The sequence below is a fragment of the Anaplasma ovis str. Haibei genome (assembly GCF_002214625.1).
Taxonomy (GTDB): Bacteria; Pseudomonadota; Alphaproteobacteria; order Rickettsiales; family Anaplasmataceae; genus Anaplasma; species Anaplasma ovis.
The window spans coordinates 865,074-980,416 of sequence record NZ_CP015994.1; the positions used below are offsets into that span (position 1 = coordinate 865,074).

86 protein-coding genes, 1 tRNA gene, 1 other RNA gene and 6 pseudogenes (1 of these 94 only partly in view) are annotated in these 115,343 nt (G+C 49.3%); 50 read left to right on the forward strand and 44 right to left on the reverse strand.

The window, feature by feature from the left end; translation table 11 throughout:
* The first annotated feature begins 62 nt into the window (after positions 1–62).
* The 6 genes from AOV_RS03600 (at position 63) to folK (ending at position 6,447) form a co-directional block, all read left to right on the forward strand.
* Positions 63–518, forward strand: coding sequence for a PAS domain-containing protein (locus AOV_RS03600; RefSeq protein WP_075139171.1), 456 nt, complete (start codon positions 63–65; stop codon positions 516–518).
* Positions 519–674: 156 nt separating this feature from the next.
* Positions 675–899, forward strand: coding sequence for a hypothetical protein (locus AOV_RS03605; protein WP_075139172.1), 225 nt, complete (start codon positions 675–677; stop codon positions 897–899).
* Positions 886–1,857 (forward strand): biotin synthase BioB, encoded by a 972-nt coding sequence (gene bioB / locus AOV_RS03610; protein ID WP_075139173.1) that lies wholly within the window; start codon positions 886–888, stop codon positions 1,855–1,857. The genes AOV_RS03605 and bioB overlap by 14 nt, the downstream gene beginning before the upstream one ends.
* A 261-nt stretch (positions 1,858–2,118) precedes the next feature.
* Positions 2,119–2,447: RNase P RNA component class A (gene rnpB / locus AOV_RS03615), an RNA gene on the forward strand.
* A 211-nt stretch (positions 2,448–2,658) separates the two neighbouring features.
* Positions 2,659–5,658 (forward strand): phosphoribosylformylglycinamidine synthase subunit PurL, encoded by a 3,000-nt coding sequence (locus AOV_RS03620; RefSeq protein WP_075139174.1) that lies wholly within the window; start codon positions 2,659–2,661, stop codon positions 5,656–5,658.
* Positions 5,659–5,955: 297 nt separating this feature from the next.
* Positions 5,956–6,447, forward strand: a complete 492-nt coding sequence (folK, locus tag AOV_RS03625; RefSeq protein WP_233497112.1) for a 2-amino-4-hydroxy-6-hydroxymethyldihydropteridine diphosphokinase — start codon at positions 5,956–5,958, stop codon at positions 6,445–6,447.
* 70 nt (positions 6,448–6,517) lie between these two features.
* On the opposite strand, the gene AOV_RS03630 is transcribed toward folK, so the two are convergent.
* A complete protein-coding gene (locus tag AOV_RS03630) occupies positions 6,518–7,108 on the reverse strand; it encodes a hypothetical protein (protein WP_075139177.1) in 591 nt (196 codons plus the stop codon).
* 94 nt (positions 7,109–7,202) lie between these two features.
* The gene (locus AOV_RS03635; protein ID WP_075139178.1) at positions 7,203–8,483 is read right to left on the reverse strand and encodes a M48 family metalloprotease; all 1,281 of its coding nucleotides are present in this window, start codon (positions 8,481–8,483) and stop codon (positions 7,203–7,205) included.
* A gap of 192 nt (positions 8,484–8,675) precedes the next feature.
* Between AOV_RS03635 and rsfS the strand changes: the two genes are divergently transcribed.
* On the forward strand, positions 8,676–9,026 hold the full coding sequence (gene rsfS, locus AOV_RS03640) for a ribosome silencing factor (protein WP_075139179.1): 351 nt from the start codon (positions 8,676–8,678) through the stop codon (positions 9,024–9,026).
* Between the two features lie 254 nt (positions 9,027–9,280).
* Positions 9,281–10,171: a hypothetical protein gene (locus AOV_RS03645; protein ID WP_075139180.1), complete on the forward strand. Its 891-nt coding sequence runs from the start codon at positions 9,281–9,283 to the stop codon at positions 10,169–10,171.
* A 246-nt stretch (positions 10,172–10,417) separates the two neighbouring features.
* Here AOV_RS03645 and AOV_RS03650 read toward each other — a convergent pair whose 3' ends face one another.
* A complete protein-coding gene (locus tag AOV_RS03650; RefSeq protein ID WP_075139181.1) occupies positions 10,418–11,071 on the reverse strand; it encodes a histidine phosphotransferase family protein in 654 nt (217 codons plus the stop codon).
* A 131-nt stretch (positions 11,072–11,202) separates the two neighbouring features.
* On the opposite strand from AOV_RS03650, the gene purM reads away from it, so the two are divergent.
* The gene (purM, locus tag AOV_RS03655) at positions 11,203–12,240 is read left to right on the forward strand and encodes a phosphoribosylformylglycinamidine cyclo-ligase (RefSeq protein WP_075139518.1); all 1,038 of its coding nucleotides are present in this window, start codon (positions 11,203–11,205) and stop codon (positions 12,238–12,240) included.
* On the opposite strand, the gene AOV_RS03660 is transcribed toward purM, so the two are convergent.
* Entirely contained in the window at positions 12,232–13,170 is a 939-nt protein-coding gene (locus AOV_RS03660) for a tyrosine recombinase XerC (protein ID WP_075139182.1), read from the reverse strand. The genes purM and AOV_RS03660 overlap by 9 nt on opposite strands.
* Before the next feature lie 329 nt (positions 13,171–13,499).
* Between AOV_RS03660 and AOV_RS03665 the strand changes: the two genes are divergently transcribed.
* A complete protein-coding gene (locus AOV_RS03665) occupies positions 13,500–14,525 on the forward strand; it encodes an NAD(P)H-dependent glycerol-3-phosphate dehydrogenase (RefSeq protein WP_233497114.1) in 1,026 nt (341 codons plus the stop codon).
* A gap of 1,038 nt (positions 14,526–15,563) precedes the next feature.
* On the opposite strand, the gene AOV_RS03680 is transcribed toward AOV_RS03665, so the two are convergent.
* A complete protein-coding gene (locus AOV_RS03680) occupies positions 15,564–16,238 on the reverse strand; it encodes a P44/Msp2 family outer membrane protein (RefSeq protein ID WP_275542896.1) in 675 nt (224 codons plus the stop codon).
* Between the two features lie 106 nt (positions 16,239–16,344).
* On the opposite strand from AOV_RS03680, the gene AOV_RS03685 reads away from it, so the two are divergent.
* Complete coding sequence (locus AOV_RS03685; protein WP_117374356.1) at positions 16,345–16,764, forward strand: P44/Msp2 family outer membrane protein; 420 nt, start codon at positions 16,345–16,347, stop codon at positions 16,762–16,764.
* Here the strand turns inward: AOV_RS03685 and rho are convergent.
* Positions 16,669–18,000, reverse strand: coding sequence for a transcription termination factor Rho (gene rho / locus AOV_RS03690; protein WP_233497241.1), 1,332 nt, complete (start codon positions 17,998–18,000; stop codon positions 16,669–16,671). The two genes, AOV_RS03685 and rho, sit on opposite strands and share 96 nt — an antisense overlap.
* Positions 18,001–18,841: 841 nt before the next feature.
* On the opposite strand from rho, the gene hslV reads away from it, so the two are divergent.
* From hslV to AOV_RS03710, 3 genes are read left to right on the forward strand one after another with little or no spacing between them, the layout of a single operon-like run.
* Positions 18,842–19,411, forward strand: a complete 570-nt coding sequence (hslV, locus tag AOV_RS03700) for an ATP-dependent protease subunit HslV (RefSeq protein WP_075139185.1) — start codon at positions 18,842–18,844, stop codon at positions 19,409–19,411.
* A 2-nt stretch (positions 19,412–19,413) separates the two neighbouring features.
* On the forward strand, positions 19,414–20,856 hold the full coding sequence (gene hslU, locus AOV_RS03705) for an ATP-dependent protease ATPase subunit HslU (protein ID WP_075139186.1): 1,443 nt from the start codon (positions 19,414–19,416) through the stop codon (positions 20,854–20,856).
* Between the two features lie 3 nt (positions 20,857–20,859).
* Positions 20,860–21,558 carry a class I SAM-dependent methyltransferase gene (locus AOV_RS03710; RefSeq protein WP_075139187.1) on the forward strand — a complete coding sequence of 233 codons (699 nt, stop codon included), beginning with the start codon at positions 20,860–20,862 and terminating at the stop codon, positions 21,556–21,558.
* 50 nt (positions 21,559–21,608) lie between these two features.
* Here AOV_RS03710 and metG read toward each other — a convergent pair whose 3' ends face one another.
* Complete coding sequence (metG, locus tag AOV_RS03715) at positions 21,609–23,144, reverse strand: methionine--tRNA ligase (protein WP_075139521.1); 1,536 nt, start codon at positions 23,142–23,144, stop codon at positions 21,609–21,611.
* 266 nt (positions 23,145–23,410) lie between these two features.
* Between metG and AOV_RS03720 the strand changes: the two genes are divergently transcribed.
* The 4 genes from AOV_RS03720 to cyoE all read left to right on the forward strand — a co-directional run bounded on the left by AOV_RS03720 (position 23,411) and on the right by cyoE (position 28,303).
* Positions 23,411–24,649 carry an aspartate kinase gene (locus AOV_RS03720; RefSeq protein ID WP_075139188.1) on the forward strand — a complete coding sequence of 413 codons (1,239 nt, stop codon included), beginning with the start codon at positions 23,411–23,413 and terminating at the stop codon, positions 24,647–24,649.
* Between the two features lie 299 nt (positions 24,650–24,948).
* The gene (gene coxB, locus AOV_RS03730) at positions 24,949–25,734 is read left to right on the forward strand and encodes a cytochrome c oxidase subunit II (RefSeq protein WP_075139189.1); all 786 of its coding nucleotides are present in this window, start codon (positions 24,949–24,951) and stop codon (positions 25,732–25,734) included.
* Between the two features lie 97 nt (positions 25,735–25,831).
* Positions 25,832–27,388, forward strand: a complete 1,557-nt coding sequence (gene ctaD / locus AOV_RS03735; RefSeq protein WP_075139522.1) for a cytochrome c oxidase subunit I — start codon at positions 25,832–25,834, stop codon at positions 27,386–27,388.
* Between the two features lie 9 nt (positions 27,389–27,397).
* The gene (gene cyoE / locus AOV_RS03740; protein WP_075139190.1) at positions 27,398–28,303 is read left to right on the forward strand and encodes a heme o synthase; all 906 of its coding nucleotides are present in this window, start codon (positions 27,398–27,400) and stop codon (positions 28,301–28,303) included.
* Between the two features lie 27 nt (positions 28,304–28,330).
* On the opposite strand, the gene AOV_RS03745 is transcribed toward cyoE, so the two are convergent.
* Positions 28,331–29,215, reverse strand: coding sequence for an outer membrane protein assembly factor BamD (locus AOV_RS03745; RefSeq protein ID WP_233497115.1), 885 nt, complete (start codon positions 29,213–29,215; stop codon positions 28,331–28,333).
* Positions 29,216–29,411: 196 nt separating this feature from the next.
* Between AOV_RS03745 and purD the strand changes: the two genes are divergently transcribed.
* The 3 genes from purD (at position 29,412) to glmS (ending at position 33,103) form a co-directional block, all read left to right on the forward strand.
* Positions 29,412–30,674, forward strand: coding sequence for a phosphoribosylamine--glycine ligase (gene purD, locus AOV_RS03750; RefSeq protein ID WP_075139192.1), 1,263 nt, complete (start codon positions 29,412–29,414; stop codon positions 30,672–30,674).
* 143 nt (positions 30,675–30,817) lie between these two features.
* Positions 30,818–31,207: a preprotein translocase subunit YajC gene (gene yajC, locus AOV_RS03755; protein WP_075139523.1), complete on the forward strand. Its 390-nt coding sequence runs from the start codon at positions 30,818–30,820 to the stop codon at positions 31,205–31,207.
* Between the two features lie 84 nt (positions 31,208–31,291).
* Positions 31,292–33,103, forward strand: a complete 1,812-nt coding sequence (gene glmS, locus AOV_RS03760; protein WP_075139193.1) for a glutamine--fructose-6-phosphate transaminase (isomerizing) — start codon at positions 31,292–31,294, stop codon at positions 33,101–33,103.
* Between the two features lie 290 nt (positions 33,104–33,393).
* On the opposite strand, the gene dnaN is transcribed toward glmS, so the two are convergent.
* From dnaN to rplM, 7 genes are all read right to left on the reverse strand, one after another.
* On the reverse strand, positions 33,394–34,533 hold the full coding sequence (dnaN, locus tag AOV_RS03770) for a DNA polymerase III subunit beta (RefSeq protein WP_075139195.1): 1,140 nt from the start codon (positions 34,531–34,533) through the stop codon (positions 33,394–33,396).
* Between the two features lie 202 nt (positions 34,534–34,735).
* On the reverse strand, positions 34,736–35,356 hold the full coding sequence (locus AOV_RS03775; RefSeq protein ID WP_075139196.1) for a ribonuclease D: 621 nt from the start codon (positions 35,354–35,356) through the stop codon (positions 34,736–34,738).
* A gap of 64 nt (positions 35,357–35,420) precedes the next feature.
* Positions 35,421–36,296 carry a response regulator transcription factor gene (locus AOV_RS03780; protein ID WP_075139197.1) on the reverse strand — a complete coding sequence of 292 codons (876 nt, stop codon included), beginning with the start codon at positions 36,294–36,296 and terminating at the stop codon, positions 35,421–35,423.
* A 299-nt stretch (positions 36,297–36,595) separates the two neighbouring features.
* Complete coding sequence (locus tag AOV_RS03790) at positions 36,596–37,243, reverse strand: ECH_1013 family putative transcriptional regulator (protein WP_075139198.1); 648 nt, start codon at positions 37,241–37,243, stop codon at positions 36,596–36,598.
* Between the two features lie 1,091 nt (positions 37,244–38,334).
* Positions 38,335–38,862, reverse strand: coding sequence for an inorganic diphosphatase (ppa, locus tag AOV_RS03800; protein ID WP_075139199.1), 528 nt, complete (start codon positions 38,860–38,862; stop codon positions 38,335–38,337).
* Positions 38,863–39,576: 714 nt separating this feature from the next.
* Positions 39,577–40,023, reverse strand: coding sequence for a 30S ribosomal protein S9 (gene rpsI / locus AOV_RS03810; protein ID WP_075139202.1), 447 nt, complete (start codon positions 40,021–40,023; stop codon positions 39,577–39,579).
* Entirely contained in the window at positions 40,010–40,501 is a 492-nt protein-coding gene (rplM, locus tag AOV_RS03815) for a 50S ribosomal protein L13 (RefSeq protein WP_075139203.1), read from the reverse strand. Before rplM ends, rpsI begins: the two co-directional genes overlap by 14 nt.
* 229 nt (positions 40,502–40,730) lie before the next feature.
* Between rplM and AOV_RS03820 the strand changes: the two genes are divergently transcribed.
* A complete protein-coding gene (locus AOV_RS03820; RefSeq protein WP_075139524.1) occupies positions 40,731–41,957 on the forward strand; it encodes a TolC family protein in 1,227 nt (408 codons plus the stop codon).
* 27 nt (positions 41,958–41,984) lie between these two features.
* On the forward strand, positions 41,985–42,572 hold the full coding sequence (locus AOV_RS03825) for a DUF2497 domain-containing protein (RefSeq protein WP_075139204.1): 588 nt from the start codon (positions 41,985–41,987) through the stop codon (positions 42,570–42,572).
* Positions 42,573–42,708: 136 nt separating this feature from the next.
* On the opposite strand, the gene AOV_RS03830 is transcribed toward AOV_RS03825, so the two are convergent.
* On the reverse strand, positions 42,709–43,740 hold the full coding sequence (locus AOV_RS03830; RefSeq protein WP_075139205.1) for an Mrp/NBP35 family ATP-binding protein: 1,032 nt from the start codon (positions 43,738–43,740) through the stop codon (positions 42,709–42,711).
* 112 nt (positions 43,741–43,852) lie between these two features.
* Here AOV_RS03830 and AOV_RS03835 point away from each other — a divergent pair, with 112 nt between their 5' ends.
* The gene (locus tag AOV_RS03835) at positions 43,853–44,821 is read left to right on the forward strand and encodes a ribose-phosphate diphosphokinase (RefSeq protein WP_075139206.1); all 969 of its coding nucleotides are present in this window, start codon (positions 43,853–43,855) and stop codon (positions 44,819–44,821) included.
* A complete protein-coding gene (locus tag AOV_RS03840) occupies positions 44,818–45,141 on the forward strand; it encodes an Asp-tRNA(Asn)/Glu-tRNA(Gln) amidotransferase subunit GatC (protein WP_075139207.1) in 324 nt (107 codons plus the stop codon). Before AOV_RS03835 ends, AOV_RS03840 begins: the two co-directional genes overlap by 4 nt.
* Positions 45,142–45,173: 32 nt before the next feature.
* Here AOV_RS03840 and acnA read toward each other — a convergent pair whose 3' ends face one another.
* Together acnA and apaG are read right to left on the reverse strand one after the other, a co-directional pair.
* Positions 45,174–47,810 carry an aconitate hydratase AcnA gene (acnA, locus tag AOV_RS03845; protein WP_117374468.1) on the reverse strand — a complete coding sequence of 879 codons (2,637 nt, stop codon included), beginning with the start codon at positions 47,808–47,810 and terminating at the stop codon, positions 45,174–45,176.
* A gap of 386 nt (positions 47,811–48,196) precedes the next feature.
* The gene (gene apaG / locus AOV_RS03850) at positions 48,197–48,604 is read right to left on the reverse strand and encodes a Co2+/Mg2+ efflux protein ApaG (RefSeq protein ID WP_075139209.1); all 408 of its coding nucleotides are present in this window, start codon (positions 48,602–48,604) and stop codon (positions 48,197–48,199) included.
* 122 nt (positions 48,605–48,726) lie between these two features.
* Between apaG and AOV_RS03855 the strand changes: the two genes are divergently transcribed.
* Entirely contained in the window at positions 48,727–49,797 is a 1,071-nt protein-coding gene (locus AOV_RS03855) for a 5-(carboxyamino)imidazole ribonucleotide synthase (protein WP_075139210.1), read from the forward strand.
* Positions 49,798–49,916: 119 nt separating this feature from the next.
* On the opposite strand, the gene AOV_RS03860 is transcribed toward AOV_RS03855, so the two are convergent.
* Entirely contained in the window at positions 49,917–51,998 is a 2,082-nt protein-coding gene (locus AOV_RS03860; protein ID WP_233497117.1) for a hypothetical protein, read from the reverse strand.
* 434 nt (positions 51,999–52,432) lie between these two features.
* Here AOV_RS03860 and AOV_RS05495 point away from each other — a divergent pair, with 434 nt between their 5' ends.
* The 4 genes from AOV_RS05495 (at position 52,433) to AOV_RS05500 (ending at position 56,954) form a co-directional block, all read left to right on the forward strand.
* Positions 52,433–52,558: a hypothetical protein gene (locus AOV_RS05495; protein WP_267896375.1), complete on the forward strand. Its 126-nt coding sequence runs from the start codon at positions 52,433–52,435 to the stop codon at positions 52,556–52,558.
* Positions 52,559–53,522: 964 nt separating this feature from the next.
* Positions 53,523–53,957 (forward strand): hypothetical protein, encoded by a 435-nt coding sequence (locus AOV_RS03870; protein ID WP_117374470.1) that lies wholly within the window; start codon positions 53,523–53,525, stop codon positions 53,955–53,957.
* A 255-nt stretch (positions 53,958–54,212) separates the two neighbouring features.
* The gene (locus AOV_RS03875; RefSeq protein ID WP_075139214.1) at positions 54,213–55,652 is read left to right on the forward strand and encodes a hypothetical protein; all 1,440 of its coding nucleotides are present in this window, start codon (positions 54,213–54,215) and stop codon (positions 55,650–55,652) included.
* 1,176 nt (positions 55,653–56,828) lie between these two features.
* Positions 56,829–56,954, forward strand: coding sequence for a hypothetical protein (locus AOV_RS05500; protein ID WP_267896375.1), 126 nt, complete (start codon positions 56,829–56,831; stop codon positions 56,952–56,954).
* A 563-nt stretch (positions 56,955–57,517) separates the two neighbouring features.
* Here the strand turns inward: AOV_RS05500 and AOV_RS03895 are convergent.
* The 7 genes from AOV_RS03895 to AOV_RS05430 form a co-directional block, all read right to left on the reverse strand.
* Complete coding sequence (locus AOV_RS03895) at positions 57,518–61,507, reverse strand: hypothetical protein (RefSeq protein ID WP_075139217.1); 3,990 nt, start codon at positions 61,505–61,507, stop codon at positions 57,518–57,520.
* A 431-nt stretch (positions 61,508–61,938) separates the two neighbouring features.
* Entirely contained in the window at positions 61,939–65,838 is a 3,900-nt protein-coding gene (locus AOV_RS03900) for a hypothetical protein (protein ID WP_075139218.1), read from the reverse strand.
* Between the two features lie 355 nt (positions 65,839–66,193).
* A complete protein-coding gene (locus AOV_RS03905) occupies positions 66,194–71,782 on the reverse strand; it encodes a glycine-rich domain-containing protein (protein ID WP_075139219.1) in 5,589 nt (1,862 codons plus the stop codon).
* 558 nt (positions 71,783–72,340) lie between these two features.
* Positions 72,341–74,761: a VirB4 family type IV secretion/conjugal transfer ATPase gene (locus AOV_RS03910; protein ID WP_075139220.1), complete on the reverse strand. Its 2,421-nt coding sequence runs from the start codon at positions 74,759–74,761 to the stop codon at positions 72,341–72,343.
* 138 nt (positions 74,762–74,899) lie between these two features.
* Positions 74,900–75,274 (reverse strand): TrbC/VirB2 family protein, encoded by a 375-nt coding sequence (locus tag AOV_RS03915; RefSeq protein WP_075139525.1) that lies wholly within the window; start codon positions 75,272–75,274, stop codon positions 74,900–74,902.
* A 288-nt stretch (positions 75,275–75,562) separates the two neighbouring features.
* The gene (locus tag AOV_RS03920; protein WP_075139526.1) at positions 75,563–75,907 is read right to left on the reverse strand and encodes a TrbC/VirB2 family protein; all 345 of its coding nucleotides are present in this window, start codon (positions 75,905–75,907) and stop codon (positions 75,563–75,565) included.
* Positions 75,908–76,727: 820 nt separating this feature from the next.
* The gene (locus AOV_RS05430) at positions 76,728–77,183 is read right to left on the reverse strand and encodes a TrbC/VirB2 family protein (RefSeq protein ID WP_075139221.1); all 456 of its coding nucleotides are present in this window, start codon (positions 77,181–77,183) and stop codon (positions 76,728–76,730) included.
* Positions 77,184–78,326: 1,143 nt separating this feature from the next.
* Between AOV_RS05430 and AOV_RS05435 the strand changes: the two are divergent.
* The 6 genes and pseudogenes from AOV_RS05435 to msp2 (AOV_RS05445) form a co-directional block, all read left to right on the forward strand.
* Positions 78,327–78,422: pseudogene (locus tag AOV_RS05435) on the forward strand (NADH-quinone oxidoreductase subunit NuoI); the annotation flags it as partial.
* A 1,239-nt stretch (positions 78,423–79,661) separates the two neighbouring features.
* On the forward strand, positions 79,662–80,036 hold the full coding sequence (locus AOV_RS03945) for a TrbC/VirB2 family protein (RefSeq protein ID WP_117374474.1): 375 nt from the start codon (positions 79,662–79,664) through the stop codon (positions 80,034–80,036).
* Positions 80,037–80,084: 48 nt separating this feature from the next.
* Positions 80,085–80,312 (forward strand): annotated as a pseudogene (locus AOV_RS03950) (TrbC/VirB2 family protein); the annotation flags it as partial.
* 14 nt (positions 80,313–80,326) lie between these two features.
* Positions 80,327–80,695 (forward strand): TrbC/VirB2 family protein, encoded by a 369-nt coding sequence (locus AOV_RS03955; RefSeq protein ID WP_117374475.1) that lies wholly within the window; start codon positions 80,327–80,329, stop codon positions 80,693–80,695.
* A gap of 160 nt (positions 80,696–80,855) precedes the next feature.
* Positions 80,856–81,257: pseudogene (locus AOV_RS05440) on the forward strand (P44/Msp2 family outer membrane protein); the annotation flags it as partial.
* Between the two features lie 1,569 nt (positions 81,258–82,826).
* Positions 82,827–83,285, forward strand: a pseudogene (msp2, locus tag AOV_RS05445) (outer membrane protein MSP2); the annotation flags it as partial.
* A gap of 436 nt (positions 83,286–83,721) precedes the next feature.
* Here msp2 (AOV_RS05445) and AOV_RS03965 read toward each other — a convergent pair.
* Complete coding sequence (locus AOV_RS03965; protein ID WP_233497119.1) at positions 83,722–85,932, reverse strand: hypothetical protein; 2,211 nt, start codon at positions 85,930–85,932, stop codon at positions 83,722–83,724.
* Complete coding sequence (locus tag AOV_RS05450; protein WP_233497120.1) at positions 85,925–86,137, reverse strand: hypothetical protein; 213 nt, start codon at positions 86,135–86,137, stop codon at positions 85,925–85,927. Before AOV_RS05450 ends, AOV_RS03965 begins: the two co-directional genes overlap by 8 nt.
* A gap of 130 nt (positions 86,138–86,267) precedes the next feature.
* Between AOV_RS05450 and thiS the strand changes: the two genes are divergently transcribed.
* Both thiS and AOV_RS03975 read left to right on the forward strand, forming a co-directional pair.
* Positions 86,268–86,546 (forward strand): sulfur carrier protein ThiS, encoded by a 279-nt coding sequence (gene thiS, locus AOV_RS03970; RefSeq protein ID WP_233497121.1) that lies wholly within the window; start codon positions 86,268–86,270, stop codon positions 86,544–86,546.
* Positions 86,547–86,620: 74 nt separating this feature from the next.
* Positions 86,621–87,396, forward strand: a pseudogene (locus tag AOV_RS03975) (thiazole synthase).
* Positions 87,397–87,500: 104 nt separating this feature from the next.
* Here AOV_RS03975 and AOV_RS03980 read toward each other — a convergent pair.
* A complete protein-coding gene (locus AOV_RS03980; RefSeq protein ID WP_233497123.1) occupies positions 87,501–87,881 on the reverse strand; it encodes an Erum7620/ECH_0207 family putative T1SS effector in 381 nt (126 codons plus the stop codon).
* A 248-nt stretch (positions 87,882–88,129) separates the two neighbouring features.
* Between AOV_RS03980 and gltX the strand changes: the two genes are divergently transcribed.
* The 4 genes from gltX (at position 88,130) to AOV_RS04000 (ending at position 91,660) form a co-directional block, all read left to right on the forward strand.
* Positions 88,130–89,455 (forward strand): glutamate--tRNA ligase, encoded by a 1,326-nt coding sequence (gene gltX, locus AOV_RS03985; protein WP_075139414.1) that lies wholly within the window; start codon positions 88,130–88,132, stop codon positions 89,453–89,455.
* A 218-nt stretch (positions 89,456–89,673) separates the two neighbouring features.
* A tRNA-His gene (locus AOV_RS03990) sits at positions 89,674–89,746 on the forward strand.
* Positions 89,747–89,875: 129 nt separating this feature from the next.
* Positions 89,876–91,081, forward strand: a complete 1,206-nt coding sequence (locus AOV_RS03995) for a hypothetical protein (protein WP_075139413.1) — start codon at positions 89,876–89,878, stop codon at positions 91,079–91,081.
* Between the two features lie 21 nt (positions 91,082–91,102).
* Positions 91,103–91,660 (forward strand): RsmD family RNA methyltransferase, encoded by a 558-nt coding sequence (locus tag AOV_RS04000; protein ID WP_075139412.1) that lies wholly within the window; start codon positions 91,103–91,105, stop codon positions 91,658–91,660.
* A gap of 374 nt (positions 91,661–92,034) precedes the next feature.
* Here AOV_RS04000 and msp2 (AOV_RS04005) read toward each other — a convergent pair.
* Together msp2 (AOV_RS04005) and AOV_RS05505 are read right to left on the reverse strand one after the other, a co-directional pair.
* Positions 92,035–92,493, reverse strand: a pseudogene (gene msp2, locus AOV_RS04005) (outer membrane protein MSP2); the annotation flags it as partial.
* Between the two features lie 2,750 nt (positions 92,494–95,243).
* Positions 95,244–95,375 (reverse strand): hypothetical protein, encoded by a 132-nt coding sequence (locus tag AOV_RS05505; RefSeq protein WP_267896376.1) that lies wholly within the window; start codon positions 95,373–95,375, stop codon positions 95,244–95,246.
* Positions 95,376–95,487: 112 nt separating this feature from the next.
* Between AOV_RS05505 and hflK the strand changes: the two genes are divergently transcribed.
* From hflK to AOV_RS04040, 6 genes are all read left to right on the forward strand, one after another.
* Positions 95,488–96,588, forward strand: coding sequence for an FtsH protease activity modulator HflK (hflK, locus tag AOV_RS04015; protein WP_075139411.1), 1,101 nt, complete (start codon positions 95,488–95,490; stop codon positions 96,586–96,588).
* A 1-nt stretch (position 96,589) separates the two neighbouring features.
* Complete coding sequence (hflC, locus tag AOV_RS04020) at positions 96,590–97,462, forward strand: protease modulator HflC (protein WP_075139410.1); 873 nt, start codon at positions 96,590–96,592, stop codon at positions 97,460–97,462.
* Between the two features lie 2 nt (positions 97,463–97,464).
* The gene (locus AOV_RS04025; protein ID WP_075139409.1) at positions 97,465–98,931 is read left to right on the forward strand and encodes a Do family serine endopeptidase; all 1,467 of its coding nucleotides are present in this window, start codon (positions 97,465–97,467) and stop codon (positions 98,929–98,931) included.
* Between the two features lie 31 nt (positions 98,932–98,962).
* Positions 98,963–99,541: an outer membrane lipoprotein carrier protein LolA gene (locus tag AOV_RS04030; protein WP_233497124.1), complete on the forward strand. Its 579-nt coding sequence runs from the start codon at positions 98,963–98,965 to the stop codon at positions 99,539–99,541.
* Positions 99,528–100,226, forward strand: coding sequence for a ribonuclease III (gene rnc / locus AOV_RS04035; RefSeq protein WP_075139407.1), 699 nt, complete (start codon positions 99,528–99,530; stop codon positions 100,224–100,226). The genes AOV_RS04030 and rnc overlap by 14 nt, the downstream gene beginning before the upstream one ends.
* Before the next feature lie 89 nt (positions 100,227–100,315).
* The gene (locus AOV_RS04040; RefSeq protein ID WP_233497242.1) at positions 100,316–100,837 is read left to right on the forward strand and encodes a cytochrome c oxidase assembly protein; all 522 of its coding nucleotides are present in this window, start codon (positions 100,316–100,318) and stop codon (positions 100,835–100,837) included.
* 55 nt (positions 100,838–100,892) lie between these two features.
* Here AOV_RS04040 and AOV_RS04045 read toward each other — a convergent pair whose 3' ends face one another.
* From AOV_RS04045 to AOV_RS04075, 7 genes are all read right to left on the reverse strand, one after another.
* The gene (locus tag AOV_RS04045; RefSeq protein ID WP_075139405.1) at positions 100,893–101,675 is read right to left on the reverse strand and encodes a hypothetical protein; all 783 of its coding nucleotides are present in this window, start codon (positions 101,673–101,675) and stop codon (positions 100,893–100,895) included.
* A gap of 339 nt (positions 101,676–102,014) precedes the next feature.
* Positions 102,015–102,800: a hypothetical protein gene (locus AOV_RS04050; RefSeq protein WP_075139404.1), complete on the reverse strand. Its 786-nt coding sequence runs from the start codon at positions 102,798–102,800 to the stop codon at positions 102,015–102,017.
* Positions 102,801–103,247: 447 nt separating this feature from the next.
* Complete coding sequence (locus AOV_RS04055) at positions 103,248–104,144, reverse strand: hypothetical protein (protein WP_233497125.1); 897 nt, start codon at positions 104,142–104,144, stop codon at positions 103,248–103,250.
* A gap of 179 nt (positions 104,145–104,323) precedes the next feature.
* Positions 104,324–105,661 (reverse strand): M16 family metallopeptidase, encoded by a 1,338-nt coding sequence (locus AOV_RS04060; protein WP_075139403.1) that lies wholly within the window; start codon positions 105,659–105,661, stop codon positions 104,324–104,326.
* Positions 105,662–105,665: 4 nt separating this feature from the next.
* Positions 105,666–107,006 carry a M16 family metallopeptidase gene (locus AOV_RS04065; protein WP_075139402.1) on the reverse strand — a complete coding sequence of 447 codons (1,341 nt, stop codon included), beginning with the start codon at positions 107,004–107,006 and terminating at the stop codon, positions 105,666–105,668.
* Positions 107,007–107,060: 54 nt separating this feature from the next.
* Positions 107,061–107,573, reverse strand: coding sequence for a signal peptidase II (gene lspA, locus AOV_RS04070; protein ID WP_075139401.1), 513 nt, complete (start codon positions 107,571–107,573; stop codon positions 107,061–107,063).
* Positions 107,574–107,651: 78 nt separating this feature from the next.
* Positions 107,652–108,560 carry a bifunctional riboflavin kinase/FAD synthetase gene (locus AOV_RS04075; protein WP_075139400.1) on the reverse strand — a complete coding sequence of 303 codons (909 nt, stop codon included), beginning with the start codon at positions 108,558–108,560 and terminating at the stop codon, positions 107,652–107,654.
* A 68-nt stretch (positions 108,561–108,628) separates the two neighbouring features.
* Here AOV_RS04075 and grxC point away from each other — a divergent pair, with 68 nt between their 5' ends.
* The gene (gene grxC, locus AOV_RS04080) at positions 108,629–108,871 is read left to right on the forward strand and encodes a glutaredoxin 3 (RefSeq protein ID WP_075139399.1); all 243 of its coding nucleotides are present in this window, start codon (positions 108,629–108,631) and stop codon (positions 108,869–108,871) included.
* A 117-nt stretch (positions 108,872–108,988) separates the two neighbouring features.
* On the opposite strand, the gene prmC is transcribed toward grxC, so the two are convergent.
* From prmC to panC, 5 genes are all read right to left on the reverse strand, one after another.
* Positions 108,989–109,795: a peptide chain release factor N(5)-glutamine methyltransferase gene (prmC, locus tag AOV_RS04085; RefSeq protein ID WP_233497126.1), complete on the reverse strand. Its 807-nt coding sequence runs from the start codon at positions 109,793–109,795 to the stop codon at positions 108,989–108,991.
* A gap of 221 nt (positions 109,796–110,016) precedes the next feature.
* A complete protein-coding gene (map, locus tag AOV_RS04090) occupies positions 110,017–110,814 on the reverse strand; it encodes a type I methionyl aminopeptidase (RefSeq protein WP_075139397.1) in 798 nt (265 codons plus the stop codon).
* A gap of 2 nt (positions 110,815–110,816) precedes the next feature.
* Positions 110,817–112,052 (reverse strand): dihydrolipoyllysine-residue succinyltransferase, encoded by a 1,236-nt coding sequence (sucB, locus tag AOV_RS04095; RefSeq protein ID WP_075139569.1) that lies wholly within the window; start codon positions 112,050–112,052, stop codon positions 110,817–110,819.
* A gap of 100 nt (positions 112,053–112,152) precedes the next feature.
* Positions 112,153–112,668, reverse strand: coding sequence for a gamma carbonic anhydrase family protein (locus tag AOV_RS04100; RefSeq protein WP_075139396.1), 516 nt, complete (start codon positions 112,666–112,668; stop codon positions 112,153–112,155).
* A gap of 103 nt (positions 112,669–112,771) precedes the next feature.
* Positions 112,772–113,620: a pantoate--beta-alanine ligase gene (gene panC, locus AOV_RS04105; RefSeq protein WP_233497127.1), complete on the reverse strand. Its 849-nt coding sequence runs from the start codon at positions 113,618–113,620 to the stop codon at positions 112,772–112,774.
* A 130-nt stretch (positions 113,621–113,750) separates the two neighbouring features.
* Here panC and AOV_RS04110 point away from each other — a divergent pair, with 130 nt between their 5' ends.
* Positions 113,751–114,893, forward strand: coding sequence for a D-alanyl-D-alanine carboxypeptidase family protein (locus tag AOV_RS04110; RefSeq protein WP_117374477.1), 1,143 nt, complete (start codon positions 113,751–113,753; stop codon positions 114,891–114,893).
* Here the strand turns inward: AOV_RS04110 and AOV_RS04115 are convergent.
* Positions 114,880–115,343 carry the 3' end of a protein-disulfide reductase DsbD family protein gene (locus tag AOV_RS04115; RefSeq protein ID WP_075139395.1) on the reverse strand. 766 nt of this gene lie beyond the right edge of the window, so only the last 464 of its 1,230 coding nucleotides appear in the window; its start codon lies off the right edge, out of view — the gene reads right to left on this strand; the stop codon is at positions 114,880–114,882. The genes AOV_RS04110 and AOV_RS04115 overlap by 14 nt on opposite strands.

The following is a 115,343-nucleotide window of genomic DNA, read 5'->3' on the forward strand; positions in this document are numbered from 1 at the left end:
AAGGAAAAATAAATATCTCTGATGTAGAGTCCGAGAGTTGTTGCAAGGATAGCGAGTGCCGGATGTCAGAATATGTGTCGGAGAGACGTGCAATAAACATACTGTGCTCATACTGGGACCAGTTACGTAATGGTAGAAATTTTCCCACAAAAGAAGAAATAGATCCGGCAGACATCATGGAGATTTGGCCCTATTGCTTCATGCTTCAAGTCAAAGCTACTGATGACGGCAGAAAATACGAATGCGTGTACGCGGGTGAGGAGTCTGTTAGGCTGTATAAATCTGACCTGAGGTATTACTCAGAGTCGGAAAACATAGTCATCTTCTTCCCCCAAATAATCGAGGGGCTCTTCGATTATTTGGAATCGGTAGCAGACAATCAGCGTCCACTGATTGAAGAATCGGAGAAGACAACCGCTGATGGCAGTGATATAAAAATAAGACAGTGCTTGCTTCCCCTGGGAAAAGATAACGTTGTTGACCATATAATTGGGGTTGTGGGGGGCAGAATATACTAGGCGTAACTCCCAGGACGCGGTTGATCCATAGTTTCCCGCACAAATCAGAAGCCAGCACTGGGTAGTCTGGTGTAGGCTCGGCCGGGAACCCAGGGGGTGATTGACATTGCGCCGTGGTACTTATAGAATCCGCGATATTGTTCGCAGTAGTTTCTTATGTTCTCCCTACTTCTGCGTGACTGTGTCAGGTTGGGTGTCTCCGTGCTCGGCATAGCTGTGGAAACGCTGGCCGAGGGAAAGACGGCTGCTAGGCACAGGGTTGAGTCTTGTATAAGAGACATGGGTTTCGTAAGCCGCGATGAGTTTGAGGCTATGAGTGAGTCCTTCAGGCGCTATAGTAGCAAACACGATAAGGAGTGTTCAAAGCGTGATAAGAAATAATTGGACGCTTGAGGAGGCATTGGAGCTCTTCCGCACGCCGTTTAGCGATCTTATACTCAAGGCCCACTCGGTGCATGTACAGAATTTTCGAAACAACGAGGTCCAAGTCGCGGCACTTATGAACATCAAAACCGGAAGTTGCCCGGAAAACTGCCGCTACTGCGCCCAGAGTGCGCACTATAACACAGGCCTTGAAAAGAAATCCCTATCCACTGTCGAAGAGGTCAAAGCGGCCGCTAAGAGAGCAAAAGAAATTGGGGCTGACAGATTTTGCTTCGCGGCGGCATGGCGTAGTTTGCATGACAGAGATTTAGAAAGAATCTGCCAATTTGTAGAAGTAATAAAAAGCGAGGGGCTGGAGAGCTGTGCATCCTTGGGGATGTTGAAGCTCGATCAAGCCCAAAAGTTGAAAGAGTCGGGCCTGGATTTTTATAACCACAATGTAGACACCTCTCGCGAGTTCTATCACAACGTGGTAACTACCCGTACGTACGAGGAGAGGCTGGAGACCGTGCGTAACGTTCAGCAGGCAGGTATAAAGGTCTGCTGCGGGGGAATACTAGGTATGGGTGAAAGCACCGAGGATAGGGCAAGTATGTTGGTGACCCTGGCAAACTTGGAGAAGCATCCGCTCTCTGTGCCAATCAATCGTCTCGTTCCGATAGAGGGCACTCCTATGGAAGGCAACCCGAAAATTGACAATATTGACTTTGTGCGCACTATCGCGGTTGCGCGCATCATGATGCCCGCGTCTTACGTGCGCCTTGCGGCAGGCAGGGGGGAAATGTCGGAAGAGATGCAGGCACTGTGCATGTTGGCGGGAGCAAACTCCATATTTTGTGGTGAGAAGCTTCTAACTACGCCAAATGCCAGACCGGAAGATGACCAGAAGCTGTTCTCCCAGCTGGGAGTTACATCTTCCTCGGCAGCGCACACCCCAGACGCACAGCTTGCGTGAAGTGCCACTGATCTAGTCCTACCACTTCCAGCGTCACCGCGGGTTTGTTATACACAGCCAAACATGGGTGTTGTGCTGCGGGGCCAACGCCGTTTGCGTGAAGTGCCACCGATTGAATGCGCATTACGTCTGGTGTCACCGCGGGTTTGTTATCCACAGCCAAACATAGGTGTTGTGCTGCTAGCACAGCTTGCGTGAAGTGCCTGAGACGCAAAAAACCAGAAGCTTGCGCAGTTTTACAGTATTGTATAGAATCGGGGCCCAGGTGGGGAAGTAGCCGCTGTGTTGTTTACAGAGGAAAGTCCGGACTCCAAGGGAAGATGGTGGCAGGTAACTCCTGCCGGGGGTAACCCTAGGTTAGGGCCACAGAAAATTACCGCCTCTACGAGGTAAGGGTGAAAAGGTGCGGTAAGAGCGCACCGTGCTCGTGGTAACACGTAGCAGCCAGGCAACCACCACCAGGAGCAAGGCTAAGAAGGGTATTGTGCCTTCCCTCATGTTACCCGGGTAAGTCGCTTGAGGTAAGCAGTGATGCTTACCCCAGATGAATGGCTACATAAACAGAATCCGGCTTATCTCCACCTGGTCGTCACGCCGTGCTGCCTGTTGACTCATTGCAAGTGCGTGGGAACTGTTTCTGGCCGCGGCATGTCTGCTCACATCAATGGCGCAGAGCGCTCCTGCCTAACCAGTTGACGCGGCTCCTGTGCACGCAACACCGCAACTGCAGCAGACTTTTAACTATGTAAAAACTCAGTGATCTGCAATAATGTGTGGTTGTTACTCAAACACTGTGGCCACATGATATTCAGAATCGTGGTTGATGATATCTTTAACCCTAGCAGAAAGTGCGCATATGTTGTCCGCACTCCAGACAAAGTAAGCGCGGAGAGCGTTTTGCGCGTGGGGAGTTTGCTATCAAATAACACAATTAGCAAGCGCTACGCTTTTGTCTACGAGCACGACGTATACGCACCCGGAGTGCATGGGTACAGGAACATAGAATCTGGCAAGCCTTATGACTTACTAGAAATTTTGGGAATGGCCTGGTCGGTGGAGATAGGGTACCTCCCCGGCATGACTGACAACGTGGGAAACTCGGCAGCTCAGATAATTCGCGATTTTTTGGGCATCGAAGGCGTTACAGTCCGAACGTCAGAAAATTTTTTCTCCAAAGAAGAGCCAGACCACACTATACGCAATTATAACCCACTGGTGCAGTACTGTAAGCTGGTACACATGAAAGCAGAAGGAGTTTTTGAAGTGGAATTCCTGGGCAACAGAAGCGTAGAAGCCATTAACCGCTCAATAGCAAACCCCATTAGAACCCCACACCCGATACCGCTTGTTATGGCCCCTGATGTTGCGGACAAATGGGGAGAAGACGTACGTTCAGTAGACTTGCATGTTAGCGATGAGGAGCTCGAAAAAATTGGCAAGCATGGAATCAATGGATGTGGACCGCTCAATCTGTCTCTGGAAGCCATGCACGCCATTCGTGCATACTTTGACGGCGAAAACCGCCTACCAAACGACATAGAGTTAGAAACTTTGGCGCAGACGTGGTCAGAGCACTGTAAACACAACATATTTTCAGCCCAGATAGACGAAATTAAGGAGGGGCTTTATAGACGCTACATAAAGCGCGCAACTTCTGACATAAATTCACCGATATGCGTATCAACCTTCTCTGACAATGCCGGAGCTATAATATTTGATGACGATTTTCTCATAGTTGATAAGGTAGAAACGCACAATAGCCCGTCTGCTCTTGACCCTTTTGGTGGAGCAGAAACCGGCATTTTGGGCGTGAACAGGGACATAATTGGGTTCGGCATGGGTGCAAAACCGATTATGAATTCCTACTACTTCTGTTTCGCAGATAACCTCGAGCAAAAGTTGTACAGAGACCGGGAATGCCTGGAGGAGATATTGCCGCCACAGAAAATTGCGGATGGTGTGATACGTGGAGTGAATTCCGGAGGCAATTGCTCGGGGATTCCAACCGCCATTGGGGCATCATATTTCGATAACAGATTCTGCGGCAAGCCGCTGGTTTTTGTCGGTAGCATTGGTATCATACCCCGCACAGTTTGTGGGCTGCCAGCACATGTCAAAACCGCGCAGGATGGAGATTACATAGTGGTAATCGGTGGCAGAGTGGGAAGAGACGGAATTCACGGCGCTACGTTTTCTTCGCATGCGCTAGAGGAGGGTGTGGGTACCACTGTAGTGCAGGTGGGGAGCCCAATCACACAGAAAAAAATGTCTGACGCGATCATCAAGCAAGCAAGAGATTTAGGGCTATATAATTCTATAACAGACAACGGGGCAGGTGGACTTTCTTCCTCGATCGGCGAGATGGGTGCTAGGGGGTTTAGTGTTGAGTTAGACAAGGTCCCCCTAAAGACACAAAGCATGCTACCATGGGAAATATGGGTGTCAGAATCTCAAGAGAGGATGACGCTCTCTGTACCCCCCAGCAAGTATCCAGCCCTTGCAGAAATTATGCAAACGCACGACATAGAAATCAGCGTTATTGGGGAATTCAACAGTACTGGACGAGCAGTTGTCAAGTACAACGGCAAGGTCATCATGGACATAGACACAGATTTTCTGCACAACGGCACCCCTAGGTTGGTCCTTACTACCGAAAAACAACTTTATCCTCAACAGCAATCGGGGTTAAGAACAAACACCTCAGTGGTGGAGGACTTGCGCAACATTATTGGGCGCAAAAACATTTGTAGCAAAGAGTATATAATTTCGCAGTACGACCATGAAGTACAGGGATCCTCAGTCATAAAGCCTCTGCAGGGCGCAGGCAGAATATGCGTAGACGCCGTGGTTCTTCGCCCTGTACCCTTATCCAAAAGGGGTGTGGTCACGTCTCAGGGATTTGGGTGTAGGTATGGAGAGGTTGATCCATACAGGATGGCGGCTTGCGCCATCGATACTGCAATACGCAATTACGTTGCGGTAGGGGGCAACATAGATCACCTTGCGCTCATCGACAACTTCTGCTGGTGCAGCGCAACCGAACCAGGCAGACTTTGGCAACTTAAGCAGGCAGCTAAGGCTTGTTACGATTATGCTACCGCATTTGGTACGCCTTTCATATCTGGCAAGGATAGCATGTTCAACGATTTTCACGGGTATGGCAGCACCGGAGAACCGGTGCATATTTCTGCTCCACCCTCTTTGTTGATTTCCACACTGGGCATCATTGAAAACATAGAGAATGCAGTATCACCCCACGTGAAGGGAATAGACCCAATATACATACTGGGCACCACTTATAATGAGCTTGGCATGTCGGAATATCAGGCCTATAGCGGACTAGATAGCAGTAGTGTCCCCTCGGTAGACGCACAAACTGCCAAACTGATGTACCGCAAATTCCATCATGCAACAACCAGTGGCATAATAGCATCCGCAATAGCACCCGGACTGGGTGGGCTGGCAGTTGGTTTGGCCAAGGCCCTTATAGGGGGCAAACTTGGAGCTGAAATAGACCTATCCGTAGTGCCCACAAGTGGAATACCAAAGGACGAAATGTGGGAAAAGTCTGTTATGTTTTCGGAATCACAAAGCAGGATAATCGTCACTGTGCATGAAGACCACAGCGCAGAGTTTGAATCAATATTCTCAGATATTCCGCATGCACGCATAGGCAGAACTACAAAAGATTACGTGCTAAAAATTAAAAACGTTGCTGAGGCATGTTTACATGACCTAGAAACCAGCTACAAAGCATTTAGCAATAGTCATTATGTAGGCCACCACGCGGAAAACTTATAAGTGAAACCGACAAACTAGTGGCCCCTTGTAGTTTAGAAGAACTCTACCAGCCATGCTACTAACCATGTTATGATGACCACGACGTTGTACACAATATAAAATGCGTGTATCACGCAACCGGTGGGATCTTGCATCGCAAATGGTCTGTATACGCAGCTTTACTTGGTGCGCTTCCTGCAGCAAAAAATGTATGGAAGGCCAATGCGTTAGCCGACAAAAATCATTCGCTAAAAGTACTCATTGATGCAACAATGCCGCGTATGCTCTGGCTAAACACTAGGAAATGTAGACGTGGTGGTGCTGGCACTGGGTAGCAATGTTGGATCAAGAGTAAACAACCTGAAGGCCGCTGTCAGATTGCTTCCCATCTACAACTGGCGTTGTTCGTACATATACGAAACTAGGGCCCTGCTGCCGGACGGGGCACCCACTTGGTGGGATATGCCATATCTGAACATGGTAATACATGGCTACGTCAGTTTGCCCCCAGAAGGGCTGCTGGAGTGCATAAAGCATGTTGAGTATACCTTGGGAAGAAGCAACACTGGAACTTGGGGTCCAAGGCCCATAGACGTGGACATCCTCCTATACGATAGTTTGTCAATGCAGAGTGACACCCTTACAATTCCACACAAAGAGATGCATAAGAGAGATTTTGTCCTCGTACCAGCGTGTGATGTCTGTGCTAGGTTCCCCCATACTGTGCTTAAAATCACACTAGAAACTATTCTGTCATCAATGCGGGAAGTAGACGTGGTTAAAAAGTATAATCCCCCAAATTGCACATAGCTTCAAATAACACAGGCACTGTCACCGCGGCGTATCGCCCTTGTAGGACAACCTGGCCATTGAGAAAGAACTACTTTTCACCTTCACCTGGCCGCTTCTTGGGTGCTTGTTTTTCTGTGTAGACACTACCACCGCATTCATCCACGTAGCATATATCGTAGTCGCTTTTACAGAGTGCATCACAGCGCTTAGTGCTGCAAGCATCCCTCTTATTTATAAAGGAGGAAGGCCTGCCTATGCCAATTCTGAAGGAGCCACCTGTGCATCTATACTGAGATTCACACCTGAAGGAGCAAAAGGTGTCTGAACCACAATTTGAGGTGCATGCACTTTTTCTTGCTTCGCAAGAACTTATCCTGTCACGCTCTTCTTGCCTCCTGATAAAGCCATCAAGCATGTCTATAATGCCACCTACGTATCGAGAGGCGCTGTTCTTAGATTCCCGTGCTTCGCACTCTTGGAGCTTATCCTGACATTTTCTGTAACAGTCGTTCTTTGTGTAAGCGCACTTCGCTACACACGCCCTACCTTCCGCACTGGCAGGGGGCTCATACACAACCTTCGCAGCCCTAACATGTGCATGCTCGTTGACCAAACACGAAGATAGCAGCACACAAGCAACTATACTACAAAATCTGGATTTTTGCCGCACTTCAAACACAACAACCCTAACACATAGTATGTACCGCGCACAACTTAACTCATTATAGTAAACAAAGAATTATTGACATGCTTACTCAACAATAGAAAACGTGTCACCGCACTTTGCGTGTCTCTTCCATATCTTCTATAACTCGCAGCTGTACACTGCCATTTTCTAGGTACATTTTTGACAGCGCAGCATATTTTGCGAATTTTTTGTTGTCGCCCTCAACGAAGAATCTGTTAGCCATTGCAAAGTAGGACATGCCAACATTGCCCGTCCTGCCATATACTATGGCGAGATTTTTCCAGACTAATGGGTTTTCCTTTTCCTGGTAAGACACTTGCTCCAAATACTTGAGCGTCTCGTGTGGGTCTTTTAACATCAGCGCTTGGGCTAGTTCAAGTTTTATCATAGAATCTTCAGGAAGCAGACTGAGCGCGGTTTTGTAGTCTGATACAGACGCTTCTATCTGGCCAAGTTTGTAAAAAATATGGGCACGCATTTCATACAAATATGGGTCGGACGGCGTCGCTTCGATTAGGAGCCCCAACTCCTTGAGGGCATCACTCGTGTTGGCCTTTCTGTAGTTTAGTATAGACTTCATGTATGGAGATAGCGTGCCACGTTCAAGCAATTGCACAGGCGTCAAAAACGCCTCTGTCTTTTCCACCACGCGCTCAAAGCTGGTTATGTCATCATCAGAAAAGCCCTTGACCGCGTTACTCCTCGAATAGCTGTTAACCTTTGCCAAGCGGTGTCTGCTAACCGGGTGGGTCGATAGGTACTCATCTTTCTCAGCCTCCACTAGATGAGATTCTTTCTGGCTAAAATGCTTCAAAACCTTTACCAGGCCGTCGCTGGTGTAGCCTGCGGCGTCAAGATACTCCAGAGCACGTTGATCAGCCACCTCTTCTTGTGCCCTACTGTAGGCCAAAAACCTCCTATGGTGGATTGTGCTACTACCCAACATTATAGCCTCTCCCACTCTAGGATCCACGGCCAAGGAGGTTATCATACCTAAAACATACCCTATCCCCTCAGCCACTGCACCACTACGTGCTTCACTACCCCTTTTCGTGATATGATTTTGGGACATGTGGCCGATCTCGTGCGCGATTACACCCGCAATCACGCTAGGGTCTTTCGAGAAAAGTATCAGCCCTTTGTGTACGAAGATATCGCCGTCTGAGGAGACGTACGCGTTGATAGAGTAATCATCAACCACAAAAACCTTCACAGAACTAGGGTCAACGTTTGCTGCAGCGAACAGAGGAGCGCTGATTTTTTTCATAACATTTTCCACTTCGCTATCCCTGAATACTCGCATACACAATGCATCCGGAGACAGCATAAGTGCAGAGCACAGCGTGAAAATGAAAAATGCCCTCATATAGCCTCCTCATTTGGCAGCATCATGATAGTAAAAAGCACAGAAATACTCCATTGATCATTTGTCGACCGACCACAGGAGCGATGCACAGGTACAAGTTTGTGGTAATAAATCCGCGTGTGCGTGTTGCTTTTGTGCGGGTAGAATTACAATGTGGTATAATGCGTAAATAAATTGTTTGGAGGTTGCCCAGTGTCAGGGTATGACGAGCTAAAAGATTCCGTAGTTGCCGTCCTTGACGAACATAGCGCCAGTGACATAGTCGTCCTCAATGTTGCGGATAGATGCCAGTTGGCCGAACACATGATCGTAGCGTCTGGTAATTCTTCAACGCATATTAAATCTCTGGTTGAGCACGTAAAGAAGAAAGTATCTGAATCTGGAAAGGTGCTTATAGAAGGGTTGCGTGACGGCAATTGGGTAGTCATAAGCATGCGGGGCGTTATAGTACACATATTCAGGCCGGAAGTGCGGTCATACTATCGCCTGGAGGAGCTTTGGAGCCACGGGGGCCAAGAATCGGCCCAATACGCTGGGACTTAGCAGTGTTTGACTGCCCGCTCTGCTCTTCCGGCCGGAAGAGCAGCCGAGTGTGGATGTCTGCCGTGCGTTCGCATCTGCAGCCCTGTGCTCGGTACATGGCACGTGGTTCTCATCGTGGTGGTCTTTCCCAACGGTCTTGCATGTTATCGGGCAGCTGTAATGGTTAACGCATTGGTAACACTCTGAAGATATTCTATAGTCGCCCCGCACTGTGGTGGAGCATTTGTTGATCTTCAATCGCGGCTGGATGGAACATGGAAGACTCTGTCATAGCTCGAAGAGCGGATGATCTGGTTATTTCGGTAAGGCAGGATAATGACGCGCGGAGCGTGTCAATTTCCGGCATCAACGAGCGCGCCTTGGCGCTTCTGGGTTTTGATGACACACAGTCCGTAGTCGGCACTTCGCTATATTCCATATTAGATCCCAGAACGAAAGACATAGTCAGCAGCTATCTGGAATTCACAGATGACGGCACTGACCTCTCCGAGGTCGTTTCAAAAATCCGCGGGTTCACGTTGCTAAACAGCAAGCTGCAGCCGGTTTCTGTGCGGCCGAAAATCTTCCGGACGACGTCTAGCCGGGGGATCTTGAATTACGAAATTCTGATACGCGATACAAGCCTGTCCCAAAAGCTGGATGCATTCAGGGCAAGCAAGCTGCCAGAGAATTCGCGCTACACCATGCATGAGTCATTCGGCATAATGGACGAGGCGTCCACGGCGACTGAGATAGGTGTGGTGTTGGATTTCGTAAATAGCAGCGGGGTTAATGCGGTTATATGTATGATCGCCGCAGATCCGACAGCGCATAGTAGCGGTAGCAGTCTTGTGGAGATGCTAGACAGAACGCTTTCCGACACAATAAGTGAAAACATCAGGTACACAGACATTTCGGGGTATTTCGGAGAGCGTAAGTTTGTTTTCATGCTTTTGGGATGCGACAATGCCAGTGCTTACTCTGCGGTTTCAAGAGTTCATGGAAGCGTCTGCAACAAGCTGTCATCTCGTTGTTCACCTCCAGCTACAGCCTCAGCCGCATATGCTCAGATGCAGGGCTCTAATCTGGAGAATATGGTAACAGGCTTGAAGCGTACGTTGCTTGCAGCACAGAAAGAAACGCAGTCTGTTAAGCTGGTCATGTAATGCCGCGGTGGAAGCAGCTATTCAAAAACGGTCATGCACCCTACGTATGCGCTAGGCTGCGGGGCTCTGGAGAATATGGTAACAGGCTTGAAGTGTACGTTGCTTGCAGTAAATAAGCTATTGACTATAGTGCACACGCAAAATGCGGCCGCGGTTGGCCCGGGGCTGTGCACGCTGTATATGCGTAGGTTACGCCAGAAGCGCGTTCTGATACTCAGCAAGCAGACTTCCGGCACATTGGGCAGCTTAGTGGAACAGCGTTATCTCCATAGTTGCGTCATAGTCGTCATAACGAAAGGTTGCGCCATACCTCACCAACAATAATGACATAAAATAGGCCTGGATATTTCTCGTATTCAGCTTACACGCGTCTATATCCCTGTAGACAAGCACTTGTTCTATGTCCCTATGCATTGCAACTTCGTCAGCCTTGAGTTTTACTCTCAACTGCACGCTTCCTTCCTCGGCAGTATCAACAACAGAAACAGCGATCTCCTCGCCCCGCACCATTAGCATCACAGATAGCAGCGCAATGTGCGCCAACAATCTGTTGACTCTCTCCACCAACTCTGCATCAGTAAATTGTGCCTTGACCTCCCAAAGCAGCTGGGCAACACCCCGCTTCTGCAGGTATTGTCTAATGTTACTCTGGGTTTTATCAAAACTGGAATTGTCTTCTGACGAGCTGTACGCCTGGCGTAGCAACCTAAACCTTGCTATGATCTCCTCCGATGCCTCTTCCAGCGAATGAAGCGTACCTTCAGACTCAGGATCCTCAACCAGGCATTCAACGTAGCTCACCATAGCACCCACAGAACCGGCTAGGTCGTGCAACAACCTGGCGGAGAGCACTTCCATGTTGGTCAGGACTCCAACACTCTGCTCATCATCAGCACCCATCTAGTACAGACCCCGAAGTCTCACGTAAAGTAGCGTGTATTCTATAGCAGCATAGAAGTTAATCAATAAATATTTTTGTATCGGTTTGTCACATCTGGTGCTACCCTATCGGGATGGGGGTATTCGAGTTTATGAGCAGGTACTCAGATTCCGGCGTGGATATCGGCTTGGCTAGCAAGCTCGTAGAGGCGATAAAGCCTATAGCGTCATCCACCGCGAACCGCGGCACAATTTCAGACATAGGCAGCTTCGGTGCGTTGTACGATCCCTTCTCCCCCGGTAATAACAAAAAATACAGCTCTCCGGTGTTGGTTTCTTCCACAGATGGCGTGGGCACCAAGTTACTTATTGCGCAGCGGGCAAAAAACCACAAATCCATAGGCATAGATCTCGTGGCCATGTGCGTCAATGATATCCTCGCACAAGGTGCAACACCCATGTTTTTCTTGGATTATTTTTCCACTGGCAGCCTTGATTATGGTACGGCATTAGAGGTGATCTCAGGGATTGCAGAGGGGTGCAGGCGCGCAGATACCGCGCTCATCGGCGGAGAGACCGCAGAGATGCCTGGCATGTATCCAGCTGGGTGTTACGACTTGGCAGGGTTTGCCGTCGGAATAGTTGAAAAAAGCGAGATATTACCACGTACTGATCAGATTAACACAGGAGATGTAATTATCGGTCTTGCCTCTTCAGGCTTGCACTCCAACGGCTTTTCGCTGGTAAGAAATGTCCTGCAGAATTGTAATATTGCTTATAATAGCCCGTGCCCCTTTGCAGACAGCGCCACCTGGGCAAGCGTGTTGCTCGAGCCAACGAAGATATACGTGCGGCCGGTATTGCAAGTGTTACACATGGTAAAGGCTGTAGCCCACATTACAGGTGGGGGGTTGGTTCATAACATACCCAGAGTGTTACCGGAGCATCTGGCAGCAAACATTCGGCTAGGCACATGGGAACAACATGGTATATTCTCGTGGTTGGAAGAAGAAGCCAAAATAGCTCCGGCAGAGATGTTCGAAACCTTCAATTGCGGCATTGGTATGGTGCTAATAGCCTCCGCAGATGCGGCGGGCGAAGTGTTGAAAACACTAGAGAAAATTGGTGAGGATGCATACACAGTTGGAAGCGTGGTGCAGCGCGAATGCCACGGAGTAGTCCTAAGTTAGGTCGTTTTTCTTTGTGGTTTGGGGGTGAAATCCTCGGTAATTTTCTATCACGCTGTTGTAATCCAAATGGGTATAAACCTGCGTAGTGGCGAGGCTTGCGTGTCCAAGCAACTCTTGCACCACTCTAATATCCGCACCCTCCAAAAATAGGTGAGTGGCAAAACTGTGCCGAAGCGTGTGAGGGGTGGTCGTCTCAGGAAGCCCGATGCGCCTGCGCAGCACCTTCATTCTGTGTGCAAAGTAAGTTCTAGACAATTTGCCACCTCGTAGCCCAACAAAAACATACTCGGTGCTGGATGCGCAATGCACTTGTCGGTGTGGATGGCTCGCCACGTAGTCATCAATAATGCGCCTGACCCACGGCAAAATGGGAATTACTCTTTCTTTAGATCCTTTGCCCAGCACGCGTAATTCATCTTGCCTCAGATCACAAAACTTTATATTCACCGCCTCGCTTATTCTGAGGCCACAGCCGTATAACAGTGCTGATACGGCCAAGTCTCGTCTGTGCGTCCAATGCAGATCTTCTGGCTCTTCCATGACCTTGCGTATTTGTGACTCCTCCAAAACCTTAGGCAAGCTCCTGCGCACAATAGGCTTGGAGATATTGAAGGCAACAGAGCTTTTCATGCCACACTTGTGGTGCAAATAACGAAAAAAGCTTCTCACAACGGAAATGGCCCTGGCGTTTGATGAAGACTGCTTCCCTTGCTTGAATCTGTCAGCCAGCCAGCTTCTAAACTCCGCTGAGCGCAACTCTTGAACCTCTTTCAAGCTCACAGTGCGCTCGCAGGGCTCGCCACGGACAGACCGATAAAAATCCATGATATCTCTTTCGTAAGCGGCAACAGTATTGGGAGAATACCTCCTCTCCTCTCGCAGCCAACACAACCAATTGTTGATTGCGGACAGCAAATCCTCCGAACCCATGCCAAGCCCCGCTCCCTATGAGGTAAAATGCTATCTCATACATAACCCGTGGTATAGTTTTTCTTACACGTGAAATTTCTAGAGAATCCGTTTGCGACCTTTTATTCACTCCCAATATACCTAACCACATATACAGACCGGTACCAGCAGGAAATGACCCATGAAGGCGTAGTAGGCCCCACTTTGTGCACCACAATTTTCACAGGTAGGTTACTGGATAGTTCCTGCTTGCTAGGTTTGGATCGTTTATTCCTCAAACCCTGATCTATCCGCCGCCGCACGTTTTTTATGTTGATAAATGGCATGCTAGGCTATACCATGCTGGGCGTGTGTTTTTGAGAATCGAAGTGCAGGTCACAATTCTTGGAGCTGGAGCATTTGGCACCGCATTATCCATTGCACTATGCAACGCAGGTACAAGAGTACATGTCTGGAGTCGAAACGAGCAGGTTGTGGAGTCTCTACGCACACATGGGGAGAATTCTGTGTACTTGCCGGGGTTCAAAGTGCCCAAGGAGGTGTCGGTACATTCCGACATGGGCCCGGCCACAGATGGCCTATCGGCTGTTTTGATGTGTGTTCCAGCGCAGGAGTTGCGCAGTCTGTGCAACACTGTAACAAAGGCTAATGTGCTAGCGGCTGGGGTGCCACTGCTGGTGTGCAGTAAAGGGATAGAAAATTCCTCGCTAAAATTCCCGAGTGAGGTAGTAACGGAAATGTTTCCACAGAACCCCATCTTTGTCCTATCCGGCCCCGCACTCGCCAGAGAACTTGCGTCCGGACTACCCTGCGCTATGGTTCTCGCAGGTGATGACTCTGCTGCAGCAGAAATCTTGGCATCGCAACTAAGCGGGCCTGCCCTTGCCGTAGTACATAGTGGCGACCTAATGGGGGTACAGGTTGGTGCTGTAATGAAAAACATCATAGCCATAGCGTCGGGCGTAATTGCCGGAATGGGTTTGGGACACAACGCGTCTGCAATTGTCATGGTACAGGGTATGTCAGAAATAAAAGCGGTGTGCGAAGCAAAAGCAGGGGGCGCCACCACGGAAACTCTAATTGGTCTTTCATGCTTGGGCGACCTAGTGCTAACATGCACCGCACCGGGTTCACGTAACATGTCTTTTGGCTCATCTGTAGGAAAAGCGGGTCGTGCAGGTATGCCTGGTCAGCAAAAGCCCATGTTGGTCGAGGGGGTTGAAAGCGTTACAGCCATGGTAAATATGGGTAGAGCACTTAATCTAGAGCTACCCATATGTTCCGCAATAGCCCGCATGCTTCATGGACAGCTAGGCGTGCGCCAGGCAGCTGCTGAAATACTCTCCGCCCCCGTGAAATCCCGTCTCAATGTGTGACGCATAATACCAGCCCACCGCGCCATTGCGGGTGATATGGCCCCTTCATTGCGCCACTATCCTTACACTCAATCCCTAACCCTTGCTTACCCAATGTGGCATACCATCAACACAGTTGAAGTTCTTGGCATCACTCGCACCCCATCTACAACTCTACTGGCCAACACCCAGGAACCTCATCTCCCAACTCTACTTAGTACCCAATGTGGCATACCATCAACACAGTTGAAGTTCTGCACTACCTCCACCACCAAGTCCAGCATTACCACCATCAACACAGTTGAAGTTCTGCACTACCTCCACCACCAAGTCCAGCATTACCACCATCAACACAGTTGAAGTCCTGCACTACCTCCAGCACCGTCTCCAAAGCCTCAGTCCCTAATCCTACATAAATCCTCAGCCTCCAACCACAGTTTAAGTTTCCTGCGGCACCTATCTCCTGACCCTTTCACCAAGGCGGGCTCTGCCATAATCAACATACTTGAAGTTCTTGGCATTACCTGCACAGCAGCAGAAGCTGTACACAGACCCACTGGCGCCACCAAGCAAGCAAATAGCGGTAGCATAGCAGGCGGTGCCCTGCAACATACTCGACCTTGGTCTCACCCAGGAACCTCATCTCCCAACTCTACTTAGTACCCAACATGGCATACCATCAACACAGTTGAAGTTCTGCACTACCTCCACCACCAAGTCCAGCATTACCACCATCAACACAGTTGAAGTCCTGCACTACCTCCAGCACCGTCTCCAAAGCCTCAGTCCCTAATCCTACATAAATCCTCAGCCTCCAACCACAGTTTAAGTTTCCTGCGGCACCTATCTCCTGACCCTTTCACCAAGGCGGGCTCTGCCATAATCAACATACTTGAAGTTCTTGGCATTACCTGCACAGCAGCAGAAGCTGTACACAGACCCACTGGCGCCACCAAGCAAGCAAATAGCGGTAGCATAGCAGGCGGTGCCCTGCAACATACTCGACCTTGGTCTCACTCAGGAACCTCAACCCCTAACTTCTACTGGCACCTCACCTACTTACCCACAGCACTGAGTCATACCAACACGGTTGGAGCCACTGACACTTATCTTCCAATCTCCAGAGCCTAAGTCCTTATCCCACCTACCTATCTCCTCAGCCCCCTCAACAGCACGAGCGAAGGCCCCTGCAACTATGGCCTTTTCGTCTTTTGTCAGACCATTAATATTTGTAGCCATCCCTGACGTACTGATGGTGTCACCTGCAGCAGAGAGCAGTGTTGCATCTGCATCAGCATTGAATGCAGTACTGAGCTTGCCATTGGTGCTCTGGCTATCGGCGGTACCACACTTGTTGGTGCCACTGCCACTGTTAGCGGTACCACACACTTTCCTACTCAGTGCATCACCACCAGTAGCACCCTCTACTGCAGTACCCCACTTCTTAGCTTCACTCTTGGTCATCTTACCTAAAGCATTAGTAAGACGGTCTACCTGACCTCTTGCTGTATCATATGCTAACTCCTTTCCTAATAAGAATACTGAAGCTGTATCCTCATTAGACTTCTTACCTCCCTTGATGACAAACCTCTCATACCCTACTTCTACTTCAACCCTTGCTCCTCCAATGCTATACCCAATGCTCCCCTCTAGGGCTGTGAGGGTGTAGGTAGGACTGGGAACTGAGGCCTTGGAGATTGGGAAGATGAGGTTCCTAAATGAGGCCAAGGTCAAGTGTGCTGCTGGGCTAGGTAGTGAGATTGGTGATGCCAGTAAGTTTGAGTGTAAGGGTGGAGGGCAGACTGGGACTAGCTAATTGAGAGGTTTTGGGAGAGTGGTGATGTTGCTTAGATTCTTACTAGTTGCTGGAGTATCAACATGGAGTGTATTCCACAGTGTACCTGTGGGGGCTGCTGAGAAAAGTAAATCTCATCCACAAAGATTGGCGAATAGACCCGCAGGGAATGCTGGTAAAAACTTCTACATAGGCCTTGACTACAACCCCACCTTCAATGGCGTCAAGAATTTGAAAATCATAGAAGAAGTGGAGGGAGCTAGGGGCCTGTTCCCTCTCAGCAAGAATGCTAGCGATACCAGTGAGTTCAACTCATACCACTTCGACTGGAGTACCCCTATGTGTGGTATAGAGTTCGGGAACAGTACCCTAGCTGTTCATCATCTCAAAAAAGTCGTTGTTATCCTTGGCTATGCTGAGCTTGTCTCGCAGAAACTCCATGGCTTCAACTGGCCCCATTGCTGATAGTAACCTTCTAAGTAGCCATACCTTCTTCAAAAACGCACTCTCAATCAGCATGTCTTCCTTCCGGGTTCCAGACTTGGAAATGTCAATCGCAGGGTAAATCCTCTTATCCGCTATCTTCCTGTCTAGAATTATCTCACAGTTACCCGTACCCTTGAACTCCTCAAAAATCACTTCATCCATCTTTGAACCCGTTTCAATCAATGCTGTGGCAATGATGGTCAGTGAACCCCCATTCTCAATGTTCCTTGCGGCCCCAAAAAACCTCTTGGGCCTCTGTAGCGCGTTGGAGTCTACCCCACCTGTGAGTACCTTACCGGATGATGGCATAACCTCATTGTATGCACGGGCCAATCTCGTGATTGAGTCTAGTAGTATCACAACCTCCTTCTTGTGCTCTACCATCCTCTTAGCTCGCTCAATTACTATCTCAGCCAATTGTACGTGCCTGTATGCTGGCTCATCAAATGTGGAGCTCACTACCTCCCCCTTCACTGACCTCAGCATGTCTGTAACTTCTTCCGGCCTCTCTCCTATTAGTAGAACAATCAACTCCATGTTGGGGTGATTCATGGCAATGGAGTGTGCAATCTGCTGCAAAATCACCGTCTTGCCCACTCTGGGTGGTGCCACAATCAGTGCACGCTGGCCCTTGCCTAGTGGGGCTATGATGTCTACCGCGCGCATGCTGATGTCTTTCTTCTCTCCCCCAAAACCTTCCTTGCACTCTAGCAAAATCCTCTCCTCGGGGTATAGTGGTATCAGATCATCAAAGTGTACATACCTCTGTAGCTTCCCTATCTCCGTGTAGTTTATGCTATATGCCTTCACCAGCGTGAAGTATCTCTCCTTCTCCCCAGGTGCTCTGATCTCGCCACTTACTATGTCTCCCGTCCTTAAATTGAACTTCTTGATCTGACCCGCAGATATGTAGATATCATCACTACTTGCTGCATAGTTAGCCTCGGCTGACCTCAGAAACCCAAACCCATCAGGTAGTGTCTCTACCACACCGCCGCCTACTGCTATCCCTCCTTCGCTGATAACTCGTTTCATTAGCTGGAAAATTATCTCCTGCTTCAGCATCCTACCGTTGCTGACTACTCCCAGCTCCTCCGCCGTCACTAGCAGCTCCTCCGTGCTCTTCTGCTTTAGTTCACACAGGTCCAGTACCCTCCCCTCTTTGGGGAGGCTTTCTGCCACACCATCTTTCACTATCGACTCTTCCTTTTCCATGACACCTTCTGACATAAAATTCTCTTCACTAAACCCAACAAGTACAACTAATTATTTATTCCGAAGACAGCGCGCTACCCCCAGATTCCAGGAATACCAAACTTGAGCACAAGCGCTGAAGCACACCAGGCTTTCATCACGCTTCACTGAAAATCCGCGCTAGCAACGCCCTATGCAGGAGCTGCCACATCACACCACAACCTCTCAGGCACAGCAAGCCAACGCACAAAACCACCTCCCATCAGGGAAATTTTCGGATGAACCCCGAGCTTGGAATCTATACCATAACTCCTTACCGCACAAGTACATTTTTATGCCAAATTACGCAAAAAACGCCCCCTCCAGCCATGTGCGATAGCGAAAACACACACCCCGGGCCACCAGCAGAGGAAGCACACAACACAAACCACAGCTGGTTCACGCAAAATTGAGTACACACCCGAACAACACCAGGAATCTTAATGGACTCGGGAATGGCGCGGAACCGTAAGCGACATCAAAAGCCCGCGCTCACGTCGCGAGTGTATCACATTTTTGTCCTCCCACAACAATATTAAAAGTTATATGCGACAAAATTTGTGTATTGTCGGGTCTACCTGCGTGCTAATGTTCGCTGTAATTTGTTGCAAGAGTAACTGTAACCCATCTTCAGTTTCACAGCGTGCCGCCTCATGAAGATTCCCCGCAAAATCTTCGCTGGATTTCAGTGAAGTGAGGGTGCATAATCGTGAGCATTGAGTATCGATTGGTGCAATGTAACTGAGCTTATGGTAGGTGTTTGCTTGAATCGGTACCGTTCTTATTTCTCACCAGTAAGTGGTGGGTCGCAGGGAGTTTGGTTATGAACCATAGAGACAGCTACACAATGTACGGGACCACCATATTATGCATAAGGCAGGGTGGCAGCGTGATTATCGCAGGCGACGGGCAGGTTTCTATGGGCAGCGCAATAATGAAAACCTCCGCTAGGAAGATAAAGCGCCTCGCCGGTGATAGTGTAATCACTGGGTTTGCAGGCGCAACGGCTGATGCATTTACTTTGTTTGAAAGGTTGGAAGCTAAGTTAGAGAAGCACCCCAGCCAGTTGATGCGTGCGTGCGTGGAACTGGCAAAGGATTGGCGAAGGGATAAATATTTGCGAAGGTTAGAAGCTATGATGATAGTCGCAGATAAGTCTGTATCTTTAATAATTTCCGGCGGGGGAGACGTGCTTGAACCAGAAAACGGAATTGCGGCCATAGGGTCTGGTGGGAATTTCGCCTTGTCTGCAGCCAGGGCACTGTGCGCTGCAAGAGATGAGCTTTCTCTGGATATGACTCTAGAATACATAGCCACCGCGGCAATGGCTGTAGCCTCGGAGATCTGTGTGTACACTAATAACAATATTATTATGGAAAAGATAGAGGGGTGATGATGTCTTCCGATGAACTAGGTGCAGCAGGTGTCGGTAATTCGGGACCAGGAGAAATAAGAGGCTCTGACCAGAGCGGTAGTGAGCCCAAAAAGATTGGGGAGGGCATTGCGGAGTCAGAAGAAGAATATGAGACACGTGACCTTTCGCCGCGTCAGATAACCAGAGAGCTTGACAGGTTCATAGTAGGGCAGGAAGAGGCAAAAAAGGCTGTGGCTAACGCGCTTAGGAGTCGTTGGCGGAGAAACCGGGTTCCTCTCCCACTTCGAGATGAAATCATTCCCAAGAACATATTGATGATTGGGCACACTGGCGTGGGTAAAACAGAAATAGCCCGTCGTTTGGCAAAGCTCGCGCAGGCTCCATTTATTAAGGTGGAGGCTACAAAGTTTACCGAAATAGGTTACGTTGGACGAGATGTTGATTCAATAATGCGTGACCTTGTAGATCGGGCTGTTCTTTTGGTAAAGGAAAAGCACAGAAAGGTAGTGGCCAAGCAGGCGCGCAAGTCTTCCGAGGAAATTATACTAAATTGCCTGGTGGGTGTTGACGCAAGCGAAGAAACAAAAAGTGCCTTTAGGGAGAGGTTGAGAGCCGGAGAATTTGAGGACTCTGAAATTTCAATAAGCGTGAGGGAAAACAAGAACGTACAGCATTCTTTTGATGTGCCTGGTATGCCAGGTAGCCAGGTGGGGATTATGAACATCAATGAGATAGTGCAAAAAATGCTGGGGGGAAATAAGCAGTTTAAATCGCTCAAGACCACAGTAAAAGAAGCAAGGGAAATTTTGCTGGATGAAGAAACAGAGAAACTCATCGATGAAGATAAGATAGTCAGAGAAGCGCTGCATATTGCAAGCAACGAGGGCATAGTGTTTCTTGACGAGATTGATAAAATCGCTGCAAGAACCGAGGTCAGAGGGGAAGTAAACAGAGAGGGCGTTCAGCGCGATCTTTTACCACTACTCGAAGGAACCAGTGTAAGTACAAAATACGGAACGGTAACTACCGACCACGTGTTGTTCATAGCCTCGGGTGCGTTTCACCTTGCTAAGCCTTCGGATCTATTGCCAGAATTGCAGGGCCGGTTACCAATAAGGGTTGAGCTTAAACCTCTCAGCAGAGATGACCTGATAAGGATTCTTACCGAGCCTGAGTCTAACTTGTTAAGGCAGTATCGCGCCCTGATGGAGACTGAAGGCGTCAACGTAGAGTTTGCCGAAGATGGAATACTTGCCATCGCAGAAATAGCCTCCACCGTTAATCGGGAAGTGGAGAATATCGGCGCAAGGAGGTTGCACACCATACTGGAAAAGCTAATGGAAGATATAAGCTACAGTGCATCGGAGAACAGAGGGAAAACTTACGTTATTGATGAAGCCCATGTGAAGGAAAAGCTTGAAGATATTTCAAAGCAGATGGATTTGTCTAAGTTTATCCTCTAAGCGATGCCGTTGCAGTTGGAAGTCAACGAAGTTTTCTCTTCAGTAGCACCGCGCTATGACCTCATGAATGACCTCATGAGTTTTGGGTTACACAGGTTGTGGAAACAGGAATTGTGCGGTAAGGTCATTCGCAGGGATGGTGCACTGCTGGATGTGGCAGGGGGCACCGGAGACATAGCAATGCGAGCCTTGACAAGGCGCAGCGGATTGCACGTAACAGTTTGTGACATCAACCCAGACATGCTAGAGGTAGGGAGAGATAGAGCAATCAACTCCGGGCACACCAACATAAACTGGGTATGCGCCAGCGCAGAGAGTTTGCCGTTCACCCACAACTCCTTTGACTACTATACAATTGCCTTCGGAATGCGTAACATACCTGATAGAAAAAAGGCGTTGCAAGAGGCACATCGTGTGCTCAAACTCCATGGAAGGTTTCTCTGTCTCGAATTTTCCCCCATACAACGGCAAGGACTGTTTCGGACATTGTATGGCCTATACTCCGACTATGTAATACCAAATATGGGCAGGTTCGTGGCAGGTAATGTTGAAGCGTATACATACCTAACAGACAGCATAAGGGCGTTCCCAGCACCTGAAGAGTTTGCCCAGGAAATAGCAAGCGCGGGTTTTTTCAACGTTGCGTATCAAAACATCTGCAACGGAGTCACATCACTCTACAGTGCGTGGAAAGTAGATTAGATACCCTATCACGCTCCGGCAGAAGAAACTCTTCTGTGATTGATCTCAAGCTACGCAGTATCTAGCCTGCAGAAGACGGGTGTGGGAGTTTCCAAGGAGGTGCCGCTCTTGTGAAATTCGGAAAAATGCCCAAACGTGCGCTTATCAACTGGAAGCGATATTTGGTCAAGAATTTTAGACGCAGAATCGGGAACGAAGGGCTGCAACATGATTCCAATGCACCTTATGTATTCCAGCAGCTTGAATACAACCGCCTGTGCGCTTTTTCTATCTTCTTTGAACAGCTTCCACGGAGCTCTTCTTGCTATATACTCATTCGCTACGGAAGACAGATTTATAACAAATTTAAGCGCCTCAAAAAACCGGTACTCCACCATGTATTCCACATACTGCGCCAGCACCGCTTCGTAGTCTATCGGCGCTTCTTCCCCTTGCAACATGCCTTCTACCTCGGGAATTTTCCCACCGCACTCCTTATGCACAAGGGTTATAGTACGCTGGACCAGATTACCAAAATTGTTAGCCAAATCGCAGTTTATGCGTTCCACAAGGCCTGCGCTGCTAAAGCTTGCGTCGTTTCCTATGGGGGTTTCACTCAGTAAAAAATACCTGCAATTATCCAAACCGTATTGCTCTATCAACGCGAATGGGTCTATCACATTGCCGACTGACTTTGATATCTTTTGGCCCTCATTAAGCCACCACCCATGCGCAACTATTTGCTTCGGCAATGGCAGCCCAGCAGCCATCAAAATAGCAGGCCAATACACCGCATGGAACCTGAGTATATCTTTCCCCACAACGTGCGTGCTGACCGCGCCGTCACCCTCCCAGTAACACTTGTATTCCCCCTCAGTTTCGGGGAACCCAAGCAGCGCCAAGTAACAACATAGTGCATCCACCCATATGTATATTATATGCTCAGAGTCATGAGGCACCTCAATCCCCCAAGAGAGGCTTTTCTTAGATCTAGAAATAGATAAGTCCCGAAGACCAGATTCCACAAAGCTTATGACTTCATTGAACTTACCTTCCGGGATCACAAATTTCTGATTATCCGCATAAAACTTTAGCAGGCTTTCCTGCCACTCAGACAGCTTGAAGAAGTATCCCGGCTCTTCCAGCCACTCCACTTCGGCACCGGTTGGTGCTTTACCATCCACCAGGTCACGTTCTTGGTAAAAAGTCTCATCACGTACTGAATAAAACCCAGCATAGTGCCCAAGATATATCTGATTGTTGCTGCGTAGGCGCTCCCACAGCGCTAGCACAGCACTCTTGTGGCGTGCCTCGGTAGTGCGTATAAAGTCATCACAACTAAAGCCAGCAACCCCTACAAGTTTTCTAAACGAACCACTTATTTCATCAACAAACTGGCGTACTGGAACGCCCTTAGCACGCGCCATACTCTCGACCTTCTGGCCGTGTTCATCAGTACCTGTAGTAAACTTGACCTGCCTACCACTCAGATTTCTGAATCTGGCAGCAACATCGGATATAAGCGTAGTGTAGAAATGCCCTATGTGGGGGGTATCGTTGACGTAATATATGGGGGTTGTAACGTAAAAGCACTCCCCTCGCCTCACCAAAACCCCCAAATGCACTACATCTAGAACCGGGTATGGTACCAAAACCTTGCTTATTCTTCAAGCAGTAACCAACATTCGAGGAGCAAAGCCGCCCCGAGAAAATATCAGCCGCATTCACACCGTTAAATAGCACAACCCGCACGGCACAACCACAGATATACACGATCCAAAAAAACCTTTGTGGTCCACACTGGCAATTATCTGTGTAAAGGGCCTGGCAAATCAGTTACAATCCGCAACTACGTGGATATGCAAATCTGAGCATGGCTAGGATTCTGGTAAAAAAGTTTGGAGGCACATCCTTAAAAGATGTGGAGTGCATATCAAGAGTCGCCAAAATAGTGCGGCAAAGCGTAGAGCGTGGTTACAAGCTTGTGGTAGTAGTATCGGCAATGGGCCGATTTACGGATGAGGCCGTTACAACTGTGCAAGAGGTCTCAGAGCTGGCATCAGAAGCGCAGCTGTCGGAATATGACGTGGTCGTCTCTTCTGGAGAGCAGATATCATGTGGGCTTCTAGCGCTTGCATTGCAGCGTATAAACATCAAAGCAACATCCATAATGGGCTGGCAAATACCCATAAACACAACCGGGGAACACTCACGAGCCAGAATTGTAGAAATAAAACCTGACCGCATATTAGCACTCCTAGACGAGCATGATGTTGTGATAGTCGCGGGGTTTCAAGGTGTTCACAACTCGCGTATAACTACCCTGGGAAGGGGTGGATCAGACATATCCGCAGTGGCAATAGCCGCTACACTACAGCTGGACACGTGTTACGTGTATACAGATGTTGCGGGAGTTTATACAGCAAATCCTTGTTTGGTCTCAAGCGCGCGTAAGCTAGACCACGTAACGTATAACGACATGGTAGAAATATCCGCCTCCGGCAGAGCGATATTGAACGCACGCTCTGTAGAGATGGCTATGCGGTGCGGGGTGCGTATCCACGCACTGTCAAGCTCGCAGGAAGCGAAGGGCACATTGGTATCTTTTGAGCGTGAGAAGGAAATGGAAAGCAAAATAATTACTGGAATTGCTATCAGTAAAAATATAGCAAGCGTATCGCTTAGCGGAGTACCCGCAGTTCCCGGTATTGCCGCGGCACTTCTTCCCGTAGCGGAGGGTAGCATAGATGTGGATATGATAATGCAAACCATGGACGGAGAACTCCGCAATATTACCTTTACTGTGCAAGAGGAAGATTTACCTAAAACGCGAGATATTCTTCTACAGCAAAAACACAGCATAATGTATGAGAGTCTGGTAGTGACGGGCAGCCTGGCAAAGGTTTCTTTAGTAGGCGCATGTATGATATCGCGCCCGGGTGTGGCCAGTAGAATTTTTAGCACATTGGCCAGTGGCGGAATAGCCGTGTTGGCAGTCTCCACCTCTGAAATAAAAATCACTGTTTTGATGCATGAACAAAACGCTGAACCGGCACTTAGCCTTCTACACAAGGAATTCGCACTTGATCGTGAAAGTGTAACTTGTACATGAGTTGCGTGCTCATCGTCTGCTCCTACCCGGCCGCCAGAGCGTGGCCCCCACTCTGCAAAATTGTGTAACAGTTGCACTTTACCCAGGCACTTCTCTTGTATACATAACACACATTAGGCCGCCAGAGCGGCATTTGTGACACGCCACTTTGGCGCACACAAGTGTGAAGCCCCTCCCCGCATTGTTAAAGGTATGTTACCTGCATCAGCAGCCGTTACCAGCTGGAACAAAAGCCTTGCTATTTCCACTGTCGCAATGTACCATCCGGAGGTGTATGTTGGCTTTCACTGTGTTTTCCTATGCTCCGTGCGCTCGTTGTGGGTGTGTTGTTTGTATGCGGATTGCTATGGGGGCCCAGCGCGGGTGCCGGCGCGCCGTATCCGTGGCAGCTTGGGTTTCAGGAACCCGCAACAGAGATTATGGAGCTGATTGCCAGGTCCCATAGCTACATCATGCTTGTGATGTCCGCAGTAGCGGCTGTTGTGTTTTCTTTGATGTTCTACGCACTAGTAAAGTTTCGAAGAAAGAAAGGTGAGCAGGTTGAGTTTAACAATAAGAATTCTCACAACGTCGCGCTTGAGGTAGCGTGGACCTTAATCCCGTTGTTGATCGTCGGGTTATTGACTATAAGCAACGTGAAGCTCATAAAAAAGGAGCAGCAGATCCCCAAGGCAGACATTGTAATAAAGGCCATAGGGTACCAGTGGTACTGGACCTACGTGTATCCAGAGACTGGTATAAGATTTGACAGCTACATGAAGCCCGACTCAGAATTGACAAGTGGTGAATTACGCTTGCTTGAGGTAGATAACCGCATGGTTGTGCCGGTGGGCGAGGTCGTGTTGCTGCAGTCCACTGCCGGAGATGTGATACACAGCTGGGCGGTGCCCGCTTTGGGCATCAAAGTTGATGCGGTACCAGGGAGGTTGAACGAAGTGTGGTTCTCAGTGAAAAAACCCGGGGTTTACTATGGGCAGTGTTCCGAACTTTGTGGGAGGCTGCACGGCTTTATGCCTGTGGTGGTTGAGGCAGTAACTAGAGATAAGTTTGATGCCTGGGTAGCGCAGCGCAAAGAAAGCGGTTAGGAACCTGGCGTCAGTATGGTAAGCTGGGTAGGTCAAGGCTTAGATGCTTGTGGGTTGTTGCGTGTTTCCTCCCAGAGCTATTTAGGAGGTGGGTTATATGTACGGTGAGCATACGCCTAGTGGTTTGAAGCGGTGGTTATTCTCCACCAACCATAAAGACATAGGTACTATGTACATCATCTTTTCGATAGTGGGTGGTGTCATAGGGGGCCTGCTGTCCCTAATATTACGCGCGCAGTTGGCGCACATAGACGTGTTGCACGGAAACTACCAGCTGTATAACGTCATGGTTACTGGGCACGCGCTCATAATGGTCTTTTTCATGATAATGCCCGCTCTGACTGGGGGGTTTGGGAACTGGTTCGTCCCACTGCTAATTGGCGCCCCAGATATGGCGTTTCCGCGGTTAAATAACCTGAGCTTTTGGATGCTCGTGGCATCGCTTGCGCTGCTGTTTTGTTCAGTGTTGATTGGAGACGGCCCGGGGACGGGTTGGACTTTATACCCTCCATTGTCATATCTGTCTTCACACCCAGATGCATCCGTAGACATGGCGATATTGGCATTACACCTTGCGGGTATATCTTCGATAGTTGGGTCTATAAACTTCATAGTAACGATTTTCAACATGCGTGCCCACGGTATGACGCTGCTAAAGATGCCGCTGTTCGTGTGGACCATACTGCTCACTTCATTCATGCTCATAGTATCACTCCCCGTACTTGCTGGAGCAATTACAATGCTTCTGACTGACCGCAACTTCGGCACCAGCTTTTTTAACCCATCAGGTGGTGGTGACCCAATACTTTTTCAGCATCTGTTCTGGTTTTTCGGGCACCCGGAAGTATACGTGATAATATTTCCAGCGTTTGGAATCATAAGCCAAATAGTTTCTACATTTTCCCACAAGGCGGTTTTTGGATACCTGGGGATGGTATTTGCACTGGTTGGAATAGCAACGGTCGGATTGGTAGTTTGGGCACACCACATGTTTACTACCGGCTTGAGCACGGAAATGATCACATACTACAGCGTCACTACTATGTTGATAGGGGTGCTAACCGGGATCAAGGTATTTAGCTGGATAGCCACTATGTGGGGAGGAAAGATAGAGTTTAAGACCCCAATGCTTTTCGCGATAGGATTCATCTTCGTGTTCACGGTCGGCGGTTTGACTGGCATAGTAGTATCACACGGGGGGGTGGATAAAGTTCTGCATGACACATACTACGTGGTTGCCCATTTTCACTATGTGATGTCGATCGCGGCACTTTTTGCGGCGTATGCGGGGTTTTATTACTGGGTAGGTAAGATGTCAGGTAAGCAGTACCCTGAGCTTATGGGAAAAATACACTTCTGGTTAACCTTTATTTCGACCAACATCGCGTTTTTCCCTCAGCACTTTTTGGGGCTCGCCGGCATGCCTAGAAGAATTCCTGACTATCCAGATGCCTTTGCTCCGTGGAATTATGTGTCCTCCATAGGTGCGGGCCTTTCTTTTCTGTCTGCACTGCTGTTCATAGCAATTGCAATATACACATTGAAGAGGGGTAAGGCGGCTGAGGCAAACCCGTGGGGAGGTGATACTTTGGAGTGGACTATCCCCTCGCCCGCCCCGTTTCACACTTTTGAGGAAATTCCCAAGTTGGACTAAAGGACACATATGACAGCAACTTTTATCGAGGCCTCCCGAGAGAAAAGCCCCGTGGCTCTTTCCTCAGTTGGTGACTACATTCAGCTGCTCAAGCCCAGAATAATGTGTTTGGTGGTGTTTACTGCAATAACCGGAATGCTAATCGCACCGGGAACTATTCACCCACTAATAGGGCTTGTATCCACAGTGTGCGTGGCCATAGGTGCGGGAGCAGCTGGTGCGTTTAATATGTGGTACGATAGCGACATCGACGCGATTATGGACCGTACCAAAGGTCGACCTATACCTGCAGGTAAAATTCGTAGGGAACAAGCATTGGAGTGCGGCATGGTGCTTGCTACGCTATCGGTGTTTGTTATGGCAATAGCGGTGAACCATGTATCTGCGCTCCTTCTAGCGGGAAGCATTGTTTCTTATGCAGTAGTTTATACAATGCTACTGAAAAGGCGCACACCGCAGAATATAGTAATTGGCGGCATCGCGGGCGCTTTCCCACCAGTAATAGGCTGGGCTTCGGTTTCCGGAGCGCTATCACTTGAGAGCTTGTCTTTGTTTGCAATAATATTCACGTGGACACCTCCGCACTTTTGGGCCATTGCCCTACTCACTTCAGAGGAATACAAAAAAGCAAACGTTCCCATGTTGCCTGTGTATTGCATACACAAAACCAGAGCGCACATACTGTTGTATAGTATAATCCTTGCGGTCGTGGCAGCAACGCCGGGCTTGTTTGTGAAAAACCCTATCCTATATGAAACTTTGGCAACCGGCTTGAGTGCGACGTTTATCGCCTACGCCGTTGCTGTGTTCCGGGAAAAGGGGCAGCCGTCACATCGGACATGCATGGGGCTGTTTAAATATTCTATATATTACCTGTTTCTACTGTTTGCCACAGTGATAGCTTGCGGGCACTAGCCCTGGGTAATGACAGCCGCACACCAATTACAGTGATTCTTCTCTCTGCGCATCCTCCACAGTTTCCTCTCCGACATCAGCATTGCCAGAGGGAGTGGGCACAGCGCTCTCTCCCTGATTATCTCCCTCCTCTTCAATTGAGGTTCCTTCCCGCCCGGCTTGCGCATGGTCCTCTCCGCCCAATAGGCGCTCAGCTCTAGCGCGCCATATGTTGCTTTCGTCTAATTTAGAGAGGTACGCAGCCGCCGATTTGTGGTCCCCCAAAGCTGTGTATGCCTCCATCAACCGGTACAACCCTTCGTTAGTGTACGCTGAATCTGGATATGCAGATATCAGAGATCTGAACCTCTTGATTGCGGCTATATATCCCCCTCGCCTGAGGTAAAACTTACCAATCATGAATTCCCTAGCGGCCAAGTGTTGTTTCACGGCAGCAAGCCTTTCGGAAACCTCGCCCAGGTGGCGCGAGTTGGGAAACATGCGCACAAACTCGTAAGCAAGGTTCCTAACTTCTAGGGCAATTCCCTGATCTAACCCAAGATCGGGTATCTGCATGTACTTAGCTAGAATCCTGACGTAGTAAGCGTAGTCTATACTCTTACTACTAGGGTAGGAATCAATATAGCCCTCCGCAAGAGAGGCAGACTCAGCGTAGTTACCGAGCTCATAATGCGCCACCGCAGCAACTAAACTGCCGTCTATCGCCATTTGCGAAAACGGATATAGAGCTTCTATCTTGTCAAAGACCGCTACAGCCTTCTTATACTGCCCTTCATGGAACAGCCTGAGACCGTCTTCGTAGAGCTTATGTACCCCTTCTTCAGTGAAGGGCGCAGCGACAACGGGGGGCGTAACACAGAAAATGGACAGAGCAACCAAAACAGCGCACAAAAAGCCAGTACGAGGAGCCACGAAACCACACCAAACAAACGTCAGAGAGCCATTAAACCACGCAACCAGACCCATAGCAAGTCTTTTGTCCTACAGGATTCCCGAATATATTCCTGCTAGTTTTGCATGTTGCACAAAACCCTATTGACAAACTGACGATTTGTGGTAGCGTGGCGGTGGCATTTCGTGGTCTTGATGGTCTCTTGTAGGGGGCGGGATGAATGTTCTGGTTGTCGGCTCCGGGGGTAGGGAGCATGCCCTGTTGGACTGCCTGAGCTGTTCCCCCATGTTAACTCGTCTGTTTGTTGCCCCTGGGCGCGAAGCCATGGCGGACTTAGCAACTTTGGTAGACGTAGATGTAACCAACTTTATTGAGGTTGCGCAGGTCTGCAAGCGCGAGAAAATAGACCTAGTTGTTGTTGGTCCTGAGTTACCGCTGATTAGTGGGCTGTCCGACGCGCTCACTGATGAGGGTATTTTTGTTTTTGGCCCATCCAGAGCCGCATCCAGGCTTGAGGCCTCCAAGGGGTTTACCAAAGAGCTGTGCGCCCGTTACAACATCCCCACGGCGAAGCACGGGTATTTTATGGATATCGGCTCCGCCAAGCAGTTCGTAAAGAGAAGTAAGCTGCCACTAGTGGTAAAGGCTGACGGGCCTGCTCAGGGAAAGGGCGTTGTAATATGCCACACCCTGGAGGAAACTTATGATGCATTAGACGCCATGCTTGTGCAGGGCAAGTTCGGCAAAGCTGGCGAGGCAGTTGTGGTGGAGGAGTTCCTGGACGGCAAGGAGATCAGCTTCCTCACCTTGATAGATGGCACCAACCCAGTGGTGCTCGGAGCTGTGCAGGATTACAAGCCTGTGTATGACGGGAACAAAGGGCCAAATACCGGAGGTATGGGAGCATATTCAACTCCGGGAATCATAACTGAAGAGATGGAACACTTGATAGTGCAGAGGATAATATATCCAACCATCAAGGCCATGTTTAACATGGGAATACAATTCAGGGGGTTACTGTTTGCTGGCATAATGATCAAAAAGAACGAGCCCAAGCTTTTGGAATATAACGTTAGGTTTGGAGACCCAGAAACGCAGGCAATGTTGCCTAGATTGGATTCAGATCTGCTGAAACTCATGTCCCTAGCGGCAAAAGGTAGGTTGGGCAGCGAGGTAGTTTCTCTCAATCGCAAATCGGTTGTCTGTGTAGTCGTGGCCAGCAAGGGCTATCCGGGGCCTTATGAATCTGGCTCCGTAATAGGTGGGCTGGACGAGGTTGCCAGGTCTTCTAGCGTCAAAGTTTTTCACGCAGGTACAAAGCGGGTTGGAAATAACTGGGTTTCTGCCGGCGGTAGGGTTTTGAATATAGTGGCCGAAGCGGATGACTTGGCCACCGCTAAGCATCAGGCCTACGCAGCCTTAGATTTATTAGACTGGCCTGGCGGCATGTATAGATATGACATAGGCGCCTGTGAATAGCCTCGCTTGCTTGCTGCGTACGCGGGTGGCGTGTGTTCACGCCCTGGGCCACATCTGGTCGTGCATTGGTTAGCATCTTAGTTGTCCCCTTGACAGCACACCTGCCCTTTGGTAGATTGCGCAATACGTTTTTGGTAGGTTCAATGCTTTTATTTCCTAGTGCCTTGTTCGCCGCTACGGCTGCGGCCCCAGCGCCTACTGCTGGGCTGGGGGCCTCCATCGCTGGGTTTGCTCCGTTGGTTTTCATATTTTTGATTTTCTACTTCTTGGTCATAAGGCCACAACAGAAAAAGCTCAGGGAGCATAACAAGTTGTTGGACAGCATAAAAAAGGGGGACAAGGTCATAGCGTCAGGTGGGCTCTTGGGTACGGTAACTAAGGTTGATGCAAGCAACGGGCACCTGCACATAGAAGTTGCAACAGGAGTGGAAGTTAGGGTGCTGAAGTCGTCTGTGTCAGAGGTGCTTAATAGGGATGGAACCGGTAAGAGTGCCCATGTGGGCAAGTCTCAGTCAACTGCAAAAAGCTGGTAGTTAGTGTGGCGGCTCTCTGGCGTCCTTTCTTGAATAACAAACCAGCGGGTAGTCTGCTGTCCCTGTTCTCAGTCGGGTGTCCTTATGTGTGGTGTGTTAGGAGTCGTTAGCAGTTGTCAGGCAGTTCCTCTGCTGCTATGTGGCCTGCGCCAGCTCGAGTATAGGGGGTATGACTCGTGCGGAATTGCGGTTCTAGACCGTGACATTCAGGTAAGGCGTTCATGCGGTAAGGTTGCCACGCTCAGCGAATTGGTGTCTTCAGAGGGGGGCGCTCTACGGGGCAATGTTGGTATAGCGCACACCAGGTGGGCTACGCACGGGGTTCCGAAGGTTGAAAATGCGCATCCGATATGCGTGGGCAAGGTGGCAGTAGTTCACAACGGAGTCGTTGAGAACTATCCGTCTATCAGGGAACGTCTTGAGGGCAGTGGCAGCAGGTTCTCCACTGATACTGACACGGAAGTCATACCCCACCTGGTCGAGTCTTTGCTGCAAGCCGGATTGTCCCCAAGACATGCAGTCCGGAAAGCGTTGGAAGAGATAGAAGGCAATTTTGCAGTAATATTCATGTTAGCGGGATACAACAGTTTGTTGGCAACCTGCAGAATGCTGCCTATAGTCGTCGGCCAAGGCCCATATGCAAACCTGGTATCCTCAGACGAATATGTCTTGAGTAAATATGCACAGAGGATTTGTTATCTGAAGGACAATCACATAGCCGAAATTTCGCTCAATGACGTCAAGATCTATAACGAGAGTGATGAGGCACTTAACTACGAAACAATACTCATCCGCACGCCCAACACAAACACCGACAAGGCGCCGTACGACCATTTCATGCTGAAGGAGATACACGAACAACCCGGTGTGATACGCAATACAATAAACCAGTTTATCAGTTGTGAAAGCGTCGAGTTCGCATGTGACGCGAACCTGTTTAAATCCTTGACCCATTTGACAATAGTGGGGAGCGGATCATCTTACATGGCCGGCCTGATCGCAAAATACTGGTTGGAAAGCATAGCAAACATCAGGGTGCTGTTAAGTATAGCATCGGAGTTTCGCTACCATCGCATGCAGATATCGGAAAACGACGTGTTCTTGTTCATATCCCAATCCGGGGAAACCGCTGATACACTGGCAGCTTTACGCCATGCAAAAAGGCAAAATGGCACAGTCATTAGCTTGACGAACGTCCCGCGAAACAGCATGGAGAATATATCAGATATTGCCCTCAAGATCCTCGCAGGACCGGAAGTTGGTGTCGCATCAACCAAAACTTTCTCTGCACAATTGGCAGTGCTTGCATGCTTCTCTTTGTGGCTTGCAAAAGTTAGGTGTGTTGTGGCACAGAGCACCTACAAGCAGTTGTTTGAGGCACTTCAGTGCATGGCACAACACGCGTCGGAGGCCCTTGTAACCTCCATAGAACCCGTAGCTGATCTCATATTGCACTACAACCGCGTAATAATAATGGGTAGAGGAACCTGCTACGGAGTTGCGCTGGAAGCCGCACTAAAAATTAGGGAATTGTCCTACATCCACACCATAGGTATCGCGTCTGGAGAGCTTAAGCATGGTTCCATAGCACTTGTGGATGAATCTCTTCCCGTCGTAGCAATTGCGCCATACAACGAGACGTTCACCAAAAACCTGGTTAGCATACAGGAGGTGTCAGCAAGGAAGGGTATGGTTGTAGCCTTCACAGACGGAAAGGGGGCACGGAAGCTCAAGCATCTGTGTAAAGCAATAGTAGAACTGCCCGAGACAAACGCCTTCTCCCTGCCTATAGTATATACGATAGCCGCACAACTTCTGGCGTACAGAATTGCAGTAAAGAAGGGGTTGGATGCGGACCAGCCCCGTAACTTAGCAAAATCAGTCACCGTAGAGTAAGCCCCCATAGCCAAATGGAACTAGCTGACGGAGTAGGCCAGTAGCAAGTGTGAGCACACTGTTTCACTATGGCAGCAATGGTTGTAGTAGCTCGAATATCTTCCTAGGCAAAACGCGTCACACGCATTAGTACCTGTAGCAATGTCGCTCCGCAATAACTGCGCTTTGTCTGCAGCAACTACATGACCAGCGCGCAGCTCCGGAGAGCGCATGAAAGGGGAACAACATACTTGAGAAGGAAGATTATTGCGTGACCGCCGACGCGGGTAGCATGGTAGCTTACAGTGCAATCATATTCTCATGGGCATTATTATGTGCAAGGAACCACCGGGTTCTTTATCTTGAATCAGTACAGCAGCGTTACCATCTTGAAACACGATCTCACACGCCCCCTTCATGCAACCCAATACCTCAATGAGATACCTGGCATTGAGCCCAATAGTAACTTCGCCGCCCTTATAATCTACTTCAAGTTCTTCTCTGGCATCACCCTGGTCAGACGATGCGGAGCTGAGAGTGAGCTTACCGCGAGTGAACGACAGCTTTATGGCCTTGACCTTATCAAAAACCACTACGGAAACGCGGTCCACAGCACTTAGAAGAGAGCACGCATCCATAGACACGCTAGCACCCCTCTCTTGCGGAATTATGGATAAATAATCAGGGAACACCCCGTCAACAACCTTGGATACCATAAAGTACCCCCTGTATCTGAAGCATATCTTGCGTTGCGAGATGCTTACAGACACAACTTGGGACGCATCACCCCCACCGCTTATTATCTTCAAAAGCTCGTTCACCGTTTTTCTTGGCACAATAACACCAACATTGGGTTGCAAGCCGTCCGGCCTGTTAATTTTCGCTAGTGATAAGCGATGCCCATCAGTTGCCACGCAGCACAGCATATCTTCCGCAACGTGCATGTACACGCCCCTGAGGTTGTACCTACTCTCCTCAACGGACATGGAAAACTTTGTCTTGTTTAGCAATTCAGCAAGATGAGGTGCCTGCACATCAAAACCGCAGTCAACCTCACCACCCTCAATTGCGGGAAACTTCTCCGGTGCCACAACGTGGAGAAAGAATTTTGCATTTCCGCACTCAACGAGCAATCGCCCGTTGCTCATCTTGAAGCTCACCGAGCAGTCACCCGAAAGCTTCCTTACAATGTCATACAACAACTGAGCAGAAGCAACCGCGACCCCATCACTCACGACACCGGCGTTAACACGTGCCTCTATTGAGATATCAAGATCAGTCGAAGACAGCTCAACAACACCGTCTTTGGCTTCTAACCTTACGCACGACAGCACCGCTATACTGTTGCGCCTCTCTATAACGCTGCTGACGTAGGCCAAGGACTGCAGCAAATCCTCTCTGCTTATACTGCACTCCAACCCACCACCCACTTTGGTATCCATAAGCACCATACAGAGTTGAGGATTCTAAACGCAACAGGCTCCCGTGTCAACAACCCGTACTGGCCCTGGTTAGGCAGTGCAGGATAACAACACGGGCAGACACTTATGCAACAGTACAGCGGAAACCGCGCGCTTGGCGCGTATTTGTCTATACCACCAACACGGAATTTGGACTACCACAACAAAAAAGTGCAATCGTATAGACCTACGCCTAAAGTTGCGTCTGGTGGCTGAAAATATCTACACCATCCCAGCCTAACAAATCCAACTCTGCTCTTGCAGGAATAAATTTGAAGCAGGATTCGGCGAGTTCCTGCTTATCTTCGCGCTCAAGCATCATATCAAGTTTCTTCTTAATATCATGCAGATATATAACGTCAGCCGCTGCGTAACTGAGTTGCTCGGAAGTAAGCACCTCTCTTCCCCAATCAGAGGATTGCTGCGCTTTGCTGATTTTGACCCCCAGAAGTTCGTAACACAGATCCTTGAGCCCATGATGGTTGGTGTAGGTTCTAACCAACCTTGACGCAATCTTTGTACAATAACAGGGTATCGCCCACATCCCAAAACAGTGACGTATCGCGGCCACGTCAAACCGGGCAAAATGGAATATTTTCATGATATCCTGATTTGAGATAATGCGCCGCAGATTAGGCGCGCTATAATCACCAGAAAACTTGACGAGATGCGCGTCTCCGTCGCCAGAAGACAGCTGCACCAAACACACTCTATCACGTCTACAAACAAGACCCATGGTCTCGGTATCTACGGCAATAATGCCACCCAGATCAAGACCGTCCGGCAAATCATTGCTATGCACGAACACAGCCATGCGTCACCCCGCTTTGAACAACAGGGCCTCACTCTAACACACGCTCCGAAAAAAACAATCCCTCTTAGGCTTCCTCGGCATAATTCCTGCGTTCTTCCGTTTTACCCGCACCACCGCATTCACCATCGGCAGACCACTTGTTATACCCAGGCCTAGCACCCTTGCTGTTGTTGCCGCTGCTATTCTTGGCGTCACTGTCGCTGGCCTTATTAACGCTACCAGAGCCCTTATTGTTGCTCTCTTCGTCATCGCTTGCGCATTCCTTGAGCACGTACCCCCTACCCCACACGGTCTCTATGTAATTTTTTCCGTTGTTCGCTACCTTAAGCTTTTTGCGTAGCTTGCACATGAAGACGTCTATAATTTTGTCATCGGACGGCTCGTCCAATTCTCTGTACAGGTGGGACAGGAACATTTCCTTTGTTAGCACGGTACCAAGGCGGGAGGACAGTAGCTCAATCATTCCGTACTCCTTCTTGGTAAGGTGGATAATCTCACCGTTACATTCGACACATTTGTGATCTAGATTAATGGAGATGTTGCCCACACGCACTATAGATTCTGGGTGCCCCCTAGTTCTGCGCACTATGGCCTTTATCCTGGCAAGCAGCTCACTTTTGTGGAAAGGCTTAGTAATGTAATCGTCAGCCCCGTAGTAGAGACCTTTAACCTTGTGCGCCACAGAAGATATGCAAGACAGTATCAGAACGGGAACCTTGATCCCAGACTCCCTAAGCTTCACTAGTATGTCATAACCATCCACCTTGCCGGGAAAGTGTATATCCAATATTACGACGTCGTAGTCGTCATTCTTGGGAATTATACTACCGTAACAGTCCTGAGCGGAGGCCATGGTCTCACAAAAATGCCCTTCTGAAGACAGAGAAGCCTCCACTGCCCTGGCACAAGCAACATCATCTTCTATCAACAGTATACGCATACCCACACCTCAAAAACCCAACGAACCTCGGGCACCAAAAAACCGCCCCGCACGATGCCCCAACTTCCCAAAGATTAACACATATACCATTATGCTAATCAAGCATAACTGCAAAAAATGTATAACATATTTCTGATGTGTTGCATATACAACACGGCAGTCTCCACAGCATACTTACAAGGGCGTCCCCGTTATAAGCCATGCAACCGGCTTTTCCAACCCGCAACACGAAGAACGCTGAGCATCCAGTACGCGTGTTAACACATTATTAATACAGGGCACAAAAGCTCTGTGCACCGTTACCACAAAGCCCTGGCGTACCATACCACGCGCCCAAGGACCTTAATATCTTCAACTGGGCACTCGTAGGATGAATACTTCTTATTATCACACACCACATGTAGCATGATGTTCTGGCCGTCCCGCACATATTCTAGCCTACGTATCAGAATCCCCACAGAGTCCCGTATAGCAAACACCCCCGCAGGATGAGCAATTTTATCCGACACATCTACTAACACAACGTCCTGCCCCACGAGTGTGGGGGACATACTGTCTCCCTTCACGTCGTAGAAGCGCAAACTCTCGACGCTAAACGGAAGCTTGGTGTGCGCGGGCATGTAAAACCTCGAGCACCGCGTATAGTTATTTCTGTCTTCCTCATCCTCAGATTCCGCAAGATAGTAAACCGGCAACACCCCACCGGAAGTCACGTCATACAAACCATCATCACTGCCGACCAGGTAGGCCAGCGGAACCTGAAGCACCTCAGCAATTGCCATAAGCTTCTTTGAGGTAGGGTTGCTAGACTTCCCACTAAGTATATCATACACAAAGGACTTCCCTACAGACGCCCTATCAGCCAGCTCACGGGCATTTATCCCGATCTTATCCATTTGGGATCTTATCCTAGCTACTATCGTGCTACAACTACCCTGCTTCTCCATAAATTCGCCTTATGGTTAACATAAAATACAGCTTGTACAATTTTCACTACATAAACTCAAGCATTAATGTCACCAATTACGACACAAAATTATGACTTCACAATAATAAGTTAATAAATTTACTGGTATAGCATAAAATAACCTCCTAGACTAATACGTGTAGGAGCGTAAACGGGACTAATTTCGGATGTATAGAACTTGGCAATCCGAACGGGCCCAATCTGTTACCCTATCGCGCTAAAATGCCTAGTAAATTCAGCATACACGCGGGGGCACATCGCTATCAAAGCTGAAATAGCCTACCAACCACGCAAAAGACACGCAGGAGCCATCAAGGCCGAATCGCTGTAACAGGAACCCACTTACAGCCCTCAAAGCCGAGATTCTACAACACACGACACAGGACAACCACAACCTGCAGCCATCAAAACACGGGGGACGACACCACGGCTATCAAAGCTGAAATAGCCTACCAAACACGCAAAAGACACCGCAGCCATCAAGGCCGAATCGCTGTAACAGGAACCCACTTGCAGCTATCAAGCCGAGATCCACACAGCATGCACTTAGCAAAGGATAACCACAAGGCCACCAAGGCTAGCAATGTTACCACACCCGCAAGAGAAGAGAAAAGGCAATCCTCCGGGGATGTACATGGTAGACCATCCCACCAAACCTCGAACAACGCGTTAGCACCCAGCCAGACGGCAACACGGGAAACGCAACCCGCGCGCACCAAAGCAGTCAGGAGCGACACCGCACAGACCCACAATTATCAAGGCAAAATGGCCTGCCACGGGCACCCGCGCAGGGCACACCGCTTTCATCGCAACGTGCAGCTGCAACCAGCAGCATGCATGGCCTAGTTACACCGCGCATGAAAGCTTTGGCCCAAGTAGACACTCTACCAGGAACCCAGTGCTACCTATCTTGAACTTTTTAGGTCACATATAGCACAAAAGTGCGACAAGTTTGCCACTATTTTAGCACACTGCAATTGCGGCACTACAAATGGAGAGCGTGTACAGAAATCCGGTGCTGAAAACGCAAGTACGTTCACCGCATACACTGGTATTCGGCAACTGGCGCGGCTAGCGGGCAGCAGAAGACATTGACTCACGTATTAGGCCCTTGGCAAATTCGGCATCTTTCCACGCACCTACAGAAACGAATTTGTCCTTTTCAAGCTTTTTGTAGAAGGAGAAAAAGTGCGATACGGAATCTAAGAATGACTGTGGCAGATCGGAATAGTCATTAACTCCGTCATAGTAGGGGTCAACCTTGCGCGCCGGTACCGCCACAACTTTAACATCCTCGCCTGACTCGTCGCTCATCATAAGGGCGCCCACAGGCCTCGAAGAAATTACGGCACCAGTGATGACCGGAAACCTGGTAAGCACCAAAACGTCAACTGGGTCACCATCACCAGCAATAGTTTCTGGGATAAACCCGTAATTGCAGGGGTAGTACATGGCTGTAGGCAGGAACCTATCCACACAGAACGCTCCACAGTTCTTATCAAGCTCGTACTTGACAGGGTGCGAATCCTTGCTGATCTCAACAACAACATTAACCTCTTCCGGAGCACTCTTCCCACTACCAATCGCACTTAAGTTCACAACCTACCTCACATAACCACGCGCGCGGACAGGCCTTAGCAACAAATCCAGATCAGTTTATCGCAAGACCCTCAATCAGAAATTTCGTACCGAAACCAACAGGCCACGTGCCGCCACGACGCATACTATGGCGGCAATGTTACCACACCCGCAAGAGAAATAAAGAGGAAAAGCAATCCTCCGGGGGATGTACATGGTAGACCATCCCACCAGATCCAAACAATGCGCTAACGCCCAGCCAAACGGCACAGGACACCCTTAAATCATGAGGTGCAAAACAACCGGGAGCGACACCACGGCCATCAAGGCCGAAATGGCCGCACCACAGGCCACAGTACCCGCGGGGGCCCGCCGCACCAAGGCTGAAATTACCACAGGCACCCATCCCGCAGCTACCAAACACGGGGACGACACCACGGCCATCAAAGCTGAATAGCCTACCACAGGCCACGTGTCCCAAGGCTAGCGATGTTATCACACCCGCAAGAGAAGAGGAAAAGCAATCCTCCGGGATGTACATGGTAGACCTCCTACCAAACCTCGAACAACGCGCTAACGCCTAGCTAAACGTGGGATAGGACACCCTTAAATCATGAGGTGCAAAACAACCGGGAGCGACACACGGCCATCAAAGCTGAACGCCCACCACAGACACACTAATCAGAAAATTTCGCACCGAAACACCAACGGGCCCACCACAACCAAGACGGCTAACTATCTCTTAGAAAATTGGCACTTCTTCCTGGCCTTATGCTGACCGTACTTCTTACGCTCCACAACCCTGGAATCTCTAGTGAGGAAACCAGATTGCCTTAAGACGGGATGAAGCGCGGGATTCATGCACTTTAGCGCCTTGCTGATACCATGGGCCAAAGCCCCAGCCTGACCGGAAATGCCGCCACCAGAAACTACAGCCTTCACATCATAGCAGCCAACGGACGACGAAACCCCAAACGGGGCATTAACCCTGCGACATAGAGATTCCCTCTTGAAGTATTGTGCGCACTCAACCCCGTTGACCGTGATCACACCACTTCCCACCTTTAACCATACCTTAGCAACGGCAGTTTTCCTACCACCAGTACCGTAAGAGCGACCAAATTTGTCTATTTTAGCAACAGACTCGCCACCAGGAGCGGCAGCCTCCTCACCCTCTGTCATTTCTTCCCCTTGCATTCTTAACGTTCACCGCACCAAAGTCCAGCAGCGCGGGCTTCTGAGCATCGTGGCCATGGACCGGACCAGCGTACACTTTGAGATTCTTGAAGCGTCGCCTTGCCAACGGGCCATCACCCAGCATCCTCCAAACAGCCATCTTTACTATCCTCTCGGGACGGCCGGCGCGTTCAATATCTATGGGAGTGCAGCTCTTCAGCCCACCAGGGTACCCGGTGTGCCTGTAGTAGACTTTGTCCTTGCGCTTGTTGCCAGTAAATCTGGCGCGGCCAGCGTTGATGATAATTACATTATCTCCGCAGTCCATGTGGGGTGTGTACTCAGGCTTGTTCTTGCCACGCAACACGCTAGCAACAAACGCCGCAAGTCTACCGACTACCGCCCCATCAGCGTCTATAAGCACCCAACGCTTGTCTACCTGGCTAGCCTTTAGAGAAAAAGTTCTCGCGCCTAATACACCCATAATCAAATCACAAAAACCAAAACGCACCACCGTCACTCTAGCGCCATATCCCGTGCTTGTCAATTTCAAAACTGGGCCCCACAACCGAGAAATAGGCGATGTAGGTAGCACAAGTTGTGCGGCCACGGAGTATACTCTAAACTCTGTATGTGGCGTGATTAAGATGTTGCGCAGACGGCGATTTTACATGACTATAGCACGTGAGACAAACAGTAGCTGGTGGTTGCTTATGCGTATAGGATTTCTATTACTTTCGTCTGCCTGTTTAGTTGCCCTTTCTTCCGGGGCTTATGGGACCTCGCTGGATGAGGCGCTGAAAAAAACGCTGGAGAATAACTACGCCATCAAGGCAGGCGTGTATAGGAGCTTGGCCACCAAAAGGGAGATAGCCAGCGCGGTCATCAGGGGGTTCTTACCTAGAGTCACCTACGACTTCGTCGTACAGAAAGATGGTAGGCATGCATCGCAGAGTATGTCTACTTTGACCTTAACACAACCCATGTTCGATGGTGCAGCAACACTCGCCCTCGATAAGGCCAAACATTTACACAATGCGCAGGATGTGGGGCTCGCTCTGGAAAAACAGAAAACTTTACTGAGCGCAATAAAGACGTACATGGGAGTACTGACTGCGTATGAAGTACACAAATTGAACGAGAATAACGTAAAGGTTTTCGAGCAGCACATGCTTGCGGCAGAAAAACGATTTTCTGTAGGGGAGATCACAAAAACTGAGCTTGCCCAGGCGAGGGCGAGGTTTTCCGCCGCGAAGTCTGACGCTATGAGCGCAGCAGGTAAGTTAAAAGCCATGGAGGCAAGTTACACCCGCATAGTAGGGGAAAAACCGGTTGACTTGAAATACCCTAGGCATAGGCTACACATTCCCGAATCGCTGCAGGAAGCCATAGAAGCCTCAAAAGCTGGCAATCTTGCTCTCACACTATCGAGGTGTTTGTATCAGGCATCAAAACGCGATGTAGCCATAGCGACAGCCAAGAAACTGTTGCCATCGTTGAGTGTATCTGCATCTGAGCTGTTCCCAGGTATAAGTGTGAACAAGGCGTCGCAGCGATTGGAAGTGCGTTTGCGGTTCCCAGTCTTTGAGCAGGGAACAGGGTTCATGGATATAGACCGGGCACACAAAATTCGGCAACACAAGCTATATTCCTTGCGCGAAGAAATGCGGGAAATTGAGGAGTCGATAATACTGGCCTGGGAAAATTTGGCGACGTCTAGGTCTGTATTGAAATCCGCGCGCGACTCAGCCAGGTTTACTGAAACAGCGCTGGAGGCGATAAAGCAGGAAGCAAAGCTGAATTTAAAAACGACTTTAGACGTGCTGGATGTTGAACAGGAATTGCTCAAGGCAAGAGTGAACACGATAAACGCGCACAGCGAGTTGATTGTGAGCCAGTACAATTTACTTGCCTTAACTGGGCAATTTAATATTAATTAGGTTACGTACCTTGAGGATGTGCTTGTTATGAGTGGTTCCGGCAGTCTTCAGTCCATAAGGGATGTCGTTGCAAGTATAAGGAAGGTTATACTCAGCGACCCCCAATCGCATGATGACGTAATGTACCTGGAAAATCCAGAGAACTTGGATGTGATAAGCTACAAGAGGGAGGGCCCCAGCGTATCCGGCAGCGTTTGTGCCACGCAGAGTGTTGGTAGGGTACGCCACTCCAAGAATTTTTGTTCGGTGGGAAGGGAAGTGCAGCAACGCCAGATAAGTTGCTCCATGGAGCTAACCGAGAGTTCGTCCCTGGCCTCCTTTGCGGAAAGTAGCACAGCGCCGGTAGGTGCAGACGAAAGCGCTTTACTCTCTCGAGAGAACATAGAAGCAGCAACTAAAGAAATAAAAAAGCTGGTGGATGCGGCCATGGCCACAGAAAGCCCGGCAGCTGCCCCTAGCCCACCAGTGGAAGATAGCAGCAAGGGCCTCTCTGTTGAAGAGTTGGCGCTTAGTGTGCTGCGGCCTAAGCTTTCTGAGTGGTTGAATGAGAATCTGCCTGGGCTAGTTAGGGAGATTGTGGAAAGAGAGATCGGCAAGTTGATTAAACAACAGTGACAGTTTGCAGCGGAATGCACGACCGGGTTTGTGTTGTTTTCCCGGTAGTGTGCGCTCTGGCCTGCATGTGGAACCTTGGCTCTGAGTCGTTGCTCATGACGTCACTATTCCGCGCTACCATCCCCGTCCCGTACGGTTACATTGCACAGCCCTCAGTGACGCTTGCTAGCATGTTCTCTGTGATTCGATCGTAGGCTTTTAGTAGGTCTGTATTCCCTATAGTTGGGTCTCTGCGCTCCGAGGTTTGGCAAATCTCGGGGTCAATTCTGATATCACCGAGGAACGGTGCACCAGTCAGCCTAGAGATATCTTGCGCTCCTCCTGTGCCAAACACGTAGGTTCTACTGCCAGATGCGCCGTCGAAAAAATAGCTCATATTCTCTACAACCCCGGATATTTTTATATTCAGATTTGCAAGCATATCACAGGTCTTCACGACCTGCAGCACTGACAGCTTCTGCGGAGTGGAGACTACCACTGCTCCGGTTATAGTAAATTTGGCAAGGCTAATATGCACGTCACCAGTGCCTGGGGGTGTATCAATTATCATGTAGTCTATCTCACCCCAACTTGTGCCCACCATGAGTTTGTCGATTGCCTTGGTAAGCATGGGGCCCCGCCATACTATCGCCTTGCTCTTGTTCTCAACAAGATTCCCAATCGAAATGCTTTTCAGCCCAAAATTTTCCAGGGGCACTATCATGCCATCGCGGTCGATTCCTGCCAGGGCGTCAGCCCCAAGTAGGTGTGGAATTGAGGAGCCATAAATGTCTGTATCCACAAGCGCGACTTTGTGTCCACGCCTTACAAGAGACAGAGCAATTTGAGTCGCTACAGTGGATTTTCCCACACCCCCTTTGCCAGAAACAACTAACACCACACTGCGCACTCCTTTGATCTTAACCTTGGGTATGCATGACGTGCGTCTTTGCACTAGGGCGACAGTTACATTTGATATGCCAGCTATACCTTTCTGGATTTCGTTTATACACTTCGCCTTGAAGTTCTGTTCCCACGATTTAGTAACCTGTCCGGGCATGTCTAGTATTACACCTACATTGCCCCCATTTAGGGTAATGGAGAATTTTCCAACACTAGCCACGTTGCCACCTGTTTCCGGATCTGTAATATTCTCCAGAATTTTCCTAACATCCTGTTCGGTAAACATGGCAACTTCGCATAGCAGAGTGAAAAATTATGGTACCACGTATGGTAAAACATGTTTACTTTTGTGACACACCTAATTATCATGCGCTCGTTAATGGCGACGTTTGGTCAGTATGGTAATAGTACCTGGCAGCACTGCCACGGCTCTTGCTGCAAGTTTGTCGAGTGTGACGGGGTTCCCGGTGGTCACACCCTGCATTTCTAGGTTCGCGGACGGGGAAATCAGCGTTGAGTTTCCAAATAGCGCTGCGGAAGCACCGTATAAGAATGTGGTCCTGCTTCAATCTTTGTGCAAACCCGCGAATGACAGCTTAATGGAGCTGTTGCTGCTGGCGGACGTTGTGCGGCGGACTTGCGCGCCAGACAGGATGACCGCTGTGGTGCCTTACGTGTGTTATTCTCGGCAGGATAGGGTAACGTCCCGGGTAGTGGGTGAGCATGGCTTGGTAACGTCAGCACTTAGCTCCAAGGTTGTCGCTAAGTTGCTAGGATCATCTGGAATAGATCACCTGATTACCGTAGACTTGCATTCCAGCCAGACAGTTGGGTTCTTCGAAATGCCGTTTACCAATCTGCCCGTATCGGGGCTGTTTGTCGAGGAGATTGGTGACAGTCACATACTGGAAAAGCTGGTGGTCGTGGCACCTGACTGTGGGTCTTTGCCCAGAGTTAGAGAGTTTGTTCGGGCGTTGTCAGAAGAGCGCAAGGTCAGCTCTGTGCAGGTAGCAGTGATTGACAAATATCGCGAAAGCCCCGGAGTATCTGAAGTGGTGCACGTGATTGGTAGCGTTAAGGATAGGCACTGCGTCATCTTGGACGATATAGTAGACTCGGGAGGTACGCTGTGCAATGCGGCTGCAGCCCTGAAAACGAGGGGAGCCATGAGTGTGCACGCACGCATAACCCACGGCGTGTTCTCTGGAAGCGCGGTTGACGCTATAGAAGCGTCAGAACTGGACTCTCTGGTTGTAACAGACACAATTAGCGGAATATCTTTCCCAGAGGGCAAGATAAAGGTACAATCGGTAGGCAAGCTTTTGGGGGATTGCGTACTTTCGCACTTTGTTGGGTACAAGGCATGAGTAAGTTCTCGGATGAAGGAGCGGCCTACAGCGTGGGGCGCGAAGAGCTCGTTAGGGGAGCCAGGTTGGTGAGGCTCAGGGTGCCGGAACATGAGGCTGATCGGTACTGCAAGGAGCTCGGTAGTGTGGTCGCGTGGTTTAATATGTTGTCTGAGGTCGACACAGAAGGTGTAGACCCCGTACTGTACGGGGGGGTGCCTCGTCTATCGCAGGTACGTGATGACGTTGTGGATGATGGGGGAATCAGAGATCAGGTGCTTTCTCACTCTGAAGCGGGCACAGAAGCCGGATGCTTTTTCGTGAAAAGGGTCATAGAGTAAGAAGCGCGAAGGTCACGCGCTACAGCCCAACATCACGCATCACCAGCAATACTCTCTCCAACCATCCTCTTCAGGACGTAGTGCAGCACACCTCCGGAGGCAAGGTACTCTTCCTCAACTTCAGTGTTTATCGCACACAATAGTGGAATTTCTCGTTCAGAGCCATCCACCTCACGAATTTTACACACAATTTCCTCGCCGACACCCACGCTTCCGCTTAACGTGATCACTTCATTGCCGGAAAACACATTGTCACTAGTCCGTTTGAAAGTTAGCGGTAATACTCCCATGCCTACCAGGTTGGATCTGTGTATGCGTTCAAAGTCTTCCGCTATTACTGCCCTGACCCCAAGCAGCAACGTACCCTTTGCCGCCCAGTCCCTACTAGACCCCGCACCATATCCCTGTCTCGCAATAATCACTAGCGGCACATTGGCCTCCCTGTAGAGCATAGCAGCCTCAAACACCGTCATAACCCTTTCTGTTGGGACGTGCTTTGTGAACCCGCCCCGCACTTCATTGAGCATCTCATTTTTTATCCTGATGTTGGCAAAGGTACCACGTAACATTACGTGATGGTTGCCTCTCCTGGCGCCATACGAATTGAAGTCTCGTTCTTGGACGCCATTACGCATAAGAAACTCACCCGCGGGGCTCTCTACAGGAATATTGCCAGCAGGAGAAATATGGTCAGTAGTAACACCGCTGCCAAGCAACATCAGTATCCTGGCACCACTTATGTTAAACTTCCTGCCAGCCACCCTGCTGCTGGGTTCCCCCATAAAATAGGGGGGGCTCTGCACGTATGTGCTACCAGGCTCCCAATTGTAGGTTGCATCACCATTGTATTCAACGTTCTTCCAAATGTCATCACCACTGAAGACGTCCTTGTACTTTTCCGCAAATACTTCCCTGGATACAAATTTTGCAATTACCTCTCCAATTTCACGGCTTGAAGGCCATAGGTCACGCAAGAAAACATCGTTGCCTCTGGAATCCTGACACACCGGATCGCGCGTAAGATCCAAGAGAACCGTGCCCGCCAAGGCGTAGATAACCACAAGAGGTGGCGAGGCAAGAAAATTGGCCTTAACGCACGGATGTATTCTCCCCTCAAAATTCCGGTTGCCAGATAGCACAGATGCCACTAGCAAATCTTGCGCTTTGATCAGGCTTTCAATTTCTCCGGCAAGTGGGCCAGAATTTCCTATGCAGGTTGCACACCCGTACCCAGCAATATTGAACCCGATGTCATCCAGGCATTCCTGCAAACCTGAAGCCTGCAAGTATGCCTCAACAACCCTAGAACCAGGTGTGAGGGAAGTTTTAACCCAAGACTTGGGCCTAATGCCAAGTTGTTTTGCCTTACGCGCAACAAGCCCCGCCGCTATCATCACATGTGGGTTAGAGGTGTTAGTACAACTGGTAATCGCCGCAATAACTACGTCTCCATTTTTCACGACAGAGTTGTGCTCAGTTTTTCTATGTGTTGCACACCCCGCCAGAGTGCGCGGAACTTGAGACAGCAAAACCCGTTCCTGCGGCATTTTAGGCCCCGCAACAACAGGTTGTACTTCCGCCAAATCCACGGTGAGCTCGTCTGAATAAGCTGCCCCGCTGCCATTCTTGTACCACAAGCCCTGCGCACGCAGATATGTCTCAACAACGTCTATATCTTCTTTCGAGCGCCCGGTGATGTCTAGATAGTCCAGCGTGCCCTGATCGAATGGGAAGAATCCACAGGTTGCGCCGTATTCCGGTGCCATATTTGCAATTGTAGCTCGATCAAACACGGATAGGTTCTTTAGCCCCTCTCCGTAAAACTCGACAAATTTTCCTACTACGCTTTTCTTTCTGAGAATGTTAGTAATAGTCAGCACCGTATCTGTCGCAGTTACACCTTCGCGCAACTTGCCGCGTAGCTCTACCCCCAACACCTCGGGGACTGTCATGACTATCGGCTGCCCAATCATTACAGCTTCTGCCTCTATGCCGCCAACACCCCACCCCAATACCGCAATTCCGTTTACCATTGTGGTGTGGCTATCAGTCCCAACAACAGTGTCCGGACACAGAACTCCGCCGCAGTTCCATACAATTTTGGCCAGATGTTCTAGATTAACCTGGTGGCATATACCAGTACCAGGTGGTATTACACGAAGGTTGCTAAATGCGGACTGCCCCCACTTGAGGAATTTATAACGCTCCAAATTTCGCGACATCTCCAGCCTAACATTTTTCGCCAGTGCATCTTGTGTGCCGTAGAAATCAACCTGCACGGAATGGTCTATTACCAGATCCACAGGAATTTTTGGATTTATTAAGCTCGGGTCGCATCCCTTCTCCTGCACATAATCGCGCATGGCTGCCAGGTCCACAAGCGCGGGCACCCCAGTAAAATCTTGCATAATAACCCTGGTAGGCATGAAACTTACTTCACACTCCGTACCTGTGTTTATGCGGTTAGCTAGCCTTTTGAGGTCACCAAGCGTAACATGAACGCCATCCTCGTTACGCAACAGATTCTCCAGCAAAATCTTGAGCACAAACGGAAGCTTAGTGCCATTGAGGCCCAGCCCCTGGTAGGCCGCATCCAATGCGAAGTAGTCGTGGGAACCCCCGCCTACACGTAACTGCCTGCGTGTTTGTAGAGAATCCAAGCACGTCACACCTAACCTCCGTACAGCAACCCAGCGCAGCCTTTCGTAGGATAGCAGATGTCCGCTGCGCCGTCACCCTCTAATTAACAGCGGCTTATAACCACCAATCCCGCCCACATATTAACATGACAATTGACTTGTTTAACATTAACGCGTGCGTCATTATAGCGCATTGTGCCGAACAACCGCGGATAAGCGGCGAGTTAAAGGCGCGGTCAAGCACAAACAGGCGCAGCAGCACTTCACGGGAGAGAAGGCGCACGGCGCCAGCGAATTCAGCAAAGCTCAGGCCAGCTAGACGTAAGGCAAGACAGACGCCGCACCACAGCGCAACACACGGCACCTCGGGGTAGCGTCAGCAGGCACCCAAGCGCGGCACCGAGAAAAAAGATGGCCTAGTTAAGCCTAACGATATCGTACGGGCTATCGAGCGAAAAGGTGGGCACGTCTACGTAGAACACTTGCGCTTTGTCCTCATCCACAAATTGGTACCACCCATTCATAACCCCAGACGGAGTACTCAGGCACGTACCACTAGTGTACTCGAAAAACCCCCCAGGCTTTAGCACGGGCTGCCGCCCTACCACACCAGACCCGCTAACCTCGTTTATCATGCCTTTAGAATCTATTATCTTCCAGCTGCGCTTCAGCAGCTGCACCGTAGAATCGCCGACGTTTTTTATCTTGACGCTGTAAAGCCATATGTAGCAATTCTCGTGCGGCATAGAATGCTCTTCGAGATAACTCGGAGTTACCTCAACCTCTATCAGACCAGTCGCACCGCCACACCCAAGCGTCGTCATAGCGCAGCACCACCCCCACAACTTCGTAAAACAAACGCGCGGTCCACCGGACCCTAATTGAAGAATCTCCTCCCAGCGATATAATTATAGTTGCTTTTCGTTTTTACATCAATCGCTATCACATGCACAAATCACATGCACACACTGGTGCCACCATTGGCATCGTAGGTGGCGGACAACTTGGTAAGATGACTTCCTTGGCCGCATCACAAATGGGTTACAGGACCCACGTATTTGCGGAACATTATGATGACCCGGCAGTCTTTGTCACTAACACCTCTACCATTGCGAGTTTTAGCGATGACAGCAAGCTGCTGGATTTTGCATCTACGGTTAACCTCGCAGTCATAGAATTTGAAAACATACCCACTAGTGCAATAGACGTCATCGCGACAAAGGCCCCCGTACACCCCGGAAGAACTGCACTGTATGTTGCACAAAACAGGATACGAGAAAAGCAGCATATGCGCGGACTTGGCGTCCCAGTGGCAGATTTTGCAGTAGTTAATTGTTATGAAGAACTGCTAGAGGGTATTGATGACATCGGCTACCCATGCTTACTCAAGACCGCGGAGCTCGGATACGACGGCAGGGGGCAGTACATGCTGAAAAGCAGCAGCGATATAGCCAGGGTATCATCCCTAGATTGGAGTCGAGGCTATATTTTGGAAAAGTTTGTCGACATACATGAGGAGATTTCCTTGATTATTGCTGTAGCAGCAGATGGGTCATACGAGCTATTTCCAATCGCACAGAATTACCACATCGATGGTATTTTAGACAGGTCAATCGTACCTGCACAGGTAAAAAATTCTGTGCGCAAGCAGGCAGCGGAAATGGCCGTCACCATAGCAACTTCGCTTGGTGTCGTGGGAATTCTAGCCGTTGAGTTTTTTATCACAACAGGTGGGTTGCTGTTGGTGAACGAGATAGCACCACGCCCGCACAATTCCGGCCACTGGAGCATGGACGCATGTAATGTAAGCCAATTTGAGCAGCTGGTGCGCGCAGCGTGTGGCCTACCGCTTCGGAGGGTGCAGCTACTTGCACCTTGCGTCACAGAGAACGTTTTTGGCGACACGGCTGCAGTCTACCAAACGCACTCGCATCCGTGCAGCAGCATACACATATACGGCAAGCGAGAACCTAGGCAGCGTAGAAAGATGGGGCACGTAAATACTCTCAGGTACTAGGATAAGTGCCAATCGTGTGTTGCGGTTGATCCCAACGGCCACAAGCCAAGCGCAAAGACCGGGTGTAACTCCCACGGATGCGCGCAAGATTGTGCAGCAATCAAGTGCTTCGTACGCACTCAATCAACGCAGTGCAACTTTATTGAGCCGGAATCCGATGGGTTTGTAGACGATGAATCCGGTACAACGCCACTGTGAATGACCACAAGATTGCTATTGCCTGCGTGGTATGTTTTATCCACCCTATACGGGCTGGGGGAACCCCTGGCATGCTTCTTAGCCGGAAATATAATGCAGTCGCTCCCCTTATGGTCTTTGAGATCTGAAGTGTCCACAGAGCCCACGCACAGCTTAAGTACAGTCTGCAGCCGAGTAGGGCTGTGTCCCAAACCGAATATTGCAGTTAGCCCATCTTGCCAAGCAAGGTTTTTGATCAGGTGCACGGTCATTTCGCCAACGGTACCCGGTTCATATAGCTCAGCCCTAATGAACTTGCAGTTCTTGAAAATACCACTCTTTGCATACCGGTATTTCGGCTTGCTGTAGTCCTCCCTTTGCCCATCTGGCCCGACGTACGCGTCACTCGCAGCATGTACTTTTGCCTGTTTCGACACTAGCATGCAAAGTCCTTGATCATACGGATCACCGACTTCCATGGCCTGAGAATTCAGTGCTTCGCGGTGCCTATGTAGCGGAGTTGAATACCGCATGGGCACCCTGTCCAAGTTTGGACAAAAGCTATCTACATTACTCACAACACCCATCCTCTTTATATCGTCTTTCATCAGGTAGACAATTCCCTGAGATCCAGGAACCAGCAAATCCAGCAATTCCTGTTTCTCCCATAGAGGTATGTCGGGAAACCCTGGGCAACCGTCACTCACTAGGCTCCTTTCACTGTTCCCCAGATTAACTATCGTTTTCTCTACAGAAAGACCACGCACTTCGCGCATACCCACGCTTTGGGCACCCAGTTTTGCATAACCTGAAGTATCTATGCGCCCTTGCGCAGTTTTGAGCATAACACGATATTGGGCCAGGTGCAGCGTACATTCTGGGCAGTGTGTGACAATCGAAGATTGAGAGTGCATTCCGTCACCGGGCGCATCAAGCTCGAGCCTAACATTTTTGGAAATCCCCACACTGGAAGCAAACGGTTGGTCAATCACTAAGCACCTAAGATTGCCAGAGTGACCCGATAGGTATCTTAGTTCAGGCTTGGACCCGTCCTCGCACAATAGGTGCCCTGCACGCACCACACCAACACTTACAGGATCAGATGCGACACCTTCTGGGCACTTGGCATACTGCTCGAACATGTAATCATCAGACACAACCGGAATTATCACTGATAATTCAGCAGGAAAATCCATGTTTTTGCCTGCTCGCAATTCAAAAACACACTTTTTCTTGTCGAGACACCCAGGAAACCTAACCGACATCATGTTGCGTTTGTTGCGCACTTTTCGAATCTTGGGTTTGGGCAAGAAGGGTGTGGGCACGCACTCGGTGTATACTTTCTCGCCTCCCTCCTTGTAAGTACCGCATATTAGGTCTTCGCGCATTTTTTTCTCAACATCAATGACGTAGGTGCTACCCAGCAGAGTAACTGTAAACTCCTTTTTGGTTTCCCCAGCTTCCAGATTCAGGTACAAGCTACGCCCAACAGAAGCAGATCTGCCTTTGCTATCGTCAGTATAGCTTACGACCCTGATGCCCGGGTGAAAATAGCCCTGTTTGGAAAACGATACCGGAACAAACTTCACGCGTTTTCTCCCAGGCAAAAAGCTACAAAAGCTTGGTGTATCTATGGCAATAAGTGGCCTACAAGCGGCATGTTTGCACGACATACTACCATGCATTGCATACGTCTTATTGTGGCAATACTCCGAGACGCAGGCGCATAGCTCCCCGCTTTCTTCATCAAAGTATGCCGACCCACAATATTCAATGGCACTTGGTAGTGCTGGGGGCAGCAATCCCGTAGAGGCCGCTGCATAGTATCTTGCAATTGCTATTACATCGTGGTCAAAGTACCCGGGTATCCTGACACCTTCTCCAGGGCCAGCGGAAACACACTTGTCTTGGTGACAAAAATAGACATTTGGGTTAAAAAACTGCTCCCTTGAATTATCTGCCCCATATTCACCTTCAGCAACGCGAGGATCGGCGAAGTTTATGAGCTTGTGACCTGCATACACACATGGGCTCACTACACAGGATAGTACAGAGACCAGAATAGACACGCATATGACTTTTGCTGCACTATAGTACATAAACGGTGCACTACCAAAAGCCGCATGTCTTAATGTGGAAGGGTTAAGAAATCCATACTACGGGTAATGACGTGACGCGCTCATGCCATCATTTCCGGGCACTAACTACACCGGCGTTAGGGGAAGCTCCCGCATCCACCGCGCAAAGGCATAATCTATGCGCATTTTGGAAATTCCACAAAAAAGTTTGGCAGTGAGTTGTATAGTCCGCGTCAGCCCCACTTTATGCGCGCAGCTCATATCCCCCCCCCCAACCAATTCAGGCATCCTCTCCTTCTTCTCACCTTGTGGAAGTCCTAACGTTTGATGCCATGAACAAGTTGGTCACGTTGTCATCTACAACTATAGCGAGATAGGTAATGAGTCTCAGTTCACACAAGACGTATGCATATAGTGTTGCAGTAGCAAACGCAGCTTATGCGGTGTCGGGGCGTACAGGCAAGAAGCAATATGCCCTAAATTACAACTATGGCGATAAGAGGTAATGAGCATCAGTCTGCACATAGCACTTATAGTACTACAGTGTCGGAGGTGTTTACAGGCAAGAGGAAGTTCCCAATAGCAATGGTTGCACAACATGGAGGCACATTGGGGCAGAGCGTGAAGCATAATGCCTGGGTATGAAGCCCCAAAGGCAATATTTGCAATGTTGGGTTGCACAACATGGAGGCACATTGGGGCAGAGCGTGAAGCATAATGCCTGGGTATGAAGCCCCAAAGGCAATATTTGCAATCCTACAATTGCAGTGCAGCCATACGCGCATAACATTGTACTGTAGATCAGCAATCAGTAGAGGTGCGGTCAGCGTGGTGTCTGGCAGGCCCGTTCCGGCAAGTTGCTCGGTAGCGCTGCTATGGTTCGGCGCTACCATATCCACAATTCCCTTCGCTGGTTATGACTGCCTTTTTGCAACATAGGAGGCACATGGCATTATGTTGTAGATTAGCAATCAGAGATATGCGTCCTGGTGTTTTGTAGGTCACGTGTAAAACTGTTGCAATATTAACCATAGCGTGGTACGTTGTGGCCCAGTACTTGCGCTAGAAGTGCAAGGAGTGGAATCCTCATTAAATGTGATGTAGGTGTTACTCCGCTTTGGTGGCGTGTTGTATCTATCAGTAGATAATATTTTTAGCTAAATATCAAAAGGGTAGCAGGAATGTGGAGAGGTATTCGCACAATGTGGAGAGATATTAGCCCAATGTGGAGAGATATTCGCACAATGTGTCGGTACTCACCCTTCCCTTGGATTCTCGTACCCCTAGAGATGGCTATTCTGCTCTCAGCCCTCACTGTCCTTCCGTGTGCAGCAGCAGAGGAATACTCTCGTTGGCGTAGTGGGTCACCAAAACCTAGGCGGAGCCCATTCTGGAAATTTGCTCGGTGGCTTCCAGTCCCCATTGTAAGTGTTCCCATCTGTTTCGGCATCACCGTATTTATAATGCCCTGTGCTAGTCACAGCTGCTGTTTCGGTTCTGAAGAAACACCTAGTGGGGGGGGGAGGCCCTAATATCGAGATTATTGGTAGCCATAGCCCCAGAGAACATGTGCAATCTAGAACTGACGTAGTGATTGATGCAAGTTGTACCGTCACTTGGAAACCTAGTGATGGTAAGCAACAGACGGTGTGTGTAATCACAACAGACGGAGACAACTTAAGAGTGGTGGGCTCTGAAGGCTCCACCGTGAATATAACGGGTTCCAAGCATAATAGGCACAGTTACTTAGTTTTAGAGGGCATACTGAGCCTGAAAGCATCTTGGAAGCCTCGTCAGAGCCCCAAACAGCAGGTTAGTATGGATGTCCACGCAGATGGAAGGGTAAATGTGGCATCTGCATCAGTGCAACAGTGTGGTGCCAAGGGGGGAAAAGTTAATCTTTGAAGGATGTAGAGTTAGGTTGGGAGACATCCCTCTGGGAATAGCGTTGGAACAGGGCTTCTGGAAACAACCCAGCACCCCAGTAGTTACTCCTACACCTGAGACAGCACAGCAGAGCCCCTCACAGCGCGCAGCTCATATCCCCCCCCCCAACCAATTCAGGCATCCTCTCCTTCTTCTCACCTTGTGGAAGTCCTAATGTTTGATGCCATGGACAAGTTGGTCACGTTGTCATCTACAGCTATAGCGAGATAGGTAATGAGTCTCAGTTCACACAAGACGTATGCATATAGTGTTGCAGTAGCAAACGCAGCTTATGCGGTGTCGGGGGTATTGATTAATACAGGCATATTGCTTGTATCAATCAGTATTCTTGTAGCCCTGATGTATAGCACTGCAACTGCGGGTTTATTTTCACTTTCCGCCGCCAACGCCGCCACTGTTTGCGTCGCAGTAGCGCTGTTATCCGCGTGTGTTGTATTCTGTTCTGCAAGAGATTTAGTCAAATCCTGTAAGCAACTTAAGCAAGCACGGGAAGAAGGATTACCAACAGTCCAGCCACTACAACCTGTTCTTGCTCCTGCAACTTCTTGCTCTGAAGCAGTTGCCAACACACGCAGGCATAAGCAGATGGACGTCATAGCCGAGGTTGCAAACAGCTTCGCAGCCCTCGCCATGCTCGCCACTTTTACCGCTCTTGCTATTGCTGTTATAGTCGCCATAGAAAGCATCTTCATTTCCTCAGCTATCTTCTTGTATGGGGCCTTCGCTCTTAATATTAGCGCTTTTAATTCAGCCAAAGTCGCCGTGGTTGCCGCGGCAGCTGCTGTTGTTGCCGCAGTACTCACGGCTCTATTTGCAGCAATAGCTACCAGAGCCGCAAAGCGCTGTACAGTGGCGGCAGTATCGCCGGTAGAGAAGACAGCAACCAATCAAGCGCTGATGCAAATAAAGAACGCGAATCTCGCAACCAAAATTTCCGGCATATCCGCAATAGTAGCGACCACAACTGCGGCAGTGGCCGCGCTAATAGTGCCTTTTTCCGCCAAGGCTAGCAACGAACTCGCCATTGTCTGGGGCGTAACTACAGCCTCCAGAACCGCAGCAGCTACGGCACACACTACTGGCATCATGAGCACTGCCGTCGGTACCGTTGCGTACTTACCACACGCGCTCATAGCGCTCTCTGTTGCATGCTCGTTATGCTTGCTGATACATATTGCGGTGGACATCTATTTAGCACGGATACCCTACTCGCAGCGTAACGAGCAGCACACTCCTCACCGTGTGGCAGACCAAACTCGTAACACTTTTTCGAAGAGCAATTCCCTACAACCCAAGGGTACACTCACCAGTATGCGTGGTTGTCTTACCCGCGGTCACAGCGACTCTGAGCGTGACAATCCCGCTTATAGAGGCATTGCCAGCAGGCCACTTACCCCGCCTGCAGCCGCGGATCCAAAGCATAGGACCCTCACAGCAGCTGTCAGCGTTGTAATGATTTGCGGTTCCGCCTTTCTCCTGCAGAATTATACAATCATGAGCGCAGCACTCCCCCCAGCCGCAGCACTGCTGCTTTATTGCATAATAGCCTGGGTACGCAAATCAACTTGTAGTGGGGCACAAGCTCTGGATAGCAATATTTGTAATCCCACATTGCACAGCATAGGAGGCACATGGCATTGTGTTGTAGATTAGCAATCAGAGATATGCGTCCTGGTGTTTTGTAGGTCACGTGTAAAACTGTTGCAATATTAACCATAGCGTGGTACGTTGTGGCCCAGTACTTGCGCTAGAAGTGCAAGGAGTGGAATCCTCATTAAATGTGATGTAGGTGTTACTCCGCTTTGGTGGCGTGTTGTATCTATCAGTAGATAATATTTTTAGCTAAATATCAAAAGGGTAGCAGGAATGTGGAGAGATATTCACACAATGTGGAGAGATATTCGCACAATGTGTCGGTACTCACCCTTCCCTTGGATTCTCGTACCCCTAGAGATGGCTATTCTGCTCTCAGCCCTCACTGTCCTTCCGTGTGCAGCAGCAGAGGAATACTCTCGTTGGCGTAGTGGGTCACCAAAACCTAGGCGGAGCCCATTCTGGAAATTTGCTCGGTGGCTTCCAGTCCCCATTGTAAGTGTTCCCATCTGTTTCGGCATCACCGTATTTATAATGCCCTGTGCTAGTCACAGCTGCTGTTTCGGTTCTGAAGAAACACCTAGTGGGGGGGGGAGGCCCTAATATCGAGATTATTGGTAGCCATAGCCCCAGAGAACATGTGCAATCTAGAACTGACGTAGTGATTGATGCAAGTTGTACCGTCACTTGGAAACCTAGTGATGGTAAGCAACAGACGGTGTGTGTAATCACAACGGATGGAGATAGGATAAACGTGAGGGGCTCTACCCGTGGCTCCAGTGCCGTGAATATAACGGGTTCCAAGCATAATAGGCACAGTTACTTAGTCTTAGAGGGCACACTGAGCCTGAAAGTATCTTGGAAACCTTGTCAGAGCCCCCCAACAGCAGGTTAGTATGGATGTCCACGCAGATGGAAGGGTAAAAGTGGCATCTGCATCAGTGCAACAGTGTGGTGCCAAGGGGGAAAAGTTAATCTTTGAAGGATGTAGAGTTAGGTTGGGAGGCATCCCTCTGGGAATAGCGTTGGAACAGGGCTTCTGGAAACAACCCAGCACCCCAGTAGTTACTCCTACACCTGAGACAGCACAGCAGAGCCCCTCACAGCGCGCAGCTCATATCCCCCCCCCAACCAATTCAGGCATCCTCTCCTTCTTCTCACCTTGTGGAAGTCCTAATGTTTGATGCCATGGACAAGTTGGTCACGTTGTCATCTACAGCTACAGCGAGATAGGTAATGAGTCTCAGTTCACACAAGACGTATGCATATAGTGTTGCAGTAGCAAACGCAGCTTATGCGGTGTCGGGGCGTACAGGCAAGAAGCAATATGCCCTAAATTACAACTATGGCGATAAGAGGTAATGAGCATCAGTCTGCACATAGCACTTATAGTACTACAGTGTCGGAGGTGTTTACAGGCAAGAGGAAGTTCCCAATAGCAATGGTTGCACAACATGGAGGCACATTGGGGCAGAGCGTGAAGCATAATGCCTGGGTATGAAGCCCCAAAGGCAATATTTGCAATGTTGGGTTGCACAACATGGAGGCACATTGGGGCAGAGCGTGAAGCATAATGCCTGGGTATGAAGCCCCAAAGGCAATATTTGCAATCCTACAATTGCAGTGCAGCCATACGCGCATAACATTGTACTGTAGATCAGCAATCAGTAGAGGTGCGGTCAGCGTGGTGTCTGGCAGGCCCGTTCCGGCAAGTTGCTCGGTAGCGCTGCTATGGTTCGGCGCCACCATATCCACAATTCCCTTCGCTGGTTATGACTGCCTTTTTGCAACATAGGAGGCACATCAGGGGGCGGAGAGTGGAGCATGACTGGGAAAAAAGGTGTGCGCATCTGCAGCCAAACATGCATGACACAATCTGTGGCAGTGACGGCTTTGCAGCAACACAGGGCTCACCCGGCCCCAGTTTACCTCTTCTTCCCTTTCGGACTGTACCTCCCTCGCTTATACTTCTGGTCCAACTTGTCCACTCTTTTCCACCAATACCCCTCTGAAGCGTGGGGATTGTTTGTGTAGCCCTGCTCGAAGTGTATGCACCGCTCGTCGTCACAACCGGACATGTACCGCACCTTATACTGCTTAGCCAGGAAGTATTCGTAGTCTGCCTCGCTCTTAAACACTTCTTCGTACTCACGTAGGCCTCCCATGCAACTGTAGTGACCGTTACCTATGGTCCACCAAGCGTGCCATGGACAGTATAGGTACTTCTTCTTCGCCGGCCATTGAGGCTCGGGCTTGGGCTGAGGTTTGGGCGCAGGTTTTTTAGGTTCCTCAACTTTCAGCTGCTTCACCGCAGACTCGGTTGACTTGCCCGCAGGAGAAGTTGTTCTACCCGCAGATGCAGTTGACCGCGCTGCCGTTGTTGACCCAGGTTTAGTCGTCCCTTTGGACTCAGCACCCTTGAGTTTTCGTTCTTCAGACTGCTGCACATCACCACGCTGAGTCCTAGATACAGCCCTACCAGAAGAACTCCACTCTGTTTCAACTGTGGATCCGGGCTTACTATCAGGTCGTTGTTGTTCTTCCTCTCTTTTACCTGGTTCTGACGCCTGCTCAGGCTTAATTTCATCTCCAAACCCGAGCTCTCGTGGCCCTACGGTATCCCACCGCTCACAGGTAACCATAACGGCACCACTTTCCCCTAAACCGGGCGTAATGCTGCTATCATCGCCCCAACATCCCCCCATACCCGGAACAAAGACCCCATTCTCGCGCCATTTAGAGTATCTGAGCTTTCTCCTGCATAGGCTCCGAGGTAGGCTGCGTCCCTCGAAATACTCCTTCACATCCAATATATGTTCTTTCTCCCGCGTGAGTGGGAAATTCATCTCCAGCGGGAACTTCGTGAACATTGCGCGTCCTTCCAGTAGCAGTTTAGTGGCCCCGTCATCACCTGCTAGCACATCTCCAATAATGGTTCGATAGCTGACCATTAAATCTTTTATTGCGCGGACATTGAGCACTCCAGCATGTGTGCTACCCCCGCCCACAGCCCGCATGATTTCATGGCACTGCTCTGTGTTCTGCGTACTACCTTGAGTGCCGCCATTAGTAGAGTTTTTCTTCTTAGTGCAGAGTTTCACTACCGTATCACCACCGGCACCAGTGCCGCCGCCGTAGTTTTCTCGATCCCGGGTTGGGAAATACTTAACCGGGGGTTGCTTGTGGCTCTCCGCCTTTTTAGGTTGCTGATATTCGCCACCCTCACCTATATCGACCTTAATCAAAAACTCTAGGTCGCTGATCTTGGTAGCCCCTCTTTGCTTATTGTAATGGGCAAACACATCGCAGCTATATTTGCCATTCTGATCAGGGTTGCGCAGTATTCCCACAACATACTGGCCCGGCCTTCCTGATCTGCGCGCACCTACATCAGTTATTGCAGCAGCCTCACCTCCACCCCACGCCTCAATTTTGTAGAATTGGCACCATTTGCCGTTCTGAGTTGGTAGAGTTCCAACTGTCTGGTCTCCGCTAGAGGCCTCAAACTTCAGCACCACGTACTCCTTACTAACCGTCTGTGTTTGCCCGCCTGTAATTTTATACTCAGGCTCGTACCAATACCTGGGGAAACTATCAATACACAACCCACGGTCATAAACGCTCAGAGGCCGCAGCTTCACCACTGCCCCTTCTTCTTCAATTTCATCACTCACAGGAACCCCAGCAGGGAAGTAATAGCCCGCTCTCATGCCAACGCGTCCACCAAGCGACATTGGGCGGTAGTCGTCCCTGCTTACATACTCGTACGTACAACCTTCAACCTTTTGCCCAGGGGCGTAGTACTGTGTGCTGGGGTCAACACACCCAACAAGACTACCTGGCTCTGTGGTGAACCTGCCTGATTCGTAATAATATACTGTGTTGGAGTCAACACGTGCGCAGGGGTCGCCGCCACTTCTTCCTCTACTGGACGCCTCTCCGGACAACTTCTTGGGGACCACAAAGCGCCCATCCTTCACCACAATGTTGTCCAAAACGGGCTGGCTGAGGAGCTGCAAATTCATGGAGTACTTGTCGTCACACACAACCCTCCTTGCATCGTCATCCTCGCCTGCCAGCACGTAGCGTCTCAGCATTTTAGGCTGCTTCTTAAGCCACGTGCGGGATATACCCCCATCACTACTGCTTGCAACTTCGTAATCAGATGTGTCTGCCCCAGACCCTATGCCCGTAATGCACATAACCCTGGGCTTACCGGTCACCTCATAATACTTACATTTACTGTCGTGGCTACCATCATTCGCCCTACCGCAGATGCCTCCAAGTTCGCGATTCTTATCTGCCGCAACCCCAACAAACTCCACCTTGTTGGCGTTGCCCCCATAATCTTTGGCTATTTCCGTAATTTTCTGCTGCATAAAATCTATGGAAGAGTACCCCCAAAACGCCCCCACGGGGTGTTTATAGTAGCTAGTTTCAGTATTCCATTTTTGGTGCCCATTACGTTGCAGTTGCAACAAAACACCCGGCAGAACGCTACGCCCCCACTCCCTAGCGGCATTAGCAACACTCACACACATGTTCTTGCCGCCGAATTTTACACACTCTCTGAGCTCACGCTCACACGTGTCAGACTCGGAAGATCTCGTCCTTCTGTCTGAATTGTCAGTTATGTGCTTTTTGTACCACTCAGAGGACTTTTCCACGTTTTCTACAATTTGCTCTTCCTGTATTTCCCAGGCTTCTCCCTTTTCATCAAATACCATCCACTTGCCGCGCGTGCTCTTTTTGAGGTGCTGCACAAACGCTCTGCCCGATTCCCCCTGGCGGGTATTGTCGCCATTACGGCTTACCGTATCTTTGCCTCTAATAAACTTAATTCGGTACTTTTCAGATTCATCGCTGCTGGTCAGATACTCAGTTCTGCTGGCAGCGCTGTTCTTGCAGTGTTGCCTTACATACTCGTCACGGTTGTAACCTTGCCCAACAGAATTTGTGAGACTATAAGTTTGGTAGATTCTGGGCAATTCCATAGACGGAATCGGCAGGCACTCTTCAAAGAGTTCGATACTCATATCCGGGTCAGTGCCATAGTACCTTACGCATACCGCATCCTGTTCCCTTCTTACCTTCAAATAGTGCTTAGTCCCGGCATCGGAGAAGGAGTAACTTTTTTCCTGCTCGGAAATTGCCCATTGTTGCTCTTCCTTATCATCCTTCCAACCCTTGGTATGCCATACATACTCATCCTTTTTCCGGCCGATAATGCCTTCAAAGACTCCGCTCCTGCCCGGATTGATTATATGCTTCCTGACCTTACGATGAAGCACTCTGTGATCCTTTGTATCTTGTTCCCAACTTTCAACTATTGCCACAAACCCCGGACGCCAAAAACTCTGTTTAGAAAATTCCAGCGGGACAAATCTGACTCTGGCAGATCTCTTGCGACCAGGCAGTACGTTACAGAAGGGCCCAGCATCGCGCAAGAGCGGTTTATCGAAGCAGCCCAATTCTTGAATACAACCTCTGTTCCACCCGCCAGGATCCCAAGGGAGGTTACACGCCAGCACTTTGCATGCACAAATCTTTCCCGGGCCGGTCGGGTCTTTCACGCCATACGCCATTACAAAGGTGGGAAATACATACCTGCAGTCACCCTCATACATGCGCGCGCAAGTGCCGCAGGCCGGCCATGCTCCACAAACTTTCAACCTGGCGGTCAACAGTGGAGTCGATGAGCTTGTGTTTGACACTTCTTCAGCAAGAGCAACACCCTGGCTGCCGAGCCTACAGGTATCTACCGGGATATTATCAAATGCGTGCGCATCGTCAGTGCTTTCCTCCTGTGCAGTAGAATCGTCGTCGGTGGCCTTTATTATACAAGGCACACCGGATAGGAGAAGTGCTATGGCTGCGGTAGCGAAAACTAGGCGCCACCTACCCCAAAACAACATTAGTAACCCACCAGAACACGTGCCCCCGTACGGTAACTCAGCAACGCTAAAATTTGCTTAATTCCCTATACAACCGAGACGTGAAGGTAATAGCCACATACTTAACTTAAGATTGAGCAAGATGTCTATACACTACCTAGTGTATTACTACACAAACCATGAGCTGGGGTGCCTGGGAGAGGTATTACACTTGAGGGAGTATTGTACTTGGAGAAGCATCACCCTTGAGATTGAGTGCTTGACCTATACACATTGTAACCTTGGAAAATGTAGCTCAGATTAGTACGTACAGGTGTGTTGTGCTGTGGTAGACCTACAATGCAGGTATGGCTTATGATACTACCCTTACCTTGCCCTTCAGCAATTCCCTAACAGTGTGATAAAAATTCACCATCGGAATGTAGGGTACGCCCACTGGGACAAGGCACTACTCATTTCCTACTAGTACCACTGTTATTTGTGTAACCCTTCTTAAAGTGTACACAAGACTCATCGTCGCAGCCATTCATACGTTTCACCTTCACCCAAGAATTGCGGTACTGCTCATACGCCTGCACACTGTCAAATGTGTCTGTATACGTTTTTATACCCCCGGTACAGGAGTACCTATCCTCCCATTGGCTAACCATGAACCTAGCCCACCATGGGCAGTACTTGTAGGTTACCCGTATCTTTCCTCCTCCAGCATCCTGGCACTGAGGTAGGTTGCCACATTTACCAGCAGGCTTGCTTGCTGGCACAGCAGGAGGCCGCACAGGAGCGGGTTTGGTAGCAACAGGTTTTGCAGACGCCGCAGGTCTAGCAGGTGAGGTGGGAGTCACGGGTTGAGTAGCCACAGGTTGCTGCGCCTTTATTTCTGGTGGTGGCTCTATACCATTATCAAGAAACGTAGGGGTTCTTGTGTTATCCCACAATTCGCATGTAATCATTGCGGCTCCGCTCTCACCCAACCCCGGCATTTCACTGTTATCTTTCCAGCATCCCCCCATTCCCGGAACAAAAAAGTCGCCGGGATCGCGGTAGGTGTAGTACCTGTCCTTCCATGTGCACAACTCCCGAGGTAAGCTCCTGCCCTGAAAATGCTCCGCGATTCCCAGATTTAACCACTCCTTCATTTTACCTACCTGGTCATATAGTGGGAAATTCATTTCCAGCGGGAACTTCGTGAACATTGCGCGCCCTTCCAGTAGCAACTTGGTGGCCCCATCATCGCCTGCCAGCACATCCCCAGTAATGGTCCGATAGCTGACAACTAAGTCCTTAATAGCGCTTGCATCCAGTTTCCCAGCATGTTTACTGCCGCCTCCCACCGCCCTCATGATTTCATAACACTTCTTGCCGCTGCCTGGCGGATTCTGTGTACACGTACCGTTGTTACAAACACAAAACTTCACTACAGTGTCACTGCCCACTCCGAGGTCATCATTGGGTTCTGTCGCGGGGCTTTTTTTATTCGTGCCACTTCGCCCTCCCTCTCCAACTTCAACCTCAATGGAGAGCTCCAAATCTTGAACCCTCTTACTGCCCTTGTTCTGCGAAAACGCTTCACATCCTTCATCTGTGCAGTTGGGGTTGCGCAGCACTACCATTGAATACTGCCCAGGCCTTCCAGATCTACGTTCGCCAGTCTCGGTTTTCGCAGCAGCTTCCCCTCCACCCCAAGCTTCAATGCGGTAGAAATCGCACCCCTTCCGCAATCTTTGGTCTTTAGCCTTGAATTTTAGCATGACATAGTTCCTAGTAACAGTAGGGCTCAACTCATTAGGTACGTAGCTATAGTCCTTGTTTGTATCTGGTGCATATTTCTTAAAATCACCACTAGTACTGGGAAAAATGTATCGTGGCTCGTACCAATGCCTGGGAAAATTGTCTATACACAATCCGCGATCGTACGGATTAAGGGGTCTCAACTCAAGGTCAGTAGCTAACTTCTTCCCAATTGTGATAGAACCGCCTGACTGCACCGCCACGCTGGCATGCGCTTGCTCTGCATCATGTGCCGGGGTAGCACTAGTTGCAAGCACGTCACTCTCGGATGTGACCCCGCTAAATGTAAGGGGTCTGTAATCGTCCATGCTGACATATTCATATGCACAACCCCGTACTTCCTTACCAGAACCATAATATTGAGTAACCGGGTGGCTGCATCCAGATATAGCACCGGGGTCAGAGGTAAACCCGCCGGATTCATGGTAGTATACTATTTTGGAGTTGGGGTCAGAGCACGGATCATCGCTACCCTTGACAATACTACGCTCTAGAAATTCCTTCGGGAATATGTACTGTCCATTTTGCACTACCATACTGTCCAGAATATCCTGGCTTAGGGAGCCCGGAACGATAGAATATTTATCATCGCATACCACCCTTCTGACATTACCTCCATCATCCACCAGAACGTAGCGCCGCAAAACCTTCTGTTGCTTTCTAAGCCAAGTGCGCGCCACACCCATATCATCTCTGCTTCGAATTTCATATTCTGAAACATCAGATCCCGTACCGGATATACACAGGACATTGGCGCCCACATTTTCGGTAGTGTTATACCAGCAGACTTTGCTTTTTCCTTCTCTGTCCTCAACATCGACGCAGGATCGCTCCATTTCCCGCAACGCCGAATCCGCAATAACCCCCAAAAACTTCGCGCCGCTTTGCGTCCCGTTTTCTTGCTTCCCTTGTTCACTCGTGAACTGTGCAGTTGCATAGCCCACAAACATGTCCCGCGGGTTTTCGTAATATTTACCGCTCCAATGCTCGGTGTGCCACTTCTCATCGTGACACGTTGTTCCGTTAAATCTTACACATTGCTTGTACCCGAAAACACAGCTCCGACCCAAGGAATGGTGAACCATGTGATGAATGTCCTTTCCCTTACCAGCCTCTGGCTTTTTATCATTGCGTTGTATTTCTTGTGCATCCAGTTCCCCTGCCCCTCTGACAATGCGCCGCTTTCCATAGTATATACCGAGGACCCAAGCCGGAACTCTCCCTCCTGCATTATAGCTGCATTTTTTCCTGCAGTTTATGAAACGCTCATCCCCGGCCGAGCAGTCGCAAGTACCTTTTGTGCTATCCACGCTAAAAACCTGGCAGTCTGGCAATTCTCCATATCCACCCCAGTAAAAATCAACTTTGTATTCTCCTGGACTCCTGCCCTTCTGCACCCGGCCGTAATTTTTCGCAATCAAAACTGCAGTGGGGCACGCATATACCCAATCAGCGGAACGATGCTCCCCCAGGAGTTTATCGAGTACCGTCTTATGATTGCCACCAAAAGGCGTCCCCTTGATGTCTTGTGCTCTGTAAGCCTGGTACACCAATGGCCGCTCCATTGCCGGAATGGGAACGCAGCTGCTAGAAATCTCGGATTCTCTATCCTTATCTTCGCCGTAGTACCCCACACAAACAGTATCCTGCACCCTGCGCGCCTTGAGGTGGTGCGTGTTCCCATTATCAGAGAAGCTGTAGTCTCTTGCCTCCTCATCTATACTGTGGCCTTCAGTATGCCACGAGTGTTCTTTCTTGCTCTCCTGCGCGTTTTGACCGTTCTGCTGGGAAGCACTATCAGTTGTGGTTGCGGTTGCTATGGTCCCTCTCTCGCCATCCGGGCCGCCAGGGTGGATTACGTGCTTACTCACTTTCTTGATTATGGCGCCGTCCTTATGTTCCCAGCTCTCAACTATTGCCACAAACCCCGGACGCCAAAAACTCTGTTTAGAAAATTCCAGCGGGACAAACCTGACACTTGTGGGTCGGTGGTGTCTGGGCAGCACATTGCAGAAGGGTCCCGCTGTTTGCGCAACGGCCTTGTCAAAACACCCCAATTGCTGATAGCAGTTTTTGTCCCACTCCGTGGAATTCCAGGGCAGGTAGCATGACCTTGCCTTACATGCACAAATCTGTTCGGCCCCCTCGGTATCATGTGCGCTGTATACCATAACGAAGGACGGATACACGTGTCTGCAGTCACCCTCATACATGCGCACACAGGTGCCACAGGCCGGCCATGCCGCACAAACATTTATTCCCGAACCAGCAGGTACCGCACCACCCACGCTGCTACTAACCATGCCCACCGGAGTCATGCTCTGCTTTGTGAGCCAACACGCACCGCCAAGAGGGCTGCTCCGCGCGCCACCCCTTGCATCTGGGCCTGGCATTCCCTCGGGTCCGGGACCTTGCTCTGGACCGGGTTGTGGGCCCGTAGGACTCGGGGGAGAAGCTGCTGCAGGAGGGCTTTGCTGGGCTACACTTATACAAGGCACACCGGATAGGAGAAGTGCTATGGCTGCGGTAGCGAAAACTAGGCGCCACCTACCCCAAAACAACATTAGTAACCCACCAGAACACGCGCCCCCGTACGGTAACTCAGCAACGCTAAAATTTGCTTAATTCCCTATACAACCGAGACGTGAAGTAATGGCTACTTATTTAACCTAAGATTGAGTAAGATACAGGTACTACACAAACCCTGAACTGGAGTACCTGGGAAAAACACATCTTGTAGATCATTTGGAGAATGTACTTAGACTAATCTGTACAACAGGTGTTGTTGTAAGTTGGATAATCACAGGCTGCTGCACCTTTATTCCTTGTGGTGGATCTAAGAAATTTATGGTTGCCAAGGCATCACTCATTCCCTATTAGTGCTACTATTTGTTTGTGTAACCTGCTTTGAAGTATGGCTTATGATACTACCCTTACCTTGCCCTTCAGCAACTCTCTAACAGTGTGATAAAAGTTAACCATCGGAATGTAGGGTACACCCATCCCCGCAAACTTCATCGCACGTGTAAGCGAAGAGTGATCATAGATGACCAGCTCATCCAACATGGGATGCGATACATCATCTACCGGAGGATGAAGCTGTGCTTCTAGGTATAACTCTTCGATTGTCTTCTTCTGACGTTTGACAAACTCCGATATGTGCACACCCTTCGGACCTTTTAGCAACTCGTAAATTTGGCTCCGCATGTTAAACGGTAGCATCATATTTTCGATTAGCAGGAGTCCTTTAAAATAGAGACTCCCGTACAAAGTTAGCAAGTCTAGAGATTTAGAGTCTTGAGTAAACTTCTCTATGTGAGACTCAATTCCACCTATCCACGCGTCAGCCTCAGCTTGCGTAGCGAATGTTCGGATGTCTCCCTTTAGTACAGGAAGAAGATGGTCTAACAGAAATGAAAGCACCGACGTTCCCAGCGCAGCCCTTGCAAACCCTAAATCCCTCATTGCATAGAAGACCAGGCTTGCTCCGTCTTCATGAAGATACCCAGCATGCAACGCAATATCATACATGACCTCATGAGCTTCCACCGCTGCCTCATACTCTTCATCCGACATGCTCGAACCGGCGCTATCCCAATGCGACAAGTCAAGCCTTGCAGCAATCACATTGTACACCTGATCGTAGAGAGACAGACCAAGAGGCCCAAAATATTTGTACTTGTCGCAATCTTCCGCTTCCGCATCTGCGCGTTCTTTGTATACTTTTTTATGCTCTGCACTGCTATCAAACGCCCGGTTCAGCACCTCCACGGTGTCATGCACGTATCTTTCCCATGAGCTCTGAAAAGCGCTTACATTGTCCCATTTACTAAGTAGTGTAACTAAATCTTTCACGACATTGCGGAACTCTTGATTGGCAACCTTCAGAAAGGCAGGGTGAGACATCATGCGAACACCGCAACATGTGCCCTTAGATTTAAACTGAGACTCATGCTCCGGACATGGTGCATCTGCGGGAGACATCTCCTGCAGTTTGTTTAACACCTTTACAAATTCCTGATCGTTCACATTACTGTAACTCCCCTGGCCGATCAAATCAGACACGGCCCCTTCTACAACCTTACGAATACCTTCATCGTATGGTGTGTGCTCACCGTGAACTCTAAGACATTTTGATAAATAATCATACGTATACACGTTCAGCATGTGTTTGGTAAAGGCGTGCGAACTATCAAAATTTGGCACGTTCTTCCTGGCGATTGCAATGCCTTCCATAGCGAGCAAAATATTGTTCAACCCCAGAGCAAGACACCGTGATTTCCCAGCAGCATACTTGGCAAAAGTATCAGAAAGTATTCTCTTTGTTGCGTCTAGGTTCTCATATCTCCCCCAAATTTTGGCACGCTTTAGCATCGCTTCAAATGTGCTTCGGAACATCTTGTATTCCGCCTCAGTGCTCTTTGCGTTGTGTTTGACAAAACTCGCGTCCAATACATCTTTGAAGGCCTCAAATGCCTTCTGCCTTACGTAATAATCAACGTAACTGCGGTTCCTCAAAGCACTTTTCAGAGACTTATGCCTCTCCTCTTTCGAAAACGCAGCTGCAATTTCGTTTGTGAACAAGTCTGATGTAGGAATGCGCCTCAGCATTTGGTCCCAGCTTGAACGAAAACTCCTGAGTTTGCGCAAGTCAGGGGCTCTTCTTAACTGAGCAAAATACGTTACGTATTTTAGTAGCGAGAAAAGGTGTTGGCTGGCTCCAACCTTGCGCACAATGTGCGGCTCTTTGAGAAACAAACTAAAAATCAGCTCTGCATCGCGTATGCCGTACTCTCGCGCAATTGCACGGAGCGCATTTAGTACTCCGCGTGCATCCATTCTGGTATCAATTGGGTCTACATGTGCTTCCAATATCACCCAACGCTTGCGCCGTCTACCATTTTCAACAACCCAATTCTCGCTATCTATGGCCTTGCTTCGTACTAGGTCTCTAAAATTGGTAATAAGCTCAGACTTTGCATCCTCATCATACACTCGCTTGGAACGGGTCGCGTCGTAACGCACACTCTCATACGCCTTGGCTATTTCACTTTTTTTATTCAGGACTTTCACCACGGGAGCTATGGCGCTTTCTACCCAAACTTCAGCCTCCTTCATATTGGCAAACACTTTGTCTTCAGCGTCAATAACAGCAGCCACAGCTTCCAAACTAGCAGTAAAATCCTTATGCTCAGATATAGATTTGGGAAAGCTGCCACTCGCAATTCTTCTGAAGACACCCCGACTTTTTACGCCATGTTCCTCTGCATATGTTTTTAGCCGCCCTAGAAGTTTTGTAACCTTATCTGAGAGGGTAGAAGTGGTCTTGCCCGCCAGTTCCTTAAAGCCCTCAATTAGAGAATCCACAATATTTGTTTGTGAACTTCCTCCTAACTTGCTGACGATTTTCCCATATGCCTTGGTCACTTCAGCGTCATCTTTCAACACCTTCTTGAGTGATGCGACCATTCCTTCAACCCAAGAATCCACTTCCTGCTCATTTGTAAATACCAGACCCTGCTTATTCCCGACCTCCTTCACGGTGCTTTCAAGCCACTCAACAAACTCAGGAGACTTCGCCACATCTTCGGCGAATTCTTTGCTTTCCAAAGCAGCAAGAATATAATCGGATTTCAGGTTTTGGCCCCCTGCGTAGCCTTTAAGGCGCTTGAGCATTTCAAGCACTTCATCACTGTCAGCGATGACGGCAACCTTGCTGCTTATCAGTTCCTCAAAGCCTCGTGCAAACTCCTTCTTGCCCCCCACACTTGTTTTTTGAAGTGCCTTTTGTGCCTTAACATATGCATTAACAACTCTATTGTCGCTGTCCAAAATGGAGCTTAGGGGAGCCAGGGTTTGGTCAATCCAAGTTTTCGCCTCCTTCTTGTTCTTTTTTGTCACATCATTGTCTTTTACCACTGCAGCCAGAGCATCCATAGCTTGGGAAAATTTTGGTAGCCCTGTAATGCCGCGACAGAAAGGCATGCTAGCAACGTCAGCAAAAAAATCGTTGGTTTCCTTGTTTAATTTGCGATCCACAGCATGTTTTTTGAATAGATTCAGAAATTCGAGTACACCTTTGTCACAAAAACTCCCTTCCCATTCTTTCACCTGACCCGGATTGCCAGACCATTTTTCGCAGGTGAGTTTGACCATACCGTGCGCCCCACTCTGCACGGCTTTAACATCCGCTCTGGCACACCCACCGGCACCCGTATACTTACTGGGTGCAAGCACCTCTATTGCAGCTTGCTTGCCACCGGGAGATGAGCTGCCTACACATCCTACATCGTGTATGCTGGCCCGCCCCTCAGCGAAGTCGATATTCTGATATGGAACAAAAACTTCATCATTTTTGACCTTTGTGCGCCCTTCAGCAACTCTGTAGTGCACGAGTTTTTCGTACCCACCAGACAACGAGGTGCCCTTGCTGGGTTGCCCTCCACCGCTTGCCGTTAGTTTCACACTACACGTATCTCCACCTACATCATCACACAACAAAGCAACGGTATTCCCGCCCGGGCTCCGGGTGTTACTGGAACCTTTGTTATCAAGTGAGGCAACGCCCCCATGGCCAATACTGGTTATCAAGTATTTATGCTCTTCTGGATTAACCTTGAGAATTCCCATCACGTACTCGCCAGGTCTGCCAACCTTAGCACCATTTTGCAATGACCCGGACTCCCCGCCTCCCCACATTTCTATCTTAATAAAATCGCATTTGGTGTTATCACGACTTATCTCAAGCAGGTGCTTGTTACTTTCCTCGTCACTCAATCCAGCGGCTAAAGAAGAGGCCCCTGAGTAGTATTTATACTCATGTACAGGAAAGTTATTTACACACAAACCCTGCATGTGTGGATTGAGGGGTGTCACTGCGCTTGTGCTTAGCTCTTCAGACTCCTGTAAAAAGAAGGGCTGATGGTCATCTTCGCTTACGTACCTGGTTTTACAATGCCCACCTATTACTCCATCCCTGCTGGCACTGCTGCACATGGCTGGCGTGTCATGCGCAAATACTCTGTCATTGTCATAAAAATAAAGCATGTTGTCCTTGCACAGTACATCACCACTGGAACTACTTCCCTCAGGCGGTATCATGCGGAAAAAACGTCCCCGGCCCCTCATGCGATCAATGTCTTCCTGGCGCATTGTGGCAAGATCAAGCGATGCACTGTCAGCACACAGTAGGTTTCTCTTTGCTTTGGTATCTCGGCTGCGGCCTACAAGAACCTTAGGTAATTCACGAATCCAGTAGTATCTGCCATCTCTTTTGACGTAAAACTTTTTGGGGGAAAACTGCAAGTCCATCAGGCACGTTACATTGCCGCTAGGATCTTCATCATAAACCTGTCGGGGTTGCTTGCAGTCTTTGAGTTCAACACCGGGTTCATCACAAACGTATCTTAACGCAAAGTCGTAGCGGCCTATGTCAAACTTTGGCCTCGCTACGGCAAACCCTATCGTACTATCCCTGTCGCCCGGACCCATGGTCACATCGCAGTAGTCTGTGTCTTGACCATTCGCGCCTTTGCACGGGTTAAATTTTATCTGAACCTTGTCTCCAGGAATAGCGGTTATGGAAGGTCGTTGCAAGCTCGGCGCTGGAACGCAATCGACCACCTTGCCTGAATTGCTCGTGCGTTCTATGCAGATTTCCTCCCCGTTTCTGCTTAGCAAATATCCGAACGAGGATACATCTTCTCCTGAGTGCGGACTTTCAGCGGGGAATGAACAGCCACCAAGCTCGCCGAATGCTTTGCTGATCTCCCCCTTGCAGTCAATACTTTTCACTTTACTTGAACGTGTAGGTACATGCTTTCTACTGGCTCCAAGATACAGATCCTGCGCCTTGCTTGCCCCTCTATCTTCAGTAATAACACGGAGCCCGGGTGTAAAGTAGGACTGCCTACGGAACTCCATGGGCAAAACCTGAATGCGTGACTCTTTAGCAAACGCATTGCAAAACACAGGCAAGTCCGGGGTAATCGCAATTATGCTAACACAACCTTTCCAGGTGTTCATATATTCGCACCTATCGCGCACCCTGTCGTCTAGTGAGAGGTCCTCAAAATTTGTTAACTCGTCTTCCTGCTCCGTCCTTTTAATTTCCAGTTCCCGCGCCAAACCACTATCCAAAATGCTGGTCCACTTGGTACACGCACATATTTGCAGCTCATTATTCTCGTTGCGTTGCACGTATCCAACAACATATCCGAGCCGCCTGCGCATGTATTCCCATCTCTCCACCCGCACAACCTCGTAGTCTCCGTAGTGCGCAATACCGGGCGGCAGGAATATAACTGCAATCTCGGGTATGGCAAAAACACCTTCTGCGTCCCCATTGCGTGGAGCCTCAACAAACAAATCAGGTATAACGCCCCCTGCAGAATTACACATACGTGGGGCACAAAACGCCACAATCGCACAGAACATGTACATCAAGCGCGCTGCGAAAACCAGCAGTGAACGTCTTCTGGCACGCTTTCCTGAATTACACGTAACCATACAGTTGAAAATATCTATGCACCCTTTTGTTTAGTATGTTTCAGTCAACCGAGACTAGTTCACATGAATAGCTTTAAATAAAGATTAAGATCAACTAAAAATGGCTATTTGTATCCTAATATTACACATCCTTCCCAGAAAGATATACTGGTATCTTGGTTATATCCAATGAGATCTTCCTATGACACGGAAATACATTCTGCAGATCGTATTCTCCGGGCATGGATAGCACACATTTTGCTGCATTCTTGGCAACACAAATTGGAAGCCTGATCACTAGATAATTGCACTACTGCGTAGCCGGAAATCGGCCTACAGCGCGCATTAGCTTTAGATATGTTGTGCTGCGCAATACGCGCGTTACTTGGACACCGCTGGGCACTTGATATTACAGCAAACTGGCCTCAGAAGACGTGCGCGGCACCATAGGCGGCATTATCGCTGTACTGCTGCGCTGAGGGGCAGAGCCACCGCCGCATTGCGGACGGTTCACTCACCTTTGATGTAAGAACACTGACACTTGTCGGATTTCTCAGACCTCCATCACAGAAGCGTGGGCTACTGCGCGGACTTGTCGCACTTTGCATGAAATGCAGGTAGCCAATCCTTACCCTTCTCTGCGATCGCTTCGTACATGAGTTTTATTGTAGTTCTATTCGCAGATAGCACCCTCGCCTCCTTGTCTTTCAGCTTCAGCGCCAAGACTACCGACGAACTGCCTTGTTTGATGAAGAAATGCCCCTCATGATGGGGAATCTGCAACATGACATCTACTTCTTCTTTAGAGAGGCCAAACATCCTGACCTGCTGCTGACTACCTATAATGACGTTAGGCATGAAAATTCGTGTTTCGACGTGTTTACTTACATATCTGATAAGCTTGCTCGCGGAGATAGCACGAATGTTTTCTGCCGCAAACACCACCACAACATTTCGTGCGGTGAGCCTCTCCATCCACGCATCAAACTCGCTCTCATCCGGGAACACCACGTCCATGACCCAGGCCTCATACATTACAAGAATGGTCGGCTCTCCGTTAAAGCGGCTTTCGAGTGAACGCAGAAGGAAATACAATATTGCACCTACGCACTCCTGCTTACCAGCAAGCATACCAACATTAATTGCCAAAAACTCCCCATCCAACGCTATTTCCGTTGTGCCTGATATCAGGTGCGCAAACGCTCCCTTGGGCCCCCAAGCACGTGCCGCTCCCCCCAACGTTTCTATGCATTCCTGCACTTTATCTGGCGTACGAGACTCCAGAGGAATAGAGAACACCCTATCAACAACCTCTCTTGCAGCAAGTTTGATTTCTTCGCTGGGCGGCTCAAGCGGGCTGGCCATTCTTTCTACAACCCCAACAGCTATCTCGCGATTAACTTGGGTATCGTGCACGTTGAACGGATTGAAGAACTGGGTTACTTTGTCTTGCCTATCATCTATCCTATAGTATCGCCCGTTAATTGCGGTAGCGAAAATAATGGATTTTCCGCTATAGTCGAACACCACAGACTTTGCCCGTAACCTTCTGGATTCTGAAATTATGAAATTTATTAGTAGAGTCATGTGTGAATCCTGCGGGCCAAGGCAGAGCGTGTGCCCCTTATCTCCTGCGTGAAAACTAAAGAAATATGGCAGGTCTTGGTTGGAAAAAAACAGCGTAATGGCCTCGCGCCATCTCCCTCCCTTGAGCGCACCGGAAGGAAAGTGGTGCGTCATAGCAAAAGTGCACGCGGCTTTCACCATTGCAAACCGCATCCCAAGAACGTAGCGGAAACTACCTGGCATGTTGGCCCAGAAGTCATCTTCCAGGGCTAAGTCAACCCTTACCACAATTGCACCCAGCGCTGAAAATGCGGCAACCATTTTCTTTATGTCTCTCTTGAGAGACGGGACGCTGTTTGCGATGATCATGCAGCTCACTTTCCGCTTACAACAGTCACCAATTGTGCTTTCATCTGCAGACATAACCTCTTCCAAGCGGGCAATCTTCGCCAGTTCTGCATCCCCACTTATCTCCAACAGTTCAGCTTGTCTCCTGTATGCATTCTTGACCTGCACACTCGGCACGAACTGTATCACCTCTGTTATGACGAACTCACACTCTTGCTGTAAACACATGTCAACCGCATCCAGAGATTCGCCATAATATTCCTTGACGCCAAGGATTGCCCCGTATCTTGAGCCCCCCTCATCCGACACTTTTAACGTGTTAAACCCAACAGTCAGACCGCATCCCGCGGCAATGGTATGGGCGCTGTCACGGGATTCTAAAAATCGTTTACCACGTTTCAAGGTAACTAAATAGCCCAGAAACTCTAGCAATTCAGACCGCCATCTTCCATCCTCACAGCGGATCACTCCAAGCCTTCTAGCAGAAAAACATTGAAGTTCCGCCACCATGGCGGAAGTCACACTGGATAACTGTTGCACTTTAGAGGCCAAAAAGCTCTTATGTCTTTTTTTGACTCTGCCGAACGTCAGCGCACTGATCATGCCATCCAGCTTCTCGCGCAGGGGCTGAGTTACCACGGCAATGTACACTTCATTCGCGTAGGTGCGCCTCGAGCTTATGGAAGCCCCGTATACGGAGTGCAAAGAATCGGAAAAGTCCTGTGTCTCGTGCCAATCAAGTTTAAATTTGCACTCCTCCCTAACGGTGTACAGCCAAAACGCAATTCCCGGATCTCGCACGTTCGATATCGCAGTCCTTATAGCATCTCTGAGAGACCCTAAACCCGAGTTGTCGGCATAGTCTTCTATTCGTATTATTTGTACCAGGCCCCCACTTTTGTTCAGTAGCGTATCTTCGTTGTAGTGGCAGGCTGGCGCTATGAACTCCACGTAGGAATCCGCCCCACCCGTACGGGAGGAGTGATGCACCTCCTCAACCGCAGCGCGGCTCTTCTCTTCAGAACCTTCGTCTTCACCGCCCTTTTTCAGGCGAAACTTGCGCACAAAACTATCTATGAAAGACACCGGCAAATACCCATAACCCTCTCACGCCACCAAGCATAATTCAGAGTACTACTACATTCATATGCTTAACATTCCGTGAACCAAAAATAGGCAAACCCGGCCGGCGTTCAGCAAGCCCGAACGTCCACAGATGGGCCGCTATATAGTCGTACCAGCAAGCACTCTACAGTCAAAGTCATCAGCACCCAACTCTGCAATACCACCGGCAAATTTTGAAATCAGCTTCCCTGCACCAAAAAAGATCGCAGTAAATACAACTAGCATTACAATAGCAGGCCACGCAAGTCTACCGAAAACTGCCATAATGCTCGAGCCTAATATGACTCCCGTCATTATAGGCAGCCCTAATTTTTGCACGAACACCACAACATTACATATAACCTTTGACACCACTTCACCATTTGCAGCATTTGCTGAACCCTGCGACATAGCGCGCATGCTTGAGGCCTCAGAACTAAACGATAGTAGTGTAAAAACAAACACAGATATTGTTGTCAAAAAGGCTTTTAACATTCTAACTCTCTTAAAGACTTTACCTGTTACCTTATATAACAATCTGTGTAGCCGATCTACAGTTATACTTAATGAATTTTCAATTTTGTTGTGCGTCGCCAAAGCACAACTTACGCGTGGATTCAAAAATGTGTACCAGTCCCAAAGTATGAGAACCCAAGCTGTTGCGCACCATGGTTCAACGGGACACATTGTGCCCCGTTAAAGAGTATGATGGACTAAGACTCGAAGTCGGGCTGCCCTGCGTGGCAAAGCCGCCAGCATTGCCGTGGTGACAGCCTCTTGTAGTTACTTGCAGTCAAATTTTTCAGCATCTAGTTCGGTTATCCCCGCTGCAAATTTGCTTATGAGTTTACTCGCACCAAAGAATATCGCGGTAAACACAACCAACATCGCTATGGCTGGCCACGCAAGCCTACCGAAAACCGCCATCACGCTCGCGCCCAGGATAACACCAGTCATGATTGGCAACCCTAACTTTTGCACAAAGAGGATGACATTACATATCACCTTTGTGGCAACATCTTTATCCGTATCCTTGCCGCTCGCAAGAGCGCAGTCTGCGGCGCCGATACTGAGGGCAACCAATAGCGTGCATGCTGCCCGAAAGAAAAATTTTACAAATCGTGACATTCCATAAACCCCCATCCAGAACTATCCCACACACCACGGAAAAGCCCCTACAACATGCCACCTGTGTGAGCAGGTTATCTGCTCACCGAAATCCGCTTCTATGACCTCCACGGTGCACTGAACATATGGTGAGCAACTCACCCTGTTTGCATTTTATGAGGCAATGAGTTAATTTATGATTAACCAATATTCTTGTTTGGCGCGCAATCATGTGTGCTTTATCCCAAAGAATGGGATACTTAAGGACTTTTCCTAATAGAACACATACTGATAGGGAAAATTTCTGGCATTTCTTGTGCCGGCAGTAGGTTATAGCAACACGTGTTTACGTTATGGGTGTTGTTACTGTACTGGTGTGCCGGTATTTAACACTCTTTTGTTTAAGTTCTAGCAGTAGGAGATCACGGTAAAATGTAGTGCAAGTTGGGGATAATGGGGAATCTGTCACTCATGGTAGGCACACACCCAACACAGCACGTACCATAATCAATCACATCAGAAGTTTCGAATCAGGCCTTGTGTCACAACTTTTACAACCTGGTAGCAATAAGAAATTTCGTGGGTACAGTTTGCCACTGCCGTACCGTCGGCCAGTAAGTTTCTGCAGCACACAACCACGGATTGGGCCACCAAGTTTCACACAATAATACCAGATCATGCACATTGTCTGGGTGGCGAACCATTGCGCTTTCCGCAAAGCTAAAGCCGCTGCCGCCCCGGGATGATGGGCAGCAGCGTGGGTGTTTACTCCTGTTACCACGGGCACGAGCCGGTCACACATAAACTGCTGTGAAACAACTGCGCGCAGATACGTACACGCTTATGTGCATGCGAACACGGACGTCGGGCCAACACCCTCGGCAAATTTCCTAACCAGTTTATCTGCCCCAAAGAACACTCCGGTAAACACCACTAGTATGGCTATTGCAGGCCATGCCAATCTACCGAAAATTGCCATTATGCTCGAGCCCAATATTACCCCAGTCATTATAGGCAATCCTATAGCTCTGACGAAACTGATTACGTTGCAGATGACTTTGCCAGCAACCATATCAGCGTTGGCGCCGCCGCCACCGCCGCCACCGCCGCCACCGCCGCTGCCACCGCCGCCTGAGCCCGCTCCACCACTTTGTGCTGTTATAGTAAGAAACTGGTTGGCGCCACCTGTACTAGCATTAGCGCTCTTACTACCGGCGTTCTTACCACCAGCATGCGCCGAATCGACAACGAACAGGAACACTAAAAATAACAATACCTTCGGCGCTGCGGCGCACATAACACTTCCGAAACGCTTCAACAACAAACAATGAGTCACTTTCCTCTCCCTAGTAAACAATCAAAATCTAGCCACACATCAAGGTGCGACAGTGCACCAAACATCAACACCCGCGATATGGATGTGCCTTTTCATGTGCATGCCCACACTCCGGATAGGCACGGAGCTACAGAATTTCACGCAAGAAGTTTCCCGCCACAGCTCCCTAAAATTCGCACCTATTGGGTCTAGCTTTGTGTTACACGACACAAAATTCGGTAACACTGAGTTGTGTGCACAGGCATGGCGCTGCTCAGAAAGCTTGTCCGCGCGGGACGTGCATGGGCGCAGACCGAAAAGCCACTGGGAAACGTCCGCTGCAGCGTCTCGGTAGTCATGCATAGTCACCGAGATATTCAGCATACAGCGGAGCCCCACGCGAGATAGCACACCCAGTATGGGCAACGCGGTAGTTAGGGCGTCACACGCGCAGAGTGCATGCAGCAACGTGAAGGTGGCCTGGGGCTTCATCCAAAGTTCCTCGATAAGCGGCGCAATGTCACAGGGGCCAGTGACGTAGAGGAAATTGCTTAACAATAAATGACTCTAAAATTCATGCAGAACAAAAGGTCCTGACCATCTGGCATTTATGTGTGCGCGTAAATTTGTGTCTCGCTGAAGGTTGCGTTGGAGCGAATTTTTACTAGGCAAAACAGCTGGATATCACCGACCATGCACGTGCAACGTCTGCTAGGTAACCCAAGCCGTGTCTAGAAATTTGCGACCGTACCCTTTGGTGCCGGTAAGCTTATGGCTAAGTTCGCCGTGGTGTGCAAGTGATGCCAGACCGATATGAGATTCCGGGTTACCGCACCACAGACTTCAACTCCGATGGTGAACATGCTGACGGGAGCTCAAGGCGACAAGTTATGTATGTCGGCCTCAGACGATTAAGAGGGTTGTGCCAGTAGCAGAAGTACTGGCATAAGCAGAACCTGCAGTGATGAATAACCATATCAAGGCCACCACTGCTGCAGCTATGTGTGGTGACTGATCTCTAAATCCCAACCTCTACAGGTTTGTGCAATGAACAACACACCAACCCCAAAATATCCATCTACCAAGGCAATCCAGCCATGCCCCTTTGCCCGTACCTATTCCTCCCAGTTGATGTACAACAAGGAAAAGCTACTCTGCAACGGGGATGTTTGGGAAGAGGCCCTAGACCTTAGGATCAGGAATAACAGGCCATACTACTAACCTGCATACTTATCGTCCGCTACCTCTCAGGTCTCTCGTTATAGTTACTGAACAACGCAGCAACTGTTGCGACTGTGACTTTGCAGTTACTGTGTTATCCACTAATCGCCATCCCTGACGTACTAATGGTTTCACCTGCAACAGAGAGCAGTGTTGCATCATAGCCAAACACTGCACTAATCTTGTGGTGTTCTGGTTACAGGTGGTACCTGCAACTGTGGGCTGAAAATTTAGAGATAGGAAGATAGGTGTTTGGGTGATGCAAGTAGAGTTGGGAGATGGAAACGAACCACATTTGGTAAGTAGGGTTGTGGTTGAGGTATTTAGAGATAGGTCATCCACCAATTCTCCAGTTTGCAGTTACCAAGGCCATTACGTGAGGAGAGAGATTAGTCACCTAATCCCCATACACCAAAGTTGGCGGGGCCATTGCACATCTGAAGTTCCCTGCATCACTCAGGGACCCCAAGCCCATAACTTATACCCGCACCATCTCAATCCTTGGCACCCAATGCACTATCAATATTTACCATCCCTGCCTAGGAACAATCCCCCGCAGTAATTTATACAATACAGCACACACCTAAGCGCTTCTCCATTACAGCCATGGAACAATACAGCAACTGTGTCTATGGCAATGCATCCATGCCCCATCTACCCACCGGCCCCTCTCCCATACTCATTCCTCCCAGTTACTGTGTGCACCAATAGTAACCGGACAACGCAGCAACTGTTGCGTGTGACTTTGCAGTGACTTGTGTTATTCACACTATCTCCTAACCCTAGCCCGCACTACACACGGATATCAATCCCTGCCACATTGATGGCGCCGACAGCTTAAGGAGGAAGCAAGGTCAGATGGAGCCAGTAGATTTATAGGTTTTGGGGAAAGACTTGGTGTCGTAAGTTAGCAACGCAGGGAGCTTCAAGTGTGTCTATGGTGTAATAAATCAAGACACTAGGTAGCGTAAAAGCCCACCGCGCCTTTTTGTGCCGCTGCCTCATCCACAGATGTGGCAGCGGCACACACCCCCATCAATACAACCCAGGATTGTTTACAGAATTTTAGCAACTCTGTGCTGTAATGCTGCCAGTCTTGCACGCGTGAGGTTATAATAAGGCATAGCTGAGAGCCTGCATGCTGGACTGCGGGATATGTATTATATGTTATATATATCAAGTCCTAGGACAACTTTCAGGGTTATTATCCATTATTATGGATACATATAAAGGAGGAATATGTTCAACTTTGCACCGAGACATCTGGCTACAGCAGTGGTAGCCTTGATATGGTTATTCATCACTGCAGGTTCTACTTATGCTAGTAGCAGTGCTGCTGCTGCTGATGATACAGCTACTAAGGTTATATGTAATGTCATTGTCTTCGTGCAGAAGCTTGGGCTTCCTATCATGACTGGAGTGATATTGGGTTCCAGTATTATGGCCATCTTCGGCAGACTTGCATGGCCTGCCATTGTTATGTTGGTTGTATTTACTGCCATATTCTTTGGTGCTGGTAAGCTCATGGCTAAGTTCGCTGCTGGGCTAGGTAGTGAGATTGGTGATGCCAGAACTTTGAGTGCAAGGGTGAGGGTAGACCGGGCTACTGGTTGATAGGTTTTGGGAGAGTGGTGATGTTGCTTAGATTCTTACTGATTGCTGGTGCAGAAGCTTGGGCTTCCTATCATGACTGGAGTGATATTGGGTTCCAGTATTATGGCCATCTTCGGCAGACTTGCATGGCCTGCCATTGTTATGTTGGTTGTATTTACTGCCATATTCTTTGGTGCTGGTAAGCTCATGGCTAAGTTCGCTGCTGGGCTAGGTAGTGAGATTGGTGATGCCAGAACTTTGAGTGCAAGGGTGAGGGTAGACCGGGCTACTGGTTGATAGGTTTTGGGAGAGTGGTGATGTTGCTTAGATTCTTACTGATTGCTGGAGTGTTAGCATGGGGTATCTTCCATGGTGTACCTGCAGGGGCTGCTACTTCTCCTGCTGCTGATGATACAGCTACTAAGGTTATATGTAATGTTATAGGGTTTGTGCAGAAACTTGGATTACCCATCATGACTGGAGTAATACTAGGTTCTAGTATCATGGCTATATTCGGTAAACTCGCATGGCCTGCCATTGTTATGTTGGTTGTATTTACTGCCATATTCTTTGGTGCTGGTAAGCTTATGGCTAAGTTCGCTGCTGGGATTAATGGTGATGAGGCTAGCAAGTTCAACTGTGTTGATGGTGGTAATGCCACATTGGGTGCCAAGCAGTGAGATTGGTAATGCCACATTGGGCAAGGGTAAGTAGCGTTGGGAGATGAGGTTCCTGAGGTTAGCGACTATGGCCAGTAGTTTTGAGTGTAAGGATGGTAATGCCAGACTTGGTGGTACAAGTTAGAGATAGGTGCTTTAGTGATGTTTTGGGAGAGTGGTGATGTTGCTTAGATTCTTACTAGTTGCTGGAGTATCAACATGGAGTGTATTCCACAGTGTACCTGTGGGGGCTGCTGAGAAAAGTAAATCTCATCCACAAAGATTGGCGAATAGACCCGCAGGGAATGCTGGTAAAAACTTCTACATAGGCCTTGACTACAACCCCACCTTCAATGGCGTCAAGAATTTGAAAATCATAGAAGAAGTGGAGGGAGCTAGGGGCCTGTTCCCTCTCAGCAAGAATGCTAGCGATACCAGTGAGTTCAACTCATACCACTTCGACTGGAGTACCCCTATGTGTGGTATAGAGTTCGGGAACAGTACCCTAGCCTTCGGAGGCAGCCTGGGGTACAGAACCGGCAGAGCACGGATAGAAGTAGGAATAGGACATGAGAGGTTTGTCATCAAGGGAGGAGATGATACAGCATTTCTCCTAGGTAAGGAACTTGCACTAGATACAGCGAGGGGTCAATTACTATCCAGTGCTCTGGGTAGGATGTCCATGAGTGATGTGCATAGACTCAAGAGGGAAGTAGTAGATAGTGAAGGTATAGCAAGTCCTGTAAGGGCAATGTTTAGTAGACAGATCCCTGATGGAGATACATTACTTGCTGGAGAGATGGCAGGAGTTGATGATGGACTAGTTATACAAGAGTTGAGCAGACCAGAAGAGTTAGAGAAGTTACAACATGAACTAGCAAAGCAAGTAAGTAAGTTAGCAGAACTTGGAGAACTCAAGTGGTTAGAGAGACTAGAAGCCATAGAGACTGAAGAACTCCAGGGGATGAAGGAGAGGTTGAGTAAGCTGGAGGCACTCAAGAAGGAGATAGAGAAGCTAGAAGCGCTAGGCAAGGGTGTAGTAGGAGAGCTAGGGAAGCTAGAGGAGAAAAAGCTGAAGGAGTTGAAGGAGATAGAGTCCGAGAAGAAGTTAAAAGGCGCAGGGCTGGGAGAACATCTGACTAAGTGGCTGTTACACAAATTCGGAGTTGAAGGCAAGACACTGGAGATGATAAAGCTGGAGGAGAAGAAGAAGCTGGAGGTGAAGAAGCTCAAGGAGGAGCTGGAGAAGTTGAAGGAGAAGCCAGAGGAGCTGGAGGAGGTGAAAGACCTAGGAGGGCTGGAGAGAGCAATCAAGGGAAAGTTAGATGCGGTGCATAAGTTGGAGACATTGGAAGAGCTGGGAGAGCTCAAGACAAAACTAGAAGAACTAGCAGCGATAAGGGAACTTAAGGCATTAGGACTGGAAGAGCAGTTGAGGACATTAGCTGAGGTTAAGGAAGTCAAGGCATTAGCTGAGAAGCAGAAGATTGAAGGATTAGAGATTCAAGAGGGACTTCAGCTCACAGAGAGAATGAGGGGACTAGATAGAAGACTAGTACGGCTAGCAGCACAAAAGCTGGAGGAGATACAGGAACTGACACAGCGGCAAAGAATACGTAAGGAGACTAATCCGCAATCTATAAGGAAAGCAGCAAGTATGCTAGAAGAGATAAGTGTGCTAAGGGAGCTAAGACAGTTAGATGAGCTAGTACCAGAAGAGCAGTTGAGAACATTAGCTGAGGTGAAAGACACTATAGCACAACTGGAAGCACAAAAGCTGGAGAGTAAGAAAAGGGAGCTGGTTAAAGAGTTGGTAGAGAAGAAAAAGGCTCAGGGACTCTTTGGAGCACTACTAACTCTGGGGGAAACACTAGTGCTTGGGACAGATAAGTCGAAAGGGCAAGAGAAACTAGCTGGAGTGAAAGACACTATAGCAAAACTGGACAGAGAACTAGCCAAGATCAAGGCACTAGAGGAACTTACAGAGATAGCTGAGAAACGTGGAGTTGCTACTACACTCAAGGCTGCATTGGCTAATGCTATGGAGACTACTAAGAATAGGGGTTGGACTGATTATTTAAACAGTCTAGATTCAAGTAAGAGAGTTAATGCTGTAAGAGAACTAATCGCTGCTGAGAAAATTAGAGCATGGGCTAGGGATATAAATAACTTGGATGTAGATGAAAGAGCCATGGTTGCAGGGGCCTTCGCTCGTGCTGTTGAGGGGGCTGAGGTTATTGAGGTTAGGGCTATTGGTTCTACTTCGGTGATGCTCAATGCTTGCTATGACCTCCTGACCGATGGTATTGGCGTTGTTCCTTATGCTTGTGCTGGGGTTGGTGGTAACTTTGTCAGTGTTGTAGATGGGCATATTAATCCTAAGTTCGCTTATAGGGTTAAGGCTGGGTTGAGCTATGCTCTCACTCCTGAAATCTCTGCCTTCGCTGGGGCTTTCTACCACAAGGTGCTAGGTGATGGTGACTATGATGAGCTGCCTTTGAGCCCTATCGCTGACTATACCGGCCCTGCAGGTAAAAATAAGGATACTGGTATTGCTTCGTTTACCTTCGCTTACTTCGGTGGTGAGCTGGGCGTTAGGTTCGCCTTCTAGTCTAGATGAACTAGTTTCCTTTAAGTTTAGGGGGGAGTGCTTCGCACTCCCCTTTCTAGTTTGTCCTGGATGATGAAGGAAAGCTAGCACCCCCACTCAAACTTACTGGTATCACCAATCTCACCCAGTAGGTATGTCATCATGGCTAGACTAGTGTTGAGGTAACATAACAACTACACAGTGTGGTAATGCACCATAGACACAGTTGAGCCCTGCACCACCTACTAACCTCAGCACTAAGTCTGGCATTGCCACCTACTAACCTCAGGAACCTCCAGCACCACCAAGTCTGGCATTACCATCCTTACACTCAAAACTACTGACCATAGTCGCTAACCTCAGGAACCTCACTGCTTGGCACCCAATGTGGCGTCATCAGCACCCAAAGCTCTTGGCACTACACAAATGTCCTGGCATCACCACCATCAATGTGGCACTACCTAAAGCCACTAGTACGTTCATCCTCAGGAGAAGCTTGGCTGCACGATGAGTCTGTACTTTCATGCCATGGCATACCTTCTGATGATACACCGCGTGCACAACAGTTGTACGTTCCTTCTGCCTTGGTGGCAGTGAGTGACGGCACGTATAATGTCAAGGTGCTTTGTTTAGGTGTGGCACTGGTAGGCTTTCTGCGTATTTTGTGCCTCTGGGTGCTATGAGGAGAATGTTCAGATGCTGTCGAAGATGCATCACTTACAGGAAGCTCTGCTGCACAGGTGTGTGACGTGCATAGAGCCCAGAGAAGACGCTTCTTGAGTGCATGTATAACTCGATGTTTTTTCTTCCTGCGCTGCCGCCCCGCGTCTTGTCGTGCCGGAGTTGCGGATAATGCGGTGTTTGATTCGGCAACACAGTTATCATTGCTTGAGGGCGTGGATCGTAAAGCCGACATGCGCCATTCCGCCGCACTGTTAATACCACACTTCTGTTTGTGACCGAAACTGGTCGGCAATGGTCCAGTTGAGGGCTGAACATTACCGTGTGCAGCAACGCCTTGGTCCGAGTGCACACATTTTCTCGACATACTCTCCGGGTCATGTGAAATTAATCTTCTCCTTTTGACCAGACTCCCAAAGTTACCGGACTTCTTGGAGCTACGCCCACTGATCCGAGATATTCCTGGCAAGAATACCCTGGTGCGCTTTTTCGTATGATCATTGCTTGCGGGCAGAGATTTTATGTCGAGCTTTCGGCCCGACGCCTGGTCGGCATATGCTGCGTATAAATTACACAGCGACTCGGCGCGCAGTAGCAGGGAACGTGCTCTTTGGCTCTCTCGCAGGTACCTAGATGTGTGCGTGCCTACAGGGTGACGCACTTTGTGGTTTGCGGATGCTCTTGTGCCTCCGGCAAGCATGTGTCCAATGCCATTCGCGTAACACAAGTTGAGTGCTGTAAGGCTACTTGCCCGATGCTGATGTTTCCTGCTGAGTAGTTTCAGAAAGTGCGCTAGTAGGGTGCGTAGGCGGCAGTTATCATTGCTGGGACGAGAATGCAACACCGCAACAGCATCGTCGTCTCCGGCACTACCGCGCACACGTGATTCGGGCCGCTCATATGTATTTGCTGCCACAGTTGTGGGATAGTGCCCAGTGCTTTGCCAAAATTTGCATCGGACGGCGTATGACTGCCGCTTCAGCCATCTAGATACAGTACCCATTTTTGCACGCACTTTCCGGTTCGCGAGCCCTAACACCCCACTGCGTTTGGGATCCGTCAGCATGAAACATCGCAGTGGTACAGGCCGAGGTTGGGACGCACAGTTTCTTACTGCTGCCATGTATTCTGTGTGGCTAGCAACCTTGTATGAGCTTTGTACTGTGCGCAGAGCTGCAACCAACTCGGGGTGTTTTTTGTAGCGATCTATATTCATAAGCTTAATGTTGCGCAGACTTTCAAAAAATTTTGCGCAGTCGCCATACATGATGCTGTCTTTATAGACGGCATCAAGCCTTTTTAGGGCGCTGTAATCTTCCCGCAGCTTCGGTAAGGTAAACATTGAATGGAAAACTTGTACAAGTTTGCGGTGCAGCATATACCAGGAGTGGCGCCGATTCACAATAACCTCAACATATTCCAAGCGCTTTTTTGTTTGTTCTAGATGTGTTGTTATAGCCTCAGAAACCAGCTGCCTAGCCCTTGATTCTTGCGCACTTAGATTTCGAACAGGAGTTTGCACTGCCTTTCCGTTAACATGCAATATGCGTCGCACCAGCACTGCTGACATGCAAGCTTGCGGCAGCTTATCGTAACTTGCGCCATAAAAAGTGAGCAAAAGACAAAATTCCTGCCGCATTTTCAGGGCAAAGTAGCGCGACAGGTTGTCCAGCACTTTTAGGCTGTTCTCCGTTATTACATCTACACCAAGGTGTTCGTTGATTCCCACCCTTTGTAAGTATGATGAGAGCTCTTGCACGCACGCAATGGATGCCGGGCTGAAAAAATTATATGCAGGCGACTTACCGTGCAATTTGTGTATCTTAGATGCACAACAACGTGCGAGACGTTGCAGCTGAGGACTGTCTACATTGTATTCTTGCGTAATTTGCAGTAGGGATCGGTACAGTACTTCAGCCATCCACACGAGGTTGTAGTGTCCGTGCTTAAAGTTGGTAAGCCTTGCAATGTCATCCCTACTAAGCATTGTGTCGTAGTATGTTTATGTATGGATATCCGGCCATCACATCGTTTGTTCCAACAACTTCCGCTAGGAACCCTGATAGCATGGGTAGAGAATTTGTGTCTGCTAGCAGCTTTGCTAAGCCCTGAAATTCTGCAGTTAGGAATAGAGCAGTACTGTTGTCTGTAGCGCCAGGTGCCGGGTAACTTGTTTTCTGCAGTGACAGCATGGATATCTACCATCATATCTACGATATGCCGAGATTAGCATAATATCATCAGCCACACAAGATAACTCGTACCGCGTTTTGGGCGTTGCCTGCGCTACTACCCGCTAGCATCTACGGCCTAGAACGGAAATTGGCTGGTACTGACGGAGGATTGGTGTATATACTACAGCGTCTTTACTTCAAGCTTCGGGTGTTTTCCATGAAAGATGTTATAGATATCAAGATTAATGGGGAAAAGAGGGAAATACCTGCGGGAAGCTCGCTACAGCACGCCGTAAAAGAATACGAGTGCAGCGCACCTTTTGCAGTTACGGTCAACAATGTGCTCGTTACCAAGGCGCAGTATAGTGAGTATGCACTCAGGAGTGGGGATGTTGTAGATATAGTGTACCCTATGCAGGGTGGGTAGCATGTGGTGTACGTTTCCCAGATGGTTCGGCGCAACTGCGCGGCTGCCCGGTCTTAATGGCACGGAGAAGTAGCGTGTGGAATGTGTATGGGGTAAAGCTAAATAGCAGACTGCTAATGGGGTCTGCTCTATACCCGTCTCCAGAAGTGCTCAAACAGGCCATATCAAACTCCGGAACGGAAGTTGTAACTGTCTCTCTTTCCAGGCAGATGCCATCTGCCAGGGCGGGGGGAGATTTTTGGCGCATAGTTCAAGACAGCGGGTGCCGCGTTTTGCCAAATACGGCTGGTTGTTGTACGGTGAGCGATGCCGTGCGCATGGCACAAATGGCACGGGAAATCTTTGCCACTTCTTGGATCAAGCTTGAAGTTATTGGTGATGACTACACGCTACATCCCGATATTGTGTTGTTATGTGAAGCCGCTAAAGAGCTTGTGAACCAGGGTTTTGAAGTCTTCCCGTATTGCACGGATGACCTTGTAGCATGCTGCAGACTTATAGACTGTGGATGCAGAGTATTAATGCCCGGCGCGTCACCTATAGGCTCCGGCATGGGCGTGCTGAACGCACACAACCTTAAGTTGCTGAGAAACCGATGTAAGGATGTGGTAATCATCGTGGATGCCGGAATAGGTAGGCCATCCGATGCAGCTATGGTCATGGAAACTGGGATTGACGGGGTGTTGATCAATAGTGCAATCGCGCGATCTCCCGATCCCACAAGTATGGCTCGCGCCTTCAAGTATGCTGTAGAATCCGGGCGGCTTGGGTACGAATCCGGTATGATAGGCAAAAGGGAGTTTGCGGTGGCGAGCACCCCCTTATAGATACACCTTTTTGGCGCGGGTGACGGTGGTAACTTAGTTGGTTATCGGGGCTTAGCTGAACTATGGGTGGTGTGTGCGTTTTGCGAAGCGGCCGGCAACACAGCAATTGCCAGGTGTTGCAGAACTCCTACAAAGTGCCGTCGGGTGCTTTGTTTTCCACTTGCTCCATAAACCGCAGCCGAGCGTGTAGGGCATTATGCGCCAGTACAGTTGCGGAAATGGTGTGCTTGGTTCTCCTAAGCTTCATGCGGAGCCAGTCTGGATAAGCGAGGCCGGCATAGAGCTTAATTGTGAATTCCAGCATTATATAGCAAGGAAGGTCAATGAAGTGCTCATGGTATGCAACATAAGAGACGCATGACGCTGCAAGTAGGATAAAAGTGAGGGCCCACAGCCTCTTATAGGCGGTGAAAAAGAACACGAAAATAAAGGCCAGAAACGAAAAACCGTCGCGCACGAACTTGACGCGCCCTGACCTTTCGTGCGTGTACACACAGAAAAAATGCACGCTAACTACAAGAACGACTGGAGCTGCAATTCTAAAAAGAAAACCTACCTTGGTAAACCAAAAAGATTCAGGTTGCCTACATGCTATTCCCTTGGTAAAGGAAAGGAATCGATATACAGATATCTATGGGATTGAGTGCTTCGTGTGTTAAACTTCACTGGTGTATTCCCCCGACAACGCAAGATATCTTGCGTGCTGTTTACGTAATTAGGTTGGTCCGTGACAGGATGCTTTACAGGTTATACTAAATGATTACTCGTTTTGCACCTAGCCCCACTGGGTACATGCATGTAGGGAATGTGAGAACGGCACTGGTGTGCTGGCTGTATGCCAGAAGCAGATCTGGCAAGCTCTTGCTCAGGATAGACGATACTGACCTTGAAAGGTCTGAGGATAGGTATGTGGAGGGAATAAAGAATGACCTAAAGTGGCTGGCAGTGGATTGGGATATCTGTTTCAACCAGCGCTCTAGGATTGGTAGGTATGACGAAATTTTCGACTCCCTGATGGATACGGGTACGGTCTACCCATGCTACGAAACTCCGGAGGAGCTGGAGTTAAAAAGGAAAATGATGCTCAAAATGGGGCTACCACCCATTTACGACAGAAGTGCATTGAACATGACTGAGCAAGACCAAAAGGCCTACAGTGGGAGGAAGCCGTATTTCAGACTCAAGATAGATCGTGACCAGGCAATTTCCTGGAAGGATGAAATACGGGGCAAGGTGGTGTTCCAAGCCAAAAACATTAGTGATCCAATTCTCAGGAGAACTGACGGAAGTTACACCTACATGTTTCCCTCTACAGTTGATGATATAGATTTTGAGATAACACACGTCGTTCGCGGCGAGGACCATGTGAGTAATACGGCAGTGCAGATCTATGTCATGGGCTTGCTTGGTGCAAAAATACCATCTTTTGCCCACCTGCCGCTGCTGCGCATGGGGGACTCAAAGATGTCTAAGCGGGTAGGTGGAACCGAAATATGCAAAATGCGAGACATGAACCTTGAGCCCATGGCGATTAACAGCTACATGGCCAGGGTAGGTACATCACTTCCTGTGGAACCATACACGAATATGCAATCCCTTGTGGATTCGTTTGACATCAAAGCATTCAACCAAGCTCCAATCAAGTTCGAGTTGGAAGACATATCCAAGCTAAATGTGCGGCTGCTGCAGAGGCTGTCATTCGAAGAAGTACAGGATAGATTAGAAGCATACGGCATAAAGTGCTCGGAAGGCTTTTGGTACGCAGTGCGCGACAATATAGACGTCATTTCGGAGGTGAAGAGGTGGGCAGAAATCTGCGGTCCTGGGGTCACCCCCGTGGTGGATGACGTAAACCGGCAGTTGCTGCAGTTAGCTAGTGATCTCCTGCCCGAAGGAGAGCCAAATGACGGTACGTGGAAAACTTGGCTACAAAAAATCAAAGAGCGTGCGGGCTGCGAGACTCGCGACATTCTTTTGCCACTTAGGCTCGCACTTACGGGGGTGCCAAAAGGTCCAGAATTTGCAAAATTACTGCCACTGATTGGTAGAACAGAAATATTACGAAGGCTGCGAGGTTCTTAATGTGGAGCCATGCACAGCAGGTCCCAAGGTTTAGCTGGCCGTGCTGAAGTGCACAATGTCCAAAACCGTTGCACGCGTTGCCGTACCCTGCGCTAGTTGGAATGCCGCTCTAAATGCGTGGGAGGAGTGACGTACGCCCCTTGGTTGCACGCAGCCATCTTCCCGGCATATGATACTTGACTCCTGTGAGCCAGATATGATAGTTGGTTGTCCTCGTGGCGGGCGTAGCTCAGTCGGTAGAGCATCAGTTTGTGGCACTGGAGGTCGCCAGTTCGATCCTGGTCGCTCGCCCGCACACTAGGTTGCACTCAGAACCCTGGGTGCAAGTCCGGTTGCGTTTGCCGTTAATGTAAATAGAGCTTTGACTTGCAGCGGTTTTATCATTAGAATCGGCTCCTGCTTTTGTTGTAGTTTGGTCGTATGTTGCGTTACCTGGCGTGTTGCTGTGCCTTGTGTGTTGTTCTTGCGTCGCACTGTTGCTCCGCGTCTTCTGTGCGCATAAAGGCCGTTGTTGATGGGAAGGCTATAACTAGTCTAGATGTATCTAGACGAACAAAAGCAAACGCATTTTTCTACAGAACTGCTCATGCTGGGAGTGACCAGGCTGAGGTGCTGCAGTCTCTGGTTGATGAGTCTGTATTAGAGCTTGAAGCCAAGGAGTTGGGCATATCCGTAGGTAAGCACGAGTTAGAGGCGGAAGCCAGTAAGATGTTCTCTGTGTTGGGTGTGTGCGACGGGCTGAGTATAGGGGAGTGCGTGGTGCAGAATGGGCTGGATCACAAATCTGTAGAAGATCACCTCAGATCCAGGGTTGTATGGAGCAAAATATTGGCCACACGGGTCGCGCCCTTTCTTGCGGTTTCGGATAGCGATGTTGAAAATTACGTTGACGAGGCAAGGTCTACCGGCCTTGAGACCGTGCTGGATATGGAGCAAGTTTTTGTGCCGTTCAAGGCGGGCAGCGTTTTGGACTCTGTGCTGAGTGAGCTTAACAAGGGTGTGGCGCTTGATAAGATAGCAGCAAGGTACAGGGAGCACGCGGTATATGCTGACCACGCTGTAGGGGTAACGGCTAGCGCATTCTTGCCCGATGTGAAAGTATCACTCGTAAGGGCCAATGTTGGCCAAGTAATTGGCCCGATCAGGATTGACCGCGGATACTTGGTGCTGAAGTTGTTGAATAAAGTCAAGGTGAGTAAGGGGTTCCTGAATAGCTCTGCGAGCATAAAGCGCGTCTCTGTCGCGAGCAGCGACCATGAAAACGTGTTGCGAGTCATGAAAGGGCGCGGTGCCAACTGTGAAAGTTTTGATGGCATTGCAAAGAACATGGGACTGGATGCGACAAGTCTTGACGTGCGCATTGGCGATCTTGCCTCTAAACTTCAGTTCATGTTGAGCAATGCCGAACTCGGAGAGGTGTTAAGTACCACTGCCGCCGGAGAAGGGAGCGGCGCTGAAGGCGGAAAGATTGACCTGATAGTGCTTTGCAGCATCTCACGGGGTGGTGATCCAACAGCTGAGGAGGTCTACAAAATCAAACAGGCAGTTTATACGGAGAAGCTGGTTTCCGCAAGCGGCAGGCTTATGGACTCCATAAGGAGCCGCCATTTCACTAGAAAGTTTTGACGGTTTTCGTAGGCTGCGGGCGTGATAAGGGTTACAGCAGGTGTTCACCGTGGCAGGCGAGTATTCACTGGCAATACCTTGAAAGCACGACCTGCGATCTCCGTGGTAAGAGAGTCAGTATTCAATGTTTTGCGTGCGCACATCCCTATAGAAGGGGCGAGGGTGTGCGACATATTCTGCGGCAGTGGCGCTTTTTCCTTTGAAGCCCTATCAAGAGGCGCAGAGCATGCCAGCCTTGTAGACATACACCTGCCTAACTTACAATTGGTCAGAAGGACGGCTGACAGCCTTGGTGTTGGACACAGAATGACCGTTTTATGTTGCGATGTGAACAAACTCCCCTTGGCGGATCGCAGCTATGATCTGGCGTTTGTTGATCCTCCTTACGAGGAAACGTCGTTGGTGGATATATCACTAAACGCAATACTGAGTATGCGATGGTGTCAGGCAGGAAGTGTGGTGGTGCTTCGTATAAAAAAGGGTGCCAAGGTCTCAATCCCTGATCGCTATGAACTACTAACCCGCAAATCATACTGCGGATCAGAGATACTGTTTATGTGTACGCTCTCCAACGATTAGGTAGTGCCACATTGATGGTGGTAATGCCAGACTTGGTGGTGCTGGAGGTTCCTGAGGTCAGTAGGTAGTGCCAAGAGCTTTGGGTGCTGGTAGTGCCACATTGATGGTGGCAATGCCAGACTTGGTGGTGCTGGAGGTTCCTGAGGTTAGTAGGTAGTGCAGGGCTCAACTGTGTCTATGGTGCATTACCACACTGTGTAGTTGTTATGTTACCTCAACACTAGTCTAGCCATGATGACATACCTACTGGGTGAGATTGGTGATACCAGTAAGTTTGAGTGGGGGTGCTAGCTTTCCTTCATCATCCAGGACAAACTAGAAAGGGGAGTGCGAAGCACTCCCCCCTAAACTTAAAGGAAACTAGTTCATCTAGACTAGAAGGCGAACCTAACGCCCAGCTCACCACCGAAGTAAGCGAAGGTAAACGAAGCAATACCAGTATCCTTATTTTTACCTGCAGGGCCGGTATAGTCAGCGATAGGGCTCAAAGGCAGCTCATCATAGTCACCATCACCTAGCACCTTGTGGTAGAAAGCCCCAGCGAAGGCAGAGATTTCAGGAGTGAGAGCATAGCTCAACCCAGCCTTAACCCTATAAGCGAACTTAGGATTAATATGCCCATCTACAACACTGACAAAGTTACCACCAACCCCAGCACAAGCATAAGGAACAACGCCAATACCATCGGTCAGGAGGTCATAGCAAGCATTGAGCATCACCGAAGTAGAACCAATAGCCCTAACCTCAATAACCTCAGCTCCCTCAACAGCACGAGCGAAGGCCCCTGCAACCATGGCTCTTTCATCTACATCCAAGTTATTTATATCCCTAGCCCATGCTCTAATTTTCTCAGCAGCGATTAGTTCTCTTACAGCATTAACTCTCTTACTTGAATCTAGACTGTTTAAATAATCAGTCCAACCCCTATTCTTAGTAGTCTCCATAGCATTAGCCAATGCAGCCTTGAGTGTAGTAGCAACTCCACGTTTCTCAGCTATCTCTGTAAGTTCCTCTAGTGCCTTGATCTCTTTTACCAGCTTCCCTAGTTTTGCTATCTCCTTACCCTTCAGCTCTGCCTGGCCCTGCAACCATGGTTGTGCTTCGCGCTTACCAACCAATTCCTTCATCTCCTTTATCAGCTCCTTCTTCTTATGCTCCACCGTCAGCTTTTGTGCTGCTATAGTGCCTTTAACCTCAGCTAGTGTTCTCAGCTGCTCTTCTGGTATTAGCTCATCTAACTGTCTTAGCTCCCTTAGCACACTTATCTCTTCTAGCATACTTGCTGCTTTCTTTACAGCTTGTGGGTCACTTCCTGAACGTATCCTCTGTGCTTCTAGCAGCGTAAGTTCCTTTATCCCCTCCAGCACTAGCCTTCTCTCCAATCCTCTAATTCTCTCTGTGAGCTGAAGTCCCTCTTGAATCTCTAGTCCTCTATCCTTCCTACTTTCAACTAATGCCTTGACTTCCTTAATCTCAGCTAATGTTCTCAACTGCTCTTCCAGACTTAGTGCACCTAGTCTTAGCTCGGCCAGCTCTGGATTTGTCTTAAGTTCCCTTATCGCTGCTAGTTCTTCTACTGTTCCTCCTAGTTTCTTGAGCTCCTCTAGTTTTCCAAGCTTCTTGAACAGCCAGGTCTTTTCCAGTTCTGCCGGCTTTTTCTCCTCTATCTTCTCAAACGCACCTCCAAGTTTCCCTATCTTTGTCACAACTGCACTCTTCGCCTCTTTCACCTCCTCCAGCTTCTTCTCCTCTAGCGCTCCCATTATATCTGTACCCAGCACTTTAAGCTTCTGTACCAGCTCTGGCTCTTTTCCTTCCTTCTCTAGCTTTTCCCACTCCTTGAACTCTGCACTTAATACTCCCAATTCTGCCAGTTCCCTCCTAAGTTCCCTTATCGCTGCTAGTTCTTCTAGTTTATTCTTGAGCTCTCCCACCTTTTCTTTACTAGCCGGCCTCCACTTCTCTAACTTCTCTAGCTTTTGTACTGCCAGCTCTAGTTCTTTGCCTGCTTCTATTCCCTCCAGCTTTATTTCATCTTCCAGTCCAAGCGCCTCCAGCTCTTTCAACCCTACTTTTGTCACAACTTCCTTCTTCGCCGTCTTCAACTCCTCCAGCTTCTTCTCCTCTAGCTCTTTTCCTACCTCCCTAAGCTTTTCCACTGCCGCCTTCAGCCCTTCAGCATCCAGCTTTTTCTCCAGCTTCACCTCCTTGAGCTTCTTCACCTCTAGCAGTCCCAAGTCACTCTCTAGCCTCTCCAGCTGCGTCCTAAGCTCCTCTGAGGCTCTTCTTGCCTTAAGTCTCAACCTCTCCTTCATTTCCTGGAGTTCTTCAGTCTCTATGGCTTCTAGTCTTTCCAACCACTTGAGTTCTCCAAGTTCTGCTAACTTACTTACTTGCTTTGCTAGTTCATGTTGTAACTTCTCTAACTCTTCTGGTCTGCTCAACTCTTGTATAACTAGTCCATCATCAACTCCTGCCATCTCTCCAGCAAGTAATGTATCTCCATCAGGGATCTGTCTACTAAACATTGCCCTTACAGGACTTGCTATACCTTCACTATCTACTACTTCCCTCTTGAGTCTATGCACATCACTCATGGACATCCTACCCAGAGCACTGGATAGTAATTGACCCCTCGCTGTATCTAGTGCAAGTTCCTTACCTAGGAGAAATGCTGTATCATCGGCGGTACCACAGTTGCTGCCACTGCTGCCAGCGGTACCACACACTTTCCTACTCAGTGCATCACCACCACCAGTAGCACCCTCTACTGCAGTACCCCACTTCTTAGCTTCACTCTTGGTCATCTTACCTAAAGCATTAGTAAGACGGTCTACCTGACCTCTTGCTGTATCATATGCTAACTCCTTTCCTAATAAGAATACTGAAGCTGTATCCTCATTAGACTTCTTACCTCCCTTGATGACAAACCTCTCATGTCCTATTCCTGCTTCAATCCTGGTAAGTGGTGCAGATGTGGGGGCAGAGAGCTTAGAGTAATTGGGAACGAGCCCGCTGGGTAGATGGATTTGGGGCCTTCGCTTGTACCTGTGGGAGATGAGGATTTAGGTAGATAGGATTAGGAACTGAGGTTAGGGGATTAGGCGCCGGTAGAAGTTAGGGGTTGAGGTTCCTGAGTGATGTTTAGAGGGAAGTGCCAGCCCTGGTGCCACCAAGTTGGAAATGGGGTGCCAGCGCTATGGTCAGTAGTTTTGAGTAAAGCTAGGAAACTGGGTGCCAAGTAGAAGTTAGAGGCTGAGGTTAGTAGGTAGTGCAGAGCTCAACTGTGTTGATGGTAATGCCAGCCTTGGTGGTGCCAAGTAGAAGTTAGCAGGTGCCTGGGTGTAGAATAAGTGCAACTGTGTCTATGGTGTAATAAATCAAGACACTAGGTAGCGTAAGCCTACTGCGCCTTTTGTGCCGCAGCTATGTGTGGTGACTGATCTCTAAATCCCAACCTCTACAGGTTTGTGTAATGAACAACGCACCAAACCCCAAACTATCCATCCGCCAAATGTGGTTCATTCCCAACTACACTCCCCTCTAAACATCACCAGGTGCTTATCTTCCTATTCCAAAATACTCAGCCTATCGCTACTGACAGCAGTGGTACCAACACCGGAGCAGCACCAACAAATGTGGCCGGAACACCAATGGCAAGCGTAAGGACCATGTTCAGTTCTGATGGTGTAGGGGCCGTTTTCTCAATGAACACTACCTCCAATACTGGAGGGGCTGTATGTGTGTGCTGGCCAGTATTTTTATTGATATGGTAGAGATTCTGCGATAGACTCCCCCTTGTCTTGCTGTGCGGGTTCGGGGTCTTTATGAGCGATGGAGGTGATCCCTGGGGTGGGGAAAGCGGTGAAGGGTTTGAGAAACCCAAAAATAACAAAAGGTTCGGCGATTCCCAGTTTGATGGCTTCTTCGATGGCGTTCGCTCTGCGTTAAGCGAGTTCCCCGGGGGGAAGCAGCCTGGCGATTTTGTGTTTAAGTGGTCGCATCTTCTCTTTCTTCTGGCTGCTTTTGTCCTACTGTATGCGTGTACCGGCTTCTACGTGGTAAACCCAGAGGAGAAGGCTGTTGAATTACTGTTTGGGAAGTATAGGAAGGTGACCGAGCCCGGCTTGCGCTTTTGGCTGCCTCGCCCCTTGGGTAAAGTGCTAAAAGTCAAGGTCGAGGTCGTCAGTAAGGAAGAGATTGGCAGCGGCGTATATAGAGCTGATGGGGCCGACCATAGCCACGGTGAGGGCATAATGTTGACCGGTGATGAGAATATCGTCAATATAAACTTCGACGTTCAGTGGAAGGTAACAGATGCGTATAAGTATCTGTTCTGTGTAAGGGATGGTAGGCCGGGCGCCACTGTAAAAAATGCCGCTGAAAGTGCTATGCGGGAGATCATTGGCAAGAGCACCTTAGCTTTCGCCATAGAGGGAGAGGGAAGAGCCTCCATAGCGTACGAGACAAAAAAGCTATTACAGAGTGTGCTGGACCAGTACAACATGGGGGTTGAGGTCCTCTCGATACAGCTAAAGAAGGTGGATCCACCCGAGAAGGTAATTAGCGCGTTTAGGGACGTACAGAGCGCCAGAGCCGATAAGGAAAGGGCCATTAACGAGGCTCATGCGTATCGTAATGAAGTGTTGCCCAAAGCCAAGGGGGAGGCCATTAGGATAAAGCTCGACGCCGAGGCCTACAAGAGTGAAGTAATAAACCGGGCACAGGGGGATGCTGCAAAGTTTCTTGCGGTGTACAAAGAGTATGTAAACCAGCCAGAAGCTGTTAGAGATCGTATGTATATAGAAGCGATGGAAGAGGTGCTGAATAATATGGACAAGGTCGTTGTTACTGACGACATTAAAGGCCTGTTCTCCTACCTGCCCTTGGCCGGAGCGGGCGGCAAGAAAGCTGGAGGCGGGAGGTAGTATGAGGTTAAGTCTGGCTAGGCTCGCGCTGTTGGGCGCTATCGCCTTTGGTTTTGCAACGCTTGCGCTGGAGTCCATGTTTATTGTAGACGAGGCACACCAAGCCATCGTAGTGCAATTCGGGCGGGTGCAGAAGAGCGTACAGAAAAGTGGTCTTTTCTACAAAGTCCCAGTAATCAGCGAGGTTATATACTTTGACAAGCGAATTATAGAGATCAGGTCAGACTCTTGCGAGGTAATAGCCGCGGATCAGAAGCGCTTTGTTGTGGATTTTTATGCGAAGTATAGAATCGTTGACCCAGTCAAGTTTTACCAGACAGTGCGAAGCGAGACCGGGCTTGAGAATAGATTGAGCTCCATTATCGAATCAAGTTTACGTACACAGGTTGGTAGCGTGGCGTTGATCAACTTTCTCAACGAAGCAAGAGCCGACGTCATGCGTCGTATACAAGAGGGAGTGAGTACTGAATCCGAAAAGTTTGGCGTGGAAATGGTTGATGTGCGAATCAAGAGAGCAGACCTTCCCGAGGAGAATAGTGCAGCAATTTTCCGCCGCATGCAGACTGATAGAGAAAAGGAGGCGAGAGAAATCAGGGCAGAAGGGGGGGAGATGTCTCAAAAGATCAGATCAGATGCAGATTTCCAGACACGTGTTATCATTGCGGATGCGATGCGGGATGCACAAATCATCAGGGGTACGGGAGATGCAAAGGCATCTCAAATTTATAACAATGCTCTTAAAGCCGACCCTGACTTTTTCAGTTTTTACCGTACAATGAGAGCATATAGGCGGGTATTTAGCGATGGTACAACAAAAATTGTGCTGTCGCCAAACAATGATTTTATCAGTCTTTTTAACAAAAGCAGGGGTTAGGTGTGAAGAGGTTTTTATCGCTTTTTTTGCTGATATCGTCGCTGTGTAGCGTACATTCCGGTGGCAGCGCGTTGTCATCATCGGTGGCGCAGTCGAAAGCTGCCGTTCCGGACATCCGTAGGGGGTTCTCTGGGTTGGCTGCTAAGCTGTTGCCTGCTGTAGTCAATATCTCCACGGAGCAGACCGTGGATAGCGATGCAAACTCCATGGGCCAAGGCTTCAGGTTTCCGGGGATTCCGAAGGGTATTTTTGAGGAATTTTTCAACAATTTGGAGCCCCTCCTAATAGACCCGCTAAAGCCTAGAAAGGTAATCTCCTTGGGCTCAGGGTTCATAGTGGATAAGTCCGGGTTGATAGTAACCAACTACCACGTAATAGCAAATGCTAAGGAGATTCACGTAAAGTTCAGTGACAATTCCACAGCCAAGGCTACGGTGCTGGGCAAAGATCCCAAAACAGATCTCGCGGTACTCAAAGTCAAAACAAAAAAGGACCTACAACCGGTGACACTGGGTAACTCTGATGATGTTTTGGTAGGAGAGTGGGTGTTGGCAATAGGTAACCCCTTCGGGCTCGGAGGTTCAGTGAGTGTAGGTATAATCTCGGGCCGTGCGCGTGATATTAATATTGGCACTGCGAGTGAGTTTTTACAGACTGATGCCGCAATAAACCGCGGGCATTCCGGGGGGCCGCTGTTCAATGCTGATGGGGAGGTCATTGGCATAAACACAGCAATAATGTCTCCACAGGGTGGTGGCAATGTTGGCGTGGCATTTGCTATTCCTTCAAACAATGCAGCACGCGTTATAAGTGTGCTATCCAGAGGTGGAAGGGTAGAGCATGGTTGGTTAGGGGTCGTCATTCAACATGTTACTGACGATATGACAGACTCTCTTGGCCTGGAAAGTGCAAGGGGCGCATTAATATCTGGTGTAGCGAAGGATAGCCCAGCAGAGAAAGCGGGGCTCAAGGTGGGTGACGTCATTTTGGAATTCAATGGACAGAGAATAGAGAACATGCCTCAGCTTACGCACCTGATAACAAAAGCTGCAGTAAACGAAAAGGCCAAGATAACTGTCCAGCGCGATGGCCGTGTTATTAACGTTGCGGTCACTATTGGCAAGCTACCAGACGATGTTGCATCAGGAGGAGCAGACCAAGAGGCTACTGACGATAGCGTGGGACTTACAGTTGGTAACCTACCTAAGCACTCAAAGAAACAGCAGGAAGGGGTACTGATACTCAGGGTGGACCATAGAAGTGATGCTTTCAGTGAGGGTGTTAGAAAGGGAGATATTCTGCTCGGCATCAATTCTGCAACGGTAAACAGCGTGTCAGATTTCAACAAGGAGATGAGCAAAGTCAAGAGTAGTAGCGGCGGAAAGGGTTCCTTGTTGCTCCTCGTAAAGAAGGGAGGTGGTGACGCACCGCCGATATACATACCAGTAAAGTTAAACAAGAATGCGTAGGCGTAGCGCCTTGTTCGGGGCGTTACTCTTTTTGCTGCTTTATCTTATAACGCCAGCTCGGTCGTCTTGCTCCGTTCACTCCCAAGCTGTGGCCCTTCCTGACTTCGCTGCGCAGCTCGTTGAGATTGTAGAGTGCATAAATTCCTTCAACGCGGATTTTGCACAGACTAGCGAAGATGGGTCCGTACAATACGGCAGAGTCACTATGAGGCCTGGGCTCCTGAGGTTTGACTACCATGCTCCAATTGCCACGTCAATTGTGGTTAAGAATGGATGGGTGACCTTCTACGACAGTGCACTCCAGCACTACTCCTATGCAAAGGTGCGCCACCCGGTCGTGGAGCTTTTTAGTGCTACAAATTCAGATAAAATCAAACAGCTGAATATTCTGTCGGCCGTTGTTCGGGATGGAAGAAAGACATTTCACATAACAGAAAAGCAATCAGGGGCGGCAATGGTGGCCTCATTCTCCTTCGCTGGCTGCAGCTCTGCATACATTTCCGAACTCAGCGTACAGCACCCACAGCAAGGCACAATGAGATTGGAGTTCTACAATGTTGAGAACAACCCACCAATAGTTGAAAAGGAGTCTCACGTTGCGTCCCGTTGATAAAAAGGGCCTGGCGCTTAAGGTGTATGAGGCCACAGGATACCAGTTTAGGGATTTAGACTTGATGCTAGAGTCGTTAACTCACCCCAGCCTTTCGTGTGAGAGAGCGGCAAATTACGAGCGTCTTGAGTTCCTTGGTGACGCAGTATTGAGCATGACTGTTTCCGAAATGTTATACAGGCTCTTCCCGGATGATGACGAGGGCTGCCTAACCAGAAAAAGAACAGCGCTGGTGCGTGGCTCAGAAGTAGTTGAGATTGCGAGATCCATAGGCCTGGGTGAGCTCATACTCATGTCAGGCGGGGAGCTAGACTGCGGAGGATCCCACAATCCAGGCATCCTTGAGAATGCATTAGAAGCCCTTATAGGGGCAATGTACATGGACGGCGGTCCGGAAGCCTACAGGGGCTTTATACATAAACACTGGCTAGCGCGCGCACAACGCATGTCCTCTACGCCACCTCAGGATCCAAAAACTGCGCTGCAGGAGTGGGTACAGAGCAGAGGTTGGGCAATACCACTATACAGATTGGTAAGCAAATCTGGCCCTGAGCACAAACCAGTTTTTGCAGTTGAGGTAAGCATCAAAGAGCATGGCAACGTGCTGGGTGCCGGCAGCAGTAAAAAGCTTGCGGAACAGGAGGCAGCGAAACTGATGTTGAAAAAAATCACCGAACTCTCGTAGAATGGGCGCAGAAGGAACTCAGAACCACAGTGAAAAAAGCCAAACGCAATAATGAAGTCTTGACACTACTGGTGTCAGTAATAGTTTCGATGTTGTGCTTAACGTACGCGTCGGTGCCATTATACAGAATTTTCTGCAAGGCAACCGGGTACGGGGGCACAACAAAAAAAGCAGTATCTGTAGCCCCAAATAAAAAACCAGGCAGCTACAGCATAAAAGTCAGACTAAACGCAGATACGCACGGCATTCCGTTGCTTTTTCACCCGGAACAGTCTCACGTCATGGTAACTCCCGGAGTACAGCAGCTGGTCTTCTATGTAGCAGAGAACCCGTCCGACAAAGAGATAAGCGGCATGGCCGTGTATAACGTAACCCCCGTGCAAGCGGGAAAGTACTTTTACAAGATCGCCTGTTTTTGCTTCTCACAACAGACATTCGCCCCTGGACTTAGGATAGTGATGCCGGTATCGTTTTTCATATCTCCAGCAATAGAGGAGGACCCCCAAACTGAAAGCATCAGGGAGATCACCCTGTCCTACACCTTCTTTCGAACGGCGCAGGAAGGCCCCTCGGCCGTTACAGCAACTTCCCAAGGGTTACACACAGGCTAATACGGCACAGGAGGAACACGCAAACGGGAGAAGAGCCGTGCCGCAATTATCACGCTTATGGTAGTAGGGGTGAGATGCCAAAAGGCACAACAGCGGCACCGCCTTTCGAGATCTTAACGTTAGCGACGTTTGCGGAGGAAACGTTCAGCCTATCGGTAATATCATCGATGTCCGCATCCGAGAAGTGCGTTCTATCATCACTAAGGACTACCACGCTACCACCCGGGGAGGAGAGCATGTAGCGTACAAGACCTACGCCCCCGACAATCAACACCAAAGCAGCCGCGGCCAAACATACGTGCGACGCCGTGGACGGTATGAATAGGGCCCCAGCTGCCCTCACAAAATCACCCTGGGCACCAGCACATAAAACGCCGAACGCGGCAGAAAAGGTACATAGCGAAACGCCAAGCGCCCCTACAAGGGCGCAGGAGAGGGGCTCGAACTTAGCGCCTCTAAGCCCACCCGTCCTGACACTAACTTCAGCACGGGCATTAGTGCTGCGCACAAAGGGCCCGTTCATCTGCAGCATACCTGGAGAGTCAAACCTCTCCTCAAGCAGAGAGACAACAAGCCCATGTTTGTCTATAGTTCTGAGTCTGACACAGAACACTATAAGCCCAACCAACGCTACAAAAGCACCTATCATGGAACAGAGGAAGGCAGCAGCGACAGGCCCAGGACCCAGCGGGGAGGCCCCAGAAGCGGAGATGTAAGCCGAAAAGAAAGAAAGAGAGGCAGCACTCGCAACCAGCAGCACAGCACAAATCTTAGCGAGCAGCCGATCACGACCGATTCGCGAAATACCTACATCACCGTAGCCAGCATCTCTATACACCCTACAGCCTCATCACCTTAAAATATCACTAGAATTTTAAGGAAAGAAGCACCCAGAGTCAATAGAACCACCGCGCAACCGCCTCGGGAGGCGGCTCAAGCTCGCACAGACAACACACCCACAGCGTGCACAAACCACAGACCTGCGCACTCGGAGAGTGACATTCAACCGGCAGCACAGCAGAACACTGCACCCACCGCTATCCCGGAGGATCAGAGAAGGGCGACGTAGCACCCGCGCACCAGGGGCAGGAAAACCACCCAAGAGCGCACCACTACAGCAACGCAGCCAGCAAAACTACCAAACCGCAGTGGAGACGGAACAGCCGCCGCCCGGAGATTACATCCCCCCAACAGGATTCACGCCGCCGCCCCTGTAACCAGCATCGTGCACGTGTATAGCAATAACCTCGTTGAAGTCGGTCTCTGGACCCAGCGCACCAGAGGGGAGCACCCCATCCGCAGCGGAGACATCACCCGAGCTCACAACACAAAGCCTGTTCCCCTGGCCGGAAGCAAGCAACCCACCTCTCATGGCAGCGAAGAATGTCACAGCCATCGCCAAGAACAGCATGACAACCCACGCTTGTTGCAGAGGGGTAGCAGCAGCAAAGCCAGAACCTATCATATCGGCGGTAATAGCCGCAGAACTAGGCAGCGCACCAGACAGCGCAGCGAATATAGTCAGGGTCACCAGGCCTGCCATAGCTGTAGGAGTGGAGAACGGATTCGTGCGACTGCTCGAAGCAAAAGACACGTGCCGCGTCTCGCCCCGCCGTCCCCGCTCCTCTTCTTCTCCATTAGCAGGAGCCAGATATGCGGCATTCGGATACAGGCCGTTCATCTCCCTAGCCTTCTTCTGGTGTTCATTGCAGACTACAGCCAAGCCGATAGCAGCAACAACGAACACAGCCAGCATGACCATGAGCGCTATGAACTCGGGACGCTTCAGGAGCACACCAGACTCCAGGCCCTCCTGAGACAGCCTCCAAACACGCGCCGCAAGCGCGGCAACCACTATGATCGACAGGGCTGTGGTGACACCCAAACCCTGACGCATATACCTGGTACCATCTGGGTTCGCTATGTGCGCACTCAGCTTCTCATCTTTAATCTTGAAGGACATAACCGACACAACCTAAATAGATAACACACCAGGCGATACTACTGCTGGAGAACAAAATTGTCAACTAGTTAAACTTGGAAATATAGAACCTTGCACGTGGAAGCTAACTGGTTTACAGATCTTTAAGTGGCAGCCGTCTCATTGGAAGCCTGTTTTACTTTGTAGTAATAATTGGCGATGTACGCTCCCGTACAGCGAGATGCAGCACAACAGTGACATTTATACCACATAGACAGAAAAGACTACGCGCTGTTAGCGGCAAGGTGGGCATGATTTAAGTCCGCGGCCATAGCACATACACGCATGAGCCTGTGCACACAACTGTGCCTCGCGCAGTTACGTACACCTTTCATGCCTTCACGTCAGGCTAGTTACCCACTAAGCCGCAAAACCAATCATAAGCTTGTAGGACAACCAATACACGCGAAGACGGCGCCAGTAGTAGGACTATTGTTGCGGGCTACGAGCATTTATAACGCATTTAACGCAGACCCCGGAGGTTTCGCTCTCGAGCCCCATAAGTGCGTTGATCCAACCTGTTCCTCGTAAAATATCCTGGGCCGAGTTTCGTTCCACCCTGGAGTCGGGAATACGCGCATCCCCGGTTGCTGCACCATCCGAAGCGTCATGCGCTCTATGTGCCGCAGAGCCGCGAGATGACTCCCCCGAGGTTGCCACACGAGCGGGATCAGACTCTGAAGCTACAACAACAAACATGTTTATGCGAGGTGTAGCCCCATCAGTAAAAACTCTGACACAAAATAGCATGAGGCACGAAACCGAAAACACCGCAACTGCAGCAATGAACACAATGCTTTCTACGCTCTGAACTCCAGAAATCAATGAAGGAATTGAGGGTATAGTTTGCAATCCCCCAACTATTACCCCGCTAGCCAGCGCTGCAGTAATTAGTGAACACGCAATAGCGCACGCTAGCACTGTCTGAAACACCCCATAGCCAGCCTGCACTCCGTGCCTACGTACACTGACATCGAATTTTCTGTTTGAACAACCAAAAGGAGCTTGTATTGTGCCGCTGGCATGCTGCACCCTACCGCTACGACTTTGCAGAGCGGACATAATAAACACGAATGTTCCGCTTATGAGGAATAACACTGTAGAGGCCACGGCGACAATAAAAGCCGGAGCGTACCACGAAAACGCAAGGCCAGAAGACAGCGTGTAGGCAAACGCGAACGCGGCAACTGTAGCGAACACCGTAGCACAAAGAACCCCCAGCCTGAAGTACACATTGCTGATGGGCTTACGCAGAATCAGGGACCTTACACCGCCCCCAATGTCATCGTCATGATCCCCCTTCACATACCCTCGATAATAAAACACGGCCCCCGCCGCTGCGTACAGTATACTCGCTATCTCCCGCAGTGAAAACCACAAACCCTAACGGTGGCCGTGGGACGGCAATATGCAAAACATCTTGCTGCACACAAAAGCGTGGCACCGCAAACTTCGCGGCCCGTAGTGGATGCGCTTAAAACGTGTAAGTAGCACGTCATGGTGGGCTAGAGTACCGACCTACCGCCAATATTGTTCCGCACACCCACTTCGACGACGGAGAGGTCACCCAGCACTTCTCGCGCAACTTCATTGACTTCTTGCAGTGTTATGGAGTCAAAAAGTGCGTGGTATTCCGATATGTAGCCAAGTTCCCTGCCCTGCAACTGCAATCTCATCAGCAAATCCGCCACAGAACCCGTATTTAAGAAGGTAAACACAAAGGAATCAAGAATATCGGCCTTTGATATGTTGAACGCCCGCTCGTCCAGCCCATACGCTTTGACTTTCTTTATCGCGTCAGCAAGCCCGTCAACCCCGCGCTTAGCAGTTGAGTTGTCAGTGTACAGAACACCCAACATCAAATTCATGTGCCCTTCGTTATGCAGGAAGCTACCCACTCTGTACGTGATCCCAAGTTTCTCACGCAGTTCCCGCATCAATACTGAATTCAATGCAGTGCCACCTAGTGCGTTCGTCAGGAGCTGCATAGCATGGTATCTCCGATCTGTGATTTTTACACCCTGCCCCGCAAACATGACAACACTCTGGGGAGCGTCGTACTCGATATATCCCCTGCTACCTATGTTCGCATCAACTGGACTTACCTCCTTGAGGTTTTGCCCCCTACTTAGCCGCGCAAAGCTTGTGTCGAGCATTTGTGACAGGGTTTTTTCGTTGACATCCCCCACTACCCCGATAACTATCTGGTCGAGATCAAAAGTTTCGCGCTTGTAGCGTGATATGTCATCCAAAGTTATTTTGTCTATATCTTCAGTGTTACCCCTGGGCGAGCGGCCGTATGGGTGATCACCGAACAACACGCGCCCTATTCCGTGCATCGCCAGCTCAGAAGGTTCAGTTGCGCTATGGCGCACCGCAGATTTTTGGTGCTCCTTTTCCTGCGCAAAAACTCCGGCGTCTATTCGCGTATCCAACAGGCAGCGACCCAACATTTCTAGCGCTAGTCCCAGGTTATCTGACAAAGTCTTCAAAAAAATATACACATTTTCGCGGTCAATGGAGACTGACAGGTCTATCCCCCGCTCAGTTAGCTTTTTAAGGGCACTGGCACCCTCTTCAACCTCAGAATGCGGCATAACTAAGGAGGCCAAATATGATAGACCGTGCTGCCCTTCAGGGTCGTAAGCTGACCCAGCTTTTTTGAACGCAATTGCCACAGACACTATCGGTAGGTTGTGCTCTTTCAGATACCAATATCTGATGCCATTTGGAGTGTTTGCACTGCGTACATCCACAGTTACCCCATCAGCAGCAATACACTCGGTCCCAAACAGCACAACACTGAGGAGGAACAGAACGCGTAATAAAGGGTTAGCACTCATACAATCAACCTCCTACTATAATCTTAGGTAACAAATGCCCTTCCACTGCGGGATTGGTAAAAATTCCCTTTATGGCAGCGTTTACGTCCTCGACCCGGATGCTTTTGATGGCGTCTACTACATCCTCCATGGAAATTGCGGGAGAACCAATAGCCAAAAGCCCTGCATAAAACCATGCCCTATCCTCAATACCATCAAGGCCATACACGACACGCGCCATGCCCCTGTACTTGGCATTTTCAACAAACTTCTTGGACACTCCAGAGGAGACCAGCTGTTCGATCACACGCTTGACCTCGTTGCTCGCAATATCGGGAGAAACACCTGGCGCAAGATTTATGTCTATGGAGACTGCCCCACTACTCAGCTCCTTAGCGTTGTACGAAGCAGAAACGCGTGTGGCTACGCGCTGTTTGCGGACCAGCTCATCATACAGTACCCCAAACTCGTCCCCTGCAAGCACATCTGCGGCCAGAGCCGCTGCGTAGTAGCTGTGCAAGCCTTCACTTTTGGCAACACTCGGAGTCCGGTAGAGCACAAACATTTCCGGATCCGCCACAAAGGCGCTTTCCATTTTGACGGTTACACCCGCCCTGTGCGGGGGTTCTAGTTTTGCATCAGCATTGCGCTCAACTGCCCCACTATTGTTTGTTAGGCCACCGTAGTGAGCCTGTGACAGCTCCATTACTTCCTCAAAACTCACATCCCCTGCCACCAACAATATTGCGTTGTTGGGGTTATAGTACTTGCGATAGAAGGCCTTGACATTTTCCATGTCGTAGTTCGCTATTTCGTGCTCCCAACCAATTACTGGCCTGCCGTAGCCGTTACGATAGAAGATGTTCACAGCTTCTTCATCCAGTAACCCGCGCGGGGTTGCTTCGGTGCGCATTTTTCTCTCCTCAAGCACAACATTACGCTCGCGTTCCATGTGTTCCACAGTAAGGTCCAGGTTGCGCATCCTATCAGCTTCCATCTCCATCATCAGCGGTAGGTGCTGCTTTCCCACCAACTCGTAGTATGCAGTATATGCAGTGGAAGTTAGCGCATTGAAGCTTCCACCAAGCCTACCTATTGTCTCGGAAAAGTCTTGTACTTTCTTCGTACCAGTAAACATCATGTGTTCAAGAAAGTGGGCGATGCCCGAAAGGCCAGGCGGATCATCCATACCTCCTACCCTGTATACTAGCATATGTAGCACTATCGGGAAGCGATTGTCTGATATCACATAAACCTTCATCCCATTCTCGAGTTCCGCAACTTGCACACCTTGTAGTTTCGCGCAAAATGCGGAACCGCAGAAAAGGGAAGCCAACAGAAAGCTCGCTACAAAAAATTTGTTCATCGCCCCTAGTCCAAATGAAAAATAAGCCTTGTTCAAGCAATAATAGTGAGACAGTTAATATTTCTTAACGGAGAGCGTATCGGGATCTCCACTTGCCTCTACACGCGCCTTGGCATGATATATTATTTCAAGGCACAGGAAACAAATAACCCCGCACGTCACACAGACATCCGCAAAGTTGAAAGCAGGCCATTGGAACTCGCCCACATGCAGACTTATAAAGTCGTACACAGCACCGAACCTGAGCCTATCCGCGAGGTTACCCAAGGCCCCTCCTATTACCACGCCCATACAGAACGTGCTCTTGTTACACTTAGACTGCACAAACAGCACAAACAGCATCAATATGACTCCGAGAGAGACATACGTGAAGATCAAGTTGCTGCTCTCCAACGCACCAAACATGCCAAAGCTAATTCCCCTATTCCAAACCTCTACCAAACTGCAGAATTTTAGAACCTCCGTAGCACCTGATTTTGAATACCAATCGATCGCGTACGCCTTGCTCGCTTGATCAAGTGCAAAGATGAGTATAATAGCTATCACACCAACAATTTTACTTTTCACTGTACACCCCTACCAACTACACAACCCGCAGTTTAGCATAAAAGTGAGAATTGTGACATAGGGAGCGCAAATGTGCGACTAATGCCTTTGCTTTACGTGGGATATGTCTTGCGCTATTTGCTGGATCAGTTGGTCAGTATCATGAAATTTACGTTCGGGTCTGAGGAAGCTAATAAGCTCCACATTAGCCCATTCCCCGTAAACATCCTTATCGAAGTCAAAAATGTGCATCTCCAACAATGGGCACGTTTCTTCGGCAAAGGTAGGCCTTGTGCCTATGTTTACAATGCCAAGCAACCAGTTGTTTGCATCAAAACGGACTCTAGCATGGTACACACCATTTTTCGGTAGCACAGTGTGATCTATGCTCAGATTTAGTGTCGGGAACCCTATAAGCCTCCCTCTGCCCTGACCTTTCAGCACCCTCCCACTTATGACATGACGCCTGCCCAGTAACAAATTTGCAGTTTCAATATCACCCAACTGTAAGCACTCCCTAATGCGAGAGGAAGAGCACACATGCCCGGCTACTACGTACTGCGGCACTCCTGTAACCCCGTATCCGCATGCTGCAGCGTGTAGCTCAAGCAATTTTAGATCGCCAGCACACTTGTGCCCAAACACGCAGTCCCCTCCTACAACTATGTGTCTGGCCCTACAACCGCTAACCAGCACATCGTGAATGAATGCACGGGGTAACATCTGTGCAAATGCCTGCCCAAATTCCACGACGTACAGGTAATCCACTCCGCAAGCCTCTATTAGTTTCACCTTCTGTTCGAAATCTACTAGTAAGAAATTCTTTCGCTGCTTCAAAAAGGCGGCAGTATGGGGAGAGAAGGTCAGAACCGCAGAGGGCAAAGACAGTTGCGCGGCGCGCTGGGTAAGCTCTGAGAATATCCGCGCATGCCCAAGATGTATTCCGTCAAAGTTGCCGAACGTGAGTACTACCGCTTCTTTGCCCTCGTACCCGTATAATACTTCCATACAAAAAACTTTACATCCACATGCAGCCGTGCTAGCTAGAACGTGCACATCTCAGGAGAGGGAGCGATATGCGGGAGGTCCTCATATACACAAAGGTCCCCTGCCCCTATTGTACTAGGGCAAAGGCTTTATTCAACAAAAAAAGTGTACCCTTCAAGGAGATAGATATTACTAACGACCCCGCCGCTATGAGCGAGATGATAGAACGCTCAGGGAACAGGACCGTACCGCAGATTTTTATAGATGGTGAGAGTATAGGGGGTTGCGATGACCTGTACGCTCTGTATGAATCCGGGAAGTTGAAGTTCTAGAGCGTAGCGGTCGTTCAGGTTTTGGGCGTAGTCCAGCGTGTGTAGCGTCTCCAGCGCCCCCAGTGCGCAGGCCGTACCTAGGGTAGAAACCAGCGCACCGGGAGGGGGTTCTACACCCTAGGGTAGCAGTTTTAGGATTACGCACCTGCGTCTGCCTGCAAGGTCAAGCTCATACCCACAGAAGCCTATATTCCAGCGCAGTGCCTCGTTGCGTATGGCACCTTGATCCTCACCAATCTCCAGAATTGCCTTGCCAGACGGATTCAAGCATCTTCTCAGAACCCTAAAAATCTGAGTGTACTTTTCCATGCCTCTGGCTCCACCATCCAAAGCCTGCAACGGCTCGTGCTGCCTGACTTCACGTTGCAGATCGGGTATTTTGCACCTCCTGATGTATGGAGGGTTACTCACTATTAGGTCAAACTTCCCTTCACACAGCTCCCAACTTGCACAGTGCAACCTAACTCTTGCAAGCATGGAGTGTTGCACAAAATTTTGTCGCGCAATTCGGCAGGCCTTTACACTCCTTTCAAACGCAATTCCAGTCGCATGCTTATAGTGCGATAGCAGGGCAATCAAGATACACCCAGTGCCTGTACCCAGATCGGCGATTGTGAGTCTGCAATTTCGGTTCTTGTAGATCTTGATTGCAGAAGATACAACAGACTCGGTGTCCGGCCTGGGATCGAGAACGTCTGAATTGACTATAAAGTCCATACCCCAGAATTCTCGCCTCCCCAAAATATGTGAGACTGGCTCCCCTGCCAGACGTCGGTTCAGTAACGCAAAAAACCTATCGGCACGTTCTCGTTCCACCGGCATGTCAGCATCCACCAACATTGCAACCGCGTTTATACCCAGAACATGCTGCGCAATGAGTTCTGCATCTAGCCTTGGGGTGGCCACGCCAGCGTTTTTTAACATAGACGCAGCCTTGTCTAGCAAGGTAGCAATGCTCGTTGTTTGTGCCATAAACAATACCTGATTCGGTCACACAGAGACGAAGATGTGAGAATCCTGTTTCGCGGCCTATGAAACCCTGCAATAAACAATACAAAAGCTGCGCCCTTTTGCAAAGCTAAGATCCTCCCGGCAATGTCAGACATTTTCTCGCGGGCAGGGCGCGTGGTAATTGAGCTACGTGCCTACTGATACGGCGGGAAGCCCCAATTTTTTGGTGACATGGTAAAAACTTCCACCCCATCTTTGGTTACTCCCAAAGAATGTTCGAACTGCGCTGAGAGGGAGAAATCCCTGGTCATTACGGTCCATCCGTCTTTCCTGCTCACGAGAGTGTGGTGTTTGCCCGCATTTATCATGGGCTCTACTGTGAAAAACATCCCCTCCTGCATCACAGTGTCATCTTCCTCATCATAGTAGTGTACAACATTGGGCGGTGCGTGAAACACCTTGCCGATACCATGGCCACAATAATCACGCACAATTGAGTAACCATATTTGTCTATTGTTTCCTCAATCACCATGCCAAGTTTGTTGAGTTTTTGCCCAGGTTTTACATGCTCAATCGCAGCCCACATTGCCTCATACGCAGCCTCGCAAAGGCGCTTAGCTTTTATCGCGGTGTTTTCTCCAACCCAGTACATCCTGCTTGTGTCCCCATGCCAGCCATCTAAAATTACCGTAACATCTATGTTTAGTATGTCCCCATCCTTGAGTGCAACATCATCTGGAATGCCGTGGCATACTACACAATTTTTTGAAGTACAAATAGACTTAGGATACCCGCGGTACCCCAGGGGCGCAGGCACGGCGCCAGCACCTGTGATGAAAGAGTGGCACAGATCGTTCAGGGTGTTAGTAGAGACCCCGGGTTTGACATGGGGAGTTATAAAATCTAGCACCTCAGCGGCTAGCCTACCCGCTTTACGCATGCCTTCAAAATCTTTCTCAGAGTGAATAGTTATGCCCCCGGTCAAGACCATACCTAAATTTCAAGAGACATCCTGTTTGGGTCTTCTATATATTGCTTAACGCGCACAAGAAAGGTCACAGCACCTTGGCCGTCTACTATTCTGTGGTCATAGGATAGCGCCAGATACATCATGGGCCTAATTTCAATGTTCCCACCAACCACAACGGGACGTTCCTGTATTGCGTGCATGCCCAAAATTCCTGATTGTGGGGGATTGATAATTGGTGTGGAGAGAAGAGACCCGTAAACGCCCCCATTGGTGATGGTAAACGTTGCACCAGACATATCGGCAACTGTAAGCGTTCCCCCCCTAGCCTTCTTACTCAGCATCACCAACTCTTGCTCCAACGCCGCGAATGACATAGTTTCAGCACCGCATATCACGGGGACTACCAATCCCTTGTCCGTACCAACTGCAACCCCGATGTTACAGTAATCACGGTAGATTATCTCATCCCCCGAAATCTCCGCATTGAGAACTGGTATCTCTCTAAGTGCCAGCACCACAGCCCTGATAAAGAATGACATGAATCCCAGCTTCACCTCGTACTTCTTCTCAAAGCCTTCTCGGTATTTGCCTCTGAGTGCCATAACAGCGCTCATATCCACCTCGTTGAAAGTGCTGAGCGTCGCCGCGGTATTTTGCGATTCTTTCAACCGCGATGCTATTACCTGGCGAATTTTGCTCATCTTAACGCGCCTTTCCCCCGGCACGCTTACGACACCATCAACCTCATCATATACGCGTTGATGTGGAACAGATCCCTTGCTCACATCGCCTACAGGCTTGGTGATTTTGCCAGAAGCCCTATCGGCAGGTGAGGAGCACCCACCAGCAACAAACTCATCAATACCGGGAATGCAGGGACCAGCAGTTGGCTTCTCCTTGACAGCAACTTGAACTTGTTGCTTATCCCCTTCCTGCGTTGCCGGCTTGGTATCCGGAACCACAACTTCAGCCTGCTTAGGTTCTGGCACTGCAGCAGCGCTCTGAGAAGTACCCTCCTGCTTACTAATGACCGCCAGAACCTGGCCCCTGGTTATTATCTCCTCGTCCGACACACGTAGCTCTGTGATAACACCGGCAATCGGGGTTGATATTTCCAGAGAGGTTTTGTCGGTTTCAACCACAAAAACCACCTCCTCCGCAGAAACTGTATCTCCAACCTTTTTCAGAACCCGTACAGGAGCCTCCAATATGGACTCCCCACCGAGGTTATCGGCTTTTATCTCTATAGTGTTACTCATACAAGCAGCTTGCCCAATAAAACGAACCATATGCCGGACAGACGTACCGCCAGTCTAGGCATCAAACCACGAAATGTCAAACCATAGATCAGAGCAGGGCCTATAGATACGATCTGGACAATGCAATATACCCATCAGCTGACTGTTGCAGATATGCTAGCTCTTGATCCGACAGCATCCTCATGTACTTGGCAGGTCGCCCTCCCCACAACTCGCCAGATTTTACCACCTTACCTCTCGTTAGCAAAGACCCAGCAGCCAGCATGCTGCACTCTTCCATGAGGGCGCGATCCATAACCACGCACCCCATACCTACAAACGCTTTGTCCATGATGGAACACGCGTGCAATATGCAGCCGTGCCCGACAGTTACAAATTTACCAATCTCGGTATCACCGTATTCTTGGTCGACATGTACGACGGTATTATCTTGAATATTACTACCTTCACCAACAACAATTTTCCCCACATCACCTCTGAGAACCGAGCCAAACCAAATGCTCGCGCTCTTTCCCACCGTTACCTGACCTATTAGGTGTGCATTTTCTGCTACAAAGACAGTAGGGTCTACGGACGGAAGTGTACCCATGTAGCTCGTAAAAGACGCATTACCCATTACACGCCCTCACCGCATATTCAGTAGGTTTAATGTAACACAGAGTCTGGTCGCGGTCACCCACTTCAAGGGATACAGCTGCATTAGTTCGCAAATCTTGAGACTAGGCCAGGAGAATATTGTCTATCAGTCGACAACATCCCAAATTTACAGCCAAAAAAACCCTCGCAGGCCTGCTGAAAGTTTGTATGCGCTCAAGCGTGTTGTTATCGCGCACCTCAAGATAGTCAACCTTAAATCCCTCTTGTTCGAGACGCAGCTTGCCGCGCGTGATTATCTCCTGTTGATCATCCGGAGCGTCAGACAGATTTTTCCCAACCTCAAGTAGAAATTTATACAAAAAGCCTGCCTTGGCGATTTCCGCGCCGTTCAAGTATTTGTGCCTGGAAGATAGCGCCAGCCCCTCCGGGCTCCTCACGGTGTCCCCCTGTAATACGTCTACACCTATGTTAAGATCACGGAATAGCTTCCGGGTAAGGCACAACATTTGGTAGTCCTTTTCTCCGAGAATCATACAGTGCGCATTCGTCTGCATAACCAGCTTTATCAGTACAACCATGATTCCATTGATAAAATTGTGCCTGGATGCCCCACACAGCTCACGCGCCATAGGACCCACATCTACACCGGTGGAAAAACCATCAGGATACATACCCTCAACACTTGGGATGTATACAACATCAACACCGGCATCGGCACACTTTTTGCAGTCTTCCTCCTCGCACCTCGGGTATTTTTCATAGTCCTCACCCGGAGAAAATTGTAGGGGGTTCACGAATATACTCAAAACAACCACATCAGCGTGTTTCTTCATCTCGTGCACTAGTGAGAGGTGCCCGGAATGCAATGCACCCATCGTTGGCACAAGCCCTACCCTGCGCCCCGCAAAGGGGCGCAGCACCCCCTTCATGGACTCTACATCCCTAACAATTTTCATTATCTTAAAACCCACCGATGCACTGCGCCGCCCCAAGTTGTAGCCCGGCCATCTGGTGCTGTCTACAACAATGTGGTGAATTTTGTTATTGATATAGAGGCCGCACACAAGTATAACTGCCCGTGTTTTAGTCTAGTATCCTGCTGTGACCAGGCGTCTTCTGCTTAGCTTTTCCGTGCTCGCGCTCTTCTGCTTAGCGTTGGTTCCCACCTGCCCTTTGCACGCACTCAAGATGCATACAAAGGCGCCGCACGCAATTGTGTATGAGCTGGGCTCCAGAACAGTGCTCTTTGAGCATGATGCTGACACTGCAACATCACCTTCTTCCATGAGCAAGCTGATGACGTTGTATCTCGTGTTTCAGCACCTTCACGCCGGCGTGATCAAGATGGAAGACACATTCTCCGTTAGTGAAAGTGCGTGGAAGCGTGGTGGCTCTTCTGCATTTTTAAAAGTTGGGCAAATGGTCGCGGTGAGTGACCTCATCAGGGGAGTTGCGGTATCATCTGGTAATGACGCATGCATTGCACTTGCAGAAGGGGTTAGCGGCTCGCAAGAACAATTTGTGGAAGACATGAATGGTTTGGCGAAGGAGATGAATCTGACCAATAGCAGCTTCACAAACGTAACCGGATGGCCGGACGAAGGGCACGTGATGTCAGTTAGAGACATACTAACGCTGTCGGTCAGGATATTCGAGGACTTTCCCGAGTATTACCACGTGTTCGGCGAAAAGCAATTCACGTACAATGGCGTAACTCAAAAAAACTACAATACCTTGCTCAATTACAACGTGGGGGTGGATGGGATAAAGACCGGTCATACCGAAAAGGCGGGTTATGGAATAGCTGCATCAGCACAGAAGGATAACCGTCGCGTTTTTGTCGTTGTCAACGGGTTGAAAACCGAGACTGAAAGGGCATATGAGACCAAACGGTTGCTGCTGTATGCTTTCAATCGCTTCGAAACCAAAGTTATCTTCCCCGCCGGAAGCATAATAGGTGAGGTAAAGGTGTGGAATGGCAGGAGCAAAGCAATTAAAATGCACGTCCTCGATGATGTAGTCATAAGCTACCCAAAAGACTTATCCAAGGGCGTGAAGGCGTTTATCTCCCATAAAAGTATAGTGGCTGCTCCGGTGAAAAAAGGCCAGGAGATAGGAGTGCTTTCAGTGCAGATACCTGGCATGGCAGATAAAGTGTTTCCAGTCTACGCCGCTGCAGAGGTTGAAGCTCTGGGCCCAGTGCGCGCGTTTTTCAGATCACTAAAGCACGCTATTCTGCGCTAACTTTGGAATTTGGGCTCGCGTTTAGGTGCTTGCTCAAAATCTCAAGAATCGCTTTCTCGCTAAAAATTTGTGGCATGGGCCCCACGGATTCCCCCTTGACGTATAGCTCGTAAAACGGAATGCCACCACCACCGCGCTCATTCAAATATTCGGCAATAGTGCTATCCATATTGGTCCAGTCCGCCTTCATGTATGTGACACCATGCGCGCGCAGAAAACTCTGCACCGGTGCGGATTCAAGCACTTTTTCATTAACCTTACAGGTAAGACACCACTCGGCTCCCACAGCTAAAAACACTGTTTTGCCTTTTCTCAACAGCCTTGCTAACCTTGCCTCGGAAAACTCTACCTGCGCCAGCTTCCCATACTCGTGATCGTGCCCACGAAAGCGATCAATATACACAGCGGAGCCAACGATAAAGAGCGGTAAGAGCACAACCAAAGCCTTGG

Coding starts and splice junctions, on each gene's coding strand:
- AOV_RS03600 (WP_075139171.1), top strand. CDS start 63: ATGTCAGAATATGTGTCGGAGAGACGTGCAATAAACATACTGTGCTCA.
- AOV_RS03605 (WP_075139172.1), top strand. CDS start 675: ATGTTCTCCCTACTTCTGCGTGACTGTGTCAGGTTGGGTGTCTCCGTG.
- AOV_RS03620 (WP_075139174.1), top strand. CDS start 2,659: ATGATATTCAGAATCGTGGTTGATGATATCTTTAACCCTAGCAGAAAG.
- AOV_RS03635 (WP_075139178.1), bottom strand. CDS start 8,483: ATGAGGGCATTTTTCATTTTCACGCTGTGCTCTGCACTTATGCTGTCT.
- AOV_RS03645 (WP_075139180.1), top strand. CDS start 9,281: ATGGAAGACTCTGTCATAGCTCGAAGAGCGGATGATCTGGTTATTTCG.
- AOV_RS03650 (WP_075139181.1), bottom strand. CDS start 11,071: ATGGGTGCTGATGATGAGCAGAGTGTTGGAGTCCTGACCAACATGGAA.
- purM (WP_075139518.1), top strand. CDS start 11,203: ATGAGCAGGTACTCAGATTCCGGCGTGGATATCGGCTTGGCTAGCAAG.
- AOV_RS03660 (WP_075139182.1), bottom strand. CDS start 13,170: ATGGGTTCGGAGGATTTGCTGTCCGCAATCAACAATTGGTTGTGTTGG.
- AOV_RS03685 (WP_117374356.1), top strand. CDS start 16,345: ATGTTGCTTAGATTCTTACTAGTTGCTGGAGTATCAACATGGAGTGTA.
- rho (WP_233497241.1), bottom strand. CDS start 18,000: ATGGAAAAGGAAGAGTCGATAGTGAAAGATGGTGTGGCAGAAAGCCTC.
- hslV (WP_075139185.1), top strand. CDS start 18,842: ATGAACCATAGAGACAGCTACACAATGTACGGGACCACCATATTATGC.
- hslU (WP_075139186.1), top strand. CDS start 19,414: ATGTCTTCCGATGAACTAGGTGCAGCAGGTGTCGGTAATTCGGGACCA.
- AOV_RS03710 (WP_075139187.1), top strand. CDS start 20,860: ATGCCGTTGCAGTTGGAAGTCAACGAAGTTTTCTCTTCAGTAGCACCG.
- AOV_RS03720 (WP_075139188.1), top strand. CDS start 23,411: ATGGCTAGGATTCTGGTAAAAAAGTTTGGAGGCACATCCTTAAAAGAT.
- coxB (WP_075139189.1), top strand. CDS start 24,949: ATGCTCCGTGCGCTCGTTGTGGGTGTGTTGTTTGTATGCGGATTGCTA.
- ctaD (WP_075139522.1), top strand. CDS start 25,832: ATGTACGGTGAGCATACGCCTAGTGGTTTGAAGCGGTGGTTATTCTCC.
- cyoE (WP_075139190.1), top strand. CDS start 27,398: ATGACAGCAACTTTTATCGAGGCCTCCCGAGAGAAAAGCCCCGTGGCT.
- purD (WP_075139192.1), top strand. CDS start 29,412: ATGAATGTTCTGGTTGTCGGCTCCGGGGGTAGGGAGCATGCCCTGTTG.
- yajC (WP_075139523.1), top strand. CDS start 30,818: ATGCTTTTATTTCCTAGTGCCTTGTTCGCCGCTACGGCTGCGGCCCCA.
- glmS (WP_075139193.1), top strand. CDS start 31,292: ATGTGTGGTGTGTTAGGAGTCGTTAGCAGTTGTCAGGCAGTTCCTCTG.
- dnaN (WP_075139195.1), bottom strand. CDS start 34,533: ATGGTGCTTATGGATACCAAAGTGGGTGGTGGGTTGGAGTGCAGTATA.
- AOV_RS03775 (WP_075139196.1), bottom strand. CDS start 35,356: ATGGCTGTGTTCGTGCATAGCAATGATTTGCCGGACGGTCTTGATCTG.
- AOV_RS03780 (WP_075139197.1), bottom strand. CDS start 36,296: ATGCGTATACTGTTGATAGAAGATGATGTTGCTTGTGCCAGGGCAGTG.
- AOV_RS03790 (WP_075139198.1), bottom strand. CDS start 37,243: ATGGAGAAGCAGGGTAGTTGTAGCACGATAGTAGCTAGGATAAGATCC.
- rpsI (WP_075139202.1), bottom strand. CDS start 40,023: ATGACAGAGGGTGAGGAGGCTGCCGCTCCTGGTGGCGAGTCTGTTGCT.
- rplM (WP_075139203.1), bottom strand. CDS start 40,501: ATGGGTGTATTAGGCGCGAGAACTTTTTCTCTAAAGGCTAGCCAGGTA.
- AOV_RS03820 (WP_075139524.1), top strand. CDS start 40,731: ATGCGTATAGGATTTCTATTACTTTCGTCTGCCTGTTTAGTTGCCCTT.
- AOV_RS03825 (WP_075139204.1), top strand. CDS start 41,985: ATGAGTGGTTCCGGCAGTCTTCAGTCCATAAGGGATGTCGTTGCAAGT.
- AOV_RS03830 (WP_075139205.1), bottom strand. CDS start 43,740: ATGTTTACCGAACAGGATGTTAGGAAAATTCTGGAGAATATTACAGAT.
- AOV_RS03835 (WP_075139206.1), top strand. CDS start 43,853: ATGGTAATAGTACCTGGCAGCACTGCCACGGCTCTTGCTGCAAGTTTG.
- AOV_RS03840 (WP_075139207.1), top strand. CDS start 44,818: ATGAGTAAGTTCTCGGATGAAGGAGCGGCCTACAGCGTGGGGCGCGAA.
- apaG (WP_075139209.1), bottom strand. CDS start 48,604: ATGACGACGCTTGGGTGTGGCGGTGCGACTGGTCTGATAGAGGTTGAG.
- AOV_RS03855 (WP_075139210.1), top strand. CDS start 48,727: ATGCACAAATCACATGCACACACTGGTGCCACCATTGGCATCGTAGGT.
- AOV_RS05495 (WP_267896375.1), top strand. CDS start 52,433: ATGAGTCTCAGTTCACACAAGACGTATGCATATAGTGTTGCAGTAGCA.
- AOV_RS03875 (WP_075139214.1), top strand. CDS start 54,213: ATGAGTCTCAGTTCACACAAGACGTATGCATATAGTGTTGCAGTAGCA.
- AOV_RS05500 (WP_267896375.1), top strand. CDS start 56,829: ATGAGTCTCAGTTCACACAAGACGTATGCATATAGTGTTGCAGTAGCA.
- AOV_RS03895 (WP_075139217.1), bottom strand. CDS start 61,507: ATGTTGTTTTGGGGTAGGTGGCGCCTAGTTTTCGCTACCGCAGCCATA.
- AOV_RS03900 (WP_075139218.1), bottom strand. CDS start 65,838: ATGTTGTTTTGGGGTAGGTGGCGCCTAGTTTTCGCTACCGCAGCCATA.
- AOV_RS03905 (WP_075139219.1), bottom strand. CDS start 71,782: ATGGTTACGTGTAATTCAGGAAAGCGTGCCAGAAGACGTTCACTGCTG.
- AOV_RS03915 (WP_075139525.1), bottom strand. CDS start 75,274: ATGTTAAAAGCCTTTTTGACAACAATATCTGTGTTTGTTTTTACACTA.
- AOV_RS03920 (WP_075139526.1), bottom strand. CDS start 75,907: ATGTCACGATTTGTAAAATTTTTCTTTCGGGCAGCATGCACGCTATTG.
- AOV_RS05430 (WP_075139221.1), bottom strand. CDS start 77,183: ATGTGCGCCGCAGCGCCGAAGGTATTGTTATTTTTAGTGTTCCTGTTC.
- AOV_RS03945 (WP_117374474.1), top strand. CDS start 79,662: ATGTTCAACTTTGCACCGAGACATCTGGCTACAGCAGTGGTAGCCTTG.
- AOV_RS03965 (WP_233497119.1), bottom strand. CDS start 85,932: ATGCTTAGTAGGGATGACATTGCAAGGCTTACCAACTTTAAGCACGGA.
- AOV_RS05450 (WP_233497120.1), bottom strand. CDS start 86,137: ATGCTGTCACTGCAGAAAACAAGTTACCCGGCACCTGGCGCTACAGAC.
- gltX (WP_075139414.1), top strand. CDS start 88,130: ATGATTACTCGTTTTGCACCTAGCCCCACTGGGTACATGCATGTAGGG.
- AOV_RS03995 (WP_075139413.1), top strand. CDS start 89,876: ATGTTGCGTTACCTGGCGTGTTGCTGTGCCTTGTGTGTTGTTCTTGCG.
- hflK (WP_075139411.1), top strand. CDS start 95,488: ATGAGCGATGGAGGTGATCCCTGGGGTGGGGAAAGCGGTGAAGGGTTT.
- hflC (WP_075139410.1), top strand. CDS start 96,590: ATGAGGTTAAGTCTGGCTAGGCTCGCGCTGTTGGGCGCTATCGCCTTT.
- AOV_RS04040 (WP_233497242.1), top strand. CDS start 100,316: ATGTTGTGCTTAACGTACGCGTCGGTGCCATTATACAGAATTTTCTGC.
- AOV_RS04050 (WP_075139404.1), bottom strand. CDS start 102,800: ATGTCCTTCAAGATTAAAGATGAGAAGCTGAGTGCGCACATAGCGAAC.
- AOV_RS04060 (WP_075139403.1), bottom strand. CDS start 105,661: ATGAGTGCTAACCCTTTATTACGCGTTCTGTTCCTCCTCAGTGTTGTG.
- AOV_RS04065 (WP_075139402.1), bottom strand. CDS start 107,006: ATGAACAAATTTTTTGTAGCGAGCTTTCTGTTGGCTTCCCTTTTCTGC.
- AOV_RS04075 (WP_075139400.1), bottom strand. CDS start 108,560: ATGGAAGTATTATACGGGTACGAGGGCAAAGAAGCGGTAGTACTCACG.
- grxC (WP_075139399.1), top strand. CDS start 108,629: ATGCGGGAGGTCCTCATATACACAAAGGTCCCCTGCCCCTATTGTACT.
- prmC (WP_233497126.1), bottom strand. CDS start 109,795: ATGTTAAAAAACGCTGGCGTGGCCACCCCAAGGCTAGATGCAGAACTC.
- map (WP_075139397.1), bottom strand. CDS start 110,814: ATGGTCTTGACCGGGGGCATAACTATTCACTCTGAGAAAGATTTTGAA.
- sucB (WP_075139569.1), bottom strand. CDS start 112,052: ATGAGTAACACTATAGAGATAAAAGCCGATAACCTCGGTGGGGAGTCC.
- AOV_RS04100 (WP_075139396.1), bottom strand. CDS start 112,668: ATGGGTAATGCGTCTTTTACGAGCTACATGGGTACACTTCCGTCCGTA.